This is a genomic window from Streptomyces sp. NPDC032091 (assembly GCF_055580265.1).
The window spans coordinates 41,346-156,688 of the sequence record NZ_JBVILR010000011.1; the positions used below are offsets into that span (position 1 = coordinate 41,346).

A 115,343-nucleotide genomic window follows, 5' to 3' on the forward strand; every position below is an offset into this window, starting at 1 on the left:
TCCTCCTGATCCAGGTCCAACGACGCCTGTCCCAGTCCCACGAACACCCCATCCCACCCCCCCCCCCCCCCCCCCCCCCCCCCCTCCCCCCCCTTCCCCCCCCCCCCCCCCCCCCCGCCCCCCCCCCCCCCCCCCCACCCCACCGGGAAATCAGCTGCCTTCGGTGATCTGCGGGGCAGGCTCGTTCTTGTAGTTGGCCGGGCCGAGGTTCTTCTTCACGGCCGCCTCCCAGCTGCCGTCCGTGACCATCTTCTTGAGCGCGGCGTTGATCTTGGTCTGGAGGTCCTTGTCGCCCTTCTTCAGACCGATGCCGTAGTTCTCGTTGCTCATCTTGAGACCGACAAGCTTGAACTTGCCCTTGTTCTTCTCCTGCGCGGCGTAGCCGGCGAGGATCGAGTCGTCCGTGGTGAGCGCGTCGACGGCCTTGTTCTCCAGACCCGTCAGGCACTCGGAGTATCCCGGGAACTCCTGGAGGTCGGCGTCCTTGGCCAGGTCCTTCTTGATGTTCTGCGCCGAGGTGGAGCCCGTGACGGAGCAGAGCTTCTTCTTGTTGAGGTCCTCGACCTTGGTGATCGAGTTGTCGTCGGCGCGGACCAGCAGGTCCTGGTGGGCCAGGAAGTACGGGCCCGCGAAGTCGACCTTCGCCTTGCGCTTGTCGTTGATCGAGTACGTCGCGGCGATGAACTTCACATCGCCGTTGGAGATCAGGTTCTCGCGCTCGGCGCTGACGGCCTGCTTCCACTCGATCTGGTCCGGCTGGTAGCCGAGCTCCTTGGCGACGTAGGTCGCCACGTCGACGTCGAAGCCCTCGAACTTGCCGTCGGGGGTCTTCAGGCCCATGCCCGGCTGGTCGAACTTGATGCCGATGACGATCTTGTCCGACTTGGTGCCGCCGGAAGCGCCCGCGTCGCTCGCGCCGTCCTTCTTGTCGCCGCCGCCACAGGCGGTCGCCGTCAGGGCGAGGACGAGGGCCGTGGCCACTGCCGCGCCGGCCTTGAGAACCTTCATGGTGAACTTCCCTCGGGTGAGACGTTGTTGAACGACGAGCTGGACACGTCGTGTGCGACGGCGTGTGCCGTCGACCGGATCACTACCAGACGCGGGCGTCAGTGGTGCAGGATCTTGGACAGGAAGTCCTTGGCGCGGTCGCTCTTCGGGTTGCTGAAGAACTGCTCGGGGGTGGCCTGTTCGACGATCTTCCCGTCGGCCATGAAGACGACCCGGTTGGCCGCCGAGCGGGCGAAGCCCATCTCGTGCGTGACGACCACCATCGTCATCCCCTCGGCGGCGAGCTGCTGCATGACCTCCAGCACCTCGTTGATCATCTCCGGGTCGAGGGCCGAGGTCGGCTCGTCGAAGAGCATGACCTTCGGGTCCATCGCCAGCGCCCGGGCGATCGCCACGCGCTGCTGCTGGCCACCGGACAGCTGGGCGGGGTACTTGTCGGCCTGTGAGCCGACGCCGACCCGGTCCAGCAGCGACTTCGCCTTCTCCAGCGCCGTCGCCTGGTCCTTCTTGCGGACCTTCAGCTGACCCAGCATCACGTTCTGCAGCACCGTTTTGTGCGCGAACAGGTTGAACGACTGGAAGACCATGCCCACGTCGGCGCGGAGCCGGGCCAGTTCCCTGCCCTCCGACGGCAGTTCCTTGCCGTCGAGGGTGATGCTCCCCGAGTCGATGGTCTCCAGCCGGTTGATGGTCCGGCACAGCGTCGACTTGCCCGATCCCGAAGGACCGATCACCACGACGACCTCGCCGCGGGCGATGCTCAGATCGATGTCCTGAAGCACGTGCAGCGCGCCGAAGTGCTTGTTGACGTTGCTCAGTACGACCAGGCCGTCCGCGGCGCCCGCCGCGTCCTGCGCGTCCTTGGCCACTGATACTCCGCTCATCGGCTTCTTGCTCCGTCCTCCGTCGGTTGGCAGGACAGTAGTGACGCGGCGCGCACAGCGTCATCACATCTGAGCGAGAATTGAGGATAACGATAAGGCCTCGCACCGATACGCTCCGTGCGCTGCGCCCCTGGGTGCACGATGTACGCGTACCGGGTGCATAACGGAAGACTCGCCGGGCCGGAACCCTCTTGACGTGGGACTCTCCATCGGCGTGGATGCATGGTGGCCTCCACGTGGCGGCCGTCCGGACGGAAGACGAAGAGCGAGAGAAGGAGAGGGGGACGACCATGAGACTGCTGCTCGTCGAGGACGACGACCACGTCGCCGCCGCCCTGTCCGCGATCCTCGCCCGGCACGGCTTCCAGGTCACCCACGCCCGCAACGGCGAGGAGGCCCTCCAGGCCCTGCTGCCCGCAGGGGCCCAGCCCCCCTCCTCCCCCTACGGGGTGATCCTGCTGGACCTCGGCCTGCCCGACCAGGACGGTTACGAGGTCTGCGGCAAGATCCGCAAGCGCACCAGCACCCCCGTCATCATGGTGACCGCCCGCGGCGACGTCCGCTCCCGCATCCACGGCCTGAACATGGGCGCCGACGACTACGTGGTCAAGCCGTACGACACCGGCGAACTCCTCGCCCGCATCCACGCCGTCGCCCGCCGCACCGGCACCTCCGACGACACCACCGGCACCGGTGGCCCGCCCGGCGACCCCGGAGTCGTCCGGCTCGGGCCCGTCGCCGTCGAGCTGCCCACCCGCCGCGTCACCGTCAACGGCACCGACGTCCCCCTCACCCGCAAGGAGTTCGACCTCCTGGCCCTGCTCGCGCAGCGCCCCGGCGTGGTCTTCCGCCGCGAGCAGATCATCAGCGAGGTCTGGCGCACCAGCTGGGAGGGGACCGGCCGCACCCTTGAGGTCCACGTCGCCTCCCTGCGCTCCAAGCTCGGCATGCCCGCCCTCATCGAGACCGTCCGCGGGGTGGGCTACCGGCTCGTCACCCCGGCCGCGCCCTAGCGGGCCCCCGCCGTGCGCGCCCGCCTGCTCCCGCTCCTCGTCGTCCTGATGGCGGGCGTGCTGCTCGCCCTCGGGTTCCCGCTCGCCGTCAGCCTCGCCGCCGCCCAGCAGCAGAAGGTGGTGGTCGACCGGATCGACGACAGCGCCCGCTTCGCCGCCCTCGCCCAGTTCGTCATCGACGCCGAGGGCTCCGGCGCCACCGGCGCCGACGAGCGGCGCGACACCCTCCAGCTGGAACTCGCCCGCTACCACGAGCTGTACGGCATCCGCGTCGGCATCTTCTACCGCGACGACAACGCCATGGTCCGCGCCCCCGGCTGGTGGCAGCTGCCCGACTCCGGCGAGGCCCGGCGCTCCTTCGAGGAGGCCCTCGCCGGACGCCGCAGCCACGACCCCGGACAGGTCTGGCCCTGGCAGGTCGACGGCAAACTGCTCGTCGTCTCCCCGGTCGTCCTCGACGGCGACGTCGTCGCCGTCGTCGCCACCGAATCACCCACCGACCAGATGCGCGCCCGGATCCTGCACGGCTGGCTGCTCATCGTCGCCGGGCTCGCCGCCGCCATGCTGGCCGCCTTCGGCGCCGCGCTGCGCCTGACCGGCTGGGTGCTCAAGCCGGTCCGGACCCTGGACGCCGCCGCCCACGGCATCGCCACCGGACGCATGAACTCCCGCGTCGCGGCCGCGAGCGGTCCGCCGGAACTCAGACGCCTGGCCCGCTCGTTCAACGAGATGGCCGACAACGTCGAAGAGGTACTGGAGCAGCAGCGGGCGTTCGTCGCGGACGCCTCCCACCAGCTGCGCAACCCGCTCGCCGCGCTGCTCCTGCGGATCGAGCTCCTCGCCCTCGAACTCCCCGAGGGCAATGAGGAGATCGCCTCCGTGCGCACCGAGGGCAAACGCCTCGCCCAGGTCCTCGACGACCTCCTCGACCTGGCGCTCGCCGAGCACGCCACCGCCGAGATCAGCCTCACCGACATCGGCGCCCTCGCCACCGAGCGGGTGGCCTCCTGGCGCCCGTACGCCGAGGAGAAGGGCGTACGGCTCACCGAGACGGGCCGCTCCGCCGTCACCGGCTGGGCCGACCCCATCGCCCTGTCCAGCGCCCTCGACGCCGTCATCGACAACGCCCTGAAGTTCACCCCGGCCGGCGAGGAGGTCGAGGTGTCGGTCTCCGCGGAAGGCTCCAGCGCCCTCGTCGTCGTCGCCGACCGCGGGCCCGGCCTGACCGAGGAGGAGCTGCTGCGGGTCGGCGACCGCTTCTGGCGCAGCGGCCGCCACCAGAACGTCAAGGGCTCCGGGCTGGGCCTGTCGATCTCCCGCGCCCTGCTCGCCACCGGCGGCGGCACCCTCTCCTACGCCAAGAACCCGCCGCACGGGCTGCGCGTGACCGTGGCCGTGCCGCGCACCGACCCGGGCGGCGACTGAACCCTCACCACGGGAAACCGGCGCGGGCCGGGACGGAGACCGCGTACGTCTCGTCCACCGCCCGCAGCTCGAAGGCGGCCGCCCGCTCCCGGCCGGCGGGCGCCAGGCGGGGCAGGTACAGGGCCGTTCCGCAGGTGCCGGCCAGGAAGCGGCCGGTGCCGTCCGGCAGGCGCCGGTACAGCTCGTAGTGCCGGACCGACCCGGGCGCCCGGCGCCAGGACAGCCGGAGCTCGGCCTCCGCGCCCCGGCGGGCCGAGGCGTCGACCCGCAGGTGCGAGGGCGGGGACGGGTGCCGGGCGGCGGTGGTGTCGCGCACCGACAGGGCTCCGAGCCGCCAGGACACCGGGGACTTCCCGCGCGCGGTGATCCGTACGGCAAGGGCGTACGCGGTCTCCCCGGCCAGCGCCGCGAGGGGGACCCGGGAGGGCCGCCAGCGTGCGCCGGCCGTCCCGGCCCGCAGCCAGGTGTACGGGACCGCTCCGCCCGGGGCGGCCGGCTCGCGCAGGGCCACCCCGAGCTCGACGTCCACCGGGTCCGGGCCGCCCCTGTGGACCAGCTCCGCGACCGTGGAAGCGGTCAGCGGCAGCCGCACGGCGTGCAGGCCGACGGCGGCGGGGGCGGTAAGGGAGCCCGCCACGAGCAGGCTGGAGCCGCCGCGCCACGCGTCGGCGAAGTCCAGGGACACCTCCGGGCGCGGCCCCTCGCCGTCCACCACCCAGCGGCGGCCCGGGAGCCGGTCCTGGAGCCCGAGGTGGTTCCAGGGCTCCTGCGAGACGACGCGGCCGCCCTCGTACCAGCGCAGCCCGTGCCCGGTGTTGAACGAGCAGGCGAACGGGAGCCCGCCGACGGTGGACCGGTCGGCGACGGCCATGGCCGGCGCCCGCCAGACGGCGCCGGGCGCGGGCCGGGCCGGGTCCAGGGACTCGCCCGTCCAGAACCGGTCGTCGGCACGGTGGAAGGCGCCGGGGGAGCGGTCGGTGAGGTGGTTGCGGGTCCACTCGGGCCGGTAGAACCCGAGGCTGACCACATGGTCGCGCCCGCGCGGCACGATCGCGTCCCACCGGACCTCGGCGTCCCAGCCCCGGGACTCCACGTCCACGGCCGCCCACAGCTCGTGCCGGGAGCGGCCGAGGCGCTCGGCCAGGGCTCCCGAGGAGGCCAGCGACCCGGGCGTCCAGCGGAAGTCCACGAACATCGTGTCCGCGACCGGGCCCGTCCGGTCCTCGAAGAACTCCTGGTTGAGCGGGTCGAGCGCACCCCGCCAGCCCACCGCGCCGGTGCTGTTCATGGCGTCGTACCAGGTGATGCGCAGCCCGTGCGGCTCCCCGGCGGCCCGCAGGGCGCGCAGGAACCCCCGCATCAGGGTGGCGAGCGCGCCGTCCCCGCCGTCCGTCTCGGCGTTGACGAACCAGCCGTCGAAGCCGTACGCCCGCGCCACCTCGGCCAGCCGCTCCGCGACGGGATGGCGGCCGTCGGGGTCGCGCCGGACCAGGTCCCGGGTCCAGCGCAGGTCGCCGCCGTAGGCGACGGGCGGCAGGAAGACGGTGCCCAGGACCGGGACCCCGTTGCGGTGGGCGGCGTCGACCACGGGCGCGTTCGGCGCCAGGACCAGGCCCTCTCCGGCCGAACCGCCCCAGAAGACCAGCTCGTCGAGGTACGCCCAGTGCGTCGGGGCGTAGAAGTCGGCGGTCGCCGAGCCCTGGGAGGGGTTCGCCGCCGTGGGCCCGAAGGAGACGAGCGCGGCGATCCGTGCCTGGCCCGCGCGGGCGTCCGCGTTCGCCGGGACCGGAGTGAACCGCGGGGCCAGAGGGACGCTCGCGGTGTTGTGCGCCAGGTCCGGGTCCCCCTGCGGGGTCCAATCCCTGAGGGAGCGCCAGACGATCCCCGGGCCGGGCGCGCCGTCGGGGAGGGAGCCGGGGAACCAGTACGAGGCGTACGGGGCCAGGGTGCCGGGCTCCGGAGCGGGGGCGGCCTGCGCGGGGGCGGCGCCCGGCAGCAGGACGGCGGACGCCCCGGCGGCGGCTCCCAGCGCCAGGACCGTGCGGCGGGACGGCGGTACGGGGACGGCGGTACGGGCCCAGGGGTCGGGGCCGTCTCCGGGCACGGGCACGGGCTCGGGCATCGGGGCTCCTCGGGGCTCGGGCGGCAGGGGGCTGGGCCGGGGCGACGGTTCAGGGCAGGGCAGGGCAAGGCGGGGCGGGCGGGAGTTTGACGACAGGCCCTAGCGGACGTCCTCGACGCGGAGCACCTCCGTGATGCCGCGGGCCGACAGCCGGGCCGGGTCCGCCGCGTGCTCCGCCCGCACCACCGCCGGCCGGGCCCCCTTTCCCGCCAGCACCGCCCAGGCCTCGAAGAACACCCCGCCCGGCGCACACGCCGAGCGGGCCGCACCGGGGGCCAGGGCGAGCGCGGTGGACCGTACGGCCGGGCGGTGCTCCCGTCCCCGCCAGGCCGCGGCGATCCGGGCGACGGCGGCCCCGGCCGGCTTGGCGCGGCGGTCGTTGGCGAGCAGGCCCAGCCCGTACTCCAGCTCCGGGAAGTCCGCCAGGTCCCGGGACACGTCGTGCGAGCACCACCAGGTCACCCCCCACAGGCCGGGGCAGTCCAGCGCCGCCGCCAGGGTGGCCTCGGTGAACTCCGCGGCGTGCTCCGGCGGGACCAGCGGCGCCGGGGCCCCGACCTCCTGGAGCCACACCGGGCGGTCCGGGTCCTCGGCCCAGGCCTTGGACAGCTCGATCAGGTACGCGGCGTGCTGCTCGGTGGCCACCCCGGCGCGGCCGTGGCGCTGCGCGGTGCCGTCGAACACCCAGGAGTGCACGGCGGTGGCCGCGCCCAGCCGGGCCGCCTGCGCGGGGGTGAAGGGGTGCCCGTCGCGGTACCAGACGGCGTCGTACTCGGCGTGCAGGTGGAACCGGCCCGGTGCGCCCTTCTCGCAGGCGGCCAGCATCCGCTCCAGCCAGCGCCCCGCCTGGGCGGCGGTGATCCGGTCGGGTTGGGGGTGGGGCGCGTCGGAGAACTGGTTGACCTCGTTGCCGACGGTCATGCCGAGGAAGTTCGGCCGGTCGGCGAGGGCCGCCGCCAGGGTGCGCAGGTACTCCTCCTGCGCGGCGACCACGTCCGGATCGGTGAAGAGGCCGCGCCGGTGCCAGGTGGTGGTCCAGGCGGGCAGGAAGTCGAAGCTGGACAGGTGCCCCTGGAGGCCGTCCACGTGCACGTCGAGTCCGCGCTCGGCGGCCGCGTCGGCGAGCTCCACGAGCTGTGCGACGGCGCGCGGCCGGATCAGGGTCCGGTTCGGCTGGAACAGCGGCCAGAGCGGGAAGACCCGTACGTGGTCCAGGCCGAGCGCGGCGACCGAGTCGAGGTCGGCCCGGACCTCGTCGAGGTCGAAGTCCAGCCAGTGGTGGAACCAGCCCCGGGCCGGGGTGTAGTTCGCGCCGAAGCGCAGGGTGCGGGGGCGGGCGGCGCGGTCCATGAGGGGTCCCGGAGTTCAGGGGGATTCGCCGGACGCCCACAACCTGCCGGGCCGGTCCGCGTCACGTCAACGGGGCCTGCGGCGGCCGGCGTCCGGATCCCGGCGGCGCGGAACCCGTGCGCTTCGGCCGTTTCGCGGGGCGGGCGGCGGGCCGGGGTCCCGGCCGGAGCCTGTGCGGTCCGGTACGGGCGCGCGTAGCGGCCCCGGCGGGCGAACGGGCAGGCCGGTTCCGGCCGTGCGCCGGACGGGTGCGGCCGGCGGCCGCCGCGGACGACCGGGGCCGGATCGCGCGGGTTCCCTCCGGACAACACACCTGGGGCCGTGCCCGCGGGCCCGCCGTCCGGGACACCGCCGGTTCGGCGAGCCGGCCGGAACCCCGCGGGAGTACGGGCCCGCCACCGGTCGCATACTGGGAAAACCGACCCCTTTGCAGGAGTTCAGGAGCGCCCCCGTGACCACCCCCGCCTCAGCCCTCCCCACCCCGCGCCCGGCCGCGGCGGCCGCTGCCGAGGCCGAGGCCACCGGCCCGGCCGTGGCGATCGACATCGGGGGCACGAAGATCGCCGGGGCGCTGGTCCACCCCGACGGGACGATGACCGCTGCCAACCGCCGCCCGACCCCGCGCGGGACGGACCCGGAGGCGGTCATGGCGGCGGTGACCGAAGTGATCGCCGAACTGTCCGCGGACCCGCTGTGGGAGCGGGCCGTCCGCTGCGGCATCGGCAGCGCCGGCCCCGTCGACACCTCCCGGGGCACGGTCAGCCCGGTCAACATCGGGGCCTGGCGCGGTTTCCCCGTCCGGGAGCGGGTCGCCGCCGAACTGGGCGCGCGGGGCGCCCGCATCCCGGTCGTCCTGGCCGGCGACGGGGTGGCCATGACCGCCGCGGAGCACTGGCTCGGCGCCGCCCGGGGGCACGCGAACGCCCTGTGCATGGTCGTCTCCACCGGGGTCGGCGGCGGGCTGATCCTGGACAACCGGCTCCACGCGGGCCCCACCGGCAACGCCGGCCACATCGGTCACATCAGCGTGGCCTTCGACGGCGACCCCTGTGTCTGCGGCGGCCGCGGCTGCGTCGAGTCCCTCGCCTCCGGCACCGCCATCGCCCGCTGGGCCCTCGCCCAGGGCTGGACCGGCCCCGACCCGACGGCGGCGGGCGTCGCCGCCTCCGCCGCCGCGGGCGACCCGGTCGCGCGGGCCGCCTTCGACCGGGCCGGGCGCGCCCTGGCCGCCGCCATCGCGGCCACCGCCACCCTGGTCGAGACCGACATCGCGGTGATCGGCGGCGGGGTCGCCGCCAGCGGGGAGACCCTCTTCGGGCCGGTCCGGCGGCACCTGGCCTCGTACGCCGCGCTGTCCTTCGTCCGGGACCTCCGGGTCGTCCCCGCCGCCCTCGGCACCCATGCCGGGCTCATCGGCGCCGCGGCCGCCGCGATGATGCTGGCGCCTACGGCTTGACGGAGCGGTAGTACCGCCGGGCGCCCTCGTGCAGGTCCAGCGGATCGGTGTAGATCGCCGTGCGCAGGTCCACCAGCTGCGCCGCGTGCACCTCGTGCCCGATCCGGTCCCGGCTGAGGATCACCGTCCGGGTGAACTGCTCCGTCAGCCGGGCGTCCGTGCCCTCCTTGGTGACCAGCAGGTTCGGCACGGCCAGCGTGGCCACCGACGAGGTGTTGCGGGCCCGCGCGTAGGCGTCCTGCGGCATCACCGCAGCCCGGTAGTACCGCGCCGGGCTGCCGCTGGCCTGGAGCTGCTCCACCAGGTCGCCCAGCTGCACCAGCCGGATGTCGAAGCGCTCCGACAGCTCGCGCACCGCGTTCGTCGGCAGGCCGCCCGACCAGAAGAAGGCGTCGATCCGCCCCGCCTGCAGCTCCTCCGGCATGGTGTCGATGCCGATGGCGACGGGGGTGATGTCGTGGGCGGGGTCCAGTTTGGCCGCCCGCAGCAGCCGGTCCGAGACCAGCCGCACCCCGGAGCCTTCCTGGCCCACCGCGACCCGCTTGCCCCGCAGGTCGCGGGCCGACTGCACCGGCGAACCGGCGGGCACGACCAGCTGGACGTAGTCGTCGTAGAGCCGCGCGCAGCCGCGCAGCTGCTCCGCGCCCGGCTTGCCGTCGGCGCGGTACTTGGCGACCGCGTCCGCCGTCGCGATGGTGAAGTCGGCCTCGCCGGAGGCCACCCGCTGGAGGTTCTGCTGCGAGCCCTCACTGGTCTCCAGCCGGACCTTGACCCCGGGCATGTCCTGCGCGAGGGCCTGCTCCAGCAGCTGCCCGTAGCGGTGGTAGACGCCCGTACGGACGCCCGTGCTGAAGGTGAGCCGCCCCGTGAGCGCGGGCTCCCCGAAGGGCCGCAGCCACCACAGCAGCACCCCGAGCACGGCCAGCACGGCGACCAGCCCCACGAGCAGGCGGCGCGGGCGGACACGGGGTGGTACGAGGGGCATGCCCGCGATCCTCCCACCCGCCCGCCCGTCCTGTCACGGCCCGCCCGGCCCCGCTGCCTCCGCCCCCGGTCCCCCGGAGGGATCAGGAGCGGGCGGCCGCTGCGCCGGACCCCGGTTCCGGCGGGAGGGCCGAGCGGAGCCGGGCCAGCAGAGCGCGGGCCGCCGGGCCGGAGGGGCCGTCCGTGCGCCAGGCGAGGGCCACCCGGCCGCTCAGCTCCGGCCCGGTGATCCGCAGCGCCCGCAGCCCCGGGCCCGCCTGCGCGTGCGCCCCGTCCGGGACCACCGCCACCCCAAGCCCCCGGGCCGCCAGCCGGGCCAGTACCGCCGGCGCGGCCGCCTCGAACTCCACCCGGGGCGTGAAGCCGGCCTCGGCGCAGGCCCGCTCCAGCACCCCGCGCACCCCGGTACCGCGCGGCAGGCCGATCAGCGGCCTCCCCCGCAGCGCGGCCAGCGCGACGGCCCCGTCCACGGCCTCCCCGACGAGGGGGTCGTCGGCCCGTACCGCCGCCACCAGCGGCTCGTCGAGCAGGAGCCGCACCTCGATCCCCGGCGGTGGCTCCCCGGCCAGCCCGACCACCGCCAGGTCGAGGCGCCCCTCCCGCAGCGCGGCCAGCATCCGCTCCGAGGTGTCCTCGGCCAGCGAGATCTCCACCCGCGGGTGTGCGTCGTGGAAGTCGCCGAGCAGCGCCACCAGGTCGAAGGAGTCCATCGCCGCCCCGGCCGCCCCCGTTATCAGCCCGAGCGCCACCCGGCCCCGCACCAGCCCGGCGAACTCGTCGGCCGTCCGCCGGATCCCCTCCACCGCCGCCAGCGCCGCCCGCGCGTGGACCAGTACCGCCTCGCCCGCCTCCGTGGGCGTCACCCGCCGCCCCGACCGGTCCAGGAGCCGCTGCCCCAGCTCCCGCTCCAGCTGCCCTATCTGCGCGCTCACCCCCGGCTGGGACACGTGCAGGCGCCCCGCGGCCCGGGTGAAACCGCCCTCCTCCACGACCGCCACGAAGTACCTCAGCTGCGCCAGTTCCATGGGCGGGATGCTAGATCGCAGGGGAACGCCCCGCTCCGGGCCCCGTGCCGTACGGGGGGACGGGGGGCTCCCCGGCACCGCCTACCCTTGTTGCATGACCAGCAGCAGCGACCGGAGCCCGGCAGTGGTGGACCCCAAGGGAACCTACGAGGTACGCACCTACGGGTGCCAGATGAACGTGCACGACTCCGAGCGACTCTCCGGTCTGCTGGAGGACGCCGGCTACGTCCGGGCCCCCGAGGGCTCCGACGGCGACGCCGACGTGGTCGTCTTCAACACCTGCGCGGTGCGCGAGAACGCCGACAACAAGCTCTACGGCAACCTCGGCCGGCTCGCCCCGATGAAGACCAGGCGCCCCGGCATGCAGATCGCCGTCGGCGGCTGCCTCGCCCAGAAGGACCGCGACACCATCGTCAAGAAGGCCCCCTGGGTCGACGTGGTCTTCGGCACGCACAACATCGGCAAGCTGCCCGTCCTCCTGGAGCGCGCCCGCGTCCAGGAGGAGGCCCAGATCGAGATCGCCGAGTCGCTGGAGGCCTTCCCCTCCACCCTGCCGACCCGCCGCGAGTCCGCCTACGCCGCCTGGGTCTCCATCTCCGTCGGCTGCAACAACACCTGCACCTTCTGCATCGTCCCGGCGCTGCGCGGCAAGGAGGAGGACCGCCGTCCCGGCGACATCCTCGCCGAGGTGGAGGCCCTGGTCGCCGAGGGCGTCTCGGAGATCACCCTGCTCGGCCAGAACGTCAACGCCTACGGCTCCGACCTCGGCGACCGCGAGGCCTTCAGCAAGCTGCTGCGCGCCTGCGGGCAGATCGAGGGCCTGGAGCGGGTCCGCTTCACCTCCCCGCACCCCAAGGACTTCACCGACGACGTCATCGCCGCCATGGCCGAGACCCCGAACGTGATGCCCCAGCTCCACATGCCGCTCCAGTCGGGCTCCGACCCCGTCCTGCGGGCGATGCGCCGGTCCTACCGGCAGGAGCGTTTCCTCGGGATCATCGAGAAGGTCCGCGCCGCCATCCCGCACGCCGCGATCTCCACCGACATCATCGTGGGCTTCCCCGGCGAGACCGAGGAGGACTTCCAGCAGACGATGCACGTGGTCCGCGAGGCCCGCTTCGCCAGCGCCTTCACCTTCCAGTACTCCAAGCGCCCCGGCACCCCGGCCGCCGAGATGGACGGGCAGATCCCCAAGGAGGTCGTCCAGGACCGCTACATGCGCCTGGTCGCCCTTCAGGAGGAGATCTCCTGGGAGGAGAACAAGAAGCAGGTCGGCCGCACCCTGGAGGTCATGGTCGCCGAGGGCGAGGGCCGCAAGGACGGCGCCACCGCCCGCCTGTCCGGCCGCGCCCCCGACAACCGCCTGGTCCACTTCACCAAGCCGGACGAGGAGGTCCGCCCGGGCGACGTGGTGACCGTGGAGATCACCTACGCGGCCCCGCACCACCTGCTGGCCGAGGGCCCCACCACCGCCGTGCGCCGCACCCGCGCCGGCGACGCCTGGGAGAAGCGCAACGCCGCGCCGGCCCAGCCCCAGGGCGTCATGCTCGGCATCCCGACGCTCGGCGTCCCGGCGCCGCTGCCGGCGGCCACCTCGGGCTGCGCGATCGACTGACCCGGGACCCTTCCCGGCACCGGCGCGGTGGCCCACGGGCCGCCGCGCCGGCGCGTCTGGCCCGATCGCGGCGCACCGCCTAGGCTGCGGATCATGCTCGTAGCCGCCGCCGTCTGCCCCGCCCCGCCGCTCCTCGTGCCGGAGGTCGCCGCGGGCGCCGCCGCCGAGCTCGACGAGGCCCGTACCGCCTGCTCCGACGCGCTCGCCGTGCTGGCCGCCTCCCGGCCCGACGTGCTGGTCGTGGTCGGCTCCGCCGACGCCGACCAGCAGGGCCCGTACCCGCAGGGCTCCCGGGGCGGCTTCCACGGCTTCGGCGTCGACGCCGAGGTCCGGCTCGGGGAAGGTGAGGAGGGGCCGCGCCCGCTGCCCGCCTCCCTCGCCGTCGGCGCCTGGCTGCTGGGCCGCGCCCGGTGGGGCGCCGCCCCCGTGGAGGGGCTCGCCGTCGCCGGGTCGCTGGAGTCCGCGCGCTGCCTGGAGACCGGCAGGGAACTCGCCGCCGCCGGCGAGCGGGTCGCGCTGCTGGTCATGGGCGACGGCAGCGCCTGCCGCACGCTGAAGGCCCCGGGCTACCTGGACGACCGCGCCACCGCCTTCGACGCCGCCGCCGGCCGCGCCCTGGGCTCCGCCGACACCGGCGCCCTGGCAGCGCTCGACCCCGTACTCGCCGCCGAGCTCCAGGCGGCCGGGCGGGCGCCCTGGCAGGTCCTGGCGGGCGCCGCCGAGGGAGCGGAGCTCGGCGGGCGGCTGCTGTACGAGGACGCCCCGTACGGGGTCGGCTACTTTGTCGCCGCCTGGTCCTGACGACCGCGTACGCCGGCCCGTGCGGGCATACGGCGAAGGGGCGCGGGACCATCCGGTCCCACGCCCCTTGATCCCGCCGGCGCCCCGCGGGGCGCCCCGCCTCAGGAAGCCGCCGGCGGCGTCGGCCCGCCGGGGGCGTCCTTGTGCGCGACCTTGCCCAAGGCGTCCTTCGCCTTGTCCGTGCCGGTCGTGATCCGGTCGCTGTACTTGCCATGGGTCTTGGAGTCCACGACCTTGGCGACCTTGTCCAGGCCCTCGCCGATCCTGCCCTCGTGCTTCTGCGCGAGGTCGCCGACCTTGTCCTTGGCCGGAGCGAGCTTGGCCTTGAGATTGTCGAGCAGGCCCATGGGTCACCTTCCTGGGGTCCCCCCGGACCGGGCCCGGGGGAGCGGTGGCTACGTACGGGCGCTCTCGCCGGTCTCGCTGTCCGCGGCGGCCTCCGCCGACTGCTGCTTCGGGATCTCCACGGCGGCCTCCGCCGCGGGAGCTCCGGCCGCAGCCGCCTCGGCCTCCCCGGCCCCGTCGGCCGGCTCGGTCTCCGCGGCCGGCGTCTCCGCCGGAGCGGCCTCGGCCGCGACCTGCTCGGTCACGGCCTCGTCCTTACGGCGAAAAATCCGGTCAAAAACGCCCATGTCTACTCCCATAACGTTACTCGTGCGGGTGAAGTTCCGCTGCGGCCGGACCGGCCTCCACCAGATGCGCGCCAGGCGCACGCCGGGCCGGAACCTCTTCAGGGCAACGACCCCGCCCCCACCCCGTCACCTCACCCGATCGGGTACATGACGGTGTCTTGACCGGGGGCTGCGAGACTGTTCCGGTGAGGAATGCAGCCCCCGCCCCGCGGGTCATCGCCGTCGTCGGTCCCACCGCGGCCGGAAAGTCCGACCTGGGCGTCGCCCTGGCCCGCCACTTCGACGGCGAGGTCGTCAACGCCGACTCCATGCAGCTCTACCGGGGGATGGACATCGGCACCGCCAAGCTGACGATGGACGAGCGCGGCGGCGTCCCCCACCACCTCCTCGACATCTGGGACGTCACCGAGACCGCCAGCGTCGCCGAGTACCAGCGCCTCGCCCGCGCCGAGATCGACAAGCTCCTCGCCCAGGGCCGCACCCCCGTCCTCGTCGGTGGGTCCGGCCTCTACGTCCGCGGGGCCCTCGACGCCATGGAGTTCCCCGGCACCGACCCCGAGGTGCGCGCCCGGCTGGAGGAGGAGGCCGCGCTGCGCGGCCCCGGCGCCCTGCACGCCCGCCTCGCCGCCGCCGACCCGGCCGCGGCCGCGGCGATCCTGCCCAGCAACTCCCGGCGCATCGTCCGGGCGCTCGAAGTGATCGAGATCACCGGCAAGCCCTTCACCGCCAACCTGCCCGGCCACGAGTCGGTCTACGACACCGTCCAGATCGGCGTCGACGTGGCCCGCCCCGAGCTCGACGAGCGCATCGCCAGGCGCGTCGACCGCATGTGGGAGGCCGGACTGGTCGACGAGGTCCGCGCCCTGGAGGCGCGGGGCCTGCGCGAGGGCATCACCGCCTCCCGCGCCCTGGGCTACCAGCAGGTACTCGCCGCCCTCGCCGGTGAGTGCACCGAGGACGAGGCCCGGGCCGAGACCGTGCGGGCCACCAAGCGCTTCGCCCGCCGCCAGGACTCCTGGTTCCGCCGCGACCCGCGCGTCCACTGGCTCAGCGGAGCCGCCGCCGACCGCGGGGAACTGCCCCGACTCGCGCAGTCGTTGGTCGAACGAGCGGTCACAGCCTGATCACGTGATGGCATCGGGAAGCCCCGAGCGCCCGTCGCGGGCCCGGGACCGTGCCATCATCAAACTTCTGAACAGTGGCGTGCGGAGTCCGAAGTGGGGAGGGCGCGTGGCTATGGAGGCCGGCCCTCGACGAGACACCGGGCGGGACGACACCGGGCGGGCGGCGGAGCAGCCCCTGCCCGCCGTCCCCGCGCCGGCCGGCGGGCCCGCGGGCCCCGGCGTGCCGGGAGCCCCGGACGGCCCCGACGGGCTCGGCCTGCCCGCCGACCCCGCACGGCTGACCACCGACGGCCCCGACGCCCCCGAGACCGGCGGCGAGGCCGCCGACGGTCCGGCCGTCGAGGTCGAGCTGCGCCCCCAGCGCAGGCTGCGCATCTGGCAGATCGCCCCCATCGTGATGCTCGCCGCCGCCGGCTCCCTGATGTTCGCCTTCCCGCTCGCCTTCGAGTTCGGCGACGGCGGCGCCGTCGTCGCCATGCTCGGCTTCCTCATCAGCTCCTGCGCGGGCGGCTGGGGCATGATGGCCGCCCGCCGCGTCGGCTACTCCTGGCCCGGGCTCCCGCCCCGGGGCAGCGGCCGGCGCCCCGACTGGCGGATCGCCGCGCTGTACGCGCTGGTCGCGCTGGTCGTCGTCGCGCTGGCCGTCTACCGGGTGGCCCGCCTGCGCTGACCGGCGCCGACACCGCGCTGACCGCGCCCTGACCGCATGCCGAACCCACCGGCCGGGGCGGTGCCCCGCTCGGTACCATGGGCTCGTGACGCACACCACCCTCCCCTTCCTCAAGGGCCACGGGACCGAGAACGACTTCGTGATCGTCCCCGACCCGGACAACGCCGTCGACCTGCCGCCCGCCGCCGTCGCCGCCCTGTGCGACCGCCGGGCCGGCATCGGCGCGGACGGTGTGCTGCACGTGGTGCGCTCCGCCGCCCACCCCGAGGCCGCGCACCTGGCCGACGAGGCCGAGTGGTTCATGGACTACCGCAACAGCGACGGCTCCGTCGCCGAGATGTGCGGCAACGGCGTGCGCGTCTTCGCCCGCTACCTCCACCACGCCGGACACGTCGAGCCCGGCGACTTCGCGGTCGCCACCCGCGGCGGCGTCAAGCAGGTCCACCTCGCCAAGACCGGCGACGTCACCGTCTCCATGGGCCACGCCCGGCTCCCCGAGGGCGAGGTCACCGTCTCCGTCGGCGAGCGCTCCTGGCCCGCGCGGAACGTGAACATGGGCAACCCGCACGCCGTCGCGTTCGTCGAGAGCCTCGACCACGCCGGCGACCTGTACAGCCCCCCGCCGTTCAGCCCGGCCTCCGCCTACCCCACCGGGGTCAACGTCGAGTTCGTCGTCGACCGCGGTCCGCGGCACGTCGCCATGCGCGTCCACGAGCGCGGCTCCGGCGAGACCCGCTCCTGCGGCACCGGCGCCTGCGCCGTCGCCGTGGCCGCCATCCGGCGCGACGGCGCCGACCCCGCCGTCACCGGTGAGCCCGTCTCGTACACGGTCGACCTGCCCGGCGGTACCCTCGTCATCACCGAACACCCCGACGGTCGCATCGACATGACCGGACCGGCCGTCATCGTGGCCTCCGGCGAGTTCGACGCGGACTGGCTCACCGAAACGGCCTTCGCCTGAAGATTCCCTCTCATGGGTGATCCGTTTCACGCTGAGCGAGAGGCGGACTGCGCCACGTGGTGGGGTCGGTAATATCAGGCACCGGCCCTGAGGGCTCACCCCATGCCCACCACCGCCGGTCGAAGCCGCCGGAGGTGCCCATGAGTGCAGAGGCCACGAACCCCGAAGCACACGCAGAAGTGCGTCCTGAGCTGCGCAGACGTGGCCGGACGCGGCTCGACCTGCGCCGCCTGGGCCGAGCCGCCCTGCTCGGGCCCGCGTCCCGGGACCGCCTCCCGGACGCCATCGGACACGTAGCAGAAGCGCACCGCGCCCACCACCCGGACGCCGACCTGTCCGTCCTGCGCCGTGCGTACCTCCTCGCGGAGTCCTCGCACCGCGGCCAGATGCGCAAGAGCGGTGAGCCGTACATCACACACCCGCTCGCCGTCACCCTCATCCTGGCCGAACTCGGCGCCGAGACCACCACCCTGACGGCGTCCCTGCTGCACGACACCGTCGAGGACACCGAGGTGACCCTCGATCAGGTCCGCGCCGAGTTCGGCGACGAGGTGGCCTTCATCGTCGACGGGGTCACCAAGGTCGAGAAGATCGACTACGGCGCCGCCGCCGAACCCGAGACCTTCCGCAAGATGCTCGTCGCCACCGGCAACGACGTCCGCGTCATGTCCATCAAACTCGCCGACCGGCTGCACAACATGCGCACCCTCGGCGTGATGCGCCCCGAGAAACAGGCCCGCATCGCCAAGGTCACCCGCGACGTCCTCATCCCGCTCGCCGAACGCCTCGGCGTCCAGGCCCTCAAGACCGAGCTGGAAGACCTCGTCTTCGCGATCCTGCACCCCGAGGAGTACGAGCGCACCCGCGCGCTCATCGCCTCCCACGCCGGGGCGGACGACCCGCTCCTGGCCATCGCCGAGTCCGTGCGCACCGTCCTGCGCGAGGCCGGCATCGCCGCCGAGGTGCTCGTCCGCCCCCGGCACTTCGTCTCCGTCCACCGCATCTCCCGCACCCGCGGCGAGCTGCGCGGCCCGGACTTCGGACGCATCCTCGTCCTCGTCGGCGAGAACGCCGACTGCTACGCCGTCCTCGGCGAACTCCACACCTGCTTCACCCCGGTCATCTCGGAGTTCAAGGACTTCATCGCCGTCCCCAAGTTCAACCTCTACCAGTCCCTGCACACCGCCGTCGCCGTCCCCGAGGGCTACGTCGCCGAAGTCATCGTCCGCACCCGGCAGATGCACCGCGTCGCCGAGGCCGGAGTGGTCGCCCTCGGCAACCCGTACGCCACCGGCGAGGGCGCCGACTGCGAGGGCGTCGACCCCACCCGGCCCGGCTGGCTCTCCCGGCTCCTCGACTGGCAGCAGTCCGCGCCCGACCCCGACACCTTCTGGACCGGCCTGCGCGCCGAACTCGCCCAGGACCGCGAGATCACCGTCTACCGCGCCGACGGCGGCACCCTCGCCCTGCCCGCCGGGGCCAGCTGTATCGACGCCGCCTACGCCCAGCACGGCGAGGCGGCCCACGGCTGTATCGGCGCCCGCGTCAACGGGCGCCTCACCTCCCTCTCCGCCCCGCTCTCCGACGGGGACACCGTCCAGCTGCTGCTCGCCCAGGACGCCTCCTCCGGGCCCGCCGCCGACTGGCTGGAGCACGCCAGGACCCCGGCCGCCCGGATCGCCATCAGCGGCTGGCTCCAGGCCCACCCCGACGGGGCCGTACCCGCCACCGCCGCCCCCCGCGCCCCGCTGTCGGTGCCCGGGCTGCGCGGGGGCGGGGGCAACGCCGTCGCCGACCTCCCCGACGCCCACGTACGCCTCGCCGGCTGCTGCACCCCCGTACCGCCCGACGCGGTCGCCGGGTTCGTGGTCCGGGGCGGGGCCGTCACCGTCCACCGGGTGCACTGCCCGGCCGTCGCCCAGATGCGGTCCCTGGGCCGCACCTCCGTCGCCGTGCACTGGCGGGCCACCGCCGACTGCCGGGTCACCCTGCTCGCCGAATCGTTCGGCCGCCCCCACCTGCTGGCCGACCTGACCGAGGCCATCGCCCGCCAGGGGGTCGAGGTGGTGTCCGCCACCGTCGAGCCGCCCGTGGAACAGCGGGTCCGGCACAGTTACACCCTCCAGCTGCCCGACGCCTCCCTGCTCCCCGGGCTGATGCGGGCGATGCGGGACGTGCCCGGCGTGTACGACGTCGGCCGGGCCTGAGGGAGGGCCGGGGGGCCGGGGGGCCGGGGGCCGGGGGAGTCTCGTTCGGGTGGATGCGTCGCGCGTCGCGCGCGGGCCCGTCGCGGGCGCTGGTAAGCGGTGGTGGATGCAGCTCTCCTCCCCGCGCCTGCGCGCCGCCCTGCTCGCCGCGGCCTCCCTCACCCTCGTCGCCGCCGTGCTGCCCCCGCCGAAGCCGCTCGGCATCGGCGACCGGCTCTTCCCCGAGCTCGGCAACCCCGGGTACGACGTCCTCTCGTACGACCTCTCCCTCACCTACAAGGACAACCGCACCCCCCTCGACGCGGTGACCGCCATCGAAGCCCGGGCCCTGGCCCCGCTGGAGCGGATCAACCTGGACTTCACCCACGGGAAGGTGGCCTCCGCCCAGGTCAACGGCGAACCCGCGCGGTTCGAGAGCGCGGGGGAGGACCTCGTACTGACTCCCGCGCACCCCGTCGCCGCGAACACCCCGCTGCGGATCACGGTCCGGCACACCAGCGACCCGCGCGGCTCGTCCGACGGCGGCTGGGTCACCACCGAGGACGGCCTGGCCATGGCCAACCAGGCCGATGCCGGGCACCGGGTCTTCCCCTGCAACGACCACCCCGCCGACAAGGCGTACTTCACCTTCCGGGTCACCGTCCCCGACGGCTACACGGCCGTGGCCAACGGCCTGCCCGGCGCCCTCCCGGCCGCCCGCGCGGCGGGCGCCACCGAGTGGACCTACCGGACCCTGCACCCGATGGCCACCGAGCTCGCGCAGGTCTCCATCGGCCGCTCCGCCGTCCTGCACCGCACCGGACCCCACGGGCTCCCGCTGCGCGACGTGGTGCCGGCCGCCGACCGGGAGCGGCTGGAGCCCTGGCTGCGCAAGACCGCCGGGCACATCGAGTGGATGGAGCAGCGGGTCGGCCGCTACCCCTTCGAGAACTACGGGGTGTTGATCGCCCGCGCCCGCACCGGCTTCGAGCTGGAGACGCAGACCCTCTCCCTCTTCGAGAACGGGCTGTTCGCCGGGGAGGCCGCGGGCTACCCCGAGTGGTACGTCGAGGCGGTCATGGTCCACGAGCTCGCCCACCAGTGGTTCGGCGACAGCGTCACCCCGCGCACCTGGTCCGACCTGTGGCTCAACGAGGGGCACGCCACCTGGTACGAGGCCCTCTACGCGGACGGGCTCGGCAAGTACTCCCTGGACCGGCGCATGCGCGAGGCCTACCAGCGCTCCGACCAGTGGCGGGCGGCGGGCGGCCCCCCGGCGGCCCCCAAGGCGGCGGCCCCCGGGCAGAAGATCGGCCTGTTCCGGCCGGTGGTCTACGACGGGGCGGCGCTGATCCTCTACGCCCTGCGGGAGGAGATCGGCACCGAGGCCTTCGACCGGGTCGAGCGGCGGTGGGTGGCGGAGCACAAGGACGCCACCGCCGGCACCGAGGACTTCGTACGCCTGGCCTCGCAGGAGGCCGGACGCGACCTCACGGCCTTCCTGCGGCCCTGGCTGTACGGCGAGAAGACCCCGCCCATGCCCGGGCACCCCGACTGGAGCGCCCCGGCGAAGCCGAAGGCGGCCCCGAAGGCGGCCCCGAAGCCCGCGCCCGCTCGGAAAGCGGACGGAAAAACGGTATGACGGCCCGGGAACGGGCATGTCACCATCGACGAGGCCGACGACGGCGCGGTCCGGGGAATCTCCGGACGGGGTCCGACGTTGCACGTGACAGAGTCAGACACGCACGGCGGTACCTTTGGCCCTAGCCGGCGCGCACGCAACCGAATCGACGTAAGGATCCAATGACCTCCTCTTCATCCCCTTCCCAGGACCCGCGGGACGCGCAGGACGTGCACGAACCGCAGCGCTTCACCGAGAGCCTTCGGGCCGATGCCCTGATGGAAGAGGACGTCGCCTGGAGCCACGAGATCGACGGAGACCGGGACGGCGACCAGTTCGACCGCTCCGAGCGCGCGGCCCTGCGCCGCGTGGCCGGTCTCTCCACCGAGCTCGAGGACGTCACCGAGGTCGAGTACCGCCAGCTCCGCCTGGAGCGCGTGGTCCTCGTCGGTGTCTGGACCTCCGGCACGGTGGGTGACGCCGAGAACTCCCTCGCGGAGCTCGCGGCCCTCGCCGAGACGGCGGGCGCCCTCGTCCTCGACGGTGTCATCCAGCGCCGCGACAAGCCCGACCCGGCCACCTTCATCGGTTCCGGCAAGGCCCGCGAGCTGCGCGACATCGTGCTGGAGAGCGGCGCCGACACCGTCGTCTGCGACGGCGAGCTCAGCCCCGGCCAGCTCATCGCCCTGGAAGACGTCGTCAAGGTCAAGGTCGTCGACCGGACCGCCCTCATCCTGGACATCTTCGCCCAGCACGCCAAGTCCCGAGAGGGCAAGGCGCAGGTCGCCCTCGCGCAGATGCAGTACATGCTGCCGCGTCTGCGCGGCTGGGGTCAGTCGCTGTCCCGGCAGATGGGTGGCGGCGGCGGTGGCGGCATGGCCACCCGAGGCCCCGGTGAGACCAAGATCGAGACCGACCGGCGCCGCATCCGCGAGAAGATGGCGAAGATGCGCCGGGAGATCGCCGAGATGAAGACCGGCCGCGACATCAAGCGGCAGGAACGGCGCCGCAACAAGGTGCCCTCGGTCGCCATCGCCGGCTACACCAACGCCGGCAAGTCCTCCCTGCTCAACCGCCTCACGGGCGCGGGCGTCCTGGTGGAGAACGCCCTGTTCGCCACCCTCGACCCGACCGTGCGCCGCGCCGAAACCCCGTCCGGCCGGGTCTACACCCTGGCCGACACCGTGGGCTTCGTCCGGCACCTGCCCCACCACCTCGTCGAGGCCTTCCGCTCCACGATGGAGGAGGTCGGCGACTCCGACCTCATCCTGCACATCGTGGACGGCTCGCACCCGGCGCCCGAGGAGCAGCTGGCGGCGGTCCGCGAGGTCATCCGCGAGGTCGGCGCGGTGAACGTGCCCGAGATCGTGGTGATCAACAAGGCCGACGCCGCGGACCCGCTCGTCCTGCAGCGCCTGCTGCGCATCGAGCGGCACTCCATCGCCGTCTCGGCGCGCACCGGCCAGGGCATCGAGGAACTCCTCGCGCTCATCGACAGCGAGCTGCCCCGGCCCGCCGTCGAGGTGGAGGCCCTGGTGCCGTACACCCGCGGCGGCCTGATCGCCCGGGCGCACGCCGAGGGCGAGGTGATCTCCGAGGAGCACACCCCGGAGGGCACCCTGCTCAAGGCGCGGGTCCACCGGGAGCTCGCGGCGGAACTGGCGCCGTACGTTCCCGCCAAGCGGTAACGCCGTCCCGACACGACCGAGGGCCCTCCGCACACGCGGAGGGCCCTCAGTCGTCGCGCGCCCGCCGGGGGCGGGCGCTCAGCGCTTGAACTTGGCGCTCACCGCGTCGTAGATCCCCTTGGCCTCGGGCCCCAGCTTCGGGCCGGCCAGCCAGCCCGCCTTCGCCGGGCCGATCGAGGTGTTCGAGACCAGCGCCGGCTTGCCGTCGGCGCCCGTCGCGATCCAGCCGCCGCCGGAGGAACCGCCCGTCATCGTGCAGCCGATGCGGTACATCACCGGGTCCTCCTTGTGCAGCGCCAGGCGGCCCGGCTTGTCCGTGCACTGGAAGGCCTTCTGGCCGTCGAAGGGAGCGGCCGCCGGGTAGCCCGTCGCCGTCATGCCCGCGATCTTCGGGACGGCCGGGGCGTTGAACTCCACCGGGAGCGCCGTACCGACCGTCTCCTCCAGCGACTTGCCGCTGCCGCCCTTCTCCGGGGTCACGTGCAGCACCGCGAAGTCGTACGGCGCGCCCGCGCCGCCCGTCGGACCGCCGGTCGCGATCCACTGGTCGGACGTCTGCGCCCAGTCGCTCCACCACACGCCGTACGGGGCCACCTGCTCGCGCGGCGCGCCCTTGAGCTCGGCCGCCGGGCGGCCCGCATTGTTGTAGGACGGGACGAAGGCGATGTTGCGGTACCAGCCGCCGGCCTTGCCCGCGTGCACGCAGTGGCCCGCCGTCCAGACCAGGTTGGACTTGCCGGGGTGGGCGGGGTCCTTCACGACGGTCGCCGAGCACACCATCGAGCCCTCGGGGCCGTCGAAGAAGACCTTGCCGGAGGCCGGGACGGTGGAGTGGTACGGCGCGGCCACGCCCTTGGCCGTCACCGCGGCCGGGGTCGGGTCGGTGACGCCCTGGTCCTTGCCGGCGTCGGGGTCGACGGCCGGGGTCTGCGGCTGCTCCGCGTCACGCATCCGGTCCGGGTCCCAGAGGCCGTCGATGACGGGGTTGACGTAGTCGCCCGCCTCGCGGAGCCAGTCCTGCTTGTTCCAGTTCTTCCACGCGCCCCCCTTCCACTTCTCCAGGTCGAAGCCGTGCTGCTTGAGCTTGTCCTTGAGCTCTTGCGGGATCTTGATCGGGCCGTCCGCGGCGCCGCCGGACGGGAGGGGCGCTGCCACGGTCGGCTTGGCGTCGCCGCCGGCCTCCCCGTCGCCGGGTCCGCAGGCCGCGGCGGTCAGCGCGAGCGCGGCCGCGCAGAGGGCCGCGGTGACCGGTCGGTTCGGTCGCATGTCGTAAATCCCCCAGGTGCTTCGAGGTGTTGGGACGGTGTCGTCCGGAGTGCTTCGGTTCGCTTGCGCAGCACCCCACTATGCCGCCGCCGTTGAAGACGGCGGGCCCCGGGTCGGTGGTTCCGGCCTCCGCCGGCGGGCCGTGAAGGTCCGCTGAAGTTCCTTCAGGAAGCGTCCGGATCCAAGGATCTTCGGCCGACCCGTGATCCGCCGCCGTCGCCGTCGTTGGTACGTACGGGGGAACGGTGCAGCAGCGTGCGTGTGCGAGGCGCCATCCGGAAGAGGAATCCGTGCGGGAGGTCCGACAGTCGTGTCCCTGACCGAGCAGGCCGCAGCCGCGGCACACATCCCGCCCCAGGGCGGCCGGGGGCCGGCCGCGGCCGAAGGCATCCTGCGCAGGCAGGCCCTGAGGGAGTCCGCGGCCCGGACGTACGCGCGCTCCCTGCCGATCGTCCCGGTACGGGCGCGCGGACTGACCATCGAGGGCGCCGACGGGCGGCGCTACCTCGACTGCCTTTCCGGCGCCGGCACCCTCGCCCTCGGGCACAACCACCCCGTCGTGCTGGAGGCCATCCGCGCGGTCCTCGACTCGGGGGCTCCGCTCCACGTGCTCGACCTCGCCACGCCGGTGAAGGACGCCTTCACCACGGAGCTCTTCGCGAACCTGCCGGCCGGGCTGGCCGCCGACGCGCGCGTCCAGTTCTGCGGGCCGGCCGGAACGGACGCCGTCGAGGCCGCGCTGAAGCTGGTCCGGCTCGCCACCGGCCGCTCGGGCCTCCTGGCCTTCGCCGGGGCCTACCACGGCATGACGGCCGGAGCCCTGTCCGCCTCGGGGGGCGCCACCGACGTCCGGGTGACCCGGCTGCCCTATCCGCAGGACCACCGCTGCCCGTTCGGGGTCGGCGGCCCGGAGGGGGCGCGGCTGTCGGCGGCGTGGACCGAGAGCCTGCTCGACGACCCCAAGGGCGGGGTGCCGTCCCCCGCGGGCATGCTCGTGGAACCCGTCCAGGGCGAGGGCGGGGTCCACCCGGCTCCGGACGACTGGCTGCGCCGGATGCGGGAGATCACCGAGGCCCGGGGCATCCCGCTGATCGCGGACGAGGTCCAGACCGGGGTGGGCCGCACCGGGGCCTTCTGGGGCGTCGACCACGCCGGGGTGGTCCCGGACGTGATGGTCCTGTCGAAGGCGATCGGCGGCAGCCTGCCGCTGGCCGTGATCGTCTACCGCTCGGAGCTGGACGTCTGGGAGCCCGGCGCCCATGCCGGAACGTTCCGGGGCAACCAGCTGGCGATGGCCGCCGGCACCGCCACCCTCGCCTACGTCCGCCGCAACGGCCTCGCCGAGCGCGCGGCGGAGCTGGGCGGGCGGATGCTGGCGGCGCTACGCGGGCTGGCGGACGACCAGCCCTGCGTGGGGGACGTACGGGGCCGGGGCCTGATGCTCGGAGTCGAGATCGTCGACCCCGACACGGGAGCCGCGGCCCCCGTCCTCGCCGCCGCCATCCGCCAGGCCTGCCTGGACCGCGGCCTGATCGTCGAACTCGGCGGCCGCCACGGCGCCGTGGTCCGCCTGCTGCCCCCGCTCACCCTGACCGACGAGCAGGCCACAGCCGTCCTGGACCGACTCGCCGACGCCGTCGCGGCCGCCGCCGCCCACTGACCAAGGACCGCCGATGCCCCATCCCGAACACCCCGCCCCCGAGGCCGCGCCCCACCCCACACCCCCGCAGGCGGCCCCCCCGGCGGACGGCACCGCCCCACCCCCACCGGATCGGCCCACCCCGTCCGGGACCTCCGCCCCGGCCCACGCCCGATCCGGCCCCGCACCCACGACCCCGACCCAGCCGGACCGACCGCCGCAGGCCGGCCCCGCCATCGCGGTCCCGGCGGATCAGGCCGTACCAGCCGGGCCCTCCGCCCCGGCACGCGCCTGGTCCGGCCCCGCGGCTACGGCCCCGGCCCAGGCGGACCGGCCGACGGAGGCCGGTCCCGCGGCTCCCGGTCATGCCGGGCCGTCCACCCCCGGGCGGCCGGTGGACCGCCTCGCGGAAGTCGGGCCCGTCTCCCCGGCCAGGGGTTCGGAGGGGCCGCGTGGCGTCGGGGCAGGGGAGAGCACCGGGGTTCCGCACACGGACCAGGGGGCCGGGCCCGTGCTGCCCTGGGGCGAGGCGGGGGCCGGTCAGCCGGTCGTGACTCCGCAGGCGGGCCCGGAGCGTGCGGCCGTGACGTCCGGGGTCGCCGGGCCGCCCCCGGACGGGGCCGGATCGGGCCACGGCATGACCGTTCCCCGGCAGATGGCCGGCACCCCGCGGCCCCGGGCGGGCGGGGCCGGTCCCCTCGGCCCCGAGCCGGCGGTGCTGCCCGATCTGCTGGACCACCCCGACCCGGCCACCGCCGCCGAAGCCGCCACCGTGGAGAACCTGCTCCGCTGCTGGGTCCGCGAGAACGGCATCGGCCGCCCCGACGGGCCCTCCGGAACCCTGCTCCGCATCCCCCTCCCCGCATCCGCCGCCGCGCTTCTCGTCCCCGTCCGGCACTGGTCCGAGGCCGGCTGGCACCGCTTCTCACCGGCCCGCCTCGAAGGCGCCCCCGCCGACGCCCCCGCAGTGGACGCCGTCACCCTGGCCGCCCTGATCGCCCGCGAGGGCAACGGCCGTGGCGCCGACCTCGTCGGCCGGGTCGCCGACTCGGTACGCCGCACCGCCGAGTTCATCGCCGACCGGCGCCACCGCCCCACCGCCCCCGCCCCCATCGCCGGGGACCTCTTCCTCACCGCCGAACAGTCACTCCTCCTCGGCCACCCCCTCCAGCCGGACCCCAAGAGCCGCGAAGGACTCTCCGAGACCGAAGCACACCGCTACTCACCCGAACTCCACGGCTCCTTCCCCCTCCACTGGATCGCGGTCGCGCCGACCGCCGTCGCCACCGACTCCGCCTGGACGGAACGCGGCCGCCCCGTGACCGCCGCCCAGCTCCTCACCCGGCTCGCCCCCGGGCTCCCGCTGCCCGCCGGCACCACCCCCCTTCCCCTGCACCCCTGGCAGGCCCGCGACCTCCTCCAGCGGCCCGCCGTCGCCGCCCTCCGCGACGCGGGACTCCTGACCGACCTGGGCCCGTACGGAGCCCCCTGGTACCCCACCTCCTCCATCCGCACCGTCCACCGCCCCGGCGCACCCGCGATGCTCAAGCTCTCCCTCGGCCTGCGCATCACCAACTCCCGCCGCGAGAACCTCCGCAAGGAACTCCACCGCGGCGTCGAGGTCCACCGGCTGCTCCGCACCGGCCTCGCCGAGCAATGGCAGACCGCCCACCCCGGGTTCGACATCGTCCGCGACCCCGCCTGGGTCGCCGTCGACTCCCCGGACGGCACCCCCGTCCCGGGCCTCGACGCCCTGCTGCGCCACAACCCCTTCCGCTCCGACGACGACGCCGTCTGCGTCGCCGCACTCACCAGCCCCCGCCCGTGGCCCGGCCGGACCACGATGCGCTCCCGGCTCGCCGACACCGTCTCCCGGCTCGCCGCCACCACCGGCCGCCCCACCTCCGCCGTCGCCACCGAGTGGTTCCTGCGCTACCTCGACCAGGTCGTCCTGCCGGTGCTCGCCTTCGACGCGCTCGCCGGGATCGCCCTCGAAGCCCACCAGCAGAACACCCTGGTGCTCCTCGACCAGGCCGGCTGGCCCGTCGGCGGCCGCTTCCGCGACAACCAGGGCTACTACTTCCGCGCGTCCCGGCGCGCCGAACTGGAACACCGGCTCCCCGGCGTCGGCCGCGCCAGCGACACCTTCGTCCCCGACGCCGTCACCGACGAGCGCTTCGCCTACTACCTCGGCATCAACAACGTGCTCGGCCTCATCGGGGCCTTCGGCTCCCAGCGGCTCGCCGACGAGCGCGTACTCCTCGCCGCCTTCCGCCGTTTCCTCGGCAAGGCCGCGGGCCTCGGCCCGCTCCCCGCGCAGCTGCTGGACTCGCCCACCCTCCGCTGCAAGGCGAACCTGCTCACCCGCCTGGGCGGCCTCGACGAGCTCGTGGGCCCCGTCGAAACGCAGTCCGTCTACGTCACCATCGCCAACCCCCTCCACGACTGACGCGCTCCCACCGACACGGAGAAGAGCCCGATGCCCCCAGCCGAGACGACCACCAGCACCGCCACCGGTCCCGCCCACCGCGGTGCGATCCACCACGGGACCGACCCCCACGACACCGGAGAACACCGCTTCGCCGTCGGCCTGTTGCCCCTGCTCGCCGAGGCGGACCTCCTCGACTCACCCGCCGGCTGGGGCGACCTGCCCACACCGGCCGGAGCCTTCCGACTCGAACCGGTACGGCCGGGACGGGACCTCCCGCTCCTCACCCGCTGGATGAACGACCCGGATGTGGACGCCTACTGGGAGCTGGCCGGTGCCTCCGCCGTCACCGCCGCCCACCTGAGGGCCCAGCTCGACGGAGACGGCCGCAGCATCCCCTGCCTCGGCGTGCTCGACGGCATCCCGATGAGCTACTGGGAGATCTACCGGGCCGACCTCGACCCGGTCTCCCGCCACTACCCGGCGCGCCCCCACGACACGGGTATCCACCTGCTGATCGGAGACGGCACGAACCGCGGCCGGGGCCTGGGGACCACGCTGCTGCGCGCCGTCACCGAGCTCATCTTCGACAACCGGCCCCGCTGCACACGGGTCATCGCCGAACCGGACATCCGCAACACCCCCTCCGTATCAGCCTTCCTCACCGCCGGTTTCCGCTACGCCACGGAAATCGAACTCCCCGGGAAGCGTGCCGCTCTGATGATCCGGGAGCGGTCGCTGCGCAATCTCCTCTGATCGCCGCCGCCGACCGCCGATCCGTCCCCAGGCTGTCCCTCACGCCTCTCCCTTCGAAAACTCCCCGCCCCGGCGAGGAGTTCCCGATCCTCGACGAGGAGTCCCGTGCCGCATTTCCCCGCCACCCCCGACTCCGCAGAGCCCCCCGTCCCCCCGTCGCCCCAACACCCCTGCACACCCCCCGAGATCAACCAACCGACCTGGGACTTCGCGGCCCGCCGAATGCTCGCCAAGATGCTCTCCGAGTTCGCGTACGAGGAGATCGTCACCCCCGTCCCCGTCCCCGTCCCCGCGCCGACGGCCGCGGGCGACGCCTGGACCCTGACCCTCGACGACGGCAGCAGCCTCGGCTTCCGCGCCCGCCGCCGCGCCTACGGCAGCTGGCAGGTCGCCCCGGACACCATCACCCTCACCCCGCCGCCCCCCGAGACCGGGCCCCCGACCGCCTTCGGGGACCCGTTCGGCTTCCTCGTCCGCGCCCGCACCCTCCTCGGCCTCGACGGCCCCACCCTCGGCCACCTGGTCCGCGAGCTCAGCGCCACCCTCGCCGCCGACGCCCGCCTCGACCACCACGCCCTCACCGCCGACGTCCTCGCCGACCTGGACCACGCCGCCCTCGAAGGGCACCAGACGGGCCACCCCTGGCTCGTCCCCAACAAGGGCCGCCTCGGATGGTCCGCCGCGGACGCCGCCGCCTGGGCCCCCGAAGCCCGCACCCCCCAGCGCCTGCCCTGGCTCGCCGCGCACACCTCCCTCGCCGAGTACCGCGGCGGCGCCGGCCTGGAGGACCCCGCGCGCCTCTACACGGCCGAACTGGACCCCGTCACCCGGGCCGCCTTCGACCAGGCCCTCCGCGACCGGGGCCTGGACCCCCTCCGCTACCTCTACCTGCCGGTCCACCCCTGGCAGTGGGACGAGGTCGTCCTCCCCCTCTTCGCCCCCGCTCTCGCCTCCGGCGCCCTGGTCCCGCTCCCCGCCGACCCCGACGAACGGCTTCCGCAGCAGTCCGTCCGCACCTTCCTCAACCTCACCCGCCCCGACCGCCACAGCGTCAAACTCCCGCTGTCCGTCTTCAATACCATGGTCTGGCGGGGCCTGCCCGGCGATCTCACCCTGGCCGCCCCGGCCGTGACCGCCTGGATCCACTCCCTGCGCGACGCCGACCCCTTCCTCCGCGACGAATGCGGGGTCATCCTGCTCGGGGAGGTCGCCTCCGTCACCGTCCGCCACCCCGTCTACGACCGGCTCTCCGAGGTCCCCTACCAGTACAAGGAACTCCTCGGAGCCATCTGGCGCGAACCCCTGACCCGCCACCTCGCCCCCGGCGAGCGCGCCCGCACCCTGGCCTCCCTCCTCCACACCGACCCGCGCGGCCGTGCCTTCACCGCCGAGCTCGTCGCCCGCTCCGGCCTGTCGCCCACCGCCTGGCTCCAGCGGCTCTTCGCCGCCCTGCTGCCCCCGCTGCTCCACTTCCTCTACCGCTACGGCACCGTGTTCTCCCCCCACGGGGAGAACGCCGTCGTGATCTTCGACGAGCAGGACGTGCCCGTCCGTCTCGCGATCAAGGACTTCGTGGACGACGTCAACATCAGCCGGACCCCGCTGCCCGAGCAGCGGTCCCTGCCCGACGAGGTACGGGCGGTCCTGCTCGCCGAGCCGCCCGCCTTCCTCACCCAGTTCATCCACTCCGGCCTGTTCATCGGTGTCTTCCGCTACCTCGCCCCCCTCTGCGAGGACCGCCTCGGCGTCCCCGAGGACGACTTCTGGTCCCTCGTACGGGCGGAGATCCTGCGCCACCAGGCGCGCTTCCCCGACCTGAAGGACCGCTTCGAGCTCTTCGACCTGCTCACGGAGCGGATCGACCGGATCTGCCTCAACCGCAACCGGCTCCACGAGGACGGCTACCGCGACCGCCCGGACCGCCCCCACGCCGTCATCCACGGCACCGTGCCCAACCCCCTGCACCGTCCGTGAGGCCGGATCGGTACGCCACTGTCGGCGGCGCCCCGTAGGGTTGGTCCTGCTATGACGAAGCCCTCCCTCCCCGACCTGCTGCACGCCGCCGTCACCGCCGTCGGCGGCTCGGAGCGCCCCGGCCAGGTGGCCATGGCCGAAGCCGTCGCCGAAGCGATCGACGACAACTCCCATCGGCTGATCCAGGCCGGCACCGGCACCGGCAAGTCCCTCGGCTACCTGGTGCCGGCCCTCGCGCACGGCGAGCGCGTCGTCGTGGCCACGGCGACCCTGGCGCTCCAGCGCCAGCTCGTCGAGCGCGACCTGCCGCGCACGGTCGAGGCGCTGCACCCGCAGCTGCGCCGGCGGCCGCAGTTCGCCATGCTCAAGGGCCGGTCGAACTACCTGTGCCTGCACCGGTTGCACGAGGGGGCCCCGCAGGACGAGGAGGAGGGCCTCTTCGACCAGTTCGAGGCGGCCGCGCCCACCAGCAAGCTCGGCAAGGACCTGCTGCGCCTGCGGGACTGGGCGGACGAGACCGAGACCGGGGACCGCGACGACCTGACCCCCGGCGTCTCCGACAAGGCCTGGGGCCAGGTCTCGGTCTCCTCCCGCGAATGCCTGGGCGCCACGAAGTGTGCCTACGGCGCCGAGTGCTTCGCGGAGGCGGCCCGTGAGCGGGCCAAGCTCGCGGACGTGGTCGTCACCAACCACGCGCTGCTCGCGATCGACGCCATCGAGGGCGCCCCCGTCCTGCCGCAGCACGAGGTGCTGATCGTGGACGAGGCCCACGAGCTGGTGTCGCGCGTCACCGGCGTCGCCACCGGCGAGCTCACACCGGGCCAGGTCAACCGGGCCGTGAAGCGTGCCGCCAAGCTGGTCGACGAGAAGACCGCCGACTCCCTGCAGACGGCCTCGGAGACCTTCGAGCGGGTGATGGAGCTGGCGCTTCCCGGCCGCCTGGAGCAGATCCCCGAGGACCTCGGCTACGCGCTTGCCGCCCTGCGCGACTCCGCGCGCAACGTGATCTCCGCGATCGGCGCCACCCGCGACAAGTCCGTGCACGACGAGGACGCCGTCCGCAAGCAGGCCCTGGCCGCGGTGGAGAACGTCCACACCGTGGCCGAGCGGATCATGCTCGGCTCCGAGTACGACGTCGTCTGGTACGAGCGCCACGACCGCTTCGGCGCCACCCTCCGGGTCGCGCCGCTGTCGGTGTCGGGGCTGCTGCGCGAGAAGCTGTTCGAGGACCGCTCGGTGGTCCTCACCTCCGCCACCCTCAAGCTCGGCGGGGACTTCAACGGGGTCGCGGCCTCGCTCGGCCTCTCTCCGGAGGGGGTCGAGGGGGACGGCGTACCGGTCTGGAGCGGTCTGGACGTCGGCTCCCCGTTCGACTACCCCAAGCAGGGCATCCTCTACGTCGCCAAGCACCTGGCCACCCCCGGCCGGGAGGGCACCCGCGGCGACATGATGGACGAGCTGGCGGAGCTCATCGAGGCGGCGGGCGGCCGCACCCTCGGCCTTTTTTCCTCGATGCGCGGCGCCAAGGCGGCCGCGGAGGAACTGCGGGGTCGGATCGACAACCCGATCCTGCTCCAGGGCGAGGAGACGCTGGGCGAGCTGATCAAGTCCTTCGCCGCCGATCCGCGCACCTGTCTGTTCGGGACGCTCTCCCTCTGGCAGGGCGTGGACGTGCCCGGCCCCAGCTGCCAGCTGGTGATCATGGACCGGATCCCGTTCCCGCGGCCCGACGACCCGCTGATGAGCGCGCGCCAGAAGTCCGTCGAGGAGAACGGCGGCAACGGCTTCATGGCGGTCGCCGCCACCCATGCCGCCCTGCTGATGGCCCAGGGCGCCGGCCGGCTCGTACGGGCCTCCGGGGACCGGGGCGTCGTCGCGGTCCTCGACCCCCGTCTGGCGACGGCCCGGTACGGGAGCTTCCTGCGGGCCTCGCTGCCGGACTTCTGGTACACCACGGACCGCAACCAGGTCCGCCGCTCGCTGGCCGCGATCGACGCGAGCGCGCAGGCCGACGGCAAGTAGGGCCGCGCCCGCGCCTCCCGCCCGGGGGGCCCGCATCGCGCGCGCGCATACAACAGCTCCGGGACCGGCGCAGAGGGTCCCGGAGCTGGCTGGGGGGCGAGGGGTCAGACGCGGCGCAGTACCGCGACCACCTTGCCGAGGATGGTCGCCTCGTCGCCGGGGATCGGCTGGTAGGCGGCGTTGTGCGGGAGCAGCCAGACATGGCCGTCCTCCCGCTTGAACCGCTTGACCGTGGCCTCGCCGTCGAGCATCGCGGCGACGATGTCGCCGTTCTCCGCGACCGGCTGACGGCGGACGGTCACCCAGTCGCCGTCGCAGATGGCGGCCTCGATCATCGAGTCGCCGACGACCTTGAGAACGAAGAGTTCGCCGTCGCCGACGAGCTGGCGGGGGAGGGGGAACACGTCCTCGACCGACTCCTCGGCGAGGATCGGGCCGCCGGCCGCGATCCGGCCGACCAGGGGAACGTAGGAGGCGGCGGGCTTGCCGGTGGTGTCCGTGGGCTGCGAGCTGGGCTGGTCCGAGCCGCGGACCTCGTAGGCGCGGGGGCGGTGCGGGTCGCGGCGCAGGAAGCCCTTGCGCTCCAGGGCCATCAGCTGGTGCGCGACGGAGGACGTGCTGGAGAGGCCGACGGCCTGGCCGATCTCACGCATCGACGGCGGGTAGCCGCGGCGCTGCACGGAGTCCCGGATGACCTCGATGACCCTTCGCTGCCGGTCCGTGAGCCCGGAGCTGTCGGCGCGGATGCCTGGAGGTCGCCCTGGCAGCGAGCGTGCGGGGCGTACGGCGGCCTCCGCCTCCGGGTTCTGGCTTGCGTCACTCATGGCATGTACCGGCTCAAGTCGGCTCTGGGAGCGGTTCTGGGCAGTGATGGTGGCACTGTCTGCGGTGGTGGTCACGTCGGCCCCTCTCGAAATGTTCTCCCTAGCTGGACAACGGTAGTTGCTTTCGAAAGGTTGCGCCAAACACACGTTCGAGTGAAAAATCGGGGATCGCCCACCTGGGTTAGAGCGGTGGGTGTATGGCCTGCCGGTGCGGATGGCCGGCCGGAACGGCGATCCCGGGGCGTGTGACGGACCCGTCGTCCGAACGCGGATTCGGAACCGCGTCCGCTGCTTACGGTACCCTTCCCGGTTGGATCGCCACCCCCCGGGTCCGTGCCCAGTGTGGCACCGAAACCCGTGAAATCCGGCCATCGAGCCCCGCGACACGCGTAGGGACGCAAATCCTCCCCAACGCAAGATCTAGTGGTTGGATGAGCGTCGCAACCCACAAGTTGTGGTCCACGGTCTGCTCGAACCTCGGGGATCGCATATGCTTGTGGCTGCTTCACGAGCCCCCGGCAGAGACTCGCTCTCTGTCTCCGAGGGGCTCCGTGGGGTGATTCAGTCGTGCCAAGAGGAGGGTGAGGGAACCATGCACTGCCCCTTCTGCAGGCACCCCGACAGCCGCGTCGTCGACAGCCGCACCACCGACGACGGAACGTCGATCCGCCGACGCCGCCAGTGCCCCGACTGCTCCCGTCGCTTCACGACGGTGGAGACGGCCTCGCTGATGGTGATCAAGCGAAGCGGGGTCACCGAACCCTTCAGCCGCACCAAGGTCATCTCTGGCGTCCGCAAGGCGTGCCAGGGGCGGCCGGTCACCGAGGACGCCCTCGCCAAGCTCGGCCAGCGGGTCGAAGAGGCGGTGCGCGCCACCGGGAGCGCCGAGCTGACCACCCACGACGTGGGGCTGGCCATACTCGGCCCGTTGCAGGAGCTCGACCTGGTCGCGTACCTGCGGTTCGCGTCCGTGTACAAAGCTTTCGACACCCTTGAAGACTTCGAGACCGCCATCGCGGAACTTCGCGAGCCGCGGCCTCATCCCCATGAGTGCGAGCCCGGAGGGACCCCCCCGGTCGTCCCCGTGCCCGCCTCCGCCGCCGACTGACCGGGCGGGGCCGCAGCGCAGTGCGGCCCGGTTCGGCCGGCAGGGCGAGATTCGTAGATACAGGACACAGCATTGTGCCGCGGAATATCGCTGGCACTTTAGGGCGTTTTTGCCCGCATATGGGAGGCAGGCGGCATGACAGAGACGGCGAGCAGCTCGGCACGTGGTTCCCGCACCAAGGGGACCAAGGCCGCCAAGGGCGGCCTGCGGATCGAGCGCATCCACACCACCCCCGGCATGCACCCGTACGACGAGGTGAACTGGGAGCTCCGTGACGTCGTCATGACGAACTGGCGCGACGGCTCGGTCAACTTCGAGCAGCGCGGCGTCGAGTTCCCCGACTTCTGGTCGGTGAACGCGGTCAACATCGTCACCAGCAAGTACTTCCGCGGCGCCGTCGGCACGCCGCAGCGCGAGACCGGCCTCAAGCAGCTCATCGACCGCATCGTGAAGACGTACACGAAGGCCGGCGAGGACTACGACTACTTCGCGTCCCCCGCCGACGCGGAGATCTTCGAGCACGAGCTGACCTACGCCCTCCTGCACCAGATCTTCAGCTTCAACTCCCCGGTGTGGTTCAACGTCGGCACGCCCCAGCCGCAGCAGGTCTCGGCCTGCTTCATCCTGTCCGTCGACGACTCCATGGAGTCGATCCTCGACTGGTACAAGGAAGAGGGCATGATCTTCAAGGGCGGCTCCGGCGCCGGCCTGAACCTCTCCCGCATCCGCTCCTCCAAGGAGCTCCTCTCCTCCGGCGGCAACGCCTCCGGCCCCGTCTCCTTCATGCGCGGCGCCGACGCGTCCGCCGGAACGATCAAGTCGGGCGGCGCCACCCGCCGCGCGGCCAAGATGGTCGTCCTGGACGTGGACCACCCGGACGTCGAGGACTTCATCGCCACCAAGGTGAAGGAGGAGGAGAAGATCCGCGCCCTGCGTGACGCGGGCTTCGACATGGACCTGGGCGGCGACGACATCACGTCCGTCCAGTACCAGAACGCCAACAACTCCGTCCGCGTGAACGACGAGTTCATGACGGCCGTCGAGAACGGCACCGAGTTCGGCCTGCGCGCCCGCATGACCGGCGAGGTCATCGAGAAGGTCGACGCCAAGGCCCTCTTCCGCAAGCTCGCCGAGGCCGCGTGGGCCTGCGCCGACCCGGGCATCCAGTACGACGGTGTGATCAACAACTGGCACACCTGCCCCGAGTCCGGCCGCATCACCGCGTCCAACCCCTGCAGCGAGTACATGCACCTGGACAACACGTCCTGCAACCTCGCCTCGCTGAACCTGATGAAGTTCCTCAACGACGACGCCAAGGGCAACCAGTCCTTCGACGCCGAGCGCTTCGCCAAGGTCGTCGAGCTCGTCATCACCGCGATGGACATCTCCATCTGCTTCGCCGACTTCCCGACGCAGAAGATCGGCGAGAACACCCGCGCCTTCCGTCAGCTGGGCATCGGCTACGCCAACCTCGGCGCCCTGCTGATGGCCACCGGCCACGCGTACGACTCGGACGGCGGCCGTACCCTCGCCGCCTCGATCACCTCCCTGATGACCGGCACCGCGTACAAGCGCTCCGCCGAGCTGGCCGCCATCGTCGGCCCGTACGACGGCTACGCCCGCAACGCCGACTCGCACAAGCGCGTCATGAAGCAGCACGCCGACGCCAACGCCGTCGCGCCGCGCACCGACGACCTGGACAACGCGATCTGGGCCGCGGCCACCGAGGCCTGGCAGGACGTCCTGCGCCTCGGCGAGAAGAACGGCTTCCGCAACGCCCAGGCCTCCGTCCTCGCGCCGACCGGCACCATCGGTCTCGCGATGTCCTGCGACACCACCGGTGTCGAGCCGGACCTGGCCCTGGTCAAGTTCAAGAAGCTCGTCGGCGGCGGCTCGATGCAGATCGTCAACGGCACCGTCCCGCAGGCCCTGCGCCGCCTGGGTTACCAGGAGGAGCAGATCGAGGCGATCGTCACGCACATCGCCGAGCACGGCAACGTGGTCGACGCCCCCGGCCTGAAGACCGAGCACTACGAGGTCTTCGACTGCGCCATGGGCGAGCGCTCCATCTCCCCGATGGGCCACGTCCGCATGATGGCCGCGATCCAGCCCTGGATCTCCGGCGCGATCTCCAAGACGGTCAACATGCCGGAGACGGCGACCGTCGAGGAGATCGAGGAGATCTACTTCGAGGCGTGGAAGCTGGGCGTCAAGGCGCTCGCGATCTACCGCGACAACTGCAAGGTCGGCCAGCCCCTCTCCGCCAAGAAGAAGGAAGAGGAGAAGGCCGAGGTCACCGAGAAGGCCGAGGAGACCATCCGCACCGCGGTCGAGAAGGTCATCGAGTACCGCCCGGTCCGCAAGCGCCTGCCCAAGGGCCGCCCGGGGATCACCACCTCCTTCACGGTCGGTGGCGCCGAGGGTTACATGACGGCCAACTCCTACCCGGACGACGGCCTGGGCGAGGTCTTCCTGAAGATGTCCAAGCAGGGTTCGACCCTCGCGGGCATGATGGACGCCTTCTCGATCGCCGTCTCGGTCGGTCTTCAGTACGGCGTCCCGCTGGAGACGTACGTCGCGAAGTTCACCAACATGCGCTTCGAGCCGGCCGGCATGACGGACGACCCGGACGTGCGGATGGCGCAGTCGATCGTCGACTACATCTTCCGCCGCGTGGCGCTGGACTTCCTGCCCTTCGAGACCCGCTCGGCCCTCGGCATCCACTCCGCCGAGGAGCGTCAGCGCCACCTGGACACCGGCTCCTACGAGCCGCTCGACGACGAGGAGCTCGACACCGAGTCCCTCGCCCAGTCGGCGCCGGTCGCCCCCGTGGCCAAGCCGGTGGCGGTCGTCCAGGTCCCGGCCCCGAAGACGGCGCACAGCAACGCCGAGCTGGTCGAGATGCAGATGGGCGTCTCCGCCGACGCCCCGCTGTGCTTCTCCTGCGGTACGAAGATGCAGCGCGCCGGCTCCTGCTACATCTGCGAGGGCTGCGGCTCCACCAGCGGCTGCAGCTGACGGCTGACCACTAGCGCCCCGTGAAGAGGGCGCCGGCCTCCGGGTCGGCGCCCTCTTCGGCGTTCCCGGCGCGACGGGCGCATACGGCTGGCGCGGCGGGCCGGACGCGGTGATCATGGGGCGGGGCCCGCGGGCGTCGGGGGCCCGGGACGTCACGGCGGGGGAGCGGGATGGGCATGTGGAACGCTGACGAGCTGGACCTGGACGCGTACCTGGCCCGGATCGGACTCGGGCGCGAGGCCCGGGAACTCAGGCCGGACCTGCGGACGTTGTACGAGGTGCAGCGCGCCCACACCGCCGCCATCCCCTTCGAGACCCTGGACGTCCTGCTCGGCCGCCCCGTCGGGCTGGAGATCAAGGCCCTGGAGGACAAGCTCGTGCACGGCCGCCGCGGCGGCTACTGCTACGAGCAGAACTCGCTGCTGGCCGCCGCCCTGGAGCGGATCGGCTTCGAGGTCACCGGGCGCGGCGCCCGCAACCGCACCCGCGCGGACGCCGTGACGCCGGTGACGCACGCGGTCCTCGTGGTCACCGTCGACGGCGAGCCGTGGCTCTGTGACGCCGGCTTCGGCTACCAGGGGCCGCGCGAACCCGTTCCGCTCGCACGGCCCGGGGCCGAGGTGCGCCAGGGGCCGTGGACGTTCGCCGTCCACGAGGAGGAGCACGGGGTCCTCGTCCTGCGCATCCTCCGCGGCGATGCGTGGCGGGACCTGTACTCCTTCTCCCCGCAGCACTACCTGCCCGTCGACTACGTCGTCCTGAACCACTACAGCTCCAGCCACCCCCGGTCCTCCTTCATCGGGAAGACCATCGTGCAGCTCCCGGGCGACGCCGTCCGCGCGACCCTCGTGGACCGTGAGCTGATGCGTCTGTACCCCGACGGGACGACCGAGCGGGAGCCCGTCGCCCCCGACGGGCTGGTCGCCCTGCTCGACCGGGAGTTCGGCCTTCGCCTGCCCGAGCGGGATGCAGCCGAACTGGTACGGATCCACCGCCGCGAGTACTGACCGGGGCCGGGTCCGGGCCCGTACGATGGCGCGGTGCTGGTCAAGTGGATTCGCTGCACGGTGACGGACCGACGCGGGTTCGAGCGCGGGCAGCGCAAGTGGGCGGGGCTGCCCGGCGAACCCGGCTTCCGGGGGCAGGGCGGCGGCTGGAGCAGAGGCCGGCAGGGGGTCGCGCACGTCTTCGCGTTCTGGGAGAGCCGCGCCTTCTACGACTCCTTCATGGCCCGCTCGCACGACAGACTGGCGGCCGCGCAGACCGGTACCTACACCGACGCACGGGTCACGCTCTTCGAGTACCGCTTCGACGTGAAGACCGGCTTCGAGCCGCGCTTCAGCGACGCCGACGTGGTCCGGGTCGCGCACACCCGCGTCCGGGAGGGCCGCGTGGAGCACTTCGCGCTGATGCAGGAGAAGGTCTGGAACCCCGCCATGGCCGGATCGCCCGGGATGATCCGCGGGCTCTTCGGTGAGGCGCCGGGACGGGAGTTCCTGGTGCTGTCCATGTGGCGCGCCGCCGCCGAACACGGCAAGTACCGGCAGGAGCGCGTGGAGCGTCTCTCGCTGCGCGCCCAGACCGAGGCCGACGTCGAGGCGCTCACGGGGGACGTCGTGGACCTCGAACCCAGCTGGACGGTATGACCGTATGACGAACCGCTGCCCGTGACCGGCGTGCCCGGGGCGTACGCGCCCCGGGGGCCGCATAGGGTCGGGGACATGGTTCGACCACGGCGCATCGTCCTCGTCCGGCACGGGGAATCGGAGGGAAACATCGATGACACGGTGTACGAGCGCGAGCCCGACCACGCCCTGCGCCTGACCCGTGCCGGCCGCGAGCAGGCCGCCGAGGCCGGGGTCCGGCTGCGCGAGCTCTTCGGCGAGGAGCACATCAGCGCGTACGTCTCCCCGTACCGCCGGACCCTCCAGACCTTCCGCGAGCTGCGCCTGGACCCCGCACGGGTGCGGATGCGCGAGGAGCCCCGGCTGCGCGAGCAGGACTGGGGGAACTGGCAGGACCGCGACGACGTCAAGCTCCAGAAGGCCTACCGCGACGCCTACGGGCACTTCTTCTACCGCTTCGCCCAGGGCGAGTCGGGCGCCGACGTCTACGACCGGGTCGGCTCCTTCCTGGAGAGCCTCTACCGCAGCTTCGAAGCGCCGGACCACCCCGAGAACGTGCTGCTGGTGACGCACGGGCTGACGATGCGCCTGTTCTGCATGCGCTGGTTCCACTGGTCGGTGGCCGAGTTCGAGGCCCTGTCCAACCCGGGCAACGGCGAATTCCGGGTGCTGATGCTCGGTCCTGACGGCCGGTACCGGATGGACCGCCCGTTTGAGCGGTGGACCACACCCGAGCCTTATGACCTGGACGGCTAAAGTGGCGCGCGATGACCGCTGATTCCGCTTCCGAACGGCGCTACGCACGCGCCCTGTCCAGCCTCCGTGGGCTGGCCCTGGGGGACGCCCTGGGCTCCCAGTACTTCGTCCCCGTGAACTACCCGCTGCTCAAGCGGCGCGAGCTGCCGGCCGGCGGCGGGCCGTGGCAGTGGACCGACGACACCGAGATGGCCTGCTCGGTGGTGGCCGTGCTCGCCGCGCACGGGCGCATCGACCAGGACGCGCTGGCCGCCTCGTTCGCCGAGCACCACGACTTCGACCGGGGCTACGGTCCCGCCGTGAACCGGATGCTGCGCCTGGTCCGCGAGGGCGAGGACTGGCGCACCCTGGCCGCCGAGCTCTTCAACGGGCAGGGCTCCTGGGGCAACGGCGCGGCGATGCGGATCGCACCGCTGGGCGCCTGGTACGCCGAGGACCCCGAGCAGGCCACCCATCAGGCGGAGATCTCCGCCTACACCACCCACCAGCACCGCGAGGCGGTGTGCGGGGCGATGGCCGTCGCCGCCGCGGCCGCGCTGGCGGCGGCCCCCGCCGGCACGCCGACCGCCGAGGAACTGCTCGACGGGGTGATCGCCCTGGTGCCGCGCAGCGCCGTGGGCGCCGGGGTGCGCCGGGCGCGGGACATGCTGGACTACGGCGACGCCAACACCGTCGCGGCCGTCCTGGGCTGCGGCCGGCGCACGAGCGCCCACGACACGGTGCCCTTCGCCCTGTGGTCGGCGGCGCGGGCGCTGGACGACTTCGAGCGGGCCTTCTGGACCACCGCGCAGGTCGGCGGGGACGTGGACACCACCTGCGCGATCGTCGGCGGGATCCTGGGCGGCCGCGGGGACGCCGCGCTGCCGCAGGACTGGCTGGGCCGCACGGAGGCCCTCCCGGCCTGGCTGCCGGAGACGCCCGCCTAGCCCGGGAGCGCGGCAGGCAATGCCGTGCCGGCGCCGTGCGCGGCACTTCACGAATGCGACCGCGTGGGAGGCGACCCCTGCCGTGAGGTCGTACGGGAGGGGTCGCGCCGACCGGTGAGCCGGGCGTTCCGAATGTCGTTACCGACGGGAACCGCTGGTGCGGTATCGATCCGGACGCCACGAATCCGCTGATGGTCCGGATGACCCCCATCCTTCCGCCGCTCCCCGTCACGATGTGCGGTAGCGAAGGAGTGGGGCGGGGGGCGTCGGGTGCGCGCCGTTGCCGCGGGCCGGGGTGTGCAGGCGGCCCGGGGCGGCGTAACCTTGCTGGCGCCATGCCGTACGAAGCACCCACCCACACCGTCGAGCGCTCCCTCCGTGCAACCACCGGCGCCAAGGTCATCGCCGGGGTCGACGAGGTCGGACGAGGGGCCTGGGCCGGTCCCGTCACCGTCTGCGCGGCGGTCACCGGCCTGCGCCGGCCGCCCGAGGGGCTCACCGACTCCAAACTGCTCACGCCCAGGCGACGCGACGAACTCTTCGACGTCCTCCAGGGCTGGGTCACCGCCCACGCCCTGGGACACGCCTCCCCGGAGGAGATCGACGAGCTGGGGATGACGGCCGCGCTGCGGCTCGCGGCGGTGCGCGCGCTGGACGCCCTGCCGGTGCGCCCCGACGCGGTGATCCTCGACGGCAAGCACGACTACCTCGGCCGCCCCTGGCAGGTCCGCACGGTGATCAAGGGCGACCAGTCGTGCGTCGCCGTCGCCGCCGCCTCGGTGATCGCCAAGGTGCAGCGCGACCGGATGATGGCCGCCCTGGGCGAACCGGGCGACGGTACGGCGGACTTCGCCTTCGCCGCCAACGCCGGCTACCCCTCACCCGTGCACCGCGCGGCCCTGGAGGAGCGCGGGCCGACCGTGTACCACCGGCTCTCGTGGTCGTACCTCGACGGGCTGCCCCAGTGGCGGCACTTGAAGAAGGTGCGCCGCAGCGAGGAAGCCATGGAGCTGGAAAACGGAGGCCAACTCGGCTTCGATTTCTGATCGCACCCACGTGCCACCCACCGGTACGTTTCGTACCGGTGTTTGATAGACATCAACTCATGCCTCTCACCCCCGCCATCGAGGAGCCTCAGATTCACGAGAGTGCCCAGGGTCCCCGCGTCACGCCGGCCGCGAGCCGTACCGCGCAGACCCCCCGCCCCGTACCTGGTCCGCGTCCCGTCGCCGTGCCCCGGCCCGGACGCCCCGGTCCCGTCCCCCCCGCCCCGTCCGCACAGCGTGCGGCGCAGGCCGGCCCCGGACCCGTTCCCGCAGCCCCCGCCGCACCGTCCGTCTCGGCCGCGGTGCCGCAGGTCCAGCTGATCCCGGCCTCCGCCGAGGGCGCGCTGGACGCGGCCGAGGAGGCCGTGGACCTGCTGCTCGACACCGGGCGCGCGCCCGGCGACATCCTGGTGATCACCACCGGCGACCCGCACCCGTGGGCCGCGCACGAGCTGTCCTTCGGCGAGGCCTCCTACTGGGCCCAGCACGACGCCGGGGACGACGTCTTCTACGCGGACGCGGCGCAGGTGCAGCGCGCCGCCGGGCGTCCTGTCGTGGTCTTCGCGGCCAACGGCGGACCGGCCGGTACGACCGCGGAGGCACTGCCGGTCGCGCTCGCGCGGGCGGGTGCGCTGCTCGTCGTCTGCGGCGACGCGGAGCAGATCAACTCCGTGCTGGGCGCGGGCGTCTGACGCCCCGTGTCCCGCACGGGCGAGGGGCGGGGCGGGCCGGCCGCCGGCCCCGCTGAGGTCCGGGGCCCGAGCAGCCGTACCGCCCTTCCGGGGGAGTACGGCCGTGCGGGCCTGGGCCGCGTCCCGCGCAGCGGGCGCGACCGCGGGCCGGACGCCGTCTAGCGGGCGGCCGCCCGGCGCAGGGGCTCGAACGCGCCCCCGGCGGTGCTCAGGGGCAGCGTGGCCATCTCGGTCAGGGAGCCGAGGCGCTCCGGCCGGGAGTCCGAGCTCGGGTGCCGACCGCCCCGGCCCTCGCCGAGTACCTGCCAGCCCCCGCGGGTCAGCGTGATGTACGCCCCGCAGCGCAGCCCGTGCAGGGTGCAGGCGTCCCGCAGGCCCCACATCCAGGCACCGTCCTCCTCGGTCCACCGCTCGTCGCCGTCACGGCAGTACAGCAGCACCGCCGTGCGGACCGGGGTCCGCCGCCGCAGGTCGTGCGGGATGACCCGGCGCAGCCGGGACAGCAGGGCGTTGCGGTACTCCCAGCCGTCCGCCGAGACCGAGCGCTGCGTGAACGAGGCGCTGGCGACGAGGCGTTCCTCGGGACCGAGCACGGCTATGACGGCGGTCGACGGCTCCGGGCTGTGCCGGGAGTGCAGACCACTGACCACCTCACGCGGGTTGCGCAGCAGGGGGACCCCCGCGGCCGTCCATTCGGAGGGTTCGAGCAGTCGGCCGTGCCGACTGGCGCCACCGGTGGCCGTTGTCAGGGACGCGGTCGCGGGCGGGGCGAATCCGAAGGTCACGGTCCTCCCTTCGGGTACACGCCCGCGAGCGGGCACGGCTGAGGTGTGGGCGCGCCGCAGCGCGGCCCAGGAGAGTGCCGACGAGCCGAGCGGGAGCACTCCCGATTCTCGCGTGGCCCGCGACGGTGGGGCAATGAGCATTTGAGGACGCCGACCGGAATTCGCCGGTATGCCGTTCATATCCTTGCCCCGCCACGCCGGGGATGACTCATTCCGCTACGGCTGGAGCGCGAGCACCAGCGGAAACACCCCTCTCGCCCCCGTTCGCCGCAGCAGCCGGGCGGCCACTGCGAGGGTCCAGCCGCTCTCCGCGCGGTCGTCGACGAGGAACACCGGACCGGGGACCTCGGACAGGCTCGCCGCAAGGTCTGGCGGCACGGTCAAGGCCTGGTGGAGCCCCCGGACCCGTTGCGCGCTGTTGGAGGACGGCAGTCCGAACTCCGGGACCCGGTCGGTGTACTCCAGGGTTCCGAGCAGTGGAATCCGACCGACCTCGGCGATCCGCGCGGCCAGCGAGCCGACGAGCTGCGGCCGGCTGCGCGAGGGCAGCGCGACCACGCCGACGGGCCGGGCGGGGGCGTCCTCGGCGCCCGAGGCCCAGCCGCCCGGCCCCCGGGCCCAGTCGGCCAGGACGGCGACCACGGCCTGTGCCACATCGTCCGGAACCGGCTGGTCCGGGGCCTGGGGGGCGAGAATCGGGCGCAGCCGGTTGCCCCAGCCGATGTCGGACAACCGGCCCAGCGCCCGGCCGGCCGCGGCCTGTTCCCCGGCCGGGATCCGGCCCTTGAGGTCGACTCCCACCGCCGCGAGGCCGGTCGGCCACATGCGGCGCGGTTCCAGCTCCACCCCGGGGCGGCCGAGTTCCCCCCGGGCGGTGTCCAGCGAGGAGGAGGAGACCGCCGCGGTGAAGCGGGCGCCGGCGCAGTTGTCGCAGCGGCCGCAGGGCGCGGCCTCCTCGTCGTCGAGCTGGCGGCGCAGGAACTCCATCCGGCATCCGGCGGAGGCCGCGTAGTCGCGCATCGCCTGCTGTTCGGCGGCCCGCTGCCGGGCCACCCACGCGTACCGCTCGGCGTCGTAGGTCCAGGGTTCGCCGGTGGCGGTCCAGCCGCCCTTCACCCGGTGCACCGCGCCGTCCACGTCGAGCACCTTGAGCATCGTCTCCAGCCGGGTGCGCCGCAGGTCCACCAGGGGCTCCAGGGCGGGCAGCGACAGCGGGCGGCCGGCCTGTGCCAGGACGTCCAGGGTGCGGCGCACCTGCTCCTCCGGAGGAAAGGCCACCGAGGCGAAGTACTGCCAGATCGCCTCGTCCTCGCGGCCCGGGAGCAACAGGACCTCGGCGTGCTCGACGCCACGGCCGGCACGGCCGACCTGCTGGTAGTAGGCGATGGGGGAGGAGGGCGAGCCCAGGTGCACCACGAAGCCCAGGTCGGGCTTGTCGAAGCCCATGCCGAGGGCGGAGGTGGCGACGAGGGCCTTGACGCGGTTCGCCTGGAGGTCGTTCTCCGCCTGTTCGCGGTCGGCGTTCTCCGTCTTGCCCGTGTACGAGGAGACCGTGTGCCCCCGGTGGCGCAGGTAGGCGGTGACCTCCTCGGCGGCGGCCACCGTCAGGGTGTAGATGATCCCGGAGCCGGGCAGGTCGCCGAGGTGGTCGGCGAGCCAGGCCAGGCGGTGCGCGGCGTCGGGCAGGGTCAGGACGGCCAGGCTCAGGCTCTCCCGGTCCAGGGGGCCGCGCAGCACCAGGGCGTCCGTACCGGCCCCGGTGCCGAGCTGTTCCGCGACGTCGGCCGTCACGCGGGCGTTGGCGGTGGCGGTGGTCGCCAGGACCGGGACGCCCGGAGGCAGATCGGCCAGCATGGTGCGCAGCCGGCGGTAGTCGGGGCGGAAGTCGTGTCCCCAGTCGGAGATGCAGTGGGCCTCGTCGACCACGAGCAGCCCGGTCGCGGCGGACAGCTTGGGCAGTACCTGGTCGCGGAACTCGGGGTTGTTGAGGCGTTCGGGACTGACGAGGAGGACGTCGACCGTGCCCGCGGCGACCTCGGCCTGGATGCCCTCCCACTCCTCGGGGTTGGCGGAGTTGATGGTGCGCGCGTGTATGCCGGCGCGGGCGGCGGCCTCGACCTGGTTGCGCATCAGCGCGAGCAGCGGGGAGACGATCACCGTCGGGCCGGCGCCGCCCGCCCGCAGCAGGGAGGTGGCCACGAAGTAGACCGCGGACTTCCCCCAGCCCGTGCGTTGGACGACCAGGGCCCGCCGCTTGTGCGCGACGAGCGCCTCGATCGCCCGCCACTGGTCCTCGCGCAGCCGTGCGGTGCCCGTGGGGTCGCCCACGAGGCGGGCGAGTACGGAATCGGCGGAGGACCTCAGGTCTGCGTTCATGCCCCCATGCAACCCGATGCCTCCGACATCGCGCCAATGCGCACCCCACCCTGTGGATGTTGAAGCCTCTACGAGTTATCCACAGGGGTTTCCGGATCGGATCACGCACGGGACCTTCGAGGCATGACGACGAACCACGAATCCAGCAAGCCGTCCGGCCGGCCGTCCATCAGCCCCGCCGGAGGTCCCTCCGCACCCCAGATCACCCTGCGCAGCCCGGCCGAACTGGCCGACGCGCTGCCCTACATGCTCGGCTTCCACCCCACCGACTCCCTCGTCCTCGCCGCCGTCCACGGCGCGTGCGGCCGCTTCGGCGGCAGGCTCCGCGTGGGGATCCCCACCTCACCGGCCGAGTGGGAGGACACCGCCCGCCAGGTCGCCGAATGCCTGATCAAGGGCAGCGAACGGCGCGGGGACAAGCCCGACGGAATCGTGGTCTTCCTCTGCCAGGACCCGGCCGGCGGGGAGAGCGGGCAGCGGGTCATGACCCGGCTGCGGCCGCTCGCCCAGCGGCTCCGGACCGCCTGCGGCGATCTGGACGTCCCGGTCCTGGAGGCCCTGTGCCTCTCCGCCGGCCGCTACTGGTCGTACGTCTGCCCCGAGGCCGACTGCTGCCCCGCCGAGGGAACCCCGCTGGCCCGGCCCGGCACGTCGGTGATGGCCGCGGCCGCCACCTTCGCCGGGCTCCAGGTCCGCGGTTCCCTGAAGGACATCGAGAAGCGGATGACACCGCTCGGCGGAGCCTGGGCCGCCGAACAGGAGGAGGCCCTGGAGCGGGCCGCCGTGTCCCTCGTACCGAGGATCCTCGACGGGGAGACCCGCGAGGAGGTCGGCGCGCAGACCCTCGGCCTGGCCCGCACCCTCATGCGGCGGCTGACCCTCGCCCCGCCCGCCGAGGGCGGGCCCCGCGCGGACGACTGGGACGACGCCCTGCTCGGCCACGACGAGGCCGCCGCCGTGATCCTCGGGCTCCAGGACCGGGAGATCCGCGACATCGCCGCCGAGTGGATGGAGGGCGACGAGGCCGCGCCCGCCCTGCGGCTCTGGCGGGCCCTGGCCCGGCGCTGCGTCGGCGCCTACGGGGAACACGCGGCGGCCCCGCTCACCCTCGCCGGCTGGGTCTCCTGGTCCAGCGGGGACGAGCCGACCGCACGGATCGCCCTCGGCCTGGCCCTCCAGGCGGACGCCGAATACCGCTTCGCCCAACTGCTCCACCACGCCTGCAACGAGGGCATCGACCCCGAGGGGCTGCGGCAGTGCCTGCGGGAGGAGCGCAGGCGCCGCGAGCCCCGCCGCAGGCGGACCGCCGCCACCACCCGCCCGCCCGGCCGCCGGAGCGGACAGCGCCGCCGCTCCTCCCGCCGCACCGAGGGGAGCGGGCAGTGAACGCCCCTCAGGGCCCCTCCCCGGGCCGCTCCCTGCGGCGGCTGCGGAGCGCGGTGGGCGCGGCCGCGCGCCGTCCGCGGGCCGCGCGCCGTACGCAGCCGCCCCCGGGGCCCGTGACCCCGGCGGGGTCGGGGACGTTCAGCCGGTGGGCGGTGGGGGTCCGGCCGCGCCGCCGCCCACCCGCACCGGCCGGATCGCAGACGAGGCGACCCATGGCTCCCCCCGCACCCGACACCGGCCCGCCCGGAACCGCACCCGCTCCCCCCGCCCGCCCGCCCGGCTCCCCACCCGGAACCGGAGGCCTTCCCGGCGCGCGTCCGCCGGGACCCCCGCCGGGATATCCGGCGGGAAGACCACCGCTGGGGCCCGGCGGGCCCGGAGGGCCCGGAGGCCCGCCGCCGCCCGTGGTGGGCGGCGGACGGCGGGCGGAGCTGCCGCCCGTGCACGAGGCCCTCATCTGCGTCTCCGCGCCCGGCCTGGTCATCTCACCCGAGCACGGCCAGCTGACCGGGCGCGGCATCGAGGGGATCTACCGGTCCGGTCGCCGGCTGCTGTCCCGCTGCGTACTGCGCGTCGCGGGACGGGACCCGGTCTCCGTCCAGGGGCGCAGCCTCGGCGCCGACCGGGCCGCCTTCACCGCCACCGTCCGTACCGGGGTCGAGCCGGGCCCCGACCCGGACGTCGGAGTCGAACGGGTCCGGTACGCGGACGGCACCGAGCGCATCACCGTGCGCAGCTTCGCCGTACGGCCCCTGCGCCTGCCCGTGGAGGTGTCGCTCGGCACGGACCTGGCGGAACTGGCCGCGGTGGCGGCAGGGCGCGCCGGGCCCGAGCTCGCCGCCGGCGTGCACGCCGCGGGGCTGCGCTGGAGCACCGGGGAGGCCTTGGCCGTCACCACCGCCGAACCGGCCCCCGACGACGCCCTCGCCACCGCCGGACTGCTGCGCTGGGAATTCGAACTCGGCCCGGGGGAGTCCCGCACCATCGAACTGAGGACCAGCCGGGACCGCGCCGCTCGCGCCCCCGCGGGGCAGGTCGCGAACCCGCTCGCCGGAGCCCGCGCCGAAGGCGACGACCCCAGGGCCGAGGCCTGGCTGCGGACCAGCGTCGACGATCTCGGCGCGCTGCTCCTGCGGGACCCGGCCGAACCCGGTGACGCCTTCGCGGCGGCGGGGGTGCCCTGGCGGCTCGGGCTGGCCCCGGCGGAGTCGCTGTGGGCCGCCCGGATGGCACTGCCCCTCGGCACCGGACTCGCCGCCGCCACGCTGCGGACCCTGGCCCGCGGCCAGACCGCCGGGCGGGGCCCCGACGCCGGGAAGATCCCGGGACCGCTGCGCGCCGCCGGACCGCAGCTGCCGCCCGGCTGCACCGGCACCGAAGCCACCCTCGGCTTCCCGGCGTTGCTCGCCGAGGCCCGCCGGTGGGGGCTGCCCGAGGAGGAGGTGGCCCGGCTCCTGCCGGCCGCCGAGCGCTGCCTCGACTGGCTGCGGCGGGCGCTCGGGGAGGACGGGTTCCTCGCCGACCCCGATCCGGGACCGCGGCGCTGCGAGACCCAGGCCCACGCCCACCGGGCCGCGCTGCTCGGCGCCGACCTGCTCGACGGGTGCGGGCGGGCCGGAGCCGCGGAGTGGCGCGAATGGGCGGCCGCCCTGCGGGAGAGGTTCCGGGACCGGTTCTGGATCGACGGGCCGGACGGGGGCCGCCCCGCCGCCGCCCTGCACCCCGACGGCCGGCCGCTGGCCCGGCTGACGGGGGCGGCCGCGCACCTGCTGGACACCGGCCTGCTGGGCGGCGGCCGTCTCGCGCCCGGCCTGCTGGACCGCGTCCGCACCGAACAGCTCGCCCGGCTGCTCGGAGCCCCGGCGATGGATTCCGGTTGGGGGCTGCGGAGCATGGCGGCCCGGGAACCCGGATACAACCCCTTCGGCCACCGGTCGGGCGCGGTCCGGGCCCACGAGAGCGCCGTCGCGGTGGCCGGCCTGGCCCAGGCCGGCCACGACAAGGAGGCCGCGGGCCTGCTGCGGGGCCTGCTGGACGCCGCGGAGGCCTTCGGGTACCGGCTGCCGGAGATGTACGCCGCCGAGCAGCGCACCGCGGGCAGCGCCCCGCTCCCGCACCCCGCGGCCTGCCGCCCGGCGGCGGTGGCCGCCGCCGCCGGGATCCACGCCCTCACCGCCCTGGCGGGCATCCGCCCCGACGCCCCGGCGTCGACGGTCGCCGTGACCCCGCGTGCGGGCGCCCCCCTCGGAGCCCTGCGCCTGGCGGGCCTGCGCGTGGCGGGGGAGCCGTTCACCGTCCGGATCAGCCGTCTCGGCGTCGGCATGGTGGAGGAGGCCGCCGATGGGCTCCAACTGGGAGGGTGAGGTGCGTCCGGGACGGTGGGCCCGCCTCGGCGCGAGGGCGCGGACTGGGTTCCAGATCACCGTCCTCGGGATCAGGAAAGCGCTGTTTATCGTCAGGCAGACGACTATGATCGCGGCATGTCGCCCTACGACCCGTCGGCCTTCCCGCCCTTCGCCGTCACCGTCGACCTGGTCGTGCTCACCGTGCGGCGCCACGCGCTCTGCGCGCTGGTCGTCCGACGCGGAGAGCAGCCGTTCCAGGGCCGCTGGGCGCTGCCCGGCGGCTTCGTCCGCGGGGACGAGGACCTCGGCGCGGCCGCGGCCAGGGAGCTCGCCGAGGAGACCGGGCTCTGCGCGCACGACCCGTCCGCTCCCGGCGTGGACAACGGCGCCCACCTCGAACAGCTCGCCACGTACGGGGATCCGCAGCGCGATCCCCGGATGCGGGTGGTCAGCGTGGCCCACCTGGTGCTCGCCCCGGACCTCCCCGCGCCCCGCGCGGGCGGCGACGCGAACGGCGCCCGCTGGGCCCCCGTCGACGAACTGCTGGAGGGACCCGACCAGAGCGCCACGGGCCTGGCCTTCGACCACGCGCGGATCCTCGCCGACGGCGTCGAACGGGCCCGCTCGAAGATCGAGTACTCCTCGCTGGCCACCGCCTTCTGCCCGCCCGAGTTCACCGTCGGCGAGCTGCGCCGGGTGTACGAGGCCGTCTGGGGCGTGGCACTCGACCCGCGCAACTTCCACCGCAAGGTCACCGGCACCCCCGGGTTCCTGGTGCCCGCCGGCGGGACGACCACCCGTCAGGGCGGCAGGCCCGCCCAGCTGTTCCGGGCCGGCGGTGCGACCCTGCTCAACCCGCCGATGCTGCGCCCGGAGGTCTGACCCGCCGCGGTCCGCGACGCCCCGGACGGCGGCAAGGGCGGCCCCGACCCGGACCGGTTGCGAAGAAAATCGGACATATCGCGTTATCTTGCATGCGGTACCCACCCTGCCGCCGAGCGGTCCCACACCCTGCGAGAGAAGCGATGCTCCAGGCCATCGGACTCACCAGCACACCCCGTCGAGACCTGCCACCCCTCGTGGAGGACCTCACCTTCGAGGCCCGCCCCGGTTCCGTGACAGCCCTGCTCGGAGAGCCGGGTTCGGGCAAGACCACCGCCCTGCGGCTCATGCTCGAACTCGAACCGGGCCGCGGCATCACCTACTTCCGCGGCCGCCCGCTGCACCGGATCCCGCATCCCGGCCGTGAGGTCGGCGTGTTGCTCGGCGATGTCCCCGGACACCCGGCGAGGACGGTCCGCGGCCAGCTGCGCATGCTCTGCGCCGCCGCCGGCGTCCCGGCCTCCCGCGCGGACACCATGATGGAGGTCGTCGGCATCGCCGGCCTGCGCGACCAGCGGCTCGGCTCGCTCTCGGCCGGCATGGACCGCCGCGTCGGGCTGGCCGCGGCCCTGCTCGCCGACCCCTGCACCCTCCTCCTCGACGAGCCGGCCGCGGGCCTCCAGCCCCGCGAACGCGCCTGGCTCCACGGCCTCCTGCGCGGCCACGCCTCCCTCGGCGGGGCCGTGCTGTTCACCACCGCCGACGCGAAGGAGGCCGCCCGCAGCGCGGACCGGGTGGTCTCCATCGCCTCGGGCCGCCTCGTCGCCGACCAGGAAGCCGCGGACTTCGCCCGCACCCGGCTGCGCCCGCGCGTCGCCGTGCGCACCCCGCACGCCGCCCGGCTCGCCGACGTACTGGGCCGTGAGGCCCGGGCCTCGCACCGCACCGTGGAGATCGTCGAGGAGAGCGGCAGCCGGCTCTCGGTGTACGGCAGCAACTGCGCCGAGGTCGGCGAGGCGGCGTTCCGCCACGGCGTCCTGGTCCACCAGCTCGCCGACGAGACCGGTGACTCCGGAGCACCCGTCCCGCCCGTACCGCAGGCCCGCACCCGGGCCGGCGGGACGGTCAAGGCCGAGGCGCGGGTCGAGGCCGCGGCCCCGGTCCGGGCCGGAGCGGGCACCGCCGCCGGCCCGGACGCCCCAGTCCCCGGCCCCCCCGACCCCCGCCATGACCCGCTCCCCGCCGCGGCCGCCGGCGCGGGACTCCGCGCGGAGCCGGCCTCCCCGGCCGCGTCCTGGCCCGCCCCCGCCCCAGCCCCCGCCTCCGGCCCGCCGGCCGAGGGCCGGCCCTGGCCCGGCGGTGCACGCCCCCCGCACGCCCGCTCCCTGCCCCCCGTCTCGGAGGTGCGCCGTGTGGGCGGGCCGTTGCGCCCCGTGCGCTACGAACTGCGCCGCCTCTTCGGCACGGCCACGCCCTTCCTCACCACCGCCCTCGTCGTCACCGTCTCCGCCCTCACCGCCCTGGTCCTCGCCCGGGCCGGCCACACCCCCCGCGACCGGGTGCTCGCGGCCTGGCCGGATCTGGTCCCCCTGCCCCCCGCCGCCCTCGGGGCGGGCCTGCTCGGCGCGCTCGCCTTCGGCGAGGAGTACCGCTACCCCGCCCTCGCCGCCGACCGGGGCACCGTCCCGCGCCGGCTCGGCCTGCTCACCGCCAAGCTCGGCGTCTGCGGCGCCCTCGCCCTGCTGCTCGGCGCCCTCGCCGTCGCCGCGGACGCCGCCGCCCTGCGGCTCGTCTTCGGCCGCGCCCCGCTGGGCACCTGGGCGGAGTGGGCCGCGCCCGCCGCGAGTTGGGCGGGCCTGCTGGTCGGCTGCGCCTGGGCCGGGGTGCTCGCCTCCGCGGTGTTCCGTTCCGCCTCGGCCGGACTGGCCGCCGTGCTCGCCGTGCCGGTGATGGTGGTGCCGCTGGTGCGCAAGGTGCTGGAGGGGCCTTCCGCGTACCCGGTGACCGGGTTCGCGGGCCGGCTGCGGGGTCTGGCGTCGGCGCCGTGGCCGGCGGGCGTCGACCCCTACGTGCTGGGGGCCTTCCGGGTGATGGCCCAACCCGGCGGGGCCGCACTGGTGTTGTCGTTGATGGTCCTGTTGTGCGCCTATGGGTTCACAGGACTGCGCGGCCGGGTCCGTTGGTGATCGATCCGGTGCGGTAACCGTCCCCGGCGGGACCGGAGAAGTCCGCTTCGCGCCCCATCAGGCGAAGCGGACCGCAACTCCCCATAAAACGCCCGGTTCCTTACGATAAGTCGTCAATTGCGTAGGTGGCACCGATCACCCTTTCGTGTGCTTTTCACCAAAGACCTCAAGGGCGGCGGAGGCACGGCCGACAAAGGATTCGTGAGTACCCTTGCGCACACCATGATGACCGCCGCCCGCCACGCCGACACCGGCCTCGCCGGCCCGGGCGAACTCGACCGCTACCCCTATGCGGAGGCCTCCGGCACCGACCGGGTCGGGCCGCCGCACTGGGACGGCGCCGACGTCGAGTTGAGCCGTGTCGGCCGCCGCGCGGCCGGCAGCCGCGGCCGCGGGCTGCACGGCCAACTCGTCCAGCAGCTCGGCCAGATGATCGTCTCCGGCGACCTCGGCGCGGACCGGCCGCTGGTCCCGGAGGAGATCGGCCAGCGCTTCGAGGTCTCCCGCACCGTCGTCCGCGAATCGCTGCGGGTCCTGGAGGCCAAGGGCCTCGTCAGCGCCCGCCCCAACGTGGGCACCCGGGTCCGTCCGGTCGCCGACTGGAACCTCCTCGACCCCGACATCATCGAGTGGCGCGCCTTCGGGCCCCAGCGCGACGACCAGCGCCGCGAGCTCAACGAGCTCCGCTGGACCATCGAGCCCCTGGCCGCCCGCCTCGCCGCCGGCCACGGCCGCCCGGACGTCCAGCAGCGCCTCTCCGACATGGTCGAGATCATGGGCCACGCCCTCGGGCAGGGCGACGCGATCACCTTCGCCCGCGCCGACAACGAGTTCCACGCACTGCTGATCCAGGTCGCCGGCAACCGCATGCTGGAGCACCTGTCGGGGATCGTCTCCGCCGCCCTCCAGGTCTCCGGCACCCCCGTCACCTCCTGCGACCGCCCCGGCGAGACCTGCGTGGCACACCACGCGCGGATGGTCGAGGCCCTCGCCGCCGGTGACGGCGCGGCCGCCGAGAGCGCCATGCGCCAACTCCTGACGGTGCATCCGGAGGTCGAGCGCGTGGTGCCCGCCCCGCGCGAGCACTGACCCCCCGGCGCACGGGGGCGTGGGGGTGCAGCACCGGTCGCCGGGCCCGTTTTCGGGCCCGGCGACACCGGTGTGCGGAGGGTGCCGCGACCCCGGTGTGACTTGGGCCACGAAGATTGGGCGTAACGCTCTGCGACGTCACACGATGACCTAAGCGGTGATGGCCGACGGAGGGAAGACAGCAGCCCTTGGGGTGCTGTGCAGCTCCCCGGCCCCTGCCCGCGCCCCGGCCCATCCCCAGTCGGTGGTCGTCGGCTCCGGTCCAGCACCAGGCCGGGGTCGGAACCCGTTCCCATCGTTCCGAGAGGTTGTTCGTGTCGGCCAGCACATCCCGTACGCTCCCGCCGGAGATCGCCGAATCCGAGTCCGTGATGGCGCTCATCGAGCGGGGCAAGGCCGAGGGGCAGATCGCCGGCGATGACGTGCGTCGGGCCTTCGAGGCTGACCAGATTCCTGCGACCCAGTGGAAGAATGTCCTGCGCAGCCTCAACCAGATCCTCGAGGAAGAGGGTGTGACGCTGATGGTCAGTGCCGCAGAGTCGCCCAAGCGCACCCCACGCAAGAGCGTCGCAGCGAAGACCCCCGCCAAGCGTACGACGACCAGGCCGGTCGCCGCCAAACCGGCCGCCGCTCCGGCCGCGGCGGAGGCCCCGGTGGAGGCCGGGACGGCGGAACCCGACACGGCCGACGTGCTCGCCGAGGAGCCGGCGGCCGAGCCCGCAGCGAAGAAGACCGCGGCCCGCAAGACGGCGGCCAAGAAGGCCGCGCCCGCGAAGAAGACCGCCGCGAAGAAGACCGCGGCCAAGAAGACCGCCGCCAAGAAGGACCTGGACCAGGGCGACGAAGAGGCCGTCGACGAGGGTCCCGACGCGGTGAAGGGCGAGGCCGAGGAAGAGGAGGAGGGCGGGGAGAACAAGGGCTTCGTCATCTCCGACGACGAGGACGACGCCCCCGCCCAGCAGGTCGTCGTGGCCGGCGCCACGGCCGACCCCGTCAAGGACTACCTCAAGCAGATCGGCAAGGTCCCCCTCCTCAACGCCGAGCAGGAGGTCGAGCTCGCCAAGCGCATCGAGGCGGGCCTGTTCGCCGAGGACAAGCTGGCCAACTCCGACAAGCTGGCCCCCAAGCTCAAGCGCGAGCTGGAGATCATCGCCGAGGACGGCCGCCGCGCCAAGAACCACCTGCTGGAGGCCAACCTCCGCCTCGTGGTCTCCCTGGCCAAGCGCTACACCGGCCGCGGCATGCTGTTCCTGGACCTGATCCAGGAGGGGAACCTGGGTCTGATCCGCGCGGTCGAGAAGTTCGACTACACCAAGGGCTACAAGTTCTCGACCTACGCGACGTGGTGGATCCGGCAGGCGATCACCCGCGCCATGGCCGACCAGGCCCGCACCATCCGCATCCCGGTGCACATGGTCGAAGTGATCAACAAGCTGGCCCGCGTGCAGCGCCAGATGCTCCAGGACCTGGGCCGCGAGCCCACCCCGGAGGAGCTGGCCAAGGAACTCGACATGACCCCCGAGAAGGTCATCGAGGTCCAGAAGTACGGCCGCGAGCCGATCTCCCTGCACACCCCGCTCGGCGAGGACGGCGACAGCGAGTTCGGCGACCTGATCGAGGACTCCGAGGCGGTGGTCCCGGCCGACGCCGTGAGCTTCACGCTCCTGCAGGAGCAGCTGCACTCCGTGCTCGACACCCTGAGCGAGCGCGAGGCCGGCGTGGTCTCGATGCGCTTCGGGCTGACCGACGGCCAGCCCAAGACCCTGGACGAGATCGGCAAGGTCTACGGGGTGACCCGTGAGCGCATCCGCCAGATCGAGTCCAAGACCATGTCCAAGCTGCGCCACCCGTCGCGCTCCCAGGTGCTGCGCGACTACCTGGACTGACCGGGCCGGCCGGGGCCGTGGGCGTGGCCGCGCGGGTGCGCGCGGCCACCGGGCATCCCACTCTGGGTGGAGTCATGCACACTCGGAGTCAGGAGGCCCCATGAGTCGTCCCTTCGCCCGTGCCCTGGCGGGCGCACTGACCCTGGTGGCGGGAGCGGCCGTGGCGCCGCTGGCCCAGGCGCCGACGGCCGCGGCGGACAGCGTCGTCATAGGCGGGAAGCCGGTGAAGGTGGCCGACAGCCCGTGGGTGGTGGCCCTCGCCAGCCGTGACCGGTTCGGAGGTATCCGGGACGGGCAGTTCTGCGGCGGTGTCCTCGTCGCCCCGACCACGGTGGTGACCGCGGCCCACTGCCTGGGCCGCCAGGTGCTCGGCGGGCCGGTCGACTCCGTCGCCGACTTCCGGGTGATCACCGGCCGTACGGAGCTGCGCGCCCCCGAAGGGCGGGAGATCGCGGTGCGGGCGGCCCGGGTGAACCCGGCGTACGACCCCGGGACCAACGCCGGCGACATCGCCGTGCTGGAGCTGGCGGAGGCGGTCCCCGCGGACCACGTGCTGCCCATGGCCGGCGAGGGCCACCCCGGCTACGAGGCCGGCACCGGGGCGGCGGTGTACGGCTGGGGCGACACGAGCGGCTTCGGGGACTACGCGTACGATCTGCGGGCGGCCCAGGTCACCGTCCTGGACGACGAGGTGTGCCGGCAGGCGTACCCGGGCAACTCCGACGGTCAGTACCGGGCCGACTCCATGGTGTGCGCGGGCGACCGGTCCGGCGGGAAGGACGCCTGCCAGGGCGACAGCGGCGGCCCGCTGGTGGCCCGGGGGCGGCTGATCGGCCTGGTGTCCTGGGGCCGCGGCTGCGGGCGCGCCGACAGCCCGGGGGTCTATACCCGGATCGCCCCCCTGATCGACTTCGTGAGCGGGTCCCAGAGGGGCCGCCGGCCGAGCGGGGAGTAAGGCACTGCGGAGGGCCTCGCGAGGGGCTCCAGGAGCCCCGTAGGGCCCGGCACGGGGCGGCCGGGGCCCGCAGGGGGCCTTCCGGAGCGGGGGGCGGCGCCCCCGCCGGGGGAGGAGGTCCGGGCATGAGGACGGGCGGCGCCTCTGGGTCTCAGAGGTGCCGCCCGTCGACCGGCCTAGCCGGTCCTGGCTCGTCGGATGCGAGGGCAGGCCGTGTGTCAGCGGTCCTCGGGGTCGGCTGCGTGGGCGGCCGGAGCGGACGTCAGCCGCTCGGTCTCATCCTGTATTTCCGCGGCGATCTTCTTGAGTTCCGGCTCGAACTTACGCCCGTGGTGGGCGCAGAAGAGCAGTTCACCACCGCTCAGGAGGACGACGCGCAGATATGCCTGGGCGCCGCAACGGTCGCATCGGTCAGCGGCCGTCAGCGGGGTCGCGGGTGTCAGAACAGTAGTCACGTCGCCTCTTCTCTAGCTCGACGAGCTGTCGTACCAGGGTCAACATCCAACCAGGCCGAAAACGTTCCCGCTCGCGGCTTTTCCTCGAAACTTCCTTCCGAAGCTGGCCGGCTGCTGCCGGTTGGCGGCGAAGGAGCCGTATTGCGTTGCTTTACGGTTTCGCGTTGTCAGTCGTTCGCTTGTAGCAGTTCTCGTCCTCCCCGGCTGGAGTGCCGGATGTTGATGAGGACGTGCCCGAACCCTAAATGGTTCATGCGTGGAAGGGAACGTGATGTTTGCTTCACCCTCCCGGGGGATCGAACATCCGTACGGATCTGCACTAGGCTGTGGAACGCGCGAGGGTGGCGTTGCACCGGCTCTACCTGGCCTCGGTACCCTTCGACGGGCAACCGAGCCACCCCTGCGCCCCAGCGGGTCAGAAAAGAAATTCAGCGAGGAGCGAACTGCGTGACCGCCGACACGTCCGTGCCTTCCAGCGCGCTGCTGTCCGGAGCAGACCGGGACGGTTCCAACTACACCGCGCGGCACCTGCTCGTCCTCGAAGGCCTTGAGGCCGTCCGCAAGCGCCCCGGCATGTATATCGGCTCCACCGACAGCCGAGGCCTCATGCACTGCCTCTGGGAGATCATCGACAATTCCGTCGACGAGGCCCTGGGCGGCTACTGCGACCACATCGAGGTCGTCCTCCACGAGGACGCCTCCGTCGAGGTCCGGGACAACGGCCGAGGCATCCCCGTCGACGTCGAGCCCAAGACCGGCCTGTCCGGCGTCGAGGTCGTCATGACCAAGCTGCACGCCGGCGGCAAGTTCGGCGGCGGCTCCTACGCCGCCTCCGGCGGCCTCCACGGCGTCGGCGCCTCCGTGGTCAACGCCCTGTCGGCCCGTCTCGACGTCGAGGTCGACCGCGGCACCACCCACAGCATCAGCTTCCGGCGCGGCGTCCCCGGCGTGTTCGCCGAGGAAGGCCCCGACGCCTCCTTCGAGCCGGGCAGCGGCCTGCGCAAGGGCAAGCGGGTCGCGAAGGGCAGGACGGGCACCCGGATCCGCTACTGGGCCGACCGCCAGATCTTCCTCAAGGACGCCCGCCTCTCCCTGGAGACCCTCTACCAGCGCGCCCGCCAGACCGCGTTCCTCGTGCCCGGCCTGACCATCGTCGTCCGCGACGAGCGGGCCATCGACGGCGCCGGCAAGACCGAGGAGACGTTCCGCTTCGACGGCGGGATCAGCGAGTTCTGCGACTACCTCGCCCAGGACAAGGCCGTCTGCGACGTGCTGCGCCTGACCGGGTCGGGCACCTTCAAGGAGACCGTCCCGGTCCTCGACGACCGCGGCCACATGACGCCCACCGAGGTCACCCGCGAGCTGGGCGTGGACATCGCCCTGCGCTGGGGCACGGGGTACGAGACCAACCTCAAGTCCTTCGTGAACATCATCGCCACCCCCAAGGGCGGCACCCACGTGGCCGGATTCGAGCGGTCCGTCACCAAGACGGTCAACGAGGTGCTGCGCTCGGCCAAGCTGCTGCGCGTGGCCGAGGACGACGTCGTCAAGGACGACGCGATGGAGGGCATGACGGCCGTCGTCACCGTCCGCCTCGCCGAGCCCCAGTTCGAGGGCCAGACCAAGGAGGTGCTCGGCACCTCCGCGGCCACCCGGATCGTGGCCGCCGTCGTCGCCAAGGAGCTCAAGGCCTTCCTGACCTCCACCAGGCGCGACGACAAGCAGCAGGCCCGCGCCGTGATGGAGAAGATCGTCGCGGCCGCCCGGACCCGGATCGCGGCCCGCCAGCACAAGGAGGCGCAGCGCCGCAAGACCGCGCTGGAGTCCTCCTCGCTGCCGGCCAAGCTGGCCGACTGCCGCAGCGACGACGTGGACCGCAGCGAGCTCTTCATCGTCGAGGGGGACTCGGCCCTCGGTACGGCCAAGCTCGCCCGGAATTCCGAGTTCCAGGCGCTGCTGCCGATCCGCGGCAAGATCCTCAACGTCCAGAAGTCGTCTGTTTCGGACATGCTCAAGAACGCCGAGTGCGGCGCGATCATCCAGGTCATAGGAGCCGGCTCCGGCCGCACCTTCGACATCGACGCCGCCCGGTACGGCAAGGTCATCATGATGACCGACGCCGACGTCGACGGTTCCCACATCCGCACCCTGCTGCTGACCCTCTTCCAGCGGTACATGCGGCCGATGGTCGAGGCGGGCCGGGTCTTCGCGGCCGTCCCGCCGCTGCACCGGATCGAACTGGTCCAGCCCAAGAAGGGCCAGGACAAGTACGTCTACACGTACTCGGACAACGAGCTGCGCCAGACGCTGCTGGAGTTCCAGCGCAAGAACATCCGCTACAAGGACGGCATCCAGCGCTACAAGGGCCTCGGCGAGATGGACGCGGACCAGCTCGCGGAGACCACGATGGACCCCCGCCACCGCACCCTGCGGCGGATCAACATCGGCGATCTGGAGGCCGCGGAGCAGGTCTTCGACCTCCTCATGGGCAACGAGGTCGCCCCGCGCAAGGAGTTCATCACCAGCTCGGCCGCGACCCTGGACCGCTCGCGCATCGACGCCTGAGCCGGCCCGCAGGCGTCCCGGCGCTCTTCGCCCCCTCACCTGATGGAGTGAAGAGCGCCAGGACACCAGTCCGGAAAGCGACCATTCGGCACATCCTTGTGAGCACGCCGCCAAGGCGGCAGCGGACAAGGAGAGTTCGGTGGACAAGCGCGAAGGTCGTGAAGCCGGAACGATCCGGCTGGACGACCCCTGGTACGACGCCCTGGCCGTGGGCTGGGGCGAGGGCGCGGAGCCCCATCCGCCGCACCGGCCCCCGGCGGACGGCGGAGCCCCCGGAGCGTCCGACATCTACCTGGAAGTGCAGCGCAGCGCCGCGTTCCAGGAGGTCCGCGGCCGGTACCGGAGGTTCGTCGTCCCCGCGACCGTCGGCTTCCTCCTCTGGTACGTCGCCTACGTGGTCGCAGCCACGGCCGCGCCGGGGCTGATGGCGCGGCCCGTGGTGGGCTCGCTCAACGTGGCCCTGCTGGCCGGTCTCGGCCAGTTCCTCAGCACGTTCCTGCTGACCTGGGCCTACTCCCGGCACGCGCGGCTGCGCCGGGACAGCGCCGCCCTCGACCTGCGCTGGACCGTCTTCGAACGGGAACGCGGCCGGGAGCGCGCCCGCACGACCCCGGAGGAGGGCCGGTGACCTCCGAACACCAGACGCTCGCGCTGATCCTGTTCAGCCTCTTCATCGCGGTCACCCTGGGCATCACCACCTGGGTCAGCCGCAGGAGGCATGGCTCGGCGGAGGAGTTCTACGCGGGCGGGAGACTGTTCTCCCCGATGGAGAACGGTTTCGCCATCGCCGGCGACTACATGTCCGCCGCCTCCTTCCTCGGGGTGTCCGGGCTGATCTCCCTCTTCGGCTACGACGGCCTGCTGTACCTGATCGGCTTCCTCGTGGCCTGGCTGATGGTGCTCTTCCTGGTCGCCGAGCTGGTGCGCAACTGCGGGCGCTTCACCCTCGCCGACGTCGTCGTCGCCCGGATGAGCGAGCGGCCCGTACGGATCGCCGCCGGAAGCTCCTCGGTGGTGGTCTCGGTGCTCTACCTGGTCGCGCAGATGGTCGGCGCGGGCAGCCTGGTGGGGCTGCTCCTGTCGGACACGGGGCCGGCCGCCCGGACGCTGACCGTCGTCGGGGTCGGCGCGCTGATGGTGGTCTACGTGGCCTTCGGCGGGATGCGGGCCACCACCTGGATCCAGATCGTCAAGGCCGTCCTGCTGATCGGCGGGGCGATCACCCTCACCGTGCTGGTCCTGCTGCGCTTCCACGGCGACCTCGACCAGCTGCTCGCCGGCGCCGCCGAGCGCAGCGGGCACGGCGCCCGGTTCCTGAGCCCCGGCCTCAAGTACGGCGGGGGCTGGACGGCCCGGCTCGACTTCATGAGCCTGGGCCTCGCCCTCGTCCTGGGGACGGCGGGGCTCCCCCACATCCTGTCGCGGTTCTACACGGTGCCGACCGCGCGGGCCGCCCGCCGGTCGGCGGTGTGGGCGATCGGGCTCATCGGGGGCTTCTACCTGATGACGATCGTGCTCGGTTTCGGGGCGGCCGCGCTGGTCGGCCCCGACGCGGTGCGGGCGTCCAGCGCCTCCGGGAACACGGCCGTGCCGCTGCTGGCGGGCTTCCTCGGTGGTGGCGCCGACTCCACCGGCGGGGCGGTGCTGTTCGCCCTCGTGGCCGCCATCGCCTTCGCGACGATCCTCGCCGTGGTCGCCGGGATCACCCTGGCCTCGTCGGCGTCGGTCGCGCACGACCTCTACGCCTCCCTCAGGCGGCGGCGGGCCCGGCAGCGCAGCGAGGTGGCCGTGGCCCGGGTGGCGGCGGTGGGGATCGGGGCGGTGGCCATCGCCCTGGGGCTGCTCGCCCAGGACATGAACGTGGCCTTCCTGGTGGGGCTGGCCTTCGCGGTGGCGGCCTCGGCCAATCTGCCGGTGCTGCTGTACTCGCTGTTCTGGCGGGGGTTCACCACCCGGGGGGCCGTCTGGTCGGTGTACGGGGGGCTGGTGCCGGCGCTGCTGCTGGTCGTCCTGTCGCCCGTCGTCTCCGGGAGCCCCGGATCCCTCTTCCCCGGGCTGGACTTCCAGTACTTCCCGCTGCAGAACCCGGGGATCGTCTCGATCCCGCTCGGCTTCCTGGCGGGCTGGCTGGGCACGGTCACCTCCGCCGAGGAGCCGGACGAGCGCAAGTACGCCCAGACGGAGGTCCGTTCACTGACGGGGGCCGGCGCGGTGTGAGCACCGCGGGGCGGCGGGTCAGGCGCCGGCCGACGGGACCCAGCTGTAGCGGTGTTCCGGACGGCCGGTCTCGCCGTAGCGCAGGGCCAGGGAGACGCGGCCCGCGCGGTCCAGGAGCTTCAGGTAGCGCTGGGCGGTCTGGCGGCTGATGCCGGCCCGGTCGGCGATCTGCTGGGTGGACAGCGGGCCTTCGGCGGTGCGCAGCACACGGCGGACCAGTTCCGCGGTGGTGGGGGAGTGGCCCTTGGGGAGCTCGTTGGGGGTGCCGGCCGCGGCCAGCGCCCCGAAGATCCGGTCCACTTCGGCCTGTTCGGCCTCGCCGCCGCCGGACAGGGAGCGGCGCAGCGCCGCGTAGGCCTCCAGTTTGGCGCGCAGGCCGGCGAAGGTGAACGGTTTGACCAGGTACTGGAGGGCGCCGAGACGCATGGCCGCCTGGACGGTGGCCAGGTCCCGGGCGGCCGTGACCATGATCACGTCGGTGTGCCGGCCCAGCTGCCGCAGCCGGCGCACCAGGTCCAGGCCGGTGCCGTCGGGGAGGTAGTGGTCGAGCAGGATGAGGTCCACCGGGCTCGCGGCCAGGAACTCCAGTGCCTCGGCCGCCGAATGGGCCCGGCCCGACACCTCGAACCCGGGAACCTTCGCCACGTACGCCGCGTTGATACGGGCAACACGCATGTCGTCGTCGACGACCAATACGTGGATCGGGGATCCGCTCACCGCAGGGCCTCCGGAAGTACGACGGAGAACTCCGCCCCTCCGTCCTCTGCTCCACCGGCCCGGGCGCTGCCGCCCTGCCGCTCCGCGAGGCGGCGTACGAGGGCGAGGCCCAGCCCGCGCTCGCGGTGGCCTGAGGGCTGCTTGGTCGACCAGCCCTCGGTGAAGACCTCCTCGCGGTGCCCGGCCGGGATCCCGGGGCCGCTGTCGCGTACGCGCAGGACGGCGGTGCGTCCCTCCGCGCGGATGTCGACCTCGACCCGGGGCGCGGCGGAGCCGGCCGCGGCGTCCAGGGCGTTGTCGACGAGGTTGCCGAGGATGGTGACGAGGCCGCCGGGGTCCACCAGGCGGTCGGGGAGGAGGGAGTCCGGGGCGAGGCGCAGCGCGACGCCGCGTTCCGCCGCGACGGTGGCCTTGCCCACCAGGAGCGCCGCCAGCAGGGGGTCGTGGACCTTCTCGGTGATCTGCTCGGCCGTCGTGCGGTGGACGCCCACCACTTCGGTCACGAACGCGGCGGCTTCCTCGTGCAGGCCCAGTTCGAGGAGGCCGAGCAGGGTGTGGAGGCGGTTGGCGTGCTCGTGGTCCTGGGCGCGCAGGGCGTCGATCAGGCCCTTGGTGGAGTCGAGCTCTCGGCTCAGGTGCTCCAGTTCGGTGCGGTCGCGCAGGGTGGCGACGGCGCCGCCGTCGGCGGTGGGCATGCGGTTGGCGACCAGGACGCGGGGGCCCTGGACGGCCAGCAGGTCGCGGCCGGTGACGCGGCCGGCCAGGACGTCGCTGGTGCGGCCCGCGCCGAGGACCTCGTCCAGCGGGCGGCCGGCCAGGGTGTCCGGGTGGTCCTGGTCGAGGCCCAGCAGCCGGGCGGCCTCGTCGTTGACGAGGCGTACCCGGTCGTCGGAGTCGAGGGCGATCACGCCCTCGCGGATGGAGTGCAGCATCGCCTCGCGTTCCGCGAGGAGGCCGGCGATGTCGGAGAAGGCCAGGTCCCGGGTCTGCCGCTGGATCCGGCGGGAGAGGAGGTAGGCGGCGAGCGCCCCGGCGGCCAGGGCGCCGCCGGAGTAGGCGAGGAGGCCGGGGATGGCGCCCAGGAGCCGGTCGCGCACGCTGTCGTAGGCGATGCCGACGGAGACGGCTCCGACGATCTGCCCGTCGGCGGCGACGAGCGGGACCTTGCCGCGGGCGGAGCGGCCCAGGGTGCCCTGGTCGATCTCCATCACCTCGTGGCCGGCGAGCGCGTCGCTCGGGTCGGTGGAGACGGGCAGGCCGATGCGGTCGGGGCTGGGGTGGGAGCGGCGGATCCCGTTCAGGTCGAGGACGACGACGTACTCGGCCCCCGTCGCGCTGCGGATCCGCTCGGCGTCGGCCTGGACGGGGCCGTCGGCCGTGGGCCCCGACCGGAGCAGGTCGGCCGCCAGGGACGGGTCCGCCGCGGCGCTCTGGGCGATGGCCAGGGCGCGCCGCATCGCCTGGTCGTCCAGCTGGTGGCTCAAGGGGGCCAGGAAGAGCCCCGTGGCCAGCACGAGGACCCCGGCGGCGATGGCCAGCTGGGTGAGCAGGATCTGCGAGACGGCGCGGCGGGGCAGTCCGAGGCGCCGGGTGCGCGGGGGGAGGAACCGCATGACGGGTAACGGTAGGTCGGCGGGCGCGGAAGCGGAATGTCTGTCGCGCAGACCCTCCCGGTCGGTCACGGACGGTGAACGGACTCCGCGCCGGCCGCCGCCCGGCCCCCGGGCTCGGTCGGGGCGCGCGGCCGGGGCGTGCGGCCGGGCCCCGGTTGGGCGGGCCGGGCGGGGCGCCGGTGGGCGCGGCGGGCGGGCCGGGTGTGGCCGTCGGCCCCGGCCGGGTGGGTCCGGGCGGGGTGCTGCTGGGTGTGTCGGCGGGGTGTGGGCGTCGCGACCCGGCCGGGGTGCGGCGGGAACCGGCTGGGTGCGGCCCGGGCGGGGCGTGGCCGTCGGGTGCCGGTCGGGTGGGTCCGGCCGGGGTGCGACGGGGGGGGCGGTGGGGCGCGCCGGGCGGGGCGGCCGGGGCGTGCCGCCGGGCCCCCGGCGGGCGGGGTGTGGCCGTTGGCCCCGGGTGGGGTGGGGCCTCGCTGGGTGTGGTGGGCGGGGGTCAGTGGGCGGGCGCTGGGGGTCTGTCTTTTGGGGGAGGGTGGATCGGCCCTGAGGGGCATGCCCTGGGCGGGTTCGGAATCGATACTGGTCAGCGTGGTGAGCACCGGTCCGTTCCGTTTCCGTCGTCCGCTCCGCGGCCCCGTGCGCGCGGTGGCGGAGACGGCCTGGGTGCTGCTCGCCGGGCTGGGCGTGTGGGCGGTGGTCGGCTACCTCGGGGTGCTCCCGCGCCCCTCCCTCCAACTGCCCGCGCTGGCCGTCGCGGGGGCCCTCTTCCCGCTGCGCCGCCGCTTCCCGGCCGCCGTCCTCCTCGTCCTCGCGGCGCTGACCGGTCTGGCCTGCTGCGTCGGCCCGGTCACCGCGGCGACCGCGTACACGGTGGCCCGGCGGACCGTCCGGGCGCGCCGACGGGCCCGGCTGCTGGCGGCGGCGGCCGCGCTGCTCGTGGTGTGCGCGACGGTGTCCGCCCCCTGGCTCGGGCCGGGACCGCTGCCGTACGGACCGGCGCTCGGGCTGGTCCTGACACCGACGGCCGTGCTGGTCCCGGGGCTGGTCGGGACCTCGTACGGGCAGCAGCGGCGGCTGGTGCGGGCGCTGCGCGAGCGCGGGGACGCGGCCGAGCGGGCCCGCCGGCTCGCCGACAGCGAGGCCCGCATCCACGAGCGCTCCCGGATCGCCGCCGAGATGCACGACCTGGTGGGCCACCGGCTCAGCCTGATCTCCCTGCACGCCGGCGGGCTGGAACTGGCCCTGGAGCACGCCGACCCCGAACTGCGCGAGGAGGCCGTCCTGGTCCGGCGCACGACCCGGGACGCCCTGCGCGAGCTGCGCCAGGCCCTCGGGGTGCTCGGGCCGCTGGGCCGGGACACCGGTCCGCAGGCCCTCACCGACGCCACGGGCACCCGCGCCGACATCGAGGCGCTGGTGGCGGAGTCCCGAGGCGGCGGCGTCGCCGTGCGCCTCGACTGGACGGGCCCGGACCTGGACGGCCGCCCGGCCGGGGTGCGGCGGGCGGTGCACCGGGTGGTGCGGGAGGCCCTGACCAACGTGCACCGGTACGCGAGCGCCGCCCACGTCGCCGTCGCCGTGGCCCACGGCGCGGAGACGGTACGGGTCACCGTCCGCAACGGCGCCCCGCCCGGCCGCCCCGTTCCCGCCGGGAGCCTGGGCACCGGCAGGGGGCTCACCGGCCTGCGGGAGCGGGTCGAACTGCTCGGCGGGACCCTCACCGCCGCCGCGCAGCCGTCGGGCGGCTTCCGGGTGGAGGCGGCCCTGCCCGCCGATCCCGGCGACGCCCCCGCACCCCGGCGCCGGGAGGCCCCCGGCGCCCCCACCACGGCCGCGGCCGCCGCCGAACCCGCCCCCGCCGAGCGGGGCACCGCGCAGGCGCTGACGCTCGCCCTAGGGATGGTGGCGCTGAGCGTGCTGATGGCCCTCGGCACGCTCTTCGTCTACGCCACCGCCCCCCGCCCGGACGCCGGACCGCGCCCGCTGCCCCGGGTCGGCATGACCTACGGCGACGTGGCGGGAGCCGGGGTCACCGACAACGCGGCGGTCCGGGCCGCGGCCGCCGGCCGGGAACCGCCGCGCCCACCGGGCACGGCCGGCTGCGTGTACCCGTTCAACGGGGCCACCGCGTCCCGCCCCGGAGCCCTGACCATCGCGCGCTACTGCTTCGACGCCGGGCAGCGCCTCATCGCCATCGACCGCTTCACCGTCCCGTCGGTCCGGGACGCCACACCCTGGGAGATCCCGTGACCGCGCACGCCCGACCGATCCGAGTGCTCCTCGCGGACGACGAGACGATGATCCGTGCCGGAGTGCGCCTGATCCTGCGGCACGCCGACGGGATCGAGGTCGTCGCCGAGGCCCCCGACGGGCGGCAGGCCGTCGAACTGGCCGCCGCGCACCACCCCGACGTCGTCCTGCTGGACATCCGGATGCCGGTCTGCGATGGGCTGGCCGCGATTGCCCCGCTGCTGGCCCTCGACCCGGCGCCGCGCGTGGTGATGCTGACCACCTTCGGCGACGACGACAACGTGGTGCGGGCGCTGCGGGAGGGCGCCGCCGGGTTCCTGCTGAAGGACGAGGGCCCGCAGGAGCTGATCAGCGCCGTGCGGGCGGCCGCCGCCGGGGACGCAGTGCTCTCGCCCGGGGTGACCGGAGCCGTGATCGCACGGATGCTGACCGCCGCCGAGCCGCCCGGCGCCTCCGAGGCGGCCGCGGACGACCGGATCGCCCGGCTGACCGGCCGGGAGCGGGAGGTCCTGGCGATGCTCGGCGAGGGCCTGTCGAACCAGGACATCGGCGCCCGGCTCGGTATCGGGACCGGCACCGTGAAGACCCATGTGGGCTCCATCCTCGACAAGACCGGTTCGACGAGCCGGGTCCAGGCGGCGCTGCTGGCCCACCGGACCGGCCTGGCGCCCTGAGCGCGCCCCCCTCGCGGGGCGGAGTCGCGCCGGCCGCCCCTCTGCCCTTCGGCAGAGCGCGGCCGCCGCGCACCGGCCCTTCGGCAGAGCCGAACTCCCGCCTCCAGGGCGATGTCCGTGCAGGTCAGCGCCGTGACGATGGAGGCATGTCACAGACCTTCCCCCCTCCGGCCTCCCCTTCCGGCGCGGCCCTCCAGGAACCGGCCGCCCGCGCCTGCGGCCTGACCAAGACGTACGGAAAGGGCGAGACCAGGGTCACCGCACTCGACGCGGTGTCCGTGGACTTCGCCCGGGGCCGCTTCACCGCCGTCATGGGCCCTTCCGGGTCGGGCAAGTCCACGCTGATGCACTGCATGGCCGGACTGGACCCGGCGACCTCGGGGTCGGCCCGGATCGGCGGGGTCGAGCTGTCCTCGCTGAACGACCGGCAGCTGACGCGGCTGCGCCGGGAGAAGGTCGGCTTCGTCTTCCAGGGCTTCAACCTGATGCCCACCCTCACCGCGCTGGAGAACATCACCCTGCCGCTGCGGCTGGCCGGCCGCCGGCCCGACGCGGCCTGGCTGGACACCGTCGTCGCCACCGTCGGACTCTCCGGCCGGCTCGCGCACCGGCCCGCCGAACTCTCCGGCGGCCAGCAGCAGCGCGTGGCGGTGGCCCGCGCCCTGGCGTCCCGGCCCGAGATCGTGTTCGCCGACGAGCCGACCGGCAACCTCGACTCCCGCTCCGGTGCGGAGGTCCTCGGCTTCCTGCGCGACTCGGTGCGGGAGCTGGGCCAGACCGTGGTGCTGGTCACCCACGACCCGGTGGCCGCCGCCCACGCCGACCGGGTCGTGTTCCTCGCCGACGGCCGCCTGGTGGACGAGCTGCACGAGCCGACCTCCGGCGCCGTGCTCGACCGGATGCTCGCGTTCGAGGCCCGCGGCCGCACCTCCTGACCGCCGGCCCCGCTCCTCCCATCCCCGCGCCTCCCGCCCCCCCCCGCGCCACACCTCCTGAAAGCCCGCCATGCTGCGAACAGCCCTGCGCAACGCCCTCGCGCACAAGGCCCGTCTGGCCATGACCGTCCTCGCGGTCTGCCTCGGGGTCGCGTTCATCTCCGGCTCACTGGTCTTCGCCGACTCCACCGCCGCCGCCTACCGCGCCTCCCTGGCGCGGAACCTCGCCGGGACCGCGGTCACCGTGGACCCGAAGTACCCCCTAGGCGCCCCCGCCGACCAGCGGGAATCCGTCCTCGACGACGCGCTCACGGCCCGGCTGGCCGCCGTCCCCGGCGTCGCCGCGGCCCGCCCCTCCGCCGACGGCTCCGCCACCCTGGCCGCCAAGGACGGCACCCCGCTACGGGCCGGCAACCCCATGGGGAAGCTGGCCGCCGCCTACGTCCCCGGCCCCGACGGCAAGGACGGCCGCTACCCGCTGACCGCCGGCCGCGCCCCGCGCACCTCCGGCGAGGTGGCCCTCGACCGGGGCACCGCCGAAGCCGGCGGGTACTCCCTCGGCGACACCGTCCGACTGGCCACCGACGGCCCCGTCCTGCGGCTGCGGCTGGTCGGCACCGTCTCCACCACCGACACCCGGGTGACCGCCGGCGGCACCCTCGCCGTCCTCGACAAGGCCACCGCCCAGGGGCTGTTCGCCGCCCCGGGCCGCTACACCGGCATCGACCTCTCCGCCACGCCCGGCACCGACCCGGGCGACCTCGCCCGCCGCGTCGGAGCGCTGCTGCCGGCCGACCGGGCCGAGGCGACCACCGCGGCCGCGCTCGCCGCCCGGCAGGCGGTCTTCATCGACACCAAGACCAGCGGCTACTCCCGGCTGCCCCTGATCTTCGCCGTGGTCTCCCTCTTCATCGGTTCGTTCCTCATCGTCAACACCTTCACCATGCTGGTCACCCGGCGCTCCCGGGAGATCGCGCTGCTGCGCGCGATCGGCGCCACCCGCCGGCAGGTGGTCGCCTCCGTCCTCGCCGAGGCGGCCCTGGTCGGGTCGGTCGCCTCGGCGCTCGGGTTCGTCCTCGGGCTCGGCGTCGCCGCCGTCCTGCCCGGCCTCCTCGGCGGCGCGGACGACCCGCTGCCCCGCGGACCGCTCGTGGTCGGCCCCGCCCCGGTGCTCGCCTCCCTGGCCGTCGGCGTCGGCGTCACCGTGGCGGCCGCCTGGCTGCCCTCCCGCCGGGCGGCCCGGATCGCGCCCGTCGAGGCGATGCGCACCGCCGAGCAGCCGCCCTCCGCGACCCCGTCCCGGATCCGGGGCGCGGCCGGCGCCCTCGCCCTCCTCGTCGGCGCCGGGCTCCTGGTCTCACTGGATGACGCCCGCAGCGCCTCGGACGCGAACCTGCGGACCGCGATGTCCGGCTGCGGGATCCTCGTCCTCGGCTTGATCCTGCTGGCCCCGCTGCTGGCGGCCCCGGTGATCCGCCTCCTCGGCCGCCTCACCGGCCGGTTCGGGGTGGTGGGCGACCTCGCGCGGGACAACGCCCTGCGCGACCCGCGCCGTACGGCGGCCACCGCCGTCGCCCTGATGATCAGTACCGCGCTGGTCTGCGGACTCGCCGTCATCGAGCACTCCACCAGCCGCGCCCTGGACGCTCAGGCCGCCGCCGGGCTGAGCGCCGACTACGTCATCGGCACCCGGGGCACCACCACGGCCGTCGACGCGGCCGCCGTCCGGCGGGTCGCCGCCCTGCCCGGGGTCGTGACCGCCTCGGCCGTCGCGGACTCCACCTTCTCGGCCGGCGCCCTCGTCCGGCAGGTCTCCGGCGTCGACCCGAAGACCGTGGGGGCCGTCATGAAGCTCCGCTTCACCAGCGGTTCGGCCGACGGCATCGGGCCGGGCCGGATCGCCGTCTCCGCCGGCTTCGCCCGTGAGAACCGGCTCGTCACCGGCGGGCGGATCGAGGGGAGCATCGGCCCCGGCCAGGGGGAGGGGGAGGGCGGCCGGGCCTTCACCGTCGTCGGGATCTACGAGGACAACCCCACCGCGCAGGACGTCCTCGCCGACCGGGGCGAGGTCCAGCGGTACGGCTTCCTGCGCGACTCCGTCCAGCGCGTCCTCGTGCGTACCGGCCCGGGCGCGGCGGACGTGGAGAAGCGGCTGCGCGCCGCCGTCGACGACAGCCCGCTGCTGAAGGTGCAGAGCCGGAGCCGGCTCGTCCAGGAGCAGGCCGGGGTGGCCGGCGACCTGATGACCATGGTGTTCGGGCTGCTCGCCATCGGCGTGGTCGTCTCCGCCCTCGGCCTGGTCAACACGCTCGCCATGTCGGTGGCCGAACGCACCCGGGAGATCGGCGTCCTGCGCGCCCTCGGCATGGACCGCGGCGGGATCCGCCGCATGATCGGGCTCGAATCGCTCGCCGTCGCGGCGTTCGGGACCCTCCTGGGCCTGGCCGGCGGGCTGTTCGGGGCGTGGCGGGTCAGCGGGCTCGCCAACGGGGCCATTCCCCGGTACGCGTTCTCCCTGCCGTGGGGGACCCTCGCCCTGGTCGTCGTCCTCTCGCTGGCGGCCGGCGCCGCTGCGGCCGTGCTCCCGGCCCGCCGCGCGGCCGCCCTCGGCCCCCTGCGCGCGGTGTCCGGCGGCTGAACCACCGGTCAGGGGAGCGGGCGGGGCGGCCGGGGGCCCGTGTAGTGGCCGCTCGGGCGCATCCGCAGCGGCCGCTCCTGGTACTCCTCCAGCGCGTGCGCGATCCAGCCCGCCGTACGGGCCACCGCGAACACCGTCTCCCCGGCCTCGGCGGTCATCCCGCAGGACACCGTCAGCACCGCCAGCGCCAGGTCCACGTTGGGGTGCAGTCCGTGACGGGCCATCACCGCCGCCACCTCCCGGGCCGCGCCGAGGGCGGCGGCCGCCCGGGGCAGTTCCTCCAGCCGCCCGAACAGCGCCCGTGCCCGGGGGTCCTCGCCCCGGTAGAGGCGGTGGCCGAACCCCGGTACCCGGCGGCCCGCGCGCAGGTGCTCGGCCACCACCGGCGCGGCGCCGCCCCGCTCCGGCACCTCCGCCAGCATCCGGTGCGCGAGCCGGCCCGCCGCGCCGTGCAGGGGGCCTTCGAGCGCACCGAGGCCGGCCGAGACCACCGCGTACGGGTGGGCCCGGGCGGAGGCCGCGACCCGGACGGCCAGGGTGGAGGCGGCCAGGTCGTGGTCGACCAGCAGGGCCATGGCCAGGTCCAGCACGTCCACGGCCGCCGGGTCCGGCTCCTGCGCGGTCAGCCGGGACCACAGCCGCCCGGCGAGCCGCCCGTCCCCCGGCCCCGTGGGAGCCACCTCGGGCAGGGCCCCGACCAGCGTCGGGATCAGGCAGCGCGCGGAGCCCAGGACGGCCTCCTCGGACAGGTCGAAGCGCAGCGGGTCCGCGACCGCGGCGGCCGCGACCGCGACCCGCAGCAGGTCCAGCGGGCCGCTGTGCTCGGGCATCGCGGCCACCGCCCGCCGTGCGGCGGCCAGGGGCTCCGGGGGAGCGGCGAACCGGGCCCCCTGCGCCAGGGTGCCCGTCCAGAGCCACTCGGCGACCTCCTCGAAGGAGTAGCGCGAGGCCAGCTCGACGGCGTCCGCGCCGCGGAACCAGTACCGGTCGGACCCGGGCTCGATGAGGGTGAGCGCGGTGCGTACGGCCAGCTCCCCGGTGGCGGGGCCGGCCGCTTCGCGCCGGCTGCGCCGGGCCAGCGCCTCCACCTCAGCGGCGTCGAAGGTGCTGCCGCGCCCGACCGGGTCGCGGCGGCTGCCCAGCTGGCCCCGGCTGACGTACGCGTACACGGTCGCCGGCTTCACCCCGAGGAGCCGGGCGGCCTCCTGCGTGGTGATCCGGCGGGGCGGGGCCTCCGCGGAGGCGTCGGCGGGGGAGTCGGACGGGCGGTCGCTCATGACCCCGAGCATACATATGTTGATTCAATCAATGTTGACATCGATCGGATCAAGGGTGGATGGTCGATCCATGAACACCACCGTCGAAGTACCCCGCGGTCTCGCGGGAGTCGTGGTCACCGAGACGCAGCTCGGTGACGTCCGCGGCCGCGAAGGCTTCTACCACTACCGTCAGTACTCGGCCGTGGACCTGGCGGCGTCCCGCACCTTCGAGGACGTCTGGCACCTGATGTTCCGCGGCTCCCTCCCGGCCGGCCCCGCCCAACGGGCCGCCTTCACCGCCGAGGTCGCCCCCCTGCGCCACCTGCCCGCCGAGGTACGGGACGCCCTGCCCGCCCTCGCCCGGGCCACCGCCCTCTCCGGCCCCCTCGCCGGCCTGCGCACCGCCCTCTCGCTCCTCGGCGCCTCCGCCGGCTTCCGCCCCGTGTACGACCTCGACCCCGACCGCCGGGCCGCCGACGCCCTCGCCGCCTGCGCCGCCGTACCGACCCTGCTGACCGCCCTGCACCGGCTCGGGCAGGGCCTGGAGCCGGTCGCCCCGCGCGACGACCTCCCGTACGCCGCCAACTACCTGTGGATGCTCACCGGCGAGGAGCCCGACCCCGTCAAGGCCCGCGCCGTCGAGCGGTACCTGATCTCCACCGTCGACCACGGCTTCAACGCCTCCACGTTCACCGCCCGTGTCATCGCCTCCACCGGTGCGGACGTCGCCGCCTGCCTCACCGGGGCGATCGGCGCCCTCTCCGGCCCCCTGCACGGCGGCGCGCCCAGCCGCGCCCTGGACACCCTCGACGCCATCGGCACCACCGACCGCATCGGCCCCTGGATCCGGGAGCGCGTCCTCGCCGGAGACCGGATCATGGGCTTCGGGCACCCCGTCTACCGCACCGAGGACCCCCGCTCGCGGATGCTGCGCGACATCGCCCGGCAGTTCGGCGGGCCGCTCGTCGAGTTCGCCGTGGAGGTCGAACGGCAGGTGGAGGAGATCCTCGCCGAGCTCAAGCCGGGCCGCGAACTGCACACCAACGTGGAGTTCTACGCGGGGGTGGTCATGGAGCTGTGCGGGCTGCCGCGCGAGATGTTCACCCCGACCTTCTGCGCGGCCCGGGTGGTCGGCTGGAGCGCGAACGTCCTGGAGCAGGCCGCCGACTCGAAGATCATCCGGCCGGCCGCCCGCTACACCGGTCCCACCCCGCCCCAGCCGGTACCCGCGATGGGCTGACTACGATCGTCCGGGTGAACAGCGTCCAGCCCATCCCCGTCGTCGTCCTCTCCGGATTCCTCGGCTCCGGGAAGACCACGCTCCTCAACCACCTCCTCACCCACCGCGGGGGCACCCGGATCGGGGTCGTCGTCAACGACTTCGGCTCGATCGAGATCGACGCCATGGCGGTGGCCGGGCAGGTCGGGGACTCGATGGTCTCGCTCGGCGGCGGCTGCCTGTGCTGCGCGGTCGACGGCAGCGAGCTGGACGCCTACCTGGAGAAGCTCGCCGCACCCGTCCACCGGATCGACGTCATCGTCATCGAGGCCAGCGGGCTCGCCGAGCCCCAGGAGATGATCCGGATGCTGGTGGCCAACGAGAACCCGGCCGTCCGCTACGGCGGCCTCGTCCAGGTCGTGGACGCCGCCGAGTTCGACGCCACCCGGGCCGCGCACCCCGAGACGGACCGCCACCTCGCCGTCGCCGACCTGGTGGTGCTGAACAAGACCGACCGCGTCGACGCCGCCGAACGCGCCCGCATCGAGGCCGAACTCGCCGCGCTCGCCGCCCCGGGCACCCCGCTCGTCGGCGCCGACCACGGCCGCATCGACCCGGAACTGCTCTTCGACCGCCGCCCCTGGACCGAGACCCGGGGCCAGCTCTCCTTCGAGGACCTGCTGGCCGAGGCCGGGCGGCACGAGGGCGGTGAGGACCACGCCGCGCACGCGCACGCGGCGTACGAGAGCGTCTCCTTCACCACCGACCGGGCGCTCTCCCCGCGCCGGTTCATCGACTTCCTCGACCGCCGCCCCGCCGGCCTCTACCGGATCAAGGGCTTCGTCTGGTTCGGGGTCCCCGGCCACCAGGAGCGGTACGAGGTCCACGCGGTCGGCCGCTTCCTGCGGTTCGACCCCGGTCCCTGGGGCCGGGGCGAGCCGCGCCGCACGCGGCTCGTCCTGATCGGCAAGGGCATCGACGGCCCGGGCCTGCTCGGCGGGCTGGAGGCCTGCCGGGAGGCCGACCCCGGACAGGCCGGCCCCGAGAGCATGTGGGGGGTGCTGCGCTACGTGCCCCGCCCGGTGGAGGAGGCCCCGGCCGAGGAGGCCGCGGCGGACCCGTCAGGCGGAGTGTCCGGGTAGCCAGCCGCGCTGGACGCTGCGGACCCCGGCCTCGAAGCGGCTGCGGGCGCCGAGCCGCTCCATCAGATCGGTGGCGATGCGGCGGGCGGTCCGCTGGGAGACGCCGAGACGCTTGGCGATGGACTCGTCGGTGTGCCCCTGGGCCAGGAGGGCGATGGTGGTGGCCTCCTGCGGGCTGAGGCCGGTCGCGTCCCTGCGGGCGGCCTCGCCGAGGGGCCGGGCGGCGGACCAGACGCCTTCGAAGAGGGCGCACAGCGCGGCGAGCGTGCCCTGGCCGGTCAGGACGACGGCTCCCGCGGCGGTGTCGTCGCTGCTGACGGGGATGACGGCGGCCGAGCGGTCCGTGATGATCATCCGGGTGGGCAGCGTCGGCACGGTACGGACCTGGCCGCCCAGCCCGGTCAGCCAGTGGGCGTAGTCGACGGTGCCCCGGTCGTTGCGGACACTGCTGAGGTAGAGGGTGCGCATACGCACGCCCCGGCCCAGCAGCTGCTCGTCCAGGGGCCGTGACGCGTCCATCTGGGCGGCGGGCTGGGCGCCGCCCGGGGCGAAGGACATGACCTCGGTCGTGACCTCCCGCGTGAGGCGGGCGAGGCGGTCGCGGATCCGGTCGATGCCGATCAGCTGCTCGACACCGGGGCTGGAGGCGGACGGCCGCAGGTCGGCGTACTCGGCGATCAGCTGCGCGGCCACGGCCCGCGAGGCCTCCAGCCGCTGCTGCTGCGCGGCGAGCTCGGCCTGCTGGCGGGCCATCAGGATCTCCATCCCGATGTCGGGGGAGACGGCCCGCAGGTTGCCCTGCCGCTCGGCCGACGGCCTGACCAGGGCGAGCTCGCTGAGCACGTCCAGGGCGTCGCGCACGGCCTGCTCGGACTGGCCGGTGGCGGCCACGAGTTCGGCGACGCCGCCGTACGGATCGCCCAGCATGGCGCGGTAGACGGACTCCGCGGCGGTGTCGAGTCCCAATGCGGTCAGCACGGTGCGTCCCCCTGAAAACGTGTGGTCCCAGGCCCCCCCGGGGCGGTCTGGGATCATCCCATCTTCGCCGCCCCGGGCGGCCGTCGGACGCGCACGTGTGTCAGGTGGACGGATCCGGCCATGGCCCCAAGGGTCCATGTCGCGCCAGTGGCGGGCCGGCTGACGGGCTGACAGCGTGCGGCCCATGTATCTCGTACACGCCCGCCTGCAGGGGCCCCCGGCCGTGCCCCTGCCGCCGCAGACGCGTTCCCTGGTGCGGTCCCTGGTCCGTGCCGAGGACGGCATCGAGCACGTCGCCGTCCACCCGCACGCGCTGCCCTGCCCCGTGATCGGCCTCTACGTGCGCGCCGAGAGCCTCGCGGACGCGGAGCGGCGGGCGGACCGGGTCTGCCGGCGGGTGCTCGGGGACTGCGCGGAGTTCAGCGGCTGGTCCCTGCTGGCCGCCGAGACTCCGCTGGTCGCCCCGTTCTACGAGTCGTTGCTGGCCGCTCCGGGCCCGGCCGGCCGGTCGGTGGACGCTAGGGGCCAAGGACGGTTCGGTCCAGACGACAGCCCTTCCGACGGCCCTGACCAGCGGCGAGAGTAGTTCTCGCCGGCAGGGACAACGGCCCGGCCGGCCAGAGGACCGGACGCGTCACCGCGGGACGCAGGCCGGTTCGGGACACCCGACCCCACGTCAGACAGGACCTCGCCATGCTGCGCATCCGCCTCGCCCGGGCCACCGCGGTCACCACCCTCGCCGCCGCCTTCCTGCTGTCCGCCCCGGCCGCCGCGACCGTCTCCGCCGCCGGGGCCGCCGCGCCCGCCGCGGCCACTCCGGGGTCGCCCGCGGACGCCGAGCAGACCATGGGCTGGTCCTGACCCGCCCCCCGTGGGCCGGTGCTGCTAGGCGACCTCGACGCCGTACTCGCGCAGCAGGTCCTCCAGGCCGCCGCGGTAGCCCTTGCCGCCGATGACGAAGTCCCAGTCGCCGTTGGAGCGGCGCCGGAACGAGCCGAGTACCAGGGCCGTCTCGCCGGCGCGGCCGTCGGACACGTCCAGCCGGCCGAGTTCCTCCCCGTCGGCGGACAGCAGGCGGATGAACGCCTGCGTGAACCCGGCGAGGTCGGCGTGCGGGTCCGCCTCCGGGTCGATCGCGGCCACGAGGACCAGCCGGTCGGCGGCCTCCGGCAGCGCGTCGAACGACACCTCGACCGCGGCCTTGTCGGGTGCCGGACGCGCCCGGGTGCGTACGGAGCCGTCCGGTGTGCGGGGGTTGTTGTAGAACACGAAGTGTTCCTCGTCGAGGACCCGGCCGCCCGCGCACACGAGCGCGCAGACGTCCAGCGCGACGGAGCCCGACCAGGTCATGCCGAGCACGTTGTGATCCGCCGGCTCCGCGGGCTGCGGTGTCCGCGGGGCGGGAACCTCCGCGGCCGCCGCGCCGCCGCCACCGCCGAGGCGGCCGCGCAGACCGTACTGGTGCAGGAGCCCGACCAGATCGGCGCCGGGAACCAACTCCAGCGGCTTGCCGTTGGCGAAGGTGTACGACCCCGGCCCGAAGGACGCGGTGGTGACCAGCACCCCCTTGTTCGCCCCCTTGTCCTGGACCGTGCCGTACAGGTCCCGGACCGCTGTCGGCGGCACCGTGTTGCGGTAGCGCTTGACCTGGACCACGATCCGCCCGCCCCGGATCGGCGCCGGGTCCAGGGCCTCGACGTCCACCCCGCCGTCGCCCGACCGCTGGGTGGTCACCGCCTCCATGCCCATCGCCCGGAACAGCTCGGCGACCAGGTTCTCGAAGTCGATCGGGTCCATCGCGAAGAGGTCCGGCTCGTCCGCGTCGGGCGCGTGGCCCCCGTGGCTGACGACGCCTCCGCCGACCTCGTCCGGCCGGCGCCCGGCACGCACCGCCGTCAACTGGTCGGGGCGGGCGGACAGCTGGCCGCCGAGCCCGGAGACCAGGCAGTCCACCGCGCTGACCTGCTCCAGCCGCAGCTCCCCGAACGCGGACCGCTCCGCCGCGACCGTGGCGAGCACGATCCGCGCCTCACGGCCCGTCACCGGATCGTGGTCGTCCACGAAGCCGTTGACGACCACCAGGTCGAGCGCCTGGAACTCGTCCGCGGCGTAGAGCTCACGGACCACCAGCAGGAGGCACTGGGCCAGCAGGTCGCGGTAGAGCGCCCGCCGCTGCGTGGCGGGGCGCGGCGATTCCCTGTCCTGGTCGGCTCCCGGCAGGTACCGCACCGACTTGGTCTCCGGGACCACGTCGTAGCGGGGCAGTTCCCAGTCCAGCACCAGGTGCCGCGCCGCCTGGTCGTACGCCGCGGAGACCTGCCTCGGCAGCTCCTGCGGCCAGGCGGTGGACGCGTAGAGGGCGGCGGAGAAGTACTCCACCACGGCCTCCGCCTCGCCCGCGCGCAGCCGTTCGGTCAGTTCGCCCAGCCCCCGGTTGTGGGCCCGGATCGCGGCGAGCTGCTCCGCCGCCCACCGGTCGTACTGCTGCCGCTGCTCGGCGAGCTGTTCCTGGCGCCGCGTCTCCGCCGCCCGCGCCTTCCGGCAGGCCCGGGTGTACTGGGCGTGCTCCTCGTGCTCCGCCTGGGCCCGACGGTAGGAGCCCGCCGCCATGCCGCTGCTCTGCTGCCGGAACTGCTCGATCCGGGGCATCGGCACGGGGTGCGCCAGGGAGCCGGGACGGAAGGGTTCGAGTTCCTCGCTCCGCACGAGTGAGGACATCCGGAACGTCGTGGCCCGGCAGCCCCTCACCAGGAGGTTCTGCAATGCCTCGACCTCGGCCTCGATGGTCTCCGTGCGCTGCCGGGCCTCGGCCTCGCGGCGCAGCCGGTACGCGGCCTGCTGCTCACGTTCGCCCCGGGCCACCTCGCGGTCCCACGCCCGGCGCCGGCGCTCCGCCTCGCGCTGCTGGATCAGCTGCGTCCGCTGCTGCCGGCGCTGGGCCTCCGCCCAGTCCCCGATCATCCCGCTCGACTGACGGCTCATCAGCATCCCCCCGCCCCACCACAAGCAACAACGGGAAAACACTAGTCGGCATTCGGGTGGTACGTCCCCCCGGTCGCACCACCCGAATGCCGCAGGCGTCCTACAGCGCGCCACCCGCCAGGACCGCGACCGACGCGGGAAGGGCGGTGCCCGAGCCGTCGCGGCGCGGATCCGGGGACGGGAGGGGCGCCGGGGTGCCGTTCGCGGTGGCCGCGCGGGCCGGGGCGTTGCCCGCCCAGGCCAGCACCAGCGTGTCCTCGCCCTTCAGGAACCGCTGGCAGCGCACCCCGCCGGTGGCCCGGCCCTTGCGCGGGTACTGGTCGAACGGGGTCAGCTTCCCCGAGGCCGGCGCGCCGTCGAGGGTGCCCTGCGCGCCCGCCACCGTGAACACCAGGGCGTCCCGGGCCGGGTCCACCGCCGAGAAGTGGATCACCTTGGCGTTCCCGGCGAGCTTGATGCCCGCCATGCCGCCCGCCGGGCGGCCCTGGGGGCGCACCTGGCCGGCCGGGTAGCGCAGCAGCTGGGCGTCGTCGGTGATGAAGACCAGGTCCTCCTCGCCCGTGCGCAGCTCGACCGCGCCGACGATCCGGTCGCCCTCCTTGAGGGTGATGACCTCCAGCTCGTCCTTGTTCGCCGGGTAGTCCGGCACGACCCGCTTGACCACGCCCTGCTCGGTGCCCAGGGCCAGGCCCTGCGAGGACTCGTCCAGCGAGGTCAGACAGACCACCGTCTCGTCGGCCTCCAGCCCGGAGACGAACTCCGCGACCGGGGCCCCGCCCGCCAGGCTCGGCGCCGCGTGCGTGTCGGGCAGCTGCGGCAGGTCGATCACCGGGAGCCGCAGCAGCCGCCCGTACGAGGTCACCACGCCCACGTCGGCCCGGGCGGTCGCCGCCACCTGCGAGACGACCAGGTCGTGCCTGGCGCGGGCGGCGCCCTCGTCCACCGGCAGCGGGTCGCCGTTCGCCGTACGGGCCAGCAGGCCTGTGGAGGACAGCAGCACCCGGCAGGGGTCGTCCGCGACCTCCAGCGGCACGGCCGCCACGGCCGTGCCCGCGGACTCCAGCAGCACGGTACGGCGCGGGGTGCCGAACTTCTTGGCGACCGCGGCCAGTTCCGAGGAGACCAGCTTGCGCAGCTCCGCGTCCGAGTCGAGGATCCGGGTCAGCTCCTCGATCTCCGCGGTCAGCCGGTCGCGCTCGGACTCCAGCTCGATCCGGTCGAAGCGGGTGAGCCGGCGCAGCGGGGTGTCCAGGATGTACTGGGTCTGGACCTCGCTCAGCGAGAAGACCTCCATCAGGCGTTCCTTGGCCTGCGCGGAGTTGTCGCTGTCGCGGATGAGGCGGATGACCTCGTCGATGTCGAGCAGGGCCACCAGCAGGCCCTCGACCAGGTGCAGCCGGTCGCGCCGCTTGCGGCGGCGGAACTCGCTGCGCCGGCGCACGACCTCGAAGCGGTGGTCGAGGTAGACCTCCAGGAGCTCCTTGAGGCCCAGCGTCAGCGGCTGGCCGTCGACCAGCGCGACGTTGTTGATGCCGAAGGACTCCTCCATCGGCGTCAGCTTGTACAGCTGCTCCAGCACGGCCTCCGGGTGGAAGCCGTTCTTGATCTCGACGACCAGGCGCAGGCCGTGCGCCCGGTCGGTGAGGTCCTTGACGTCGGCGATGCCCTGGAGCTTCTTCGAGCCGACCAGGTCCTTGATCTTGGCGATGACCTTCTCGGGGCCGACCGTGAAGGGCAGCTCGGTGACGACCAGGCCCTTGCGGCGGGGCGTGACGTCCTCCACCGAGACCGTCGCGCGGATCCTGAAGGTGCCGCGGCCGTTCTCGTAGGCGTCCTTGATGCCGGACAGGCCCACGATCCGGCCGCCGGTGGGCAGGTCGGGACCCGGCACGAAGCGCATCAGCGCCTCCAGGTCCGCGTCCGGGTGGCGGATCAGGTGGCGGGCGGCCGCGATGACCTCGCCCAGGTTGTGCGGGGGCATGTTGGTGGCCATGCCGACCGCGATCCCGGACGTGCCGTTGACCAGCAGGTTCGGGTAGGCGGCGGGCAGGGTGACCGGCTCGCGCTCCTGGCCGTCGTAGTTGGCGGCGAAGTCGACGGTGTCCTCGTCGATCGACTCCGTCATCAGCGACGTCGCGTCGGCCATCTTGCACTCGGTGTAGCGCATCGCGGCCGGCGGGTCGTCGTTGCCGAGTGAACCGAAGTTGCCGTGGCCGTCGACCAGCGGCAGCCGCATGGAGAAGGGCTGCGCCATGCGCACGAGGGCGTCGTAGATCGACTGGTCGCCGTGCGGGTGGAGCTTGCCCATCACCTCGCCGACGACGCGGGCGCACTTCACGTACCCGCGGTCGGGGCGCAGGCCCATCTCGTTCATCTGGTAGACGATGCGCCGGTGCACCGGCTTCATGCCGTCGCGGGCGTCCGGCAGGGCCCGGGAGTAGATCACTGAGTACGCGTACTCAAGGAAGGAGCCCTGCATTTCGTCGACGACGTCGATGTCGAGGATCTTCTCCTCGAAATCCTCCGGCGGCGGGGTCTTCGTGCTGCGGCGGGGCATCGCTGCGGCGCTCCTAACCAAGATCGGGGGGTGTACCTGCTGGGGTGTGCGACGGGGTCGACGCGGACCATTGTGGCCCGAGGCACCGACAACGCCTCACCCCGACCCTTGTGCGGGGGCCGGGGAACTTCTCCGCGCACCTGCGCGCTTGCATACAGTGGCAGGTCGACAGTAAATCTCCGCATCGCGATCGAAGGGACCACATGCCCATGGGTCACACGGCCACAGCTCAGGCCGGCTCCGGCGGCCTGACAGCGACCGAGCACCGGCTGGCCAACGGCCTGCGCGTGGTGCTGTCCGAGGACCACCTCACCCCGGTCGCCGCCGTCTGCCTCTGGTACGACGTCGGCTCCCGCCACGAAGTCAAGGGGCGGACCGGTCTGGCTCACCTCTTCGAGCACCTCATGTTCCAGGGTTCGGCGAGCGTGAAGGGCAACGGGCACTTCGAGCTCGTCCAGGGCGCCGGCGGCTCGCTGAACGGCACCACCAGCTTCGAGCGCACCAACTACTTCGAGACGATGCCGGCCCACCAGCTGGAACTCGCCCTGTGGCTGGAGGCGGACCGCATGGGCTCGCTGCTGGCCGCCCTGGACGAGGAGTCCATGGAGAACCAGCGCGACGTGGTCAAGAACGAGCGCCGCCAGCGCTACGACAACGTCCCGTACGGCACGGCCTTCGAGCGGCTGACCGCCCTGGCCTACCCCGACGGCCACCCGTACCACCACACCCCGATCGGTTCCATGGCCGACCTGGACGCGGCCTCCCTGGAAGACGCCCGGAACTTCTTCCGCACGTACTACGCGCCCAACAACGCCGTCCTGTCGGTCGTGGGCGACATCGACCCCGAGCGCACCCTCGCCTGGGTCGAGAAGTACTTCGGCAGCATCCCGGCGCACGACGGCAAGCAGCCGCCCCGCGACGGCACCCTCCCCGAGATCATGGGCGGGCAGCTGCGCGAGGAGATCGTCGAGGACGTGCCGGCCCGCGCGCTGATGGCCGCCTACCGCCTGCCGCACGACGGCACCCGCGAGTGCGACGCCGCCGACGTGGCGCTGACGATCCTCGGCGGCGGCGAGTCCTCCCGCCTGCACAACCGCCTGGTCCGCCGCGACCAGAGCGCCGTCGCCGCCGGCTTCGGCCTGCTGCGCCTGGCCGGCGCGCCCTCCCTGGGCTGGCTGGACGTGAAGACCTCCAGCGGCGTCGAGGTGCCCGCCATCGAGGCGGCCGTCGACGAGGAGCTCGCCCGGTTCGCCGCCGAGGGCCCCACGGCCGACGAGATGGAGCGGGCGCAGGCGCAGCTGGAGCGCGAATGGCTGGACCGGCTGGGCACCGTCGCCGGCCGCGCCGACGAACTGTGCCGCTTCGCGGTGCTGTTCGGCGACCCGCAGCTGGCGCTGACCGCCGTGCGGCGCGTCCTGGACGTCACCGCCGAGGAGGTGCAGGCCGTGGCCGCCGCCCGGCTGCGCCCCGACAACCGCGCGGTCCTGGTCTACGAGCCGCTGACCGGTTCCGAAGAGAACGACGAGAGCGACGAGAACGAGGGGGCGGAGCAGTGAGCGACACCGCAGCCGTCACGATGACCTTCCACCCGCGTCCGCAGGCCGGCGAGGCCAAGCCGTGGGCCTTCCCCGCCCCCGAGCGCTCCACCCTCGGCAACGGCCTGACCCTGCTGCGGTGCCACCGCCCCGGCCAGCAGGTCGTCGCGGTCGAGGTCAACCTCGCGGCCCCGCTCGACGCCGAGCCCGCGGGCCTCGACGGAGTGGCCACGATCATGGCCCGGGCCCTGTCGGAGGGCACCGACAAGCACTCCGCCGAGGAGTTCGCCGCCGAGCTGGAGCGCTGCGGCGCCACCCTCGACGCCCACGCCGACCACCCCGGCCTGCGGGTCTCCCTGGAGGTCCCGGCCTCCCGCCTGCCCAAGGCGCTAGGGCTGCTCGCCGAGGCGCTGCGCGCCCCCGCCTTCGACGACGGCGAGGTCTCCCGGCTGGTGCGCAACCGGCTCGACGAGATCCCGCACGAGCAGGCCAACCCCCAGCGCCGCGCCGCCAAGGAGCTCTCCAAGGAGCTGTTCCCGGCCACGCTGCGCATGTCCCGCCCCCGCCAGGGCACCGAGGAGACGGTCGCGCGGATCGACGCCGCCGCCGTACGCGCCTTCTACGAGGCCCACGTACGCCCCTCCACGGCCACCGCGGTGGTCGTCGGCGACCTGACCGGGATCGACCTGGACGCGGTCCTCGCCGACACCCTGGGCGCCTGGACGGGTGGCACCGCCGCGCCGCTGCCGGTGCCGCCGGTGACGGCCGACGACACGGGCCGCGTGATCATCGTGGACCGGCCCGGCGCGGTCCAGACGCAGCTGCTGATCGGCCGGATCGGGCCGGACCGGCACGACATCGTCTGGGCCCCGCAGGTCCTCGGCACCTACTGCCTGGGCGGCACCCTGACCTCCCGCCTGGACAAGGTGCTGCGCGAGGAGAAGGGCTACACCTACGGGGTGCGCGCCTTCGGCCAGGTGCTGCGCTCCACGGCCGACGGCAAGGGCGCCTCGATGCTCGCCATCAGCGGCTCGGTGGACACCCCCAACACCGGTCCCGCGCTGGCGGACCTGTGGCAGGTGCTGCGCACGCTGGCCGCCGAGGGGCTGACGGACGCCGAGCGCGACGTGGCGGTGCAGAACCTGGTGGGCGTGGCCCCGCTGAAGTTCGAGACGGCCGCCTCGGTCGCCGGGACCCTGGCCGACCAGGTGGAGCAGGAGCTGCCGGACGACTACCAGGCGCGGCTGTACGCGCGGCTGGCCGAAACCGGTACGGCGGAGGCCACTTCGGCGGTCGTGAGCGCCTTCCCGGTGGACCGGCTGGTGACGGTCCTCGTGGGGGACGCGGCGCAGATCGAGGAGCCGGTCCTGGCCCTCGGCATCGGTGAGGTCACGGTCGTCACCAACTGACCTGCGGTCGGCTGGTTTTCGAGGGGGCCCGGTGGAGCATCCATCGGGCCCCCTTTGTCCGTTTAGTGGTGTGGTTGCAGGTATGCGGTGTGGCGTACGCAACAAATCCGCTCGTCTGTTTGGCGATTGACTGATGATCCGCCTAGCGTCAGGCGTGCTGTCCGTCAGTTGTGCCAGCCGCACCCGCGGCACCGGGCAGCGATCGCCGAGTCCCCGTCAGGCGCGAGCCTGGGGAGCCGGGGACCCGCATCAGTCCCTGGGGTGAATCGGACCGCCTCGTCAGAGGGGGGCCGTAGGAGACCTTCCTGCTCCGAACCCGTCAGCTAACCCGGTAGGCGAGAAGGAAGGAAAGGATCACCCCCTCCATGGCGTTCGGCAGTCGTACAGCCGCTACCGGCAAGCACCGTGGTTCGAGCCGTCTGAGCCGCAAGACCGCCGGTTACGCCGGCATCGCGGCCCTCGCCACCACGGGTGTGGTCGCCACCCTGGCCGCTCCGGCCTTCGCCGCCGACTCCCACGGCGGCCCGTCCCCGGAGGACACCGGCGCGCTGAACGCCGTCGTCGTCGCCGACGGCCTCCAGGACGACATCGAGGTCCAGGCCGCGACCCAGCAGACCGCCGCCGAGTCCGTCGCCGCCCAGGCGCAGGCCGAGGCCGAGGCGAAGGTGCGCGCCCAGGAGGCGAAGCGCGTCGCCGAGGTCAAGGAGAAGGCCGAGCGCGAGGCCGCCGAGAAGGCCGCCCAGGAAGAGGCCCGCAAGCGCGCCAACACCTTCGTGGCCCCGGTCGACGGCTCCTACGTCAGCACCCAGTACGGCGCGGGCGGCGGCATGTGGTCCTCCGGCAGCCACACGGGCATCGACTTCCACGCCGACGAGGGCACCTCCGTCCACGCCGTGGGCTCGGGCACCGTCGTCGAGGCCGGCTGGGGCGGCGCCTACGGCAACAACGTCGTGATCCGCCACAACGACGGCACCTACACTCAGTACGGGCACATGATGTCGCTGAACGTCTCGGTCGGCGAGACCGTCACCGCCGGCCAGCAGATCGGCCTGTCGGGCTCCACGGGCAACTCCAGCGGCCCGCACCTGCACTTCGAGGCCCGCACCGGTGCCACGTACGGCACGGACATCAACCCGCTGGCCTACCTGCGCCAGCACGGTGTCGGCATCTGACCCGACTTCGTGAAGAAGGCCCCGGCTCTCCGAGCCGGGGCCTTCTGTCGTTTTCCGGTTTCTTCCTTCCGGATTTCCGGGCGTTCTCGGAAATCTCCGCGTGTTGTCATAGAGTCGCAGGCGGCACGGTCGATCGGAACGAAACCCAGCGAAACCCAGCGGAGGTCCGGCCTTGCGTATTCCGGCGCACGCGGTGTGCACAGCCATTCGCGACGATATCGTCTCCGGATTCTTCGGGCCGGGCGGCCGGCTGACCGAGGAGGTGCTCGCCCGCCGGTACGGGGTCTCGCGGGTCCCGGTGCGCGAGGCGCTGCGCACGCTGGAGTCCGAGGGGTTCGTCACCACGCGGCGGCACGCGGGGGCGTGCGTGGCGGAGCCGAGCGAGCAGGAGGCGGCCGACCTGCTGGAGCTGCGGCTGCTGCTGGAGCCCCTCGCGGCCTCGCGCGCGGCCCGGCGGCGGACCGAGGCGCACCTGAAGGTGCTGCGGGGGATGGTGCGGCTGGGCCAGGAGCGCGCCGGGCGGGCCCCGGGGGAGGATCTGCGGGCGCTCGGGAGCTGGTTCCACGAGACCCTCGCCCAGGCGTCCGGCAGCCCGGGGCTGATCGCGCTCCTGGCGCAGACCCGGCGCAAGATCGCCTGGCTGTACGAGGTGGGGGCGCCGGCCCGGCCGGTGGACTCCTGGGCGGAGCACGGGGCGCTCGTGGACGCGGTGGCGCGGGGGGACGCGGAGCGGGCCCGGGCGCTGGCCGCGCTGCACGGGGAGCGGGCGGTGGGGGTGTTCCGGCCGCGGGTGAGGATTTTGCAACGTGCCGTAAACACGGCGGGTGGCCGGAATTAACGCGGGGCGCGTATAAAAGGGTGGGCCGCGGAATTCACCCGGGGCGGGACGGGCGGCTGCTTCCGGTCAATTCCGGTGACGAAATTCTCGCTGCCGCGGATTTTCCGGCCGACGGGTCTCCGCTGTGCGGGACGGCCCCGGAAAGGGTGAAGCCGCGGTTCCCCGGGGTGGTGGGGCCGCGGCTTCGGAGAAGGGGGATCAGACCGTTTCCGGGAGTTCCTCCAGGCCCTCCGCGACCAGCTTCGCGAGACGGTCCAGCGCGACCTCCGCGCCCTCCGCCTCGGACGCCAGGACGACCTCCTCGCCGCCCTGGGCGCCCAGACCCAGGACCGCCAGCATGGACGCGGCGTTGACGGGGTCGCCGCCCGCCTTCGCGATGGTCACGGGGACGCCGGAAGCGGTCGTCGCGCGGACGAAGATCGACGCGGGACGAGCGTGCAGGCCCTCGGCCCAGCCGACGTTGACACGGCGCTCTGCCATGGTGATGCCCTTCAGGTTCTCGCGGTTGTCTAGACCAGTCTCTCACGTCACCCGGAATGCTCGGACCGACCTCCGGCACCGGTCCGCCGCCGTTCGGCCCTCCTCAGCTTTGCACTGATTCGTCCCGCCACGCCTCATTCCCGCCGTACGCGCCGCGCGGCCTGTCGGAGGTCCCCGGCCACCCGGCCGGATCCTGCCCTTACCCTGGCCCCATGACCACCGCGTCGGACCCCTCGTACCCGGCCCACTGGGAAGCGGACGTCGTGCTGCGCGACGGCGGCACCGCCCGGATCCGCCCCATCACGACCGAGGACGCGGGACGCCTGGTCAGCTTCTACGAGCAGGTCTCGGACGAGTCGAAGTACTACCGCTTCTTCGCCCCCTACCCCCGCCTCTCCGACCGCGACGTGCACCGCTTCACGCACCACGACTACGTCGACCGCGTCGGCCTCGCCGCGACCATCGGCGGCGAGTTCATCGGCACCGTCCGCTTCGACCGGATCGGCCCCGACGGCCGGCCCGCCTCCGCCCCCGCCGACGAGGCCGAGGTGGCCTTCCTGGTCCAGGACGCCCACCAGGGCCGCGGGGTCGCCTCCGCCCTGCTCGAACACATCGGGGCCGTGGCCCGGGAGCGGGGCATCCGCCGCTTCGCGGCCGAGGTGCTGCCCGCCAACACCAAGATGATCAAGGTGTTCACGGACGTCGGCTACCAGCAGAAGCGCAGCTTCGAGGACGGCTCCGTCCACCTCACCCTCGACCTCGAACCCACCGCCGAGTCCCTCGCCGTCCAGCGCGCCCGCGAACAGCGCGCCGAGGCCCGGTCCGTCCAGCGGCTGCTGGCCCCCGGCTCGGTCGCGGTGATCGGCGTCAGCCGCTCCGGGTCCGGCGTGGGCTCCGCCGCGCTGCGCAACCTGCGCGACGGCGGCTTCCACGGCCACCTCTACGCCGTCAACGAGGCCCGGGCCTCCGGGATGGAGGGGGACCTGCTGGACGGGGTGCGGGCCTACCGGGCCGTCGCGGACATCGGGGCCCCCGTGGACCTCGCCGTGATCGCCGTCCCCGCCGAGCGGGTGCCGGACGCCGTCGCCGCCTGCGGGGAGCACGGGGTGCAGGGGCTGGTGGTGCTGTCGGCCGGGTACGGGGAGAGCGGCCCGGAGGGGCTGGCCCGCCAGCGCGAGCTGGTGCGGCAGGTGCGCTCGTACGGGATGCGGCTCATCGGGCCCAACGCCTTCGGGGTGATCAACACCGCGCCGGACGTGGAGCTCAACGCCTCCCTCGCGCCCGCCCCCGCCACCGCGCGCGGGCGGACCGGGCTGTTCACGCAGTCGGGCGCCATCGGCATCGCCCTGCTGTCCGGGCTGCTGCGCCGCGGCGCCGGCCTGTCCTCCTTCGTGTCCGCCGGCAACCGGGCGGACGTCTCCGGGAACGACATCCTCCAGTACTGGTACGAGGACGAGTCCACCGACGTGGCCCTCATGTACCTGGAGACCCTCGGCAACCCCCGCAAGTTCACCCGCCTCGCCCGCCGCACCGCCGCCGTCAAGCCGCTCGTCGTCGCCCTCGGCGGCCGGCACACCCCCGCCGGGCACATGGTCCCCGGAACCCGGCTCCCCGAGGCCACCGTCTCCGAGCTGATGCGGCAGGCCGGCGTCATCCGGGTGGACACCGTCACCGAGCTCGTCGACGCCGGGCTCCTGCTGGCCGGGCAGCCCCTGCCCGCCGGGCCCCGGGTGGCGATCCTCGGGAACTCCGAGTCCCTCGGGGTGCTCACGTACGACGCCTGCCTGAACGAGGGACTGCGCCCGTCGCCCCCGCTGGACCTCACCACCGCCGCCACCCCCGAGGACTTCCGCACCGCCCTCACCGCCGCCCTCGCCTCCGAGGACTGCGACGCCGTCGTCGTCACCGCCATCCCCTGGGTCGGCGAGCGGGCCCTGGCCGACGACCTCGCGGAGGCCCTGCGCGAGGCCGTCGCCGAGGTCCCCGGCAAGCCCGTCGCCGTCGTCCACGTGGAGCTCGGCGCACTCGTCGAGGCCCTCTCCGCCGCCCGGGCCACCGCCTCCGGCGCCACCCCGCCGCCCGCCGCCACCGCCCCACGCGACCGGACCCCGGCCGGCCCCGCCCCGGCCCCCGTGCCCGCCGGCCCCGCCCCCGGCGGCCGGATCCCCGCCTACCCCGCCGCCGAGCGGGCCGTGAAGGCCCTCGCCGAAGCCGTCCGCTACGCCCAGTGGCGCCGGGCCAACGCCGACGCCGGGCACGTGCCCGAGTACGAGGACATCGACGAGAGCGGCGCCGCCGACCTGCTCACCGCCCTCCTCACCGGGGTCGCCGAGGGTGCCGCGCTCACCCTGGACGAGCCCGACGCCCGCGCGCTGCTCGCCCGCTACGGGATCCGGGTCCTGCCCGTCCTGCCCGCCCCCAGCGCCGACGCCGCCGTCCGCGCGGCCCGGGTCCTCGGCTACCCCGTCGCCCTGAAGACCACCGCCCCCCACCTGCGCCACCGCGCCGACCTGGGCGGCGTACGCCTCGACCTCACCACCGAGGCCGAGCTGCGGCGCTCCTACGAGGAGCTCACCGAGGCCCTCGGCAAGCCCGCCGAGCTGCTGCCCGTCGTCCAGTCGATGGCCCCGCGCGGGGTGGACACCGTGGTGCGCTCCGTCGTCGACCCCGCCGCCGGCGCCGTCCTCTCCTTCGGGCTCGCCGGCGTCCCCTCCGAACTGCTCGGCGACACCGCGCACCGCCTCGTCCCCGCCACCGACCGCGACGCCGCCGGACTGGTCCGCTCCCTGCGCGCCGCACCCCTGCTCTTCGGCTGGCGCGGCAGCGACCCCGTCGACACCCCCGCCCTGGAGGAGCTGCTGCTGAGGCTCTCCCGGCTGGTGGACGACCACCCCGAGGTGACGGGGATCTCCCTGGAGCCGGTCGTCGTCGCCACGGAAGGGCTCAGCGTGCTCAGCGCCACCGTGCGCGTCGCCCACCCGCCCGCGCGCACCGACCTCGGTCCGCGGACCCTGCCCAGCTACTGAGCGACGGGCAGGTAGGGGGACCCCGGAGGGGCCTTAGGATGGACCTCATGGCGAAATCCGGTACGACGACCCAGGGGCTGCGCGCGGCGATCGAGCGCAGCGGCTACTACCCGGCCCTCGTGGCCGAGGCCGTGGAGGCCGCGGTGGGCGGCGAGCCGGTCTCGTCGTACGTGGTCCACCAGGAGACCACCTTCGACTCCAACGAGGTGCGCCGGCACGTCACCGTGCTGGTCCTCACCGACAACCGGTTCATCGTCAGCCACACCGACGAGCAGGCCGCCGACGCCGGATCCCCGTCCCCGTACGCGACCACCTCCACCGAGTCGGTCAAGCTGGGCGCCATCTCCTCCGTGGTGCTCAGCCGCGTCGTCGCCAACCCGGAGTCCTACACCCCCGGCCAGCTGCCCCGCGAGGTCGTCCTGACCATCGGCTGGGGCGCGGTCTCGCGCATCGACCTGGAGCCCGCCGCCTGCGGCGACCCCAACTGCGACTCCGACCACGGCTACACCGGCAACTCCACCGCCGACGACCTCAGCCTGCGCGTCAGCGAGGCCGGCGACGGCCCCGAGACGGTCCGCCAGACGCTGCTCTTCGCCCAGGCCCTCTCCGAGGCCACCGCGGCCACCGCCCGCTGATGTCGTACTCCGCGCCGCCGAACTGGCAGGACGATCCGGAACTGCTCGACCTCGCCGGCGCCCCGGTCCCGCACTACGGCACCGGCTCGCTCGCCGACCTGCTGCCGACCCTGGCGGCCGGCCAGGGCGTGCCCGGCCTCACCGCCGGGATCGCCGAGCTGACCCCGGCGGACCGCAACTGCGTCTTCCTCGTCGACGGCATGGGCTGGGAGCAGATCAAGGCCCACCCGGAGTACGCCCCCTTCCTGACCTCCCTGCTCGCCGGCTCGCGCGGCGGCACCGGCCGGCCCCTCACCGCCGGCTTCCCCGCGACCACCGCCACCTCCCTGGCCTCCGTCGGCACCGGCCTGCCGCCCGCCCGGCACGGCCTGCCCGGCTACGCCGTGCGCAACCCGGCCTCCGGCGAGCTGATGAACCAGCTCCGCTGGTACCCGTGGACCCCGCCGAAGCCCTGGCAGCCGTACCCGACGGTCTTCCAGCTCGCCGACGCGGCCGGCGTGCACACCGCCCAGGTGTCCGCCCCGCACTTCCAGAGCACCCCGCTCACCCAGATCGCCCTCAGCGGCGGCACCTTCCACGGCCGGATGACCGGCGAGGAGCGGATGGACCTCGCCGCGATCCAGCTCGCGGCCGGTGAGCGCTCGCTCGTCTACACGTACTACAGCGAGCTCGACGGGGCCGGACACCGCCACGGCGTGGACTCCGACGCCTGGCGCGGCCAGCTCATGTACGTCGACCGGCTCGTCCAGCGCCTCGCCGAGCAGCTCCCGCCGCGCACCGCGCTCTACGTCACCGCCGACCACGGCATGGTGGACGTCCCCTTCGACGAGGACTCCCGCATCGACTTCGACGAGGACTGGGAGCTCGGCGCGGGAGTCGCCCTGCTCGGCGGCGAGGGCCGCGCCCGGCACGTCTACGCGGTGCCCGGAGCCGAGGCCGACGTGCTCACCGTCTGGCGCGAGGTCCTCGGCGACCGCTTCTGGGTCGCGAGCCGCGAAGAGGCCCTGGAACTGGGCTGGTTCGGAGCGCCGGGGGAGTGCGACGAGCGGGTCCTCGGCCGGATCGGCGACGTGATCGCCGCCGCCCAGGCCGACGTCGCGATCACCGCCTCCCGCAACGAGCCCAACGAGTCGGCCCTCACCGGGATGCACGGCTCCATGACGGCCGCCGAACAGCTGGTCCCGCTGCTCGAAGTCCGCACCTGAGCGCCGTCCCCCGCCACCCCGCCCCTTCCACGCCCACGACCCGAAAGGTCCCGTACCTCCCATGCCCGAGCTGGTGTTCTTCTCCGGAACGATGGACTGCGGAAAGAGCACACTGGCTCTCCAGATCGGCCACAACCGCTCCGCACGCGGGCTCCAGGGCGTGATCTTCACACGGGACGACCGGGCGGGCGAGGGCAAGATCTCCTCCCGGCTCGGCCTGGTCACCGAGGCGGTCGAGGCGGCCGAGGGCATGGACCTGTACGCGTACCTGGTGGAGCTGCTGTCCAAGGGCGGCAAGGCCGACTACGTGATCGTGGACGAGGCGCAGTTCCTCGCGCCGGAGCAGATCGACCAGCTGGCCCGCATCGTCGACGACCTCGACATGGACGTCTTCGCCTTCGGCATCACCACCGACTTCCGCACCAAGCTCTTCCCCGGCTCCCAGCGGCTGATCGAGCTCGCCGACCGGATCGAACAGCTCCAGGTCGAGGCCCTGTGCTGGTGCGGCGCCCGCGCCACCCACAACGCCCGCACGGTCGGCGGGGTCATGGTCGTCGAGGGCGCCCAGGTGGTCGTCGGCGACGTCAACCGCCCCGCCGGGGAGATCGGCTACGAGGTCCTGTGCCGGCGCCACCACCGCCGCCGGGCCACCTCCGCCTCGGCGCACGCGGGCACCCTCTCCCCGGACGTCCTCCCCGTCAACTCCGCCTGACGGCCCCGGCCCCAACCCCCTGCGGGACTACCCACGTTGGTGATGGTCCCGGTCCCGCCCCCCGGGTCAGACTGATCACACTTCGTGGCCGTGGCGTCCGCGAAGACGACGGGGAAGAGGGCTGGGGATGCCATGCGGCAGCTTGAAGTAGCACTGATCGGCGCGGGACTCATAGCCCGCTTCCACCTGGACGCGTGGACCGCGGTCGGCGCGTCCGTACGCGTCCACTCCACCGACGGCCGCGCGGAGGAACTCGCCGGGGAGTTCGGCGCCAAGGCGGTCGGCTCCCTCGACGAGGCACTGGACGGCGCGGACGCGGTCGACATCTGCACCCCGACCGGCAGCCACCACGCCATCGCCATGGCCGCCGTCGCCGCGGGCGTCGGCGTGGTGTGCGAGAAGCCGCTCGCCGCCACCCTCCCCGAAGCCGAGGAGATCGTCGCCGCGGCCGCACGGGCCGGCGTACCGCTGTATCCGACCCACAACGTGCGGTTCGCCCCCGCCTACGCCCGCCTCCACGCGCTGGTGGCTTCGGGCGGGCTGGGCGCGGGCGCCATCGGCCGGTTCACCGTGGCCGGGTACCACCCGCGGCCCTGGACCGCCGAGGTCCCCGCCCGGTCGGGCGGCATCCTCACCGACCAGATGCTCCACGGCGTGGACATCGCGTACTGGCTCTTCGGGGACGTCGTGCGGGTCCACGCCGAGTACCAGGGCGACATCGCCGCGCCCGCCCCGGCCGGGGCCGTCGCCACCGGGACCGCGGTCCTCACGCACGCGAGCGGCGCCCTCAGCCAGGTGGTGTGCCGGTGGACGGCCACCCCGCAGCCCCCCTTCCGCCTCACCTACCAGGTGACCGGTACGGGCGGGACGGCCCTCTACGACTCCGAATGGCCGCAGGAGACCAGGGCGTTCGGCGTCGAGGACCCGGCCTTCGGACATGTCGGGGAGAAGCCGTTCCTCTCCGAGATCGGCGAGTTCGCCCAGGGCCTCCGGGGCGGCCCCCCGCCGCGCCTCGGACCGCAGGACGCGCTGGCCGCCATCCGCATCACCCAGGCCGCCGCCGAGTCCGCCTGGACCGGGCGCGCCGTGGACCTCGCACCGACCGCGAAGGGAGCCGCAGCATGAAGGTCGCCGTGTTGTCGTTCGCGCACGAGCGCGCCACGACCTACGCCCGGCTGCTGGCCGCCACGCCCGGCGTCGAGCTCGTCATCGCCGACCCCGACGGCCCGCCGCAGGACCCGGCCCGCGGCCGGGCCGTGGCCCGGGAGCTCGGAGCGGCCTACGCGGACGGCTGGGACGAGGCGTTCGCGCTGCGCCCCGACGCCGTCGTCGTCACCAGCGGCCTCGCCGTCCGCAGGGAACTGGTCGAGCGGGCCGCCGGATCCGGGGCCCACGTCCTGTGCGAACAGCCCCTCGGCGCCACGGCGGCCGACGCCCTGGCCATGGTGCGGGCCTGCGAGGAGGCGGGGGTGCGGCTGACCCCCGCTTCCCCCGAGTGCTCCAGCCCGGCGTTCGCGGCCATCCGGGAGGCACTCGCCGAAGGGACGGCCATCGGCAGGCTGACCACCGTGCACGGCGCCTGCAACGCCCCCGCCGCCGAGGGCCCGGAGGCGGGAGCGGTCCTGGCCGCGAACGCGGCGGCACTGCTCGCCCTGGTGGACGCGGTGCTCGGCGGACAGCCCGCCGAGCGGGTGTACGCCCAGTCCAACGGGCTCCTCAGCGGGGGGCAGGACGTCCAGAGCGCGGCGCTCATGACGGTGCGCTACGCGGACGGGACGGTCGCGTCCCTCGACTGCAGCCGCGGTCTGGCGGGGAACCCGTCGGGGGCGGCCGGGCCCGCCCTGACCTTCGTCGGCGAGCGGGGCAGCGTGGACTTCACCGCCCGCCCCCGCCTGATCGGCGGCTTCGACTCCGCCACGGGCGCGGAACGCTGGGAGCCGGGCGGCGGCGACCTGGAGGCCCGCGTGCTCGGCGCCTTCCTCGCCGGGGACGCCGGCGGCGAGGGGCCCGGCCCGGACGGCGCGGCCGGCGTGCGCACGCTGCGGATCATCGAGGCCGCGATCGAGTCGGCCCGTACGGGCCGGCCCGTCGAACCGGCCGCGCCCGCACGGGCGTAGGACCCGGACCCGGCCGACGGAGCTCCCGGCGCACGGTGGACCCCCAGGGGACACCGGGCGCCGGGAGCTCCGTCATTTCCCCTTCGGATCGCGAACGGAAATTCCCTTGAGACCCGCTGGGGAAGGGCGGGCCAGGGCCTACCAGGCTGAGGGATGCCGTCGCGTGAACCCTCCGCCTAGCCTGGACTAGGAGATCAAGCCCATGCCCTTGCGATGCTTCGAAAAGCCGCTGTGGGGCGGGAACTCACATATTTCGCGATCGTTAAGGGGACGTCCGCATGGCGCAGCTTCTGCATGTCGATTCGAGTCCGGGTACGGAATCCGTGTCGCGGCGGCTCTCGGCCCACTTCGCCGAGGAGTGGCGCAACAACCACCCCGGCGGCGGCTACGCCTACCGCGACGTCGCGGCCCAGCCGGTACCGCACATCACCGAGCCCGTGCACCAGTCCCTCATCCACCCCGACACCGACCACGGGCAGAGCGAGCAGGAGCGGGAGCTCACCGCGGCGATCACCCGCGAGGTCCTCGACGCGTCCGTGATCGTCCTCGGCGTCCCGATGCACAACTACACCGTCCCCTCGGCGCTCAAGGCCTGGCTGGACCGCATCGTCCACCCCGCCCACATGGCCGTCCCCAGCCCGCTCGCCGGCAAGAAGGTCGTCGTCGTCCTGACCCGGGGCGGCTCCTACGCGCCGGGCACGCCGCGCGAGGCCTTCGACTACCAGCAGACCTACCTCAAGGCGATCCTCGGGGCCATCGGCCTCGGCGAGGACCTCACCTTCGTCACCGCCGAGTTCACCATGGCCACCATCGCCCCGCAGCTGGCGGAGTTCAGGCCGCGGGCCGAGGCCTCCCTGGCGAACGCGTACGAGGCCCTCGCGAAGCTGGCCCAGTAGCCCCCGGCCCCGCCCTGTCCCGAGCGAGAAGGACCCCATGAGCGACGCAATCTCCTACGAGGAGCCGTGGGCGCGGACGCACCACTTCGACCCGCCCGCCGTATTCGATTCCCTGCGCAAAGAGCGACCCCTCGCGCGCATGGTCTATCCCGACGGACACATCGGATGGATCGCCACCAGCCACGAACTGGTCCGCAAGGTCCTCAGTGACCCGAGGTTCAGCCACGGCCTCCAGGAATTCCATTTTCCGGTGACCCGATTCGGAGAGGCCGTCATCGGCAGCTCCCCGGAGATCCCCGGCATGTTCATCCACATGGACCCGCCGAACCACACCCGCTACCGGCGGCTGCTGACGGGCGAGTTCACCGCCCGCCGGGCGAACCTGCTGGCCCCGCGCGTCGCCGAGGTCGCCGCCGAGCAGATCGAGGTGATGCGCGCCCACGGCGGTCCCGTCGACCTGATCGGCAGCTACGCCAAGCCGCTGGTCCTGCGGGTGCTGTCCGAGCTGATCGGCTTCCCGTACGAGGAGCGCGAGCGCTACCAGCACGCGCCGACCGTGCTGCACGACCCGGACTCCACGCAGGAGGAGGTCGGGGCCGCCTTCGGGCAGGTGACCGCCTTCATCACCGAGCTCGTCGGGAACAAGCGGGAGCAGCCCGGCGACGACCTGATCAGCCGGCTGATCGCCGAGGGCGAGCTCACCACCGAAGAGATCTGCAACATCGTCACCCTGCTGCTCTTCGCCGGCTACGAGACCACCGAGAGCGCCCTCGCCGTCGGCGTCTTCGCCCTCCTGGAGCACCCCGAGCAGCTGGCCGCCCTCCGCGCGGACCCGTCGAAGCTCGACGCCACCGTCGAGGAACTCCTGCGCTACATCACCGTCAACCAGTACGAGATGTACCGCACCGCGCTGGAGGACGTCGAGATCGGTGGCCACCTGGTCAAGAAGGGCGACACCGTCACCGTGTCGCTGCCCGCCGCCAACCGCGACCCGGCCAGGTTCGGCTGCCCGGCCGACCTCGACATCGACCGCGAGACCTCGGGGCACGTGGCGTTCGGCTTCGGCGTCCACCAGTGCCTGGGCCAGAACCTCGCGCGCGTCGAGGTCCGCGCCGGCCTGTCGGCCCTCCTCAAGGCCTTCCCCGACCTGCGGCTGGCCGTGGCCGCCGAAGAGGTCCCGCTCCGGCTCAAGGGCTCCGTCTTCGCGGTGAAGAGCCTGCCCGTCACCTGGTAGCAGTCGTCCCCTCGAAAGGAATTGCGGCGCAGTGCGCACCGAACTCATCAGGCCACTTCCCGTCGCACTCCTGGAGAACGCGACCCGCTTCCCCGACAAGACGGCCTTCGAGGACAACCGGCGGTCGGTCACCTACGCCGACCTGGAGGCCCGTACGCGCAGGCTCGCCGGACACCTGGCGGGCCTGGGCGTCGGGCCCGGCGACCGGGTCGCCCTCTGCCTCGGCAACACCGTCTCCACCATCGAGGGCTACCTCGCGATCGTCCGCGCCGCGGGCATCGGCGTCCCCCTCAACCCGGCCTCGTCCCTCGCCGAGCTGGAGTACCTGCTCGCCGACAGCGGCGCCCGGGTGGTCATCACCGACGCCGCCCAGGCCCACCGGCTGCGGGGCTCGGCGGCCCTCGGGCCCGGCACCACGCTGCTGGTGACCGGCGGGACCCCGGCGGAGCAGGGCACCGCGGGGGACCCCTCGTCCCACTCGTACGACGCACTCGCCCTGCGCGAGCCGGCCCTGCCCGCCCGGGACGACCTCGGACTCGACGACGTCGCCTGGATGTTCTACACCTCCGGCACCACCGGCCGCCCCAAGGGCGTCCTGTCGACCCAGCGCAACTGCCTGTGGTCCGTGGCCTCCTCCTACGTGCCCGTCCCCGGCCTCACCGACCGGGACCGGGTGCTCTGGCCCCTGCCGCTCTTCCACAGCCTCTCGCACATCGCGTGCGTCCTGTCGGTCACCGTCGTCGGCGCCACCGCCCGGATCATGGACGGCAGCTCCGCCGAGGACGTCATCCGCACCCTGCGCGAGGAGCACTGCACCTTCCTGGCGGGCGTCCCCACCACCTACCACCACCTGGTCGCCGCCGCCCGCAGGGACGGCTTCTCCGTCCCGAGCCTGCGCATCGGCCTGGTCGGCGGCGCCGTGACCGGCTCCCGACTGGTCCGTGACTTCGAGGAGCTCTTCGGCGTCCCGCTGGTCGACGCCTACGGCAGCACCGAGACCTGCGGCGCCATCACCATGAACCCCCCGGACGGGGCCCGCGTCGAAGGCTCCTGCGGCCTGCCCGCCCCCGGCGTCGACGTCCGCGTCGTGCACCCCACCACCGGCCGGGACGTACCGGCCGGAGAGGAGGGCGAGGTCTGGGTCAGCGGGCCGAACGTCATGGTCGGCTACCACAACGACCCCGAGGCGACCGCCGCCGCGCTCCAGGACGGCTGGTTCCGCACCGGCGACCTGGCGCGCCGCGACGAGGCCGGCTACTTCACCATCTGCGGCCGGATCAAGGAACTCGTCCTGCGCGGCGGGGAGAACATCCACCCCGAGGAGATCGAGGCGGTCCTGCGCACCGTCGACGGCGTCGCCGACGCGGCCGTCGCCGGCCTGCCGCACGAGACCCTCGGCGAGGTCCCCGTCGCGTACGTGGTCCCCGGCGCCTCCGGCTTCGACGCCGCCGGGCTGATCGCCTGCTGCCGCGAGCAGCTCGCCCCGTACAAGGTGCCCGAGCAGGTCCGCGAGGTCGACTCCATCCCCCGGACCGCCTCCGGCAAGACCCAGCGGCGGCTGCTGGCCGAACGGCCCGGCGTACTGCGGTACGAGGCGGGTGCCGGCCTGGCCGAGGAGGCCGCGCGGCAGAGCCGGCCCGACGCCGCCGTCACCGCCGCCCTGAGCGAGCGGCTGGCCGCACTGGACGGGCGGGCGCAGCTGGCGCTGTTGGAGGACCTGGTCCGCACGCGGGCCGCCGAGGTGCTGGGCGAGCCGGGCGGCGAGCGGGTTCCGGCCGACCGGGCCTTCCGCGATCTGGGCTTCACCTCCCTGGCCGTCGTCGCCCTGCGCAACCGGCTGGTGGAGAGCACCGGACTGGAGCTGCCCACCACCGTCGTCTTCGACCACCCCACCCCGGCGGCCCTGGCGGCCGGGCTGCGGGCCGAGATCCTCGGCGCCGCCCCGGAGACCGGCGGGACGGGCAGGGGTCCCGCCGCCGACCCCGGCGAGCCGATCGCCATCGTCGGCATGGCATGCCGGCTGCCCGGCGGGGTCGCGGGTCCGGAGGACCTGTGGCGGCTGGTGTCCGAGGGCCGGGACGCCGTCTCCGGGTTCCCCGAGGACCGGGGCTGGGACCTGGAGGGTCTCTTCCACACGGACCCCGGGCACGCGGGCACCTCGTACACCGACCAGGGCGGCTTCCTGGAGGGCGCCGGCCTGTTCGACGCCGGGTTCTTCGGGATCTCCCCGCGCGAGGCCCTCGCGATGGACCCGCAGCAGCGGCTGCTGCTGGAGACCTCGTGGGAGGCGCTGGAGCGGGCCGGCGTCGACCCGCTGTCGCTGAAGGGCGCCGACGTCGGCGTGTTCTCCGGGCTGTTCGGCCAGGGGTACGGGACCGGCGCCGCCGCGGCGGCCCCGGAGCTGGAGGGCTTCACCACCACCGGGTCGGCGGCGAGCGTGGCCTCGGGCCGGGTCTCGTACGTCCTGGGACTCGAAGGCCCGGCGGTGTCGGTGGACACCGCGTGCTCCTCCTCCCTGGTGGCGCTGCACCTGGCGGCGCAGTCGCTGCGGCAGGGTGAGTGCTCGATGGCCCTGGCCGGAGGCGTGGCCGTGATGGCGACGCCCGCCCACTTCGTGGAGTTCTCCCGGCAGCGGGCCCTCGCCGCCGACGGACGCTGCAAGGCGTTCTCCTCCACGGCCGACGGCACGGGCTGGGCCGAGGGCGCCGGCGTCGTGGTGCTGGAACGGCTGTCGGTGGCGCGCGAGCGCGGCCACCGGGTGCTGGCGGTGCTGCGGGGCAGCGCCGTCAACCAGGACGGCGCCTCCAACGGCCTCACGGCGCCCAGCGGTCCGGCGCAGCAGCGCGTGATCCGCAGGGCACTGGCCGCCGCCGGGCTGGCCCCGGCCGACGTCGACGCGGTCGAGGCCCACGGGACCGGCACCGCCCTGGGCGACCCGATCGAGGCCCAGGCCCTCCTCGCCACGTACGGGCGGGACCGCGACGCGGAGCGGCCGCTGTGGCTGGGCTCGCTCAAGTCCAACATCGGCCACACGCAGGCCGCCGCCGGCGTGGCGGGCGTGATCAAGATGGTGCAGGCGCTGCGGCACGGGGTGCTGCCCGCGACCCTGCACGTGGCGGAACCCACCGGGCAGGTGGACTGGTCGGCGGGTGCGGTGGAGCTGCTGACCGAGGCGCGGGAGTGGCCGCGCTCCGGGCGGCCGCGCCGGGCGGGCGTCTCGTCCTTCGGGGTCAGCGGGACGAACGCGCACCTGATCCTGGAGGAGGCTCCCGAGGCCCCCGAGGAGGAGCCCGCGGAGCCGGTGTCGGTGGCGGGTGGTGTGGTGCCGCTGGTGGTGTCGGCGCGCAGCGCCGCCTCCCTGGCCGGGCAGGCCGAGCGGCTGGCGGCGTACGTCGGCGGGGGCGACGCCCCCCTGGCGGAGGCCGCCGCGGCCCTGGTGGCGGAGCGGGCGCTCTTCGACGAGCGCGCGGTGGTCGTGGCCTCCTCGGCCGAGGAGGCGCGGACGGGGCTGGAGGGGCTGGCACGTGGCGAAAGTCCGACGGGTGTGGTCTCCGGCACTGCGACTGCTCCGGGCCGGGTGGTCTGGGTGTTCCCCGGCCAGGGTTCGCAGTGGGCCGGCATGGGACGGGAACTGCTCGACTCCTCGCCGGTGTTCGCCGAGCGCGTCGCGGAGTGCGCCGCCGCGCTGGAGCCGTGGATCGACTGGTCGCTGACCGAGGTCCTGAGGGGTGAGGCGGCGCCCGAGCTGCTGGAGCGGGTGGACGTGCTCCAGCCCGCCAGCTTCGCGGTGATGGTGGGTCTGGCCGCCGTGTGGCGGTCCGTGGGTGTTCAGCCCGACGCGGTGCTCGGGCATTCGCAGGGTGAGATCGCCGCCGCGTGCGTCTCCGGTGCGCTGTCGTTGGAGGACGCGGCCCGGGTGGTGGCCCTGCGCAGCCAGGCCATCGCCGAGGAGTTGGCCGGCCGGGGCGGTATGGCCTCCGTCGCGCTGAGCGCCGACGAGGCCGTGGCCCGGCTGGAGCGGTGGGCGGACCGGGTCGAGGTGGCGGCGGTCAACAGTCCGTCGTCCGTGGTGGTCGCCGGTGACGCCGAGGCGCTGGACGAGGCGTTGGAGGCGCTGGCCTTCGAAGGCGTCCGGGTCCGCCGGGTCGCGGTGGACTACGCCTCGCACACCCGGCACGTCGAGGCCATCGAGGGCACGCTCGCCGAGGCGCTCGCCCCGGTGACCGCCCAGGCGCCGGCCGTGCCGTTCTACTCCACCGTCACCGGCGGCTGGATCGAGGACGCCGGAGTCCTGGACGGCGGTTACTGGTACCGGAACCTGCGCGGTCAGGTCGGCTTCGGCCCGGCCGTGGCCGAACTGGCCTCGCAGGGACACGGGGTGTTCCTGGAGGTCAGCGCCCATCCGGTGCTCGTCCAGCCGATCGCGGAGACCGTCGACGGCCTCGACGCCGACGCGGTCGTCACCGGCTCGCTGCGCCGCGGGGACGGCGGCCCGCGCCGTCTCCACACCTCCATGGCCGAGCTGTTCGTCCGCGGCGTGGCCGTGGACTGGGCGGCGCTCCTGCCCGCCACCACGGGCCGCGTGGAGCTGCCGACGTACGCCTTCGACCAGCGGCACTACTGGCTCCCCGCGGCCGGCCCGGCCGCCGACGCGGCCTCGCTCGGCCTGGCCCCGGCCGGTCACCCCCTCCTCGGTGCGGTCGTCGGCCTGCCCGGCCCCGGCGGGCTCATGGCCACGTCGCACTGGTCGCTGCGCGCGCACCCCTGGCTCGCGGACCACCTGGTGTCCGACGCCGTCGTCGTCCCGAACGCGGCCCTGGTCGAGCTCTCCATCCGGCTCGGCGACCTCGCCGGCGCCCCCGTACTCGCCGAACTGACCGTCGACGCGCCCGTCGTGCTGCCGCAGCGCGGCGGACGCGGCATCCAGGTGAGCGTCGGCGCACCCGACGCGGCCGGACAGCGGCCGGTGGAGGTCCACTCCCGTGCCGCCGACGCCGCCGTCGACGCCCCGTGGACGCGCCACGCGCACGGCGTGCTCGCTCCCACCGCGGCCGCCGGCACCGCGCCCGCCGGCAACCCGCCCGCCGGCACCGGGCGGGCCACCGACGTCGCCCTGGACGAGAGCTCCCTGCGCGACGCGGGCCGCTACGGCCTGCACCCCGCGCTGCTGGACGCGGCCGTCCGCACCGTCGTCCCCGCCGGCACGCACCCGTCCCGGTGGACCGGGGTGTCCCTGCTGGCGTCCGGCGCCGCCGCCCTGCGCGTGCGGCCGGCCGAAGGCGGGGGCCTGGAGCTGACCGACCCCGCCGGGCAGCCCGTCATGACCGTCGCCTCGGTGCACTGCACCCCCTTCTCGCCCGAACAGGAGGGGCTCGCGGGAGCGTTGCCGCACGACGCGCTGTTCCGCGTCGAGTGGACGCCGTACGCGCTCCCCGCCGCGGCCGGCCGGCCCCTCGACGTCGTGTCCGTCGCCACCGGTGCGGACGTGACCGCCTCCGCCGGCCGGGCCCCCGACGTCCTCCTGTACGAGGTCCCGGCCGGAGCCGGCACCACCGACCCCCGTGCGGCGGTCGACGCGGCCCTGGCCGTCCTCCAGGCCTGGCTGGCCGAACCCGCCCTGGCCGAGACCCGGCTGGCCGTGGTCACCGGCGAGGACCACGGCCTGGAGGCGGCCGCGGTGTGGGGGCTGGTGCGCTCCGCGCAGTCCGAGCACCCGGGCCGGATCGTCCTCGCCGCGCTCGACGCCCCCCGCTCCGCCCTGCCGGCCGTGCTCCTCAGCGGCGAAGCACAGATCAGGGTGCGCGACGGCGTGGCCGAGGTGCCCCGCCTGGTACGGGTCCCTTCGGGTGAACCCCCGGCCGGGAGGCGGGCGCTGGACCCCGAGGGCACCGTACTGATCACCGGCGGCACCGGCACGCTCGGCGCGCTGACGGCCCGCCACCTGGTCACCGCGTACGGCGTGCGCCACCTGGTGCTGGCGGGCCGCCGCGGCCACGCCCCCGGCCTCCACGACGAGCTGACCGCCCTGGGCGCGTCCGTCACCGTCGCCGCGTGCGACACCGCGGACCGGGCCCAGGTCGAAGCCCTCCTGAACGCGATACCGGCCGAGCACCCGCTCACCGCCGTCGTGCACTCGGCCGGTGTCCTGGACGACGGGGTGCTCACCGAGCTGACGCCGCGGCGCGTGGACACCGTCCTGCGGCCGAAGGTGGACGCGGCGCTGCACCTGCACGAGCTCACCCGGGACCTGGACCTGGCCGCGTTCGTCCTGTACTCCTCCGCCGCCGGCGTGCTCGGCAACCCCGGCCAGGCCAACTACGCGGCCGCCAACGCCTGCCTCGACGAGCTCGCGCGCCACCGGGGCACCCTCGGCCTGCCGGCCGTCTCCCTCGCCTGGGGCTACTGGTCGACGGTCAGCTCCATGACCGGGCACCTCGGCGCCGCCGACCTGCGCCGCAACGAGCGCATCGGCATGAGCGGGCTCTCCGCCGCCGAGGGCATGGCCCTCCTCGACGCCGCCCTCGGCGCGAGCGGCGTCCTCGTGGCCGCCAAGTTCGACGTGCCCGCCCTCCGCAAGGCCGCCGCCGAGACCCCGGTGCCGCCGCTGCTGCGTGGCCTGGCCCCGTCGCCGCGGCCCACGGCCCGGGCCGCCGCCGGCCCGTCCGCCGCCACCCCCCTGCGCGAGCGCATCGCCGCCCTGAGCGGGGCCGAGCAGTCCGAGGCCCTCCTCGGACTGGTCCAGCGGCACGCCGCCGAGGTGCTGGGACACCCCACCGCCGACGCCGTCCCCGCGGGCCGCACCTTCAAGGAGGCCGGGTTCGACTCGCTGACCGCGGTGGAGCTGCGCAACCGCCTCGCCACCGCGACCGGGCTGACCCTCTCCCCGGTGGTGGTCTTCGACCACCCGAAGCCGGCCGCCCTCGCCGAGCACCTGCGCACCAGGCTCTTCGGCCCCGCGGCCGCCGCACCCGGGCGGCCCCCGCTGCCCGGCACGCCGTCCGCCGGGCCGGACGCGGACGACCCGATCGCCATCGTCGCCATGGCCTGCCGCTTCCCGGCGGGCGTGCACAGCCCCGAGGACCTCTGGCGGGTGGTCGCCGACGGCGTCGACGCCGTCACCGAGTTCCCCGCCGACCGCGGCTGGGACACCGACGGGCTGTTCCACGCCGACCCCGACCACCCCGGCACCACCTACGTCCGCCACGGCGCGTTCCTCGACGACGCCCCCGGCTTCGACGCCGCCTTCTTCGGCATCTCCCCGAACGAGGCCCTCGCCATGGACCCGCAGCAGCGCCTGCTGCTGGAAACCTCCTGGGAGGCGTTCGAGCGGGCCGCGATCGACCCGACGACGCTGGCCGGCGAGGACGTGGGCGTCTTCGTCGGCGTCAACAGCCACGACTACACCGTACGGACGCACCACGCGTCCGGCGTCGAAGGGTTCCGCCTCACCGGCTCCTCCGGCGCCGTCACCTCCGGCCGCATCGCCTACCACTACGGCTTCGAGGGCCCGGCCATCACGGTCGACACGGCCTGCTCCTCCTCCCTGGTGGCCCTGCACATGGCCGCGCAGGCGCTGCGGCAGGGCGAGTGCTCGATGGCCCTGGCCGGCGGCGTGATGGTGATGGGCACCGTCGAGACCTTCGTCGAGTTCTCCCGTCAGCGCGGGCTGGCCCCCGACGGCCGGTGCAAGGCGTTCGCGGACGGGGCCGACGGCACCGGCTGGTCGGAGGGCGCGGGCCTGCTGCTCGTCGAGCGGCTGTCGGACGCCCGCCGCCGCGGCCACCGGGTGCTCGCCGTACTGCGCGGCTCCGCCGTCAACCAGGACGGCGCCTCCAACGGCCTGACCGCCCCCAACGGCCCCGCCCAGCAGCGGGTGATCCGCAAGGCCCTGGCCCAGGCGGGGCTGGCCGCCGCCGATGTGGACGCCGTGGAGGCCCACGGCACCGGCACGGCCCTCGGCGACCCCATCGAGGCCGAGGCCATCCTCGCGACCTACGGCCAGGACCGGCCGGAAGGCCGGCCGCTGTGGCTGGGCTCCGTGAAGTCGAACATCGGCCACACGCAGGCGGCCGCCGGTGTGGCGGGCGTCATCAAGATGGTCATGGCCATGCGGCACGGGGTCCTCCCGCGGACCCTGCACGTGGACCGCCCGTCCTCGCACGTCGACTGGTCCGCGGGCGCCGTGGAACTGCTGACCGCGGCCCGCGACTGGCCCGGCGACGGCCGCCCCCGCCGGGCCGGCGTCTCCTCCTTCGGCATCGGCGGCACCAACGCCCACGTCATCGTCGAGGAGGCCCCCGCACAGCCCCACGCCACCCCCGCACGGCCGCCCGCCACCGCCGGACCGCTGCCCGCACCGGCGGACGACCCCGCACAGGCGGACGCCCCCGCACCCGTAGCCGTACCCGTGCCCGTCCCGGTGTCGGCGCGGACGCGGGCCGGACTGCGCGGCCAGGCCGCCCGCCTCGCCCGCTTCCTCGACGAGCGCCCCGACGTGCCCCTCACCGACGCCGCCCACGCGCTCGGGACCGCACGCGCCCAGCTCGACCACCGCGCCGTCGTCCTGGCCGCCGACCGGCACGCGGCCGCCGCCGGCCTCGGCGCCCTCGGCCGTGGCGAGGCGGCCCCCGCCGTGGTCCTCGGCACCCCCGCCCCCGGCAAGCTGGCCGTCCTCTTCACCGGCCAGGGCAGTCAGTGGGCCGGCATGGGCGGCGAACTCGCCCGCACCCAGCCCGTCTTCCGCGAGGCCTTCGAAGCGGCCTGCGCCGCCGTCGAGGAGCACCTGGCCGGACACGTGGAGCGCCCCCTGCGCGAGGTCCTGGCCGCCGCCCCGGGAACCCCCGGCAGCGCACTGCTCGACCGGACCGCCTACACCCAGGGCGCCCTGTTCGCCCTGGAGACCGCGCTCTACCGGCTCTTCGAGTCCTGGGGAGTGCGTCCGGACCTCCTCGCGGGCCACTCCGTCGGCGAGATCACCGCCGCGCACGTCTCCGGCGTCCTGGGGCTGCGGGACGCGGGCCGGCTGATCGCCGCGCGCGGCCGGCTGATGCAGGCCCTGCCCGAGGGCGGCGCGATGGCCGCCGTCCAGGCGACGGAGGTCGAACTCGCCCCCCTGCTGGCACGGGCCCGGGGCGTCGTCTGCGTCGCGGCGGTCAACGGCCCCGACGCCCTGGTGCTCTCCGGCGCCGAGGAGCCCGTCCTCGCCATCGCCGCCGAACTGGCGGGCCGCGGCCGCAAGACGCGCCGGCTGCCGGTCAGCCACGCCTTCCACTCCCCGCTCATGGAACCGATGCTCGACGAGTTCCGCGCGGTCGCGGAGAGCCTGACGTACCGGCCCGGCACCCTGCCCGTCGTCTCCACCCTCACCGGCGCCCCCGCCCGCGACGGACTGCTCGCCACCCCCGGCTACTGGGTCGACCAGGCCCGCGGCGCCGTACGGTTCGGCGACGCCGTCACCGCCCTCGGCGACCGCGGGGCCACCACGTTCCTGGAGCTGGGCCCCGGTGGCGCCCTCGCCGCGCTCGCGTCCGCCACCCTCGGCGACACCCGGGATCACGCCTGTGTCGCCGCCCTGCGCAAGGACGGCGGCGAGACGGAGGGCGTCCTGACCGCCCTCGCGGAACTGCACGTACGCGGCGTGGACACGGACTGGACGGCCGTCCTCGGCCGGCCCGCCACGGCGGCCGGGCCCGAACTGCCCACGTACGCCTTCCAGCACGAGCGGTACTGGGCCGGCTCCGACGCCGACCCGCGCGGCGGCGCCGAAGCCCTCGGCACCACGCCTGCCGGACACCCGCTGCTCGGCGCCGTCGTCGACGTACCCGGCGCCGCGGACGGGGACGGCGGCTACGTGCTCACCGGGCGGCTCGCCCCGCACGGCCCGGGACGGCCCTCCGGCCCGGCCACCGCGGACGCCACCGACGGCGTCCCGGCCGCGGCACTGCTGGAGATGCTCGTCCGGGCCGGCGACGAGGCGGGCTGCGGAAGCCTCGAACAGATCGCCGTCGAGGCGCCGCTGACGGTCCCGGAGCACGGCCACACCCGGATCCGGGTGTCGGTGGACGGCCCCGGCCCGGACGGCCGCCGCCGCGCAGCCGTCCACGGCCGCCGCTCCGACGACGACGGGCACGGGACCTGGACCCGCCACGCCCGCGCCGTGCTGGTGCCCGGCACCCCGCAGCCCTCCTTCGACCCGCGCACCTGGCCGCTGCCCGCCGACGGCGACACCGCCCTCCCCGAAGCGCCGCTCGTGTGGGAGCAGGACGGCCGCACCTTCGCGGAGATCACCCTGCCCACCGAACGCGCCGACGAGGCGGGGCAGTACACCCTCCACCCGGCCCTCCTCGACGCCGCGCTGCGCGTCCTGGACACCGCCACGGCTCCGGCCGGCGACGGCCGCGTCCGCGACCTGTCGCTCAGCGCGGGCCTGACCGTGTACGCGGAAGGCGCCACCGCGCTGAGGCTGCGCGCCACCCCGGCCGAGGACGGCCGCCACCTGCTGGAACTCGCCGACCCGGCGGGCGACCCCGTCGCGGTCCTCGGCCCGCTGGCCCTGGACGCCGCACCCGGGCGGGAATCCGTCCGGACGGCCCCCGGGGCCGGGGAGCGGACCGTGCCGCGGGCCCCCGTCCGGCGCCCCGCAGCGCGCGGTGAAGGCGCCGGGGGCGGGCTCGCCGGCCGGCTCGCCGCGCTGCCGGCCGAGGAGCGCCGGCGCGTGGTGCGCGACCTGGTCCGGGAGGCGACCGCGTACGTGCTCGGCCACCGCGCGTCGGACGCGTTCGACGCGGAACTGTCCTTCAAGGGCCTCGGCGTGGACTCGCTCAGCGCGGTCAAGCTCCGCAACCACCTGCGCGAACTCACCGGGGTGGACGACCTGCCGATGACCCTCGTCTTCGACCACCCGAGCCCCACCGCCCTCGCGGCCCACCTGCTCGCCGAGCTCCTCGGCGAGCAGGAGGCGCCGGCCGCCCCGGCCGCGGCGGCCGTCTCCGACGAGCCGATCGCCATCGTCGCCATGAGCACGCGGCTCCCGGGCGGCGCGGACAGCCCCGAGGAACTGTGGAAGCTGGTCGCCGAACAGCGTGACGCGGTCTCCGGCTTCCCGCTCGACCGCGGCTGGGACCTGGAGGGCCTCTACCACCCGGACCCGGCCCACCCGGGCACGAGCTACACCCGTTCGGGCGGTTTCCTCCACGAGGCGGCGCAGTTCGACGCCGGACTCTTCGGGATCTCCCCGCGCGAGGCCCTCGCCATGGACCCGCAGCAGCGGCTCCTGCTGGAGACCTCCTGGGAGGCCCTGGAGCGGGCTGGCATCGACCCGCTGTCCGCCAAGGGCTCCGACATCGGCGTCTTCACCGGCATCGTCCACCACGACTACGTGACCCGGCTCCACCAGGTCCCCGAGAACGTCCAGGGCTACCTCATGACCGGCACGGCGGCCAGCGTGGCCTCGGGCCGCGTGTCGTACGTGTTCGGCTTCGAGGGCCCGGCCGTGACCGTGGACACGGCGTGCTCCTCGTCCCTGGTCGCGATCCACCTGGCGGCGCAGGCGCTGCGGCAGGGCGAGTGCTCGATGGCCCTCGCCGGCGGTGCGACGGTCATGGCCAGTCCGGACGCCTTCATGGAGTTCTCCCGGCAGCGCGGCCTGTCCGCCGACGGCCGCTGCAAGGCCTTCTCCTCGACGGCCGACGGAACCGGCTGGGCCGAGGGCGTCGGCGTGGTCGTGCTGGAGCGCCTGTCGGTGGCCCGCGAGCGAGGGCACGAGGTGCTCGCCGTGCTGCGCGGCAGCGCGGTCAACCAGGACGGCGCCTCCAACGGCCTGACCGCCCCCAACGGCCCCTCGCAGCAGCGGGTGATCCGCAGGGCGCTGGACACGGCCGGACTCACCCCCGCCGACGTGGACGTGGTCGAGGCCCATGGCACGGGCACGGCGCTGGGCGACCCGATCGAGGCCCAGGCGCTGCTCGCCACCTATGGCAAGGGCCGGGACCCGGAGCGGCCGCTGTGGCTCGGCTCCCTCAAGTCCAACATCGGCCACACGCAGGCCGCCGCCGGCGTGGCGGGCGTCATCAAGATGGTCATGGCCATGCGGCACGGCGTGATGCCCGGCACCCTGCACGTGGAGGAACCCACGACGGCCGTCGACTGGTCCGCCGGGGCGGTACGGCTGCTCACCGGCGCCCGGGAGTGGCCGCGCGACGGCCGGCCGCGCCGGGCCGCGGTCTCCTCGTTCGGCGCCAGCGGGACGAACGCGCACCTGATCCTGGAGGAGGCCCCCGACGCCCCCGAGGAGGAGCCCGCCGAGCCGGTTTCCGCGCCCGGTGGTGTGGTGCCGCTGGTGGTGTCGGCGCGCAGCGCCGCCTCCCTGGCCGGTCAGGCCGGGCGGCTGGCCGCGTACGTCGAGGGCGCCGACGCGGTGTCGCCGGCGGACGTGGCCGGAGCCCTGGTGTCGAGCCGTGCGCTGCTCGGCGAGCGCGCGGTGGTCGTGGCCGGGTCCGACGAGGAGGCCCTCGCGGGACTGCGGGCACTGGCCCGCGCCGAGAGCGCCCCGAACCTGGTGACCGGCAGCGCCGCCCCCGGCGCGGGCGGACCGGGGAAGGTCGTGTGGGTGTTCCCGGGGCAGGGCTCGCAGTGGGCCGGTATGGGCCGTGAACTGCTCGACTCCTCGCCGGTGTTCGCGGCGCGGATCGCCGAGTGCGCCGCCGCGCTGGAGCCGTGGGTCGACTGGTCGCTGACCGACGTCCTGCGGGGCGAGGCCGCGCCGGAGGTGCTGGACCGCGTCGACGTGCTCCAGCCCGCCAGCTTCGCCGTCATGGTCGGCCTGGCGGCCGTCTGGGCCTCCCTCGGCGTCCGCCCCGACGCGGTCGTCGGGCACTCGCAGGGTGAGATCGCCGCCGCGTGCGTCTCCGGTGCGCTGTCGTTGGAGGACGCGGCCCGGGTGGTCGCCCTGCGCAGCCAGGCCATCGCCGAGGAGTTGGCCGGGCGGGGCGGTATGGCCTCCGTCGCGCTGAGCGCCGACGAGGCCGTGGCCCGGCTGGAGCGGTGGGCGGACCGGGTCGAGGTGGCGGCGGTCAACAGTCCGTCGTCCGTGGTGGTCGCCGGTGACGCCGAAGCGCTGGACGAGGCCCTGGAGGCGCTGGCCTTCGAAGGCGTCCGGGTCCGCCGCGTCGCCGTGGACTACGCGTCCCACAGCCGGCATGTCGAGGCCATCGAGGGCACGCTCGCCGAGACCCTCGCGGGCATCGCGGCGAAGGCGCCGACGGTGCCGTTCTTCTCCACGGTCACCGGGAGTTGGGTCGAGGACGCCGGCGTCCTGGACGGCGGCTACTGGTACCGCAACCTGCGCGGACAGGTCGGCTTCGGCCCGGCCGTCACCGCCCTCCTCGCCCAGGGCCATGGCGTCTTCGTCGAGGTCAGCGCCCACCCGGTGCTCGTCCAGCCGGTCAACGAGGCGGCCGACGGCGCCGAAACCGACGCCGTGGTGACCGGCTCCCTGCGCCGCGGGGACGGCGGCCTCCGCCGGCTGTACGCCTCGGCGGCCGAGCTGTTCGTCCGCGGGGCCACCGTCGACTGGAGCGGTGTCCTGCCGCAGCCGGCCCGCCGCGTGGAGCTCCCGACGTACGCCTTCGACCGCCAGCACTACTGGCTCCAGGAGGCGGACACCGCCACCGGCGCCGCCGGGGAGGCCGAAGGCGCGGACTCCGACTTCTGGGACGCCGTCGAGCGGGCCGATCTCGACTCCCTCGGCGAGCTGCTGGAGATGGCGTCGGCCGACCAGCGCGGCGCCCTGGACACGGTCGTGCCCGTCCTGGCCGAGTGGCGCGGCAGGCGCCGCGAACGGTCCACCGCCGAGAAGCTCCGCTACCACGTCACCTGGCAGCCCCTCGAACGCGAGGCGGCCGGCGTACCCGGCGGCCGCTGGCTGGTCGTCGTCCCGTCCGGCCGCCCGGCCGGCGGTGCCACCGACGCGCTCCTGGAGCAGCTGACCGGCCTCGGCCTCGGCACCGTCCTGCTGGAGGCCGACGCCGCCGACCTCACCCGGGACCGGCTCGCCCGGCGCCTGCGCGAGGTCCTGGCCGCCCAGGACCTGAGCGGCGTCCTCTCCCTCCTCGCACTCGACCTCCCCGCGCCCGACGACCGGCCCGCCGGCGACGGGCGCCCCCAGGACCCGGCCTCGGCCACCGCGCCGACGCTCGCCCTGATCCAGGCCCTGGGCGACTGCGACGCCCCCCAGCCGCTGTGGTGCGTGACCCGGGGCGCCGTGAACATCGGCATCCACGACACCCTCACCTCCCCGGCTCCGGCGGCGCTGTGGGGCCTCGGCCGGGCCGCCGCGCTCGAACGGCCCGACCGGTGGGGCGGCCTGCTCGACCTGCCCGCCACCGACGACCCGCGGACGGCCCCCCACCTGCTTGGAGCCCTCAACTCCGCCGCCGGCGAGGACCAGCTCGCGGTACGCCGCTCGGGCGTGTACGCCCGACGCCTGGTCCGCAAGCCCGTACCGGAGTCCACCGGCGACGGCTGGCGGCCCCGGGGCACCGTCCTCGTCACCGGCGGAGCCGAAGGCCTCGGCCGGCACGCCTCGGTCTGGCTCGCCCAGGCCGGGGCGACCCGCCTCGTCGTCACCACCACCGACCGGGCGGCCGACGACAGCGTGGCGCAGCTGCGGGCCGAACTCGCCGCGCTGGGCCTCGACACCACCGTGGAGTCCTGCGCGGACAGCGACCGGGAGGCCCTCGCACGGCTGGCCGACCCCGCGGCGCCCGAGCAGCCGCTCACGGCCGTGGTGCACGCCGCCGACATCACGCGGACCGGCGCCATCGACGACACCGGCGTCCAGGACCTCGCCGACGTGTTCGCCGCCAAGGTGGACACGGCCGTGTGGCTGGACGGGCTGTTCGCGGACACGCCGCTCGACGCGTTCGTGGTCTTCTCCTCGATCGCCGGCGTGTGGGGCGGCGGCGGCCAGGGCCTTTCGGGCGCGGCGAACGCCGTCCTCGACGCCCTGATCGAGTGCCGCCGCGGCCGCGGCCTGCGGGCGACGTCGATCGCCTGGGGCGCTCTCGACATGGTCGGCGTGGGCATGGACGAGGCAGCCCTCGCCCAGCTCCGCCGCCGGGGCGTCCTGCCCGTGCCCCCGCAGCTGGCGGTCACCGCGATGGTGCAGGCGGTCCAGGGCAACGAGAAGTCCGTGGCCGTGGCCGACATGGACTGGGCCGCGTTCGTCCCCGCGTTCACGTCCGTCCGCACCAGCCCCCTCTTCGCCGACCTCCCCGAAGCCGCGCGGGCCCTCCAGGCCCTGCAGGGCGACGGCGGGGACAGCGACGCCGCCGCGTCCCTCGCGGACTCCCTGCGCGCGGTCCCGGAGGCCGAACAGGACCGCATCCTGCTCCGGCTGGTCCGCGGCCACGCCTCGACGGTCCTCGGCCACAGCGGCGCCGACGGCATCGGCCCGCGGCAGGCCTTCCAGGAGGTCGGCTTCGACTCGCTGGCCGCCGTCAACCTGCGCAACACCCTGAACGCGGCCACCGGACTGCGGCTGCCCGCGACGCTGATCTTCGACTACCCGACCCCCGAGGCCCTGGTCGGCCACCTGCGCTCCGAACTGCTCCGGCAGGCCGACGACGGCCCGGACCCGCGCGAGGACGACCTCAGGCAGGTCCTGGCGTCCGTCCCGTTCGCCCGGTTCAGGGAAGCGGGAGTGCTGGACGCCCTCCTCGGCCTCGCCGAAGCCGCAACGGACGCGGACCCCGACGCCACCGGCGCCGCCGCACCCGGAGGGGAACCGCCGGCGCCCGCCGCCGACGCGGAACTGATCGACGCCATGGACGTTGCCGACCTCGTGCAGCGGGCCCTGGGCAAGACGAGCTGATCACCTGTGAACGAATCGTGGAGGATGGATATGTCGGCGCCCGACCAGCAGGTCGTCGAGGCACTGCGCGCCTCGCTGAAGGAGAACGCCCGGCTCCAGCAGGAGAACAGCACGCTCGCAGCGGCGGCCGCCGAGCCCATCGCGATCGTCTCCATGGCGTGCCGCTACGCCGGCGGCATCCGTGGCCCGGAGGACTTCTGGCGCGTGGTCTCCGAAGGAGCCGACGTGTACGGCCCGTTCCCCGAGGACCGCGGCTGGGACGTCGAGGGCCTCTACCACCCCGACCCCGACCACCCCGGCACGACGTACGTCAAGGAAGGCGCCTTCCTGCGCGATGCCGGCCAGTTCGACGCCGGGTTCTTCGGGATCTCCCCGCGCGAGGCCCTCGCCATGGACCCGCAGCAGCGCCAGCTCCTCGAAGTGTCCTGGGAGACCTTCGAACGGGCCGGCATCGACCCGCACTCGGTGCGCGGTGGCGACGTCGGCGTGTTCACCGGCATCGTCCACCAGGACTACGCCCCGGACCTCAGCGGCCACGAGGACTACCTCAGCCTGGAGCGCGCCCTCGGGACCGCCGGCGGTGTCGCCTCCGGCCGCGTCGCCTACTCCCTGGGCCTCGAAGGCCCCGCGGTGACCGTCGACACCATGTGCTCCTCCTCGCTCGTCGCGATCCACCTCGCCGCGCAGGCCCTGCGCCGCGGCGAGTGCTCCATGGCCCTCGCGGGCGGCGCGACCGTCATGGCGACGCCCGGCGGCTTCGTCGGCTTCGCCCGCCAGCGCGCCCTCGCCTTCGACGGACGCTGCAAGTCCTACGCCGCCGGAGCCGACGGCTCCGGCTGGGCCGAGGGCGTCGGCGTGCTGCTGCTGGAACGGCTGTCCGTGGCGCGCGAGCGCGGCCACCGGGTCCTGGCCGTCATCCGCGGCAGCGCCATCAACCAGGACGGCGCCTCCAACGGCCTCACCGCCCCCAACGGCCCCGCCCAGCAGCGCGTCATCCGCAAGGCCCTGGAGAGCGCCGGCCTCACCCCCGCCGACGTGGACGCGGTCGAGGGCCACGGCACGGGCACCGTCCTCGGCGACCCCATCGAGGCACAGGCGCTCCTGGCCACCTACGGCCAGGGCCGCGACCCGCGGCAGCCGCTGTGGCTCGGCTCCGTCAAGTCCGTCATCGGACACACGCAGGCGGCGTCCGGCGTCGCCGCCGTGATCAACACGGTGCAGGCGCTGCGCCACGGCGTGCTCCCGGCGACCCGCCACGTCGACGCGCCCACTCCGCAGGTCGACTGGTCCGCCGGCGCGGTGGAGCTGCTGACCGAGGCCCGGGACTGGCCGCGCGGCGACCGCCCGCGCCGCGCCGGCGTCTCCTCCTTCGGGGCCAGCGGCACCAACGCGCACATGATCCTGGAGGAGGCCCCCGCCGAGGAGACCGCCGAGGAGACCGCCGAGGAGACCGCGGCGGCGGCCGCGCCGCGGCAGGCCCCGGACGCGGTGCCGCTGGTGGTGTCCGCCGCAACCGCCGATTCCCTGACGGCCCAGGCCGAACGGCTCGCCGCGTTCGTCGAGGACGCCCCCGGGCTGCCCCTGGCGGACGTGGCCGGCGCGCTGGTCGCGGGCCGGGCGGTGCTGGCCGAACGCGCGGTCGTCCTCGCCGGCTCGCACGAGGAGGCGCTGGCCGGGCTGCGGGCGCTGGCCCGCGGTGAGACCCCGGCCGCCGTCACCGCCGGCCGGGCGCCCGGCGCCGGCGGCCCCGGGAAGGTCGTGTGGGTGTTCCCCGGCCAGGGCGCGCAGTGGGCCGGCATGGGCCGCGAACTGCTCGACGCCTCCCCGGTGTTCGCGGCACGGATCGCCGAGTGCGCGACCGCCCTGGAACGGTGGGTCGACTGGTCGCTGGTCGACGTCCTGCGCGGTGAGGCCGCGCCGGAGCTGCTGGAGCGGGTGGACGTGCTCCAGCCCGCGAGCTTCGCCGTCATGGTCGGCCTCGCCGCCGTGTGGCGGTCCGTCGGCGTCGAGCCCGACGCCGTACTGGGCCACTCCCAGGGCGAGATCGCCGCCGCCTGCGTCTCCGGCTCCCTCTCGCTGGACGACGCGGCCCGGGTGGTCGCCCTGCGCAGCCAGGCCATCGCCAAGGACCTCGCCGGCCGCGGCGGCATGGCCTCCGTCGCGCTCGGCGCCGACGAGGCGGCCGCCCGCCTGGAGCGGTGGGCCGGCCGGGTCGAGGTCGCCGCCGTCAACGGTCCCGCCTCCGTCGTGATCGCCGGTGACGCCGAGGCCCTGGACGAGGCCCTGGACGCCCTGGACGACCAGGGCGTCCGGATCCGCCGGATCGCCGTGGACTACGCCTCCCACAGCCGGCACGTCGAGGCCATCAGGGACACCCTCGCCGAGGCCCTGGCCGGGATCGGCGCCCAGGCGCCCGCGGTGCCGTTCTACTCCACCGTCACCGGCGGCTGGATCGAGGACGCCGGCGTCCTCGACGCCGGCTACTGGTACCGCAACCTGCGCGGACAGGTCGGCTTCGGTCCGGCCGTCACCGCCCTCCTCGCCCAGGGCCACGGCGTCTTCGTCGAGCTCAGCGCCCACCCGGTCCTCGTCCAGCCGGTCAGCGAGACCGCCGACCGCACCGGCGCCGACGTACTGGTCACCGGCTCCCTGCGCCGCGGGGACGGCGGCCCGCGCCGCCTGTACGCCTCCATGGCCGAGCTGTTCGTCCGCGGCCTGCCCGTCGACTGGGCCGCGGCCCTGCCCGCCACCACCGCGCGCGTGGACCTGCCGACGTACGCCTTCGACCACCGGCACTACTGGATCCGCATGGGCGCCGGCGCCTCCGACGCTGCCTCCCTGGGCCTCGTCGGCTCCGACCACCCCCTCCTCGGCGCGGTCGTCCGGCTCCCGCAGTCCGACGGGCTGATCTTCACCTCGCGGCTGTCCCTGCGCACGCACCCCTGGCTCGCCGGCCACGCGATCGGCGGCAAGGTCATCGTCCCCGGCACGGTGTACGTCGACCTCGCGGTGCGCGCCGGCGACGAGTTCGGCTTCGGCGTCCTGGAAGAGCTCGTCATCGAGGCGCCGCTCGTGCTGCCCGAACAGGGCGGAGTCCGCCTCCAGGTCGCGGTCGGCGGCCCCGCCGAGACCGGGCTGCGCAGCGTCGACGTGTACTCGCTGCGCGAGGACGCCGCCGGCGAGGCCGGCACGGACGCCTGGACGCGGCACGCCACCGGCCTGCTGTCGGCCTCGCCCGTCGAGCGCGGGACCGGCCCGGACTTCGACTTCGCCGCCTGGCCCCCGGCCGGCGCCGAGCCCGTCGAACTCGGCGACTTCTACGGGGACCTCGTCGAGCGGGGCTACGCGTACGGGCCGGCCTTCCAGGGCCTGCGCGCGGTATGGCGGCGCGGCGACGAGGTGTTCGCCGAGGCGGCCCTCCCCGAGGACCAGCGCGAGGAGGCCGGGAAGTTCGGCATCCACCCCGCGCTGCTGGACGCCGCGCTCCACACGAACGCCTTCGCCAACCCGGATGACGACCGCAAGGTCCTGCCGTTCGCG

77 protein-coding genes and 1 riboswitch (1 of these 78 only partly in view) are annotated in these 115,343 nt (G+C 74.4%); of the genes, 56 read left to right on the forward strand and 21 right to left on the reverse strand.

What is annotated here, in order from left to right; all coding sequences use genetic code 11:
* Positions 1-150: 150 nt before the first annotated feature.
* Both ACZ5NJ_RS19310 and ACZ5NJ_RS19315 read right to left on the reverse strand, forming a co-directional pair.
* Positions 151-1,008 carry a glutamate ABC transporter substrate-binding protein gene (locus tag ACZ5NJ_RS19310; RefSeq protein ID WP_468766237.1) on the reverse strand — a complete coding sequence of 286 codons (858 nt, stop codon included), beginning with the start codon at positions 1,006-1,008 and terminating at the stop codon, positions 151-153.
* A gap of 98 nt (positions 1,009-1,106) precedes the next feature.
* Positions 1,107-1,892: an amino acid ABC transporter ATP-binding protein gene (locus ACZ5NJ_RS19315; protein WP_468766238.1), complete on the reverse strand. Its 786-nt coding sequence runs from the start codon at positions 1,890-1,892 to the stop codon at positions 1,107-1,109.
* 290 nt (positions 1,893-2,182) lie between these two features.
* Between ACZ5NJ_RS19315 and ACZ5NJ_RS19320 the strand changes: the two genes are divergently transcribed.
* Complete coding sequence (locus ACZ5NJ_RS19320) at positions 2,183-2,905, forward strand: response regulator transcription factor (RefSeq protein WP_468766239.1); 723 nt, start codon at positions 2,183-2,185, stop codon at positions 2,903-2,905.
* A gap of 12 nt (positions 2,906-2,917) precedes the next feature.
* Positions 2,918-4,330: a sensor histidine kinase gene (locus tag ACZ5NJ_RS19325; RefSeq protein ID WP_468766240.1), complete on the forward strand. Its 1,413-nt coding sequence runs from the start codon at positions 2,918-2,920 to the stop codon at positions 4,328-4,330.
* Positions 4,331-4,334: 4 nt separating this feature from the next.
* On the opposite strand, the gene ACZ5NJ_RS19330 is transcribed toward ACZ5NJ_RS19325, so the two are convergent.
* Positions 4,335-6,452, reverse strand: a complete 2,118-nt coding sequence (locus tag ACZ5NJ_RS19330) for an endo-beta-N-acetylglucosaminidase (RefSeq protein WP_468766241.1) — start codon at positions 6,450-6,452, stop codon at positions 4,335-4,337.
* A gap of 99 nt (positions 6,453-6,551) precedes the next feature.
* Positions 6,552-7,802, reverse strand: a complete 1,251-nt coding sequence (locus ACZ5NJ_RS19335) for a glycoside hydrolase 5 family protein (RefSeq protein WP_468766242.1) — start codon at positions 7,800-7,802, stop codon at positions 6,552-6,554.
* A gap of 532 nt (positions 7,803-8,334) precedes the next feature.
* Here ACZ5NJ_RS19335 and ACZ5NJ_RS19340 point away from each other — a divergent pair.
* Positions 8,335-9,258 carry an ROK family protein gene (locus ACZ5NJ_RS19340; protein WP_468766373.1) on the forward strand — a complete coding sequence of 308 codons (924 nt, stop codon included), beginning with the start codon at positions 8,335-8,337 and terminating at the stop codon, positions 9,256-9,258.
* On the opposite strand, the gene ACZ5NJ_RS19345 is transcribed toward ACZ5NJ_RS19340, so the two are convergent.
* Entirely contained in the window at positions 9,248-10,243 is a 996-nt protein-coding gene (locus ACZ5NJ_RS19345) for a TAXI family TRAP transporter solute-binding subunit (RefSeq protein WP_468766243.1), read from the reverse strand. The two genes, ACZ5NJ_RS19340 and ACZ5NJ_RS19345, sit on opposite strands and share 11 nt — an antisense overlap.
* An 82-nt stretch (positions 10,244-10,325) precedes the next feature.
* The gene (locus tag ACZ5NJ_RS19350; RefSeq protein ID WP_468766244.1) at positions 10,326-11,267 is read right to left on the reverse strand and encodes a LysR family transcriptional regulator; all 942 of its coding nucleotides are present in this window, start codon (positions 11,265-11,267) and stop codon (positions 10,326-10,328) included.
* Between the two features lie 94 nt (positions 11,268-11,361).
* Between ACZ5NJ_RS19350 and miaB the strand changes: the two genes are divergently transcribed.
* Both miaB and ACZ5NJ_RS19360 read left to right on the forward strand, forming a co-directional pair.
* Positions 11,362-12,882, forward strand: a complete 1,521-nt coding sequence (gene miaB / locus ACZ5NJ_RS19355; RefSeq protein ID WP_468766245.1) for a tRNA (N6-isopentenyl adenosine(37)-C2)-methylthiotransferase MiaB — start codon at positions 11,362-11,364, stop codon at positions 12,880-12,882.
* Between the two features lie 93 nt (positions 12,883-12,975).
* Complete coding sequence (locus ACZ5NJ_RS19360; RefSeq protein ID WP_468766246.1) at positions 12,976-13,683, forward strand: class III extradiol dioxygenase subunit B-like domain-containing protein; 708 nt, start codon at positions 12,976-12,978, stop codon at positions 13,681-13,683.
* A 101-nt stretch (positions 13,684-13,784) separates the two neighbouring features.
* On the opposite strand, the gene ACZ5NJ_RS19365 is transcribed toward ACZ5NJ_RS19360, so the two are convergent.
* Together ACZ5NJ_RS19365 and ACZ5NJ_RS19370 are read right to left on the reverse strand one after the other, a co-directional pair.
* Positions 13,785-14,030: an antitoxin gene (locus tag ACZ5NJ_RS19365; RefSeq protein ID WP_358892010.1), complete on the reverse strand. Its 246-nt coding sequence runs from the start codon at positions 14,028-14,030 to the stop codon at positions 13,785-13,787.
* A 48-nt stretch (positions 14,031-14,078) separates the two neighbouring features.
* Positions 14,079-14,273: a gliding motility protein gene (locus tag ACZ5NJ_RS19370; RefSeq protein WP_468766247.1), complete on the reverse strand. Its 195-nt coding sequence runs from the start codon at positions 14,271-14,273 to the stop codon at positions 14,079-14,081.
* Positions 14,274-14,500: 227 nt separating this feature from the next.
* Between ACZ5NJ_RS19370 and miaA the strand changes: the two genes are divergently transcribed.
* The 6 genes from miaA to hflX all read left to right on the forward strand — a co-directional run bounded on the left by miaA (position 14,501) and on the right by hflX (position 22,565).
* Positions 14,501-15,439, forward strand: a complete 939-nt coding sequence (gene miaA / locus ACZ5NJ_RS19375) for a tRNA (adenosine(37)-N6)-dimethylallyltransferase MiaA (RefSeq protein ID WP_468766248.1) — start codon at positions 14,501-14,503, stop codon at positions 15,437-15,439.
* Between the two features lie 112 nt (positions 15,440-15,551).
* Entirely contained in the window at positions 15,552-16,109 is a 558-nt protein-coding gene (locus ACZ5NJ_RS19380) for a hypothetical protein (RefSeq protein ID WP_468766374.1), read from the forward strand.
* Between the two features lie 85 nt (positions 16,110-16,194).
* Positions 16,195-17,070 carry a diaminopimelate epimerase gene (dapF, locus tag ACZ5NJ_RS19385; protein WP_468766249.1) on the forward strand — a complete coding sequence of 292 codons (876 nt, stop codon included), beginning with the start codon at positions 16,195-16,197 and terminating at the stop codon, positions 17,068-17,070.
* A gap of 140 nt (positions 17,071-17,210) precedes the next feature.
* Positions 17,211-19,277, forward strand: a complete 2,067-nt coding sequence (locus ACZ5NJ_RS19390; protein ID WP_468766250.1) for a RelA/SpoT family protein — start codon at positions 17,211-17,213, stop codon at positions 19,275-19,277.
* A 106-nt stretch (positions 19,278-19,383) separates the two neighbouring features.
* On the forward strand, positions 19,384-20,898 hold the full coding sequence (locus tag ACZ5NJ_RS19395; RefSeq protein ID WP_468766251.1) for a M1 family metallopeptidase: 1,515 nt from the start codon (positions 19,384-19,386) through the stop codon (positions 20,896-20,898).
* 161 nt (positions 20,899-21,059) lie between these two features.
* Positions 21,060-22,565 carry a GTPase HflX gene (gene hflX, locus ACZ5NJ_RS19400; RefSeq protein ID WP_468766252.1) on the forward strand — a complete coding sequence of 502 codons (1,506 nt, stop codon included), beginning with the start codon at positions 21,060-21,062 and terminating at the stop codon, positions 22,563-22,565.
* Between the two features lie 78 nt (positions 22,566-22,643).
* Here hflX and ACZ5NJ_RS19405 read toward each other — a convergent pair whose 3' ends face one another.
* Positions 22,644-23,831 (reverse strand): trypsin-like serine peptidase, encoded by a 1,188-nt coding sequence (locus tag ACZ5NJ_RS19405; RefSeq protein WP_468766253.1) that lies wholly within the window; start codon positions 23,829-23,831, stop codon positions 22,644-22,646.
* A gap of 310 nt (positions 23,832-24,141) precedes the next feature.
* Between ACZ5NJ_RS19405 and ACZ5NJ_RS19410 the strand changes: the two genes are divergently transcribed.
* The 5 genes from ACZ5NJ_RS19410 (at position 24,142) to ACZ5NJ_RS19430 (ending at position 32,650) form a co-directional block, all read left to right on the forward strand.
* On the forward strand, positions 24,142-25,491 hold the full coding sequence (locus ACZ5NJ_RS19410) for a diaminobutyrate--2-oxoglutarate transaminase family protein (protein WP_468766254.1): 1,350 nt from the start codon (positions 24,142-24,144) through the stop codon (positions 25,489-25,491).
* 529 nt (positions 25,492-26,020) lie between these two features.
* Positions 26,021-27,919, forward strand: a complete 1,899-nt coding sequence (locus ACZ5NJ_RS19415; protein ID WP_468766375.1) for an IucA/IucC family protein — start codon at positions 26,021-26,023, stop codon at positions 27,917-27,919.
* A 30-nt stretch (positions 27,920-27,949) separates the two neighbouring features.
* Complete coding sequence (locus ACZ5NJ_RS19420) at positions 27,950-28,654, forward strand: GNAT family N-acetyltransferase (protein WP_468766255.1); 705 nt, start codon at positions 27,950-27,952, stop codon at positions 28,652-28,654.
* Positions 28,655-28,759: 105 nt separating this feature from the next.
* A complete protein-coding gene (locus ACZ5NJ_RS19425) occupies positions 28,760-30,628 on the forward strand; it encodes an IucA/IucC family protein (protein ID WP_468766256.1) in 1,869 nt (622 codons plus the stop codon).
* Positions 30,629-30,679: 51 nt separating this feature from the next.
* Entirely contained in the window at positions 30,680-32,650 is a 1,971-nt protein-coding gene (locus ACZ5NJ_RS19430) for an ATP-dependent DNA helicase (RefSeq protein WP_468766257.1), read from the forward strand.
* A gap of 104 nt (positions 32,651-32,754) precedes the next feature.
* Here ACZ5NJ_RS19430 and lexA read toward each other — a convergent pair whose 3' ends face one another.
* Positions 32,755-33,549, reverse strand: coding sequence for a transcriptional repressor LexA (gene lexA / locus ACZ5NJ_RS19435; RefSeq protein WP_365157738.1), 795 nt, complete (start codon positions 33,547-33,549; stop codon positions 32,755-32,757).
* Between the two features lie 517 nt (positions 33,550-34,066).
* Between lexA and nrdR the strand changes: the two genes are divergently transcribed.
* The 8 genes from nrdR (at position 34,067) to ACZ5NJ_RS19475 (ending at position 42,645) form a co-directional block, all read left to right on the forward strand.
* Positions 34,067-34,582 (forward strand): transcriptional regulator NrdR, encoded by a 516-nt coding sequence (gene nrdR, locus ACZ5NJ_RS19440; RefSeq protein ID WP_079431988.1) that lies wholly within the window; start codon positions 34,067-34,069, stop codon positions 34,580-34,582.
* A 135-nt stretch (positions 34,583-34,717) separates the two neighbouring features.
* Entirely contained in the window at positions 34,718-37,600 is a 2,883-nt protein-coding gene (locus ACZ5NJ_RS19445) for a vitamin B12-dependent ribonucleotide reductase (RefSeq protein ID WP_468766258.1), read from the forward strand.
* Positions 37,601-37,776: 176 nt separating this feature from the next.
* Positions 37,777-38,607, forward strand: a complete 831-nt coding sequence (locus ACZ5NJ_RS19450; protein ID WP_468766259.1) for an arylamine N-acetyltransferase family protein — start codon at positions 37,777-37,779, stop codon at positions 38,605-38,607.
* A 33-nt stretch (positions 38,608-38,640) separates the two neighbouring features.
* Positions 38,641-39,246, forward strand: coding sequence for a YdbC family protein (locus ACZ5NJ_RS19455; protein ID WP_468766260.1), 606 nt, complete (start codon positions 38,641-38,643; stop codon positions 39,244-39,246).
* A 75-nt stretch (positions 39,247-39,321) separates the two neighbouring features.
* Positions 39,322-39,981, forward strand: a complete 660-nt coding sequence (locus ACZ5NJ_RS19460) for a histidine phosphatase family protein (protein ID WP_045947214.1) — start codon at positions 39,322-39,324, stop codon at positions 39,979-39,981.
* Positions 39,982-39,992: 11 nt separating this feature from the next.
* Positions 39,993-40,907, forward strand: a complete 915-nt coding sequence (locus tag ACZ5NJ_RS19465; protein ID WP_468766261.1) for an ADP-ribosylglycohydrolase family protein — start codon at positions 39,993-39,995, stop codon at positions 40,905-40,907.
* Positions 40,908-41,242: 335 nt separating this feature from the next.
* Positions 41,243-41,953 (forward strand): ribonuclease HII, encoded by a 711-nt coding sequence (locus ACZ5NJ_RS19470; RefSeq protein ID WP_468766262.1) that lies wholly within the window; start codon positions 41,243-41,245, stop codon positions 41,951-41,953.
* A gap of 59 nt (positions 41,954-42,012) precedes the next feature.
* Complete coding sequence (locus tag ACZ5NJ_RS19475; RefSeq protein WP_468766263.1) at positions 42,013-42,645, forward strand: hypothetical protein; 633 nt, start codon at positions 42,013-42,015, stop codon at positions 42,643-42,645.
* A 158-nt stretch (positions 42,646-42,803) separates the two neighbouring features.
* On the opposite strand, the gene ACZ5NJ_RS19480 is transcribed toward ACZ5NJ_RS19475, so the two are convergent.
* Together ACZ5NJ_RS19480 and ACZ5NJ_RS19485 are read right to left on the reverse strand one after the other, a co-directional pair.
* Positions 42,804-43,430 (reverse strand): hypothetical protein, encoded by a 627-nt coding sequence (locus tag ACZ5NJ_RS19480; protein ID WP_468766264.1) that lies wholly within the window; start codon positions 43,428-43,430, stop codon positions 42,804-42,806.
* Positions 43,431-43,646: 216 nt separating this feature from the next.
* Complete coding sequence (locus ACZ5NJ_RS19485) at positions 43,647-45,806, reverse strand: RecQ family ATP-dependent DNA helicase (protein WP_468766265.1); 2,160 nt, start codon at positions 45,804-45,806, stop codon at positions 43,647-43,649.
* Between the two features lie 123 nt (positions 45,807-45,929).
* Between ACZ5NJ_RS19485 and ACZ5NJ_RS19490 the strand changes: the two genes are divergently transcribed.
* Positions 45,930-47,192 (forward strand): DUF4192 domain-containing protein, encoded by a 1,263-nt coding sequence (locus tag ACZ5NJ_RS19490; RefSeq protein WP_468766266.1) that lies wholly within the window; start codon positions 45,930-45,932, stop codon positions 47,190-47,192.
* Positions 47,193-47,199: 7 nt separating this feature from the next.
* Here the strand turns inward: ACZ5NJ_RS19490 and ACZ5NJ_RS19495 are convergent, their stop codons facing one another.
* Positions 47,200-47,406 (reverse strand): hypothetical protein, encoded by a 207-nt coding sequence (locus ACZ5NJ_RS19495; RefSeq protein WP_468766267.1) that lies wholly within the window; start codon positions 47,404-47,406, stop codon positions 47,200-47,202.
* Here ACZ5NJ_RS19495 and ACZ5NJ_RS19500 point away from each other — a divergent pair.
* From ACZ5NJ_RS19500 to ACZ5NJ_RS19525, 6 genes are all read left to right on the forward strand, one after another.
* Entirely contained in the window at positions 47,405-49,555 is a 2,151-nt protein-coding gene (locus ACZ5NJ_RS19500; RefSeq protein ID WP_468766268.1) for a glycogen debranching N-terminal domain-containing protein, read from the forward strand. The genes ACZ5NJ_RS19495 and ACZ5NJ_RS19500 overlap by 2 nt on opposite strands.
* Before the next feature lie 117 nt (positions 49,556-49,672).
* The gene (locus ACZ5NJ_RS19505) at positions 49,673-50,419 is read left to right on the forward strand and encodes an NUDIX hydrolase (RefSeq protein WP_468766269.1); all 747 of its coding nucleotides are present in this window, start codon (positions 49,673-49,675) and stop codon (positions 50,417-50,419) included.
* Between the two features lie 143 nt (positions 50,420-50,562).
* The gene (locus ACZ5NJ_RS19510; protein WP_468766270.1) at positions 50,563-52,545 is read left to right on the forward strand and encodes an ATP-binding cassette domain-containing protein; all 1,983 of its coding nucleotides are present in this window, start codon (positions 50,563-50,565) and stop codon (positions 52,543-52,545) included.
* Positions 52,546-52,746: 201 nt separating this feature from the next.
* Positions 52,747-53,634, forward strand: coding sequence for a FadR/GntR family transcriptional regulator (locus ACZ5NJ_RS19515; protein WP_468766271.1), 888 nt, complete (start codon positions 52,747-52,749; stop codon positions 53,632-53,634).
* A 308-nt stretch (positions 53,635-53,942) separates the two neighbouring features.
* The gene (locus tag ACZ5NJ_RS19520; protein WP_468766272.1) at positions 53,943-55,520 is read left to right on the forward strand and encodes an RNA polymerase sigma factor; all 1,578 of its coding nucleotides are present in this window, start codon (positions 53,943-53,945) and stop codon (positions 55,518-55,520) included.
* Positions 55,521-55,620: 100 nt separating this feature from the next.
* Positions 55,621-56,475, forward strand: coding sequence for a serine protease (locus ACZ5NJ_RS19525; RefSeq protein ID WP_468766273.1), 855 nt, complete (start codon positions 55,621-55,623; stop codon positions 56,473-56,475).
* A gap of 218 nt (positions 56,476-56,693) precedes the next feature.
* Here ACZ5NJ_RS19525 and ACZ5NJ_RS19530 read toward each other — a convergent pair whose 3' ends face one another.
* Positions 56,694-56,930 carry a DUF7455 domain-containing protein gene (locus ACZ5NJ_RS19530; protein ID WP_351880652.1) on the reverse strand — a complete coding sequence of 79 codons (237 nt, stop codon included), beginning with the start codon at positions 56,928-56,930 and terminating at the stop codon, positions 56,694-56,696.
* 447 nt (positions 56,931-57,377) lie between these two features.
* Here ACZ5NJ_RS19530 and ACZ5NJ_RS19535 point away from each other — a divergent pair, with 447 nt between their 5' ends.
* From ACZ5NJ_RS19535 to ACZ5NJ_RS19545, 3 genes are all read left to right on the forward strand, one after another.
* Positions 57,378-59,495 carry a DNA gyrase/topoisomerase IV subunit B gene (locus tag ACZ5NJ_RS19535; RefSeq protein WP_468766275.1) on the forward strand — a complete coding sequence of 706 codons (2,118 nt, stop codon included), beginning with the start codon at positions 57,378-57,380 and terminating at the stop codon, positions 59,493-59,495.
* A 139-nt stretch (positions 59,496-59,634) separates the two neighbouring features.
* Positions 59,635-60,123 (forward strand): DUF485 domain-containing protein, encoded by a 489-nt coding sequence (locus ACZ5NJ_RS19540; protein WP_468766276.1) that lies wholly within the window; start codon positions 59,635-59,637, stop codon positions 60,121-60,123.
* Positions 60,120-61,712: a solute symporter family protein gene (locus ACZ5NJ_RS19545; protein WP_468766277.1), complete on the forward strand. Its 1,593-nt coding sequence runs from the start codon at positions 60,120-60,122 to the stop codon at positions 61,710-61,712. The genes ACZ5NJ_RS19540 and ACZ5NJ_RS19545 overlap by 4 nt, the downstream gene beginning before the upstream one ends.
* Before the next feature lie 18 nt (positions 61,713-61,730).
* Here the strand turns inward: ACZ5NJ_RS19545 and ACZ5NJ_RS19550 are convergent, their stop codons facing one another.
* Both ACZ5NJ_RS19550 and ACZ5NJ_RS19555 read right to left on the reverse strand, forming a co-directional pair.
* A complete protein-coding gene (locus tag ACZ5NJ_RS19550; RefSeq protein WP_468766376.1) occupies positions 61,731-62,387 on the reverse strand; it encodes a DUF7342 family protein in 657 nt (218 codons plus the stop codon).
* 38 nt (positions 62,388-62,425) lie between these two features.
* The gene (locus tag ACZ5NJ_RS19555; RefSeq protein ID WP_468766278.1) at positions 62,426-64,042 is read right to left on the reverse strand and encodes a sensor histidine kinase; all 1,617 of its coding nucleotides are present in this window, start codon (positions 64,040-64,042) and stop codon (positions 62,426-62,428) included.
* A gap of 585 nt (positions 64,043-64,627) precedes the next feature.
* Between ACZ5NJ_RS19555 and ACZ5NJ_RS19560 the strand changes: the two genes are divergently transcribed.
* The 4 genes from ACZ5NJ_RS19560 (at position 64,628) to ACZ5NJ_RS19575 (ending at position 70,536) form a co-directional block, all read left to right on the forward strand.
* Positions 64,628-66,289: a sensor histidine kinase gene (locus ACZ5NJ_RS19560; protein ID WP_468766279.1), complete on the forward strand. Its 1,662-nt coding sequence runs from the start codon at positions 64,628-64,630 to the stop codon at positions 66,287-66,289.
* Positions 66,286-66,963 (forward strand): response regulator, encoded by a 678-nt coding sequence (locus ACZ5NJ_RS19565; protein ID WP_468766280.1) that lies wholly within the window; start codon positions 66,286-66,288, stop codon positions 66,961-66,963. The genes ACZ5NJ_RS19560 and ACZ5NJ_RS19565 overlap by 4 nt, the downstream gene beginning before the upstream one ends.
* A gap of 146 nt (positions 66,964-67,109) precedes the next feature.
* On the forward strand, positions 67,110-67,898 hold the full coding sequence (locus ACZ5NJ_RS19570; protein WP_468766281.1) for an ABC transporter ATP-binding protein: 789 nt from the start codon (positions 67,110-67,112) through the stop codon (positions 67,896-67,898).
* A gap of 70 nt (positions 67,899-67,968) precedes the next feature.
* Positions 67,969-70,536 carry an ABC transporter permease gene (locus tag ACZ5NJ_RS19575; protein ID WP_468766283.1) on the forward strand — a complete coding sequence of 856 codons (2,568 nt, stop codon included), beginning with the start codon at positions 67,969-67,971 and terminating at the stop codon, positions 70,534-70,536.
* An 8-nt stretch (positions 70,537-70,544) separates the two neighbouring features.
* On the opposite strand, the gene ACZ5NJ_RS19580 is transcribed toward ACZ5NJ_RS19575, so the two are convergent.
* Positions 70,545-71,813 carry a citrate synthase gene (locus ACZ5NJ_RS19580; protein WP_468766284.1) on the reverse strand — a complete coding sequence of 423 codons (1,269 nt, stop codon included), beginning with the start codon at positions 71,811-71,813 and terminating at the stop codon, positions 70,545-70,547.
* 70 nt (positions 71,814-71,883) lie between these two features.
* Here ACZ5NJ_RS19580 and ACZ5NJ_RS19585 point away from each other — a divergent pair, with 70 nt between their 5' ends.
* On the forward strand, positions 71,884-73,035 hold the full coding sequence (locus ACZ5NJ_RS19585) for a citrate synthase (RefSeq protein WP_468766285.1): 1,152 nt from the start codon (positions 71,884-71,886) through the stop codon (positions 73,033-73,035).
* Positions 73,036-73,049: 14 nt separating this feature from the next.
* Positions 73,050-74,156 carry a CobW family GTP-binding protein gene (locus ACZ5NJ_RS19590; protein WP_468766286.1) on the forward strand — a complete coding sequence of 369 codons (1,107 nt, stop codon included), beginning with the start codon at positions 73,050-73,052 and terminating at the stop codon, positions 74,154-74,156.
* Here the strand turns inward: ACZ5NJ_RS19590 and ACZ5NJ_RS19595 are convergent.
* Positions 74,136-75,134, reverse strand: coding sequence for a LuxR C-terminal-related transcriptional regulator (locus ACZ5NJ_RS19595; RefSeq protein WP_468766287.1), 999 nt, complete (start codon positions 75,132-75,134; stop codon positions 74,136-74,138). The two genes, ACZ5NJ_RS19590 and ACZ5NJ_RS19595, sit on opposite strands and share 21 nt — an antisense overlap.
* Before the next feature lie 184 nt (positions 75,135-75,318).
* On the opposite strand from ACZ5NJ_RS19595, the gene ACZ5NJ_RS19600 reads away from it, so the two are divergent.
* Positions 75,319-75,720, forward strand: coding sequence for a hypothetical protein (locus ACZ5NJ_RS19600; RefSeq protein ID WP_468766288.1), 402 nt, complete (start codon positions 75,319-75,321; stop codon positions 75,718-75,720).
* 107 nt (positions 75,721-75,827) lie between these two features.
* Entirely contained in the window at positions 75,828-75,995 is a 168-nt protein-coding gene (locus ACZ5NJ_RS19605; RefSeq protein WP_468766289.1) for a hypothetical protein, read from the forward strand.
* Positions 75,996-76,019: 24 nt separating this feature from the next.
* Here the strand turns inward: ACZ5NJ_RS19605 and ACZ5NJ_RS19610 are convergent, their stop codons facing one another.
* Positions 76,020-78,116, reverse strand: coding sequence for a restriction endonuclease (locus ACZ5NJ_RS19610; RefSeq protein ID WP_468766290.1), 2,097 nt, complete (start codon positions 78,114-78,116; stop codon positions 76,020-76,022).
* 100 nt (positions 78,117-78,216) lie between these two features.
* Positions 78,217-80,673, reverse strand: a complete 2,457-nt coding sequence (locus ACZ5NJ_RS19615) for a DNA gyrase/topoisomerase IV subunit A (protein ID WP_468766292.1) — start codon at positions 80,671-80,673, stop codon at positions 78,217-78,219.
* 209 nt (positions 80,674-80,882) lie between these two features.
* On the opposite strand from ACZ5NJ_RS19615, the gene ACZ5NJ_RS19620 reads away from it, so the two are divergent.
* The 4 genes from ACZ5NJ_RS19620 (at position 80,883) to ACZ5NJ_RS19635 (ending at position 85,627) form a co-directional block, all read left to right on the forward strand.
* Positions 80,883-82,229 (forward strand): M16 family metallopeptidase, encoded by a 1,347-nt coding sequence (locus ACZ5NJ_RS19620; protein WP_468766294.1) that lies wholly within the window; start codon positions 80,883-80,885, stop codon positions 82,227-82,229.
* Between the two features lie 20 nt (positions 82,230-82,249).
* Complete coding sequence (locus ACZ5NJ_RS19625) at positions 82,250-83,617, forward strand: M16 family metallopeptidase (RefSeq protein WP_468766377.1); 1,368 nt, start codon at positions 82,250-82,252, stop codon at positions 83,615-83,617.
* A 193-nt stretch (positions 83,618-83,810) separates the two neighbouring features.
* Positions 83,811-83,969: riboswitch (cyclic di-AMP (ydaO/yuaA leader) on the forward strand.
* 13 nt (positions 83,970-83,982) lie between these two features.
* Positions 83,983-84,789 (forward strand): M23 family metallopeptidase, encoded by an 807-nt coding sequence (locus tag ACZ5NJ_RS19630; RefSeq protein ID WP_468766295.1) that lies wholly within the window; start codon positions 83,983-83,985, stop codon positions 84,787-84,789.
* A gap of 172 nt (positions 84,790-84,961) precedes the next feature.
* Positions 84,962-85,627, forward strand: coding sequence for a GntR family transcriptional regulator (locus tag ACZ5NJ_RS19635; RefSeq protein WP_468766296.1), 666 nt, complete (start codon positions 84,962-84,964; stop codon positions 85,625-85,627).
* Positions 85,628-85,825: 198 nt separating this feature from the next.
* Here ACZ5NJ_RS19635 and ACZ5NJ_RS19640 read toward each other — a convergent pair whose 3' ends face one another.
* A complete protein-coding gene (locus ACZ5NJ_RS19640) occupies positions 85,826-86,107 on the reverse strand; it encodes an HPr family phosphocarrier protein (protein ID WP_045948746.1) in 282 nt (93 codons plus the stop codon).
* 212 nt (positions 86,108-86,319) lie between these two features.
* On the opposite strand from ACZ5NJ_RS19640, the gene ACZ5NJ_RS19645 reads away from it, so the two are divergent.
* The 10 genes from ACZ5NJ_RS19645 to ACZ5NJ_RS19690 all read left to right on the forward strand — a co-directional run.
* Entirely contained in the window at positions 86,320-89,133 is a 2,814-nt protein-coding gene (locus ACZ5NJ_RS19645; protein WP_468766298.1) for a bifunctional acetate--CoA ligase family protein/GNAT family N-acetyltransferase, read from the forward strand.
* Between the two features lie 38 nt (positions 89,134-89,171).
* Entirely contained in the window at positions 89,172-89,768 is a 597-nt protein-coding gene (locus ACZ5NJ_RS19650) for a DUF5998 family protein (RefSeq protein ID WP_468766299.1), read from the forward strand.
* Positions 89,768-90,973: an alkaline phosphatase family protein gene (locus tag ACZ5NJ_RS19655; RefSeq protein WP_468766300.1), complete on the forward strand. Its 1,206-nt coding sequence runs from the start codon at positions 89,768-89,770 to the stop codon at positions 90,971-90,973. The genes ACZ5NJ_RS19650 and ACZ5NJ_RS19655 overlap by 1 nt, the downstream gene beginning before the upstream one ends.
* Before the next feature lie 61 nt (positions 90,974-91,034).
* On the forward strand, positions 91,035-91,685 hold the full coding sequence (locus ACZ5NJ_RS19660) for a thymidine kinase (protein WP_468766301.1): 651 nt from the start codon (positions 91,035-91,037) through the stop codon (positions 91,683-91,685).
* A 132-nt stretch (positions 91,686-91,817) separates the two neighbouring features.
* Positions 91,818-92,810 carry a Gfo/Idh/MocA family protein gene (locus ACZ5NJ_RS19665; protein ID WP_468766302.1) on the forward strand — a complete coding sequence of 331 codons (993 nt, stop codon included), beginning with the start codon at positions 91,818-91,820 and terminating at the stop codon, positions 92,808-92,810.
* Entirely contained in the window at positions 92,807-93,802 is a 996-nt protein-coding gene (locus tag ACZ5NJ_RS19670; protein ID WP_468766303.1) for a Gfo/Idh/MocA family protein, read from the forward strand. The genes ACZ5NJ_RS19665 and ACZ5NJ_RS19670 overlap by 4 nt, the downstream gene beginning before the upstream one ends.
* 278 nt (positions 93,803-94,080) lie before the next feature.
* A complete protein-coding gene (locus ACZ5NJ_RS19675) occupies positions 94,081-94,698 on the forward strand; it encodes an FMN-dependent NADH-azoreductase (protein ID WP_468766305.1) in 618 nt (205 codons plus the stop codon).
* Between the two features lie 37 nt (positions 94,699-94,735).
* Entirely contained in the window at positions 94,736-95,932 is a 1,197-nt protein-coding gene (locus ACZ5NJ_RS19680) for a cytochrome P450 (protein ID WP_468766306.1), read from the forward strand.
* A gap of 31 nt (positions 95,933-95,963) precedes the next feature.
* Positions 95,964-111,803 carry a type I polyketide synthase gene (locus ACZ5NJ_RS19685; protein WP_468766307.1) on the forward strand — a complete coding sequence of 5,280 codons (15,840 nt, stop codon included), beginning with the start codon at positions 95,964-95,966 and terminating at the stop codon, positions 111,801-111,803.
* Between the two features lie 6 nt (positions 111,804-111,809).
* Positions 111,810-115,343, forward strand: the 5' portion of a protein-coding gene (locus tag ACZ5NJ_RS19690) for a type I polyketide synthase (RefSeq protein ID WP_468766308.1). Its footprint extends 7,251 nt past the window's final position; the window shows 3,534 of its 10,785 coding nt (coding positions 1-3,534); it begins with the start codon at positions 111,810-111,812; the stop codon falls past the right edge of the window.

Coding starts and splice junctions, on each gene's coding strand:
- ACZ5NJ_RS19310 (WP_468766237.1), bottom strand. CDS start 1,008: ATGAAGGTTCTCAAGGCCGGCGCGGCAGTGGCCACGGCCCTCGTCCTC.
- ACZ5NJ_RS19315 (WP_468766238.1), bottom strand. CDS start 1,892: ATGAGCGGAGTATCAGTGGCCAAGGACGCGCAGGACGCGGCGGGCGCC.
- ACZ5NJ_RS19320 (WP_468766239.1), top strand. CDS start 2,183: ATGAGACTGCTGCTCGTCGAGGACGACGACCACGTCGCCGCCGCCCTG.
- ACZ5NJ_RS19330 (WP_468766241.1), bottom strand. CDS start 6,452: ATGCCCGAGCCCGTGCCCGTGCCCGGAGACGGCCCCGACCCCTGGGCC.
- ACZ5NJ_RS19335 (WP_468766242.1), bottom strand. CDS start 7,802: ATGGACCGCGCCGCCCGCCCCCGCACCCTGCGCTTCGGCGCGAACTAC.
- ACZ5NJ_RS19345 (WP_468766243.1), bottom strand. CDS start 10,243: ATGCCCCTCGTACCACCCCGTGTCCGCCCGCGCCGCCTGCTCGTGGGG.
- ACZ5NJ_RS19350 (WP_468766244.1), bottom strand. CDS start 11,267: ATGGAACTGGCGCAGCTGAGGTACTTCGTGGCGGTCGTGGAGGAGGGC.
- miaB (WP_468766245.1), top strand. CDS start 11,362: ATGACCAGCAGCAGCGACCGGAGCCCGGCAGTGGTGGACCCCAAGGGA.
- ACZ5NJ_RS19360 (WP_468766246.1), top strand. CDS start 12,976: ATGCTCGTAGCCGCCGCCGTCTGCCCCGCCCCGCCGCTCCTCGTGCCG.
- ACZ5NJ_RS19365 (WP_358892010.1), bottom strand. CDS start 14,030: ATGGGCCTGCTCGACAATCTCAAGGCCAAGCTCGCTCCGGCCAAGGAC.
- ACZ5NJ_RS19380 (WP_468766374.1), top strand. CDS start 15,552: ATGGAGGCCGGCCCTCGACGAGACACCGGGCGGGACGACACCGGGCGG.
- ACZ5NJ_RS19390 (WP_468766250.1), top strand. CDS start 17,211: ATGAGTGCAGAGGCCACGAACCCCGAAGCACACGCAGAAGTGCGTCCT.
- ACZ5NJ_RS19395 (WP_468766251.1), top strand. CDS start 19,384: ATGCAGCTCTCCTCCCCGCGCCTGCGCGCCGCCCTGCTCGCCGCGGCC.
- hflX (WP_468766252.1), top strand. CDS start 21,060: ATGACCTCCTCTTCATCCCCTTCCCAGGACCCGCGGGACGCGCAGGAC.
- ACZ5NJ_RS19405 (WP_468766253.1), bottom strand. CDS start 23,831: ATGCGACCGAACCGACCGGTCACCGCGGCCCTCTGCGCGGCCGCGCTC.
- ACZ5NJ_RS19420 (WP_468766255.1), top strand. CDS start 27,950: ATGCCCCCAGCCGAGACGACCACCAGCACCGCCACCGGTCCCGCCCAC.
- ACZ5NJ_RS19430 (WP_468766257.1), top strand. CDS start 30,680: ATGACGAAGCCCTCCCTCCCCGACCTGCTGCACGCCGCCGTCACCGCC.
- nrdR (WP_079431988.1), top strand. CDS start 34,067: ATGCACTGCCCCTTCTGCAGGCACCCCGACAGCCGCGTCGTCGACAGC.
- ACZ5NJ_RS19445 (WP_468766258.1), top strand. CDS start 34,718: ATGACAGAGACGGCGAGCAGCTCGGCACGTGGTTCCCGCACCAAGGGG.
- ACZ5NJ_RS19450 (WP_468766259.1), top strand. CDS start 37,777: ATGTGGAACGCTGACGAGCTGGACCTGGACGCGTACCTGGCCCGGATC.
- ACZ5NJ_RS19460 (WP_045947214.1), top strand. CDS start 39,322: ATGGTTCGACCACGGCGCATCGTCCTCGTCCGGCACGGGGAATCGGAG.
- ACZ5NJ_RS19465 (WP_468766261.1), top strand. CDS start 39,993: ATGACCGCTGATTCCGCTTCCGAACGGCGCTACGCACGCGCCCTGTCC.
- ACZ5NJ_RS19470 (WP_468766262.1), top strand. CDS start 41,243: ATGCCGTACGAAGCACCCACCCACACCGTCGAGCGCTCCCTCCGTGCA.
- ACZ5NJ_RS19475 (WP_468766263.1), top strand. CDS start 42,013: ATGCCTCTCACCCCCGCCATCGAGGAGCCTCAGATTCACGAGAGTGCC.
- ACZ5NJ_RS19485 (WP_468766265.1), bottom strand. CDS start 45,806: ATGAACGCAGACCTGAGGTCCTCCGCCGATTCCGTACTCGCCCGCCTC.
- ACZ5NJ_RS19490 (WP_468766266.1), top strand. CDS start 45,930: ATGACGACGAACCACGAATCCAGCAAGCCGTCCGGCCGGCCGTCCATC.
- ACZ5NJ_RS19500 (WP_468766268.1), top strand. CDS start 47,405: ATGGCTCCCCCCGCACCCGACACCGGCCCGCCCGGAACCGCACCCGCT.
- ACZ5NJ_RS19495 (WP_468766267.1), bottom strand. CDS start 47,406: ATGGGTCGCCTCGTCTGCGATCCGGCCGGTGCGGGTGGGCGGCGGCGC.
- ACZ5NJ_RS19505 (WP_468766269.1), top strand. CDS start 49,673: ATGTCGCCCTACGACCCGTCGGCCTTCCCGCCCTTCGCCGTCACCGTC.
- ACZ5NJ_RS19510 (WP_468766270.1), top strand. CDS start 50,563: ATGCTCCAGGCCATCGGACTCACCAGCACACCCCGTCGAGACCTGCCA.
- ACZ5NJ_RS19525 (WP_468766273.1), top strand. CDS start 55,621: ATGAGTCGTCCCTTCGCCCGTGCCCTGGCGGGCGCACTGACCCTGGTG.
- ACZ5NJ_RS19550 (WP_468766376.1), bottom strand. CDS start 62,387: ATGCGTGTTGCCCGTATCAACGCGGCGTACGTGGCGAAGGTTCCCGGG.
- ACZ5NJ_RS19555 (WP_468766278.1), bottom strand. CDS start 64,042: ATGCGGTTCCTCCCCCCGCGCACCCGGCGCCTCGGACTGCCCCGCCGC.
- ACZ5NJ_RS19570 (WP_468766281.1), top strand. CDS start 67,110: ATGTCACAGACCTTCCCCCCTCCGGCCTCCCCTTCCGGCGCGGCCCTC.
- ACZ5NJ_RS19575 (WP_468766283.1), top strand. CDS start 67,969: ATGCTGCGAACAGCCCTGCGCAACGCCCTCGCGCACAAGGCCCGTCTG.
- ACZ5NJ_RS19580 (WP_468766284.1), bottom strand. CDS start 71,813: ATGAGCGACCGCCCGTCCGACTCCCCCGCCGACGCCTCCGCGGAGGCC.
- ACZ5NJ_RS19585 (WP_468766285.1), top strand. CDS start 71,884: ATGAACACCACCGTCGAAGTACCCCGCGGTCTCGCGGGAGTCGTGGTC.
- ACZ5NJ_RS19600 (WP_468766288.1), top strand. CDS start 75,319: ATGTATCTCGTACACGCCCGCCTGCAGGGGCCCCCGGCCGTGCCCCTG.
- ACZ5NJ_RS19605 (WP_468766289.1), top strand. CDS start 75,828: ATGCTGCGCATCCGCCTCGCCCGGGCCACCGCGGTCACCACCCTCGCC.
- ACZ5NJ_RS19610 (WP_468766290.1), bottom strand. CDS start 78,116: ATGAGCCGTCAGTCGAGCGGGATGATCGGGGACTGGGCGGAGGCCCAG.
- ACZ5NJ_RS19615 (WP_468766292.1), bottom strand. CDS start 80,673: ATGCCCCGCCGCAGCACGAAGACCCCGCCGCCGGAGGATTTCGAGGAG.
- ACZ5NJ_RS19620 (WP_468766294.1), top strand. CDS start 80,883: ATGGGTCACACGGCCACAGCTCAGGCCGGCTCCGGCGGCCTGACAGCG.
- ACZ5NJ_RS19625 (WP_468766377.1), top strand. CDS start 82,250: ATGACCTTCCACCCGCGTCCGCAGGCCGGCGAGGCCAAGCCGTGGGCC.
- ACZ5NJ_RS19630 (WP_468766295.1), top strand. CDS start 83,983: ATGGCGTTCGGCAGTCGTACAGCCGCTACCGGCAAGCACCGTGGTTCG.
- ACZ5NJ_RS19640 (WP_045948746.1), bottom strand. CDS start 86,107: ATGGCAGAGCGCCGTGTCAACGTCGGCTGGGCCGAGGGCCTGCACGCT.
- ACZ5NJ_RS19645 (WP_468766298.1), top strand. CDS start 86,320: ATGACCACCGCGTCGGACCCCTCGTACCCGGCCCACTGGGAAGCGGAC.
- ACZ5NJ_RS19650 (WP_468766299.1), top strand. CDS start 89,172: ATGGACCTCATGGCGAAATCCGGTACGACGACCCAGGGGCTGCGCGCG.
- ACZ5NJ_RS19655 (WP_468766300.1), top strand. CDS start 89,768: ATGTCGTACTCCGCGCCGCCGAACTGGCAGGACGATCCGGAACTGCTC.
- ACZ5NJ_RS19660 (WP_468766301.1), top strand. CDS start 91,035: ATGCCCGAGCTGGTGTTCTTCTCCGGAACGATGGACTGCGGAAAGAGC.
- ACZ5NJ_RS19665 (WP_468766302.1), top strand. CDS start 91,818: ATGCGGCAGCTTGAAGTAGCACTGATCGGCGCGGGACTCATAGCCCGC.
- ACZ5NJ_RS19670 (WP_468766303.1), top strand. CDS start 92,807: ATGAAGGTCGCCGTGTTGTCGTTCGCGCACGAGCGCGCCACGACCTAC.
- ACZ5NJ_RS19675 (WP_468766305.1), top strand. CDS start 94,081: ATGGCGCAGCTTCTGCATGTCGATTCGAGTCCGGGTACGGAATCCGTG.
- ACZ5NJ_RS19680 (WP_468766306.1), top strand. CDS start 94,736: ATGAGCGACGCAATCTCCTACGAGGAGCCGTGGGCGCGGACGCACCAC.